Source organism: Cupriavidus basilensis OR16 (assembly GCF_000243095.1).
Lineage (GTDB): Bacteria > Pseudomonadota > Gammaproteobacteria > Burkholderiales > Burkholderiaceae > Cupriavidus > Cupriavidus basilensis_D.
Map to the genome: position 1 here is coordinate 1 of NZ_AHJE01000003.1, position 113,730 is coordinate 113,730.

The following is a 113,730-nucleotide window of genomic DNA, read 5'->3' on the forward strand; positions in this document are numbered from 1 at the left end:
TGCCCGCGACGGCCGCGAAGGCCGTGTGGGAAGCCGCGCTCAACCGCGGGCGCTCGGCGTCGCCGCGCAGATGCTGGGCCTGACGCAACGCATGCTGGACATCGCCATCGACTACAGCATCCAGCGCAAGCAGTTCGGCAAGGCCATCGGCGCCAACCAGGCGCTCAAGCACCTGCTGGCGGATGTCGCCATCCAGCACGAATTCGCCAAGCCGGTGGTGTACCGCGCGGCCTGCACGCTGGCGCAAGGCCATGGCACCGCCGGGCTGCATGTGTCGCACGCGCTGCTGGCCGCCACGCGCGCCGCGCTGCTCGCGGCACGCCACACCATGCAGGTGCACGGCGCCATGGGCTACACCTGGGAGCTGGACCTGCAGATCTTCATGAAGCGTGCCTGGGCCTTGGCCGACAGCTGGGGCGACCGGGCCTTGCACAAGGCGCGCGTGGACGCGCACATCCTCGGGGCGGCCGTGCCGATCGGCGCTGGCGCCACCTTTGCCACCACAGCCAACCTGGCACCAACACTTTGACGGGGCCGGCCAGCACACGGGTCACATATATCGTCGACGCGCTGCGCACCCCGACGGGACGCCGCAAGGGCGGCCTCGCACACATGCACGGCGCTGACCTGGGCGGCTTCGTGCTGGCCCAGTTGGTGGGCCGCAATGCCATCCCGGCCGCGGAGTATGACGACGTGGTGTTCGGCTGCGTCGACACCATCGGGCCGCTGGCCGGCAATATCGCCCGCAGCGCCTGGCTGGCCGCCGGGCTGCCGCTCACCGTGCCTGGCGTGACCGTAGACCGCCAGTGCGGCTCATCGCAGCAGGCCATTCATTTCGCCGCGCAGGCGGTGATGAGCGGCAACCAGGACGTGGTCGTCGCCGGCGGCGTGCAGACCATGACGCAGATCCCGATCTCGTCGGCCATGCTGGCGGGGCAGGCGCTTGGCTTCTCCGATCCGTTCTCCGGCAGCAAGGGCTGGCAGGCGCGCTTCGGCGACCGGCCGGTGTCGCAGTTCGACGCCGCGCAGCGCATCGCCGAGCACTGGCAGCTGTCCCGCGAGGCGATGGAAGCCTATGCGCTGCAAAGCCACCAGCGTGCCGCCATGGCCATCGAGAGCGGCCGCTTCCAGCGCGAGATCGTGCCCTGCGAAGGCGTAGTCCATGACGAAACGCCGCGGCCCGATACCACGCTCGCCAAGATGGCATCGCTCGAACCACTGATGCCCGGCAGTGCACTGACCGCCGCGGTCTCCAGCCAGACCGCGGACGCGGCGTCGGCATTGCTGGTGGTCTCCGAAGACGCGCTCAAACGCTACGGGCTCACGCCGCGCGCGCGCATCGCCCATATGAGCGTGCTGGGCGACGACCCGCTGTGGATGCTGACCGCGCCCATTCCCGCCACCAAGCGCGCGCTGGCGCGCAGCGGCTTGCGCTGGGAGGACATCGAAGTAGTGGAGATCAACGAGGCGTTTGCCTCGGTGGCGATGGCCTGGCTGGCCGAGACCGGCTACCCGGCCGAGCGCACCAACCCGAACGGCGGCGCCATCGCGCTGGGGCATCCGCTCGGTGCCACCGGCGCGCGGCTGATGACCACGCTGCTGCATGAACTGGAGCGCACGGGCGGCCGCTACGGCCTGCAGACCATGTGCGAAGGCGGTGGCCTGGCCAACGTCACCATCATCGAGCGCCTGTGAGCCGGGTTCCCGGGGCATTGGCGCAAGCAACGGATAAGGGGAGTAGCGACATGGGAATCTGCGACGGACGGACCGTCATCATCACCGGCGCCGGCGGCGGCCTGGGGCGTGCCTACGCGCTGGCCTTCGCTGCCGAAGGCGCCAGCGTGGTGGTCAACGATATTCGCCGCGAGGCGGCCGAGGCGGTATGCGCGGAGATTCGCGCGCAAGGCGGGCAGGCGCTCGCCAGCGATGACGACATCACGCAACTGGCCACGGCCCAGCGCATCGTCGATGCCGCGCTGGCGGCGTTCGGCGAGGTGCACGTGCTGGTCAACAACGCCGGCATCTGCCGCGACCGCATGTTCGTCAGCTTGAGCGAAGCCGACTGGGACGATGTGATGCACGTGCACCTGCGCGGCCACTTCTGCCTGGCCAACCTGCTGGCCCGGCGCTGGCGCGACGCGGCCAAGGCCGGGCGGCAGGTTGACGCGCGCATCGTCAACACCAGCTCCGGCGCGGGGCTGCAAGGCTCGGTGGGCCAGTCCAACTACGCCGCCGCCAAGGCCGGCATTGCCGCGCTGACGCTGGTGCAGGCGGCGGAACTGGAGCGCTATGGCATCACCGCCAATGCGCTCGTGCCAGCGGCCCGCACTGGCATGACAGCAGGCGTGTTCGCCGAGATGATGAAAGCGCCGGCGGAAGGCTTCGACTACTACGATCCGGCCAATATCGCGCCGCTGGTGGTCTGGCTTGGCAGCGCGGCTTCGCGCCATGTCACCGGCCGCGTGTTCGAGGTGGCGGGCGGCATGGTGGCGCTGGCGCACGGCTGGCGCACTGGCGTGCGTACCGACAAGGGCGCGCTCTGGCAAGTGGGCGAACTGGGTGGCGCGATCGACGCGCTGCTCGCCCGCGCCGAGCCCGCGCAACGCGTCTATGGCACCTGAGGCGGGGACGGACGATGCGCTTCACGCTCTCCCTGGAACAACAAATGATCCGCGACACCGCACGCGATTTCCTGGCCGTGCGCAGCGATTCGGCAGCGGTCCGGCGGGTGGTGGATGCGGCCGCGGACGCGGCGCAGGACGGCCATGACACTGCCCTGTGGCGGGAAATGGCCGGCGAGCTGGGCTGGTGCGGCATTGCCTTGCCGGAGGCGGCCGGCGGCGCCGGGCTGGGCGCCGTCGAGCTGGCGCTGTTGATGGAGCAGATGGGCCAGCGGCTGGCCTGCGTGCCGTACTGGTCGGCCATCTGCCTGGCGGCGCCGGCGCTGGCGGGCAGCCTCGCGCCCGCGCCAGCCGCGCCGTGGCTGGCGCGGCTGGCGCAGGGCGAGGCGCGTGCCGCGCTGGCCTTGCCTGCCTGGATGGCGCCCGGCGCGGATGGCTCGCTCGATGCCGATGCGCTGACGGTCACTGCCGCTGTGGCCGGGGATGGCTACGTGCTGGACGGGCAGGTGGCACAGGTGTTCGATGCCGCCGGCGCGGACTGGCTGCTGGTGCCCGCGCGCCTGTCCGGCGACGCGGCAGGGCAGCCGGCGCTGTTCCTGCTGCAAACCGCAGCGCTGGCAGGCCAGCCAGGCTTCGGGCTGCGCCGGCTGGCGGTGCTGGACCGTACCCGCCCGCTGGCCGACCTCGTCTTCGACGGGCTGCGCGTGGAGGCGAATGCCTGCCTGGCGCAAGGCGCCGGGGTGGCGGCAGGCGTGGGCGCCGCCATGTGGCACGCCAGCCTGATGCTCGCCGCCGAGCAGCTCGGCGGCGCCCAGCAATGCCTCGACCTCACCGTGGCCTATGCCGCCGAACGCGTCCAGTTCGCCGGCCGATCGCCGCCTTCCAGGCCGTCAAGCACCGCTGCGCGCAGATGATGGTGGCGGTGGAAGCCGCGCGCTCCGCGGTGCACGGTGCCGCGCGGGCCTGGCAGGGAGTGGCTGGCTGGGCGGTGCTGCCGCCGCGCTCGCCCGGATCGCCGACGGCCTGTTGGCCGCATGAGCCAACTCAGCAGCGCAAGGATCAGCATGGATTCGATGGAAAACCAAAATACCTCCGCCAGCGAAGCGCAACTGCGTGCGGAGGTGGCGGACTGGATGTCCGCCAACCTGCGCGGCGAATTCGACTGCCTGAAGCATCGCGGCGGCCCCGGCGACGAAGAGGCGCATCCGGGGCTGCGCAAGGCCTGGGAGCGCCGCTTGGCCGAAGGTGGCTGGACCTGCGTGGGCTGGCCGCAGGCGCACGGCGGGCGCGGCTTGCCGGTGATGTCGCAGGTGATCTTCCAGGAGGAGTACGCGCGTGCCGGCGGCCCCGGCCGCATGGGCCATATCGGCGAAGGGCTGATCGGCCCCACGCTGATCGCCTTCGGCAGCGAGGCGCAGCAGGCCCGCTTCCTGCCGGGCATCCGCAATGGCACGGCGTTCTGGTGCCAGGGCTACTCGGAGCCGGGCGCCGGCTCGGATCTCGCCAATGTGCGCACCCGCGCCGAGCGCGATCCCGTCAGCGGGGACTGGCGCGTGAGCGGGCAGAAGGTGTGGACTTCGCTGGCCCACGAGTCGGACTGGATCTTCGTGCTGGCGCGCTGCGATCCGGCGTCGCGCGGCAACAAGGGCCTGGTCTTCCTGCTGATGCCGCTGGCGCAGCCGGGCGTGGAAATCCGCCCGATCCGCCAGATGGGTGGCGGCGTGGAGTTCAACGAGGTGTTCTTCGATGGCGCGCGCGCCGCCGCCGGCGATGTGCTGGGCGCGCCGGGCGACGGCTGGCGCATCGCCATGGCGCTGCTGGGTTTCGAGCGCGGCATCTCCACGCTGGGCCAGCAGATGCAGTTCACCCACGAGCTTGGCTGGATCGCCGAGGCCGCGCGCGCGAACGGCGCCTGGCAGGACGCGCCGCTGCGCCAGCGCATGGCGCGTGCCTGGGCCGGCCTGCGGGTGATGCGCTACAACGCGCTGCGCATGCTGGAAGGCGCCGAGGGCGTGCTGGCGATGCCAGCGCGGCACCGCAGCGCGAGACGCTGATCTACAAGTACTACTGGTCGAACTGGCACCGCGACCTGGGCCAGCTCGCGCTCGACGTGCTCGGCCCCAACGCCAACCGGATCGACGAAGCGGACGTGCGCCGCACGCGCCTGCAGCAGATGGCGCTGTTCTCGCGCGCTGACACCATTTACGCCGGTACCAACGAAATCCAGCTCAACATCATCGCCGAGCGCGGGCTGGGCATGCCCCGCGAGGCCAGAGGACAGTCATGACTGAAATGGCAGACAAGCAACCGGCCAAGGCCGGCACCCAGGTCCCCCCGCCGGCCTATGTGGCCGGCCACCAACTGCTGGCTGGCAAGAGCGTGCTGATTACCGCCGCCGCCGGCGCGGGCATCGGCTTTGCCGCCGCCCGCCGCTGCGCGGAGGAGGGCTGCCGGGCGCTGATGATCTCCGATATCCACGAGAAGCGGCTCAGCGAGGCTGTGGCAACCCTGCGCGCCGAGACCGGCCTGCAGGCGATCCATGGCCAGCTTTGTGACGTCTCCGACCAGGCCCAGGTGCGGTCCCTGGTGGCGGCCGCCGAGGAGGCGCTGGGCGGCACCGATGTGCTGATCAACAACGCCGGGCTGGGCGGCTCGCGCCGCATAGTCGAGATGGACGATGCCGAATGGTCGCGGGTGCTCGACATTACGCTTACCGGCACCTTCCGGATGACGCGGGCCATGCTGCCGCATATGCAGGCGCGCCGGCGCGGGGCCATCGTCAACAACGCCTCGGTGCTGGGCTGGCGGGCGCAGAAGGAGCAGGCCCACTACGCCGCCGCCAAGGCCGGCGTGATGGCGCTGACACGCTGCAGCGCGGTGGAGGCTGCGGAGTTTGGCGTGCGCATCAATGCGGTGGCGCCGAGTATCGCACTGCACGATTTCCTGCGGAAGTCGGCGCCGGCGGAGTTGCTGCAGGAGCTGGCCTCGCGCGAGGCGTTCGGGCGGGCGGCCGAGGTGTGGGAGGTGGCGAACGTGATGGTGTTCCTGGCCAGCGATTATGCGTCGTATATGACGGGCGAAGTGTTGCCTGTCAGCAGTCAGCGGGCGTAGCGGCTAGTGGCCCGCGCGGAGCAGGAATCCCAGAACAGGGCAGCAGCGAGGCAAGGAGAGGCATGACACGAGTATTCAATTCCGCCGAGGCGCTGATGAGCGCCGTGGGCGAGCAACTGGGCCACAGCGCCTGGACCGTCATCACGCAGGCGCGCATCGACGGCTTTGCCGAGGCCACGGGCGACCACCAATGGCTGCACGTGGATCCCGAGCGCGCAGCGCAAGGCCCCTTTGGCGCTTGCATTGCGCACGGTTATCTCACCCTGTCGCTGGTCAACCAGTTCCTGCCGGAGATCCTGACCGTGGAAAACCTGCGCTGGGGCGTCAACTATGGCTGCGACAAGGTGCGCTTCCCGGCGCCGGTGCGGGTTGGCTCACGCCTGCGTGGCGTGGGCGAGCTGGTGCGCGCCGAGGCGCTGCCGGGCGGCGTGCAGTCGGTGGTGCGCGTCAGCGTGGAAATCGAGGGCGAGGATAAGCCCGCTTGCGTGGCCGACACCATCAGCCGCTATTACTTTTGATACATCCAAGGAAAGCAGCATGAGAGAAGCAGTCATTGTCGCCGTGGCGCGTACGCCCATCGGCAAGGCATTCCGCGGCGCCTTCAACGATACCGAGGCGCCGGCGCTGGGCGGGCACGTGGTGCGCGCCGTGGTGGAGCGGGCGGGGATCGACCCGGCCGAGGTCGACGATGTGCTGATCGGCGCCGCCGCGCAGCAGGGCACGCAGGGCTACAACCTGGGCCGGCTGTGCGCGGTGGCGGCGGGCCTGCCCGACAGCGTGCCGGGCATGACCATGGACCGCATGTGTTCGTCGGGGCTGATGACCATCGCCACGGCCGCGAAAAGCATCATCTGCGGCGAGGCCGACATCGTGGTGGCCGGTGGTGCCGAGTCGATCTCGCTCACGCAGAACAAGCACAAGAACGCCTATCGCGCGCAATCCGAGGCGGTGCTGGCCCGGCAGCCGGACGCCTATATGGCGATGATCGAGACCGCTGAAGTGGTGGCGCAACGCTATGGCATCGCCCGGGCGGCGCAGGACGAGTACGCGCTGCGCAGCCAGCAGCGCACCGCCGAGGCGCAGCGCCAGGGCCTGTTCGATGACGAGATCGTGCCGCTGGAGACGCGCCGCGCCCTGTTCGACAAGGCGGGCGCGCTCACCGGGCACGAGACCGTTCGCCTCGCACAGGACGAATGCAACCGGCCCGATACCAGCGCCGACAGCCTGGCCGCGCTCAAGCCGGTATGGAGCGGCGGGCGCGCGGTGCCGCAAGGGCGCCACATCACCGCGGGCAATGCCTCGCAACTGTCGGACGGCGCCGCCGCCGTGCTGCTGATGAGCCGCGAGCAGGCCGAGCGCCGCGGCCTGCGCCCGCTGGGCCGCTATCGCGGCATGGCGGTAGCGGGTTGCGCAGCGGAGGAGATGGGCATCGGCCCGGTGTTCGCCGTGCCCAGGCTGCTGGCGCGTCACGGCCTGACGGTCAAGGATGTTGGCCTGTGGGAGCTGAACGAAGCCTTCGCCTGCCAAGTGCTGTATTGCCGGGACATGCTCGGCATTCCGGACGCACGGTTGAACGTCAATGGCGGCGCCATCGCAATCGGCCATCCCTTTGGCATGTCGGGCGCGCGCATGACCGCGCACGCCTTGCTCGAAGCGCGCCGGCGCGGGGCCGCGCATGCGGTGGTGACGATGTGCGTGGGCGGCGGCATGGGCGCCGCCGCGCTGTTCGACGTGCTGTAGCGGCCATTGCCGGTGACAGTGCGAACGGCCAGCAAAAGGCCGGCCATGCCCCCGGCACGGAGGAGACGACAATGAAACAAGTGATTGGCATCGCCATGTCGCTGACGGTATTGGCTGCCGCGGCATGGTCCTTCTCGCCGCGGCCTTTGCCTGCCTTTGCCGCCACCGCCATGCGGGCGGATCGGCTGCAGCTCAATGGCATCGCGCGAGCCGGTGAGCGCCTGGTGGCGGCCGGCGAGCGCGGCACGATCTTGCTCAGCGACGACGAAGGCGCGCACTGGCGGCGCGCCAGCGTGACGCCGGAGCATGGCGCCGCGCTCACGCAGCTTGCCTTTGCCGGCGGCAAGGACGACCGGGTCGGCGTCGCGGTGGGGCATGGCGGCTGGATCCTGCGCACCACCGACGGCGGCGAGCACTGGCGGCAGGTGGCCTTCGATGCGGCGCAGTCGGACCCCTTGCTGGGCGTCTGGGGCCAGGCGGCGGGCCCGTGGTTCGCCATCGGCAGCTTCGGGCGCTTCCTGGTGTCGCGCGACCAGGGCGAGCACTGGCAGTCCGCCGCCACGCCGCAGATGCAGGACAAGCACCTGAATGGCATCGCTGGCGACCGCCAGGGCCGCATGATGCTGGTGGGCGAGAACGGCCTGGTGCTGCGCTCCGCCGATGGCGGCGCCACCTGGGACGCGGTCAAGGTGCCCTACGAGGGCTCGCTTTACGGCGTGCTGCCGTTGCGCGACGGCGCCTGGCTGGTCTATGGCATGCGCGGCAACGTGCTGCGCAGCGCCGACTTCGGCGCGAGCTGGGAGGCCGCCGAAGTGGGGCTCAAGACCTCGTTCTCGTGATGGCGGGCGCCATTTCAAACCGGTGGCGGGCGGCAGCGCGCAGACGCTCGCTGCGCTCATCCCGGGCGCCGGCGGGAATGCCCTGACGCTGGCCGGCAACGCGGGGATTACCCGCTTCACCCTGGCCCCGGATGCCGCGCCCTGATCTTCCCCCCGCCGCAGCGCTTAGCACCTCACCGCATTGCATAGAAGCGAGAACACCATGACCCGCCCCGAAATCCCCGGCCCCCGGGCCACCACCACCCGCCTGAGCCGCTTCGTCGCGCATTGTGCGGACCTGCTGATCCGGCGCCGCCGCCTGTTGCTGGTGCTATGCCTGGCGATGACCGTGGCGATGGCTTTGTCCGCCACGCGCCTGCGGCTCGATCCGGGCTTCAACAAGATGATCCCGCTGCAGCATCCCTATATGCAGGTGCTGGGCAAGTACGCCAGCAACTTCTCGGGCGCCAACACCGTTCTGGTCAGCCTGCGCTGGAAGGGCGACGGCGATATCTACAACCAGGCCTTTATGGACAAGGTGCGCCGGGCCACCGACGAAGTCTTCTTCATCCCCGGCGTGGACCGCGCGCGCGTGTTCTCGCTGTTCACGCCGAACGTGCGCTACACCGAGGTGACCGAGGCGGGTTTCCGCGGCGACGTGGTGGTGCCGGGGCGGTTCTCCGGCTCGCCTGAGCAGCTCGACCAGGTGCGCCGCAATGTGGCGCGCTCCGGGCAGATCGGGCGCTTGGTCAGCAATGATCTCAAGTCTGCCCTGATCCGCGCCGAACTGCGCGAAGTGGACCCCGTCACCGGCAAGGCGCTCGACTATGGCGAAGTGGCGCGCCAGCTGGAGAAGATCCGCGCTGGCTTTGCCGGTCCCGACGTCGAGGTCAATGTCATTGGCTTTGCCAAGCTGGTGGGCGACGTGGAGCAAGGTATCGCCGGCGTGATGGTGTTCTTCGCGCTGGCCTTCGCGGTGACGGCGCTGATGCTGTACGGCTACACGCGCTCGCTGCGCATCACCCTGCTGGCGCTGGCGGTGGCGCTGCTGACCAATGCCTGGAAGCAGGAGGTGGTGCTGGGCCACGACCCGGTCGAGAGCGCCCGCGCCGCCTTCTGCAAGCTCTTTATCCCGGGCACGGTGGCCTTGCTGACCAACGCGCTGGGCTTCATGGTGATCATGCGCATCGAGATCGAGATCGTGCGCGAACTGGGCATTACCGCGTGCCTGGGCGTGTTGCTGATGATCGTGACCAACAAGGTGTTCCTGCCGCTGCTGCTGTCGTACACGCGCCTGGAGCCGGGCGTGGTGGTGGCTGCCCGCGCGCGTGCCGGGCGGCACGGCGCGTTCTGGGACCGGTTCGGCCGCTTTGCCCGCCCGGGGCCGGCGCTGGCGGTGTTCGGCGTGTCGCTGGCGCTGCTGGCGGTGGGCGCGCTGCAGTCGCGCGGGCTGAAAGTCGGCGACATCGGCAACGGTGCGCCCGAGTTGCGCGCCGACTCGCGCTACAACCGCGACAGCGAGAAGATCGTCGGCCAGTACAACATCGGCGTGGACGCGCTCACGGTGGTGGTGGAGCCCAAGGGGTTCGACGACGCCTGCCTGCACTACCCGGTGATGAGCGCGGTGGAGCGCTTCGAGATGAACTTGCGCGGCGTGGCCGGGGTGCAATCGGTGGTGAGCGTGCCCTCGCTAGCCAAGGTGGTGATCGGGGCCTACAACGAAGGCAATCCGCGCTGGGAGGCACTGCCGCGCAATAGCGAGGGCCTGAGCCAGGGCGCCAAGGCCTTCGACCCGGACAACGGCATGAACACGTCGAACTGCCAGGCCATCCAGGTGCTGATCTACACCGCCAACCACGAAGGGGCCACCATCGCCCACATCGTGAAGGAAATCCAGCGCTTCATCGCCGCGGATCGCACGCCCAACGTGGCCTTCCGCCTTGGTGGCGGCAATATCGGCGTGATGGCGGCCACCAACGAGGCGGTGGAAGAGGCCGAGGTGACCATGCTGCTGGCGATCTTCGGCGCCATCACGCTGCTATGCCTGCTGACCTTCCGCTCCTGGCGCGCCGTGCTTTGCATCATCGTGCCGCTGACGCTGGTGTCCATCCTGTGCAATGCGCTGATGGCGCGGCTGGGGATCGGCCTGAAGGTCTCGACGCTGCCGGTGATCACGCTGGGCGTGGGCGTGGGCGTGGACTACGGCATCTATCTCTATGAGCGCATGCAGCACCAACTGCGCGAGGAAGGCCAGGGCTTGCCGCAGGCTTTCGCCGAAGCCATGCGCCAGCGCGGCACCGCGGCCTTGTTCACGGCCATGACGATGTGCATCGGGGTAGGCACCTGGGCCTTCGCCGCGCTCAAGTTCCAGGCGGACATGGGCATCCTGCTGGCCTTCATGTTCATGGTCAACCTGTTCGGCGCGGTGTTCCTGCTGCCGGCGCTGGCCAGCTGGCTGGGCGTGGAGGAAGAGGAACGCGCGCGCGCCGGCAGGATGACCGCCGGCGCGCAGGCTCGCGCGGGCGACATCGCCGCGACCGGCGAGCGCGTGCTCAAGTCGGACGCGGCATGAGCGAGCGTGCTGCCCGCTGGCGCAGGCCTGAAGCGGCGCTTCGCGCGGCAGGCCGGTCCTAGTCCGAAGGGACGATGAAGTGCACGTGCCCGGTCCGTATCGTGGTGCATGGCCCAAGGTCCGGCGCCGGGGCGCCCGGGCGCGGCGGGCCACATAGAACTATCAGGAGAAGACATGTCCACACAAGGCTACAAGATTGAAAATATCAAGATCATCGACGGCTATTGCCCGCACATGGGCGCGGATCTCAGCACCGGCACCGTGCAGGGCGACATATCGCCTGCCCGTTCCATGGCTGGCAATGGGGCGGCGACGGTGGCTGCAAATCGATTCCCTACTGCAAGCGCGTGCCGCCCAAGGCGCGCATCGGCAGCTGGACCACTTGCGAGCAGAACAAGCTGCTGTTCATCTGGCATGACCCGCAAGGCAACGCGCCGCCACCGGAAGTGGCCATCCCGCGCATCGAGGCGTGCTTTTCCGAAGCGTGGTCGGAGTGGGCGCTGGACAAGATGCTGATCCACACCAACTGCCGCGAGCTGGTCGACAATATCTCCGACATGGCGCACTTCGGCACCGTGCACGGTGCCCCGGTCGATTACTTCGCCAACCTGTTCGAGGGCCACAAGGGCACGCAGCTGATAGTTGGCCGCAGCGCCAGGCTCTCCGGCGAAGACCAGCTGACCGCGCTCTCCACCTACTTCGGCCCCGCGTACCACATCACGGAAATGAGCGGGCGCATGGGCGACCAGCCCATCCACTCCATCCTGCTCAACTGCCATGTGCCGGTGGATGCCAACAGCTTCGAGCTGCGCTACGGGGTGCTGGTCAAGCGCGTGCCGGGCCTGTCGGAAGAGCAGAACCGCGCCGTGGCGCAGGCGTACGTGGAGCAGGCGCGCGGCGCCTTCTACGAGGACGTGGCGATCTGGGACAGCAAGATCCGCATCGACAACCCGCTGCTGTGCGAGGGCGATGGGCCGATCTACCAGATGCGCGACTGGTACGGGCAGTTCTACACGGACAGTGAAAGCGTGCGGTCGGGCAGTGTGGCGCGGCGCGAGTTCGAGCTCAATATTGCCGGGATCGAACCGCCGGCGTTGCATCACGTGTTTGAGGGGTAGGCGTGCAGGCTGCGGCGGGCTGGCCAGCCGCAGCCTGCCGCATCTGGCCGGCGCTGCTTTACGGCAAAGCGTCTCGCCGGTTCCGGGAGCCGTTACCAGATCGTCTTGACGTGCGGGTAGGCGCGGATCTTCTCGTCCTTCGTCACCAGCGGCACGGAGAACTTGCGCGCGGTGGCCACGATCATGCGGTCGGCCGGATCCTTGTGGAATACGCCCGGAAGTTCTACTGACTTGATGGCGATCTCGGTATCCACGGGTACTACGCGCACCGCTTCAAGCTGCCCCACGGTGGCGAACCAGCTCGTCGCATCCATCGAAAGCACAAGGCGCTCGCGCGCCACCAGCGCTGCGATTTCCCATGCGGAAATCGATGAGACCAGTATCTGGCCGCCGTCCAGTTCCTTCTCAATGCTCGCCTTGGCCTTCCTGCTCAGCAGCGGATCGCCGCTCACCCACCAGACGAGCGTGTGCGTGTCCAGGACGATCACTGTGCCGCCTCCCAGTCATCCGCGTCCACCGGCTCGGTCGGTGCGTCGTAGCGCACCACGGAATCGCGCAGGATTTCCAGCGGGCTACGCGAGCTGCTCCGATACGGACGGACCTCGAGGACCGGCTTGCCGTGGTTGGTCACCACCAGAGGTTCGCCCGAGTCCTCAACCTGGCGGAAGTACTCCAGCGCGTGTGCCTCCTATCCCCTGTGTGCCTTGAAGTCCGATTTTGAGACTTGCCTCTCCATATCTGCTCCTGGTCATATGTCTATGGTCATATATTCTAAATGAAGATGGCCGGGAGGCTTGGCTATTCTTTGACGGCAGGTGATGAAACAGGCATCTGCCCTGGTCACGGTAGGCGGCCAGGGCAAATATGGGGTTGCCGCGTCCCGTCAAGCCATCAACCCACGCTCCCGCGCCAGCGTCATGGCGGTGTCCTCGATCATGTCTTCCTGCCCACCCACCAGGCGCTGGCGCCCCAGCTCAACCAGGATCTCGCGCGCCGGAATGCCGTACTTGGCCTGGGCGCGCTTGGCGAACAAGAGGAACGACGAATACACGCCGGCGTAGCCCAGCGTGAGTGCATCGCGGTCGATGCGGATCGGCTGGTCCATGATGGGCACCACCAGGTCTTCGGCCACGTCGGCAATGCGGAACACATCCACGCCGGTCTCGATGCCCATGCGCTCGCAGACCGCCACGAAGACTTCCATCGGCGTGTTGCCGGCGCCGGCGCCCAGCCCGGCGGCTGCCGCGTCGATGCGGGTGGCGCCGCAGGCCACGGCCGCCAGCGAGTTGGCGATCCCCATGGCGAGGTTGTGGTGGCCGTGGAAACCCAGTTCGGTGTCCGGCTTGAGCGCCTGGCGCACGGCCGTCAGCTTGGCGGTGACGTCGTGCGGCAGCATATGCCCCGCGGAATCGGTGATGTAGAGGCAGTTGGCGCCATAGGACTCCATCAGCAGTGCCTGTTCCACCAGCTTCGCCACCGGCGCCATGTGCGCCATCATCAGGAAGCCCACGGTGTCCATGCCGAGCTTGCGTGCCATGCCGATATGCTGCTCGGAGACATCGGCCTCGGTGCAGTGGGTGGCTACGCGGATGGTGTGCACGCCCAGTTCATGCGCCATGCGCAGGTGGTCGATGGTGCCGATGCCGGGCAGCAGCAGGGCGGAGACCTTGGCCTGCTTGAGTTCGCCCAGCACGGCTTGCAGGTATTCCTCGTCGCTATGCGCGGGAAAGCCGTAGTTGACCGAGGCGCCGCCCAGGCCGTCGCCATGGGTCACTTCGATCAGCGGCACGCCGGCGTCGTCCAGGCCGCGGGCGATCGTCTTCATCTGGTCGAGCGAGATCTGGTGGCGCTTCGGGTGCATGCCGTCGCGCAGGGTCATGTCGTGCACGGTAATGCGTTGGCTCATGTCGGGCTCCTTATGCGGTAGTGGCCACGGCGGGCAGCGCGCCGCGCAACATGGCGGCGCCAATGCGCTCGGCGGTGCGGGCGGCGGCGGCGGTCATGATGTCGAGATTGCCGGCGTACTTGGGCAGGTAGTCGCCCAGGCCCTCGACTTCCATGAAGATGGAGACGCGCTTGCCATCGAAGACAGGGCCGTTCTTGAGCGTGTAGCCGGGCACGTACTGCCGCACCTCGGCAATCATGTCGTGGACCGACGCCGTGATGGCGTCCACGTCTGGTTCGTCCTCGGTCAGGCAGTGGATGGTGTCGCGCATGATGAGCGGGGGCTCGGCCGGGTTGATGACGATGATGGCCTTGCCCTGCCGCGCGCCGCCCACTTGTTCGATGGCGCCGGCGGTGGTGCGGGTGAACTCGTCGATGTTCCGGCGCGTGCCAGGCCCGACCGAGCGCGAGGAAACGGTGGCGACGATCTCGCCATAGGCCACCGCCTGCACGCGCGACACGGCGTACACCATGGGAATGGTCGCCTGGCCGCCGCAGGTGACCATATTGACGTTCATGGCATTGCTGCCGAGATGTGCATCCAGGTTGACCGGCGGCACGCAGAAGGGGCCAATGGCCGCCGGCGTCAGGTCGATCACGCGCACGCCGCGCGCGGTGAGCTGGTCGGAGTGCTGGCGGTGCACGTAGGCCGAGGTCGCATCGAAGGCGATGCGGATGTCGTCCGCGGCCAGGTGCGGCAGCAGGCCATCGAGGCCCTGGTCGGTCGTCTTCAGGCCCAGATCGCGGGCCCGGGCGAGGCCGTCGGAGGCCGGGTCGACGCCGACCATCCACACCGGTTCCAGAATGGTGCTGCGGCGCAGCTTGTAGAGCAGATCGGTGCCGATATTGCCGGGACCGATCAGGGCACACTTGATTTTTGCCATGGGGCTTCCTTGCTTGGAGCGGGCAGGGTGGGAGAGGTCAGGTAAAGCGGGTGCTGCAACTGCCGATGCCGTCGATGCGCAGGTGCAGGCGGTCTCCGGCAACGACCGGAATCAGGGCCGCGAGCGAGCCGGACAGGATGGCCTCGCCGGCGAGCAGGCTGATGCCGAGCTCGCCCAGCGTATTGGCCAGCCAGGCCACCGCTTCGGCGGGATGGCCGAGGGCGGCGCTGCCTAGCCCGGTGGCGACTACGGCGCCGTTCTTTTCCAGCGTCATGGCACAGGCGGCAAGGTCGAGGCCGTCTAGGCGCACGCGCTCCTCGCCCAGCACGTAGGCGCCACAGGAGGCGTTGTCGGCCACGGTGTCCTCGATGCGGATGCGCCAGTCGAGGATGCGCGAATCGACGATCTCGAAGCAGGCGCAAACCGCTTCGGTGGCGGCCAGTACGTCGGCGCGGGTCACGCCGGGGCCGCGCAGGTCGCGCTGGAGGAAGAAGGCGATCTCGCCTTCGGCGCGCGGCTGGATCAGCGTGGCGGCGGGGATGGCGTGGCCGTCGGGATAATGCATGCTGGCCAGCAGCATGCCGAAATCGGGCTGGTGCACGTCCAGCATCTGCTGCACCGGCAGGCTGGTGACGCCAATCTTCTTGCCGGTGATGCGGTCGCCCTGCGCCAGCCGGTGCGCGACGAATTGCTGCTGGATGCGGTAGGCGTCGCGCACCGTGATCGGGTGGCCGCGTCCGCTCAGGGGTGCGACCGGCACGCGCGCGCTCAGCGCCTGGTGGAGTTCCTCGCCTAGCGAGGCGATCAGGTCAGGTTTCATGGCTGGAAGGGACTTGAGGCCCGCGGCGGACCGATGCCGTCGGCATGGGTCCGCGCGAGCCTGCGGTGGGGCCGAGGGGCCGGTATCAGGTGCCCGAGCCGCGCGCGGCGTCCGGCGAGAAGTAGGACCAAAGTAGGCGCCCGACACCAGGTCGTGATAGAAGGCCGTGGTCGTGTAGAAGCGCTGGGCATCATAGGCGTACACGGAGCCGGCCAGGTTGACGCGCCACAGCTGTCCGCGAGCGTCATAGTTCTCGGCGATCACGGCGTTCCAGCTGTCCTCGTCGATGTACAGCACCCGCTTGGCGTACTGGTGGCGGAAGCCCTCCTTGAGCGAGGCCTCCAGCACCCACACGCGATGCAGCTCGTAGCGCATGAGCTCCGGGTTGGCGTGGCCCTTGCCGAGGATGTCCTGGTACTTCACCGCGGCGCTCATCAGCTTGTAGTTGTTGTAGGGCACATAGATTTCCTTCTTGCCCACCACCTTCCAGTTGTAGCGCTCGCCGGAGCCATTGAAGAGCCGGTCGTCGTCGACGGTACGGAAGCCGCCCGGGCCGGAGGGCTGGTCAAAGCCGTACTCCGGCGTTTGCCGCACGCGCCGCGTGCCGGGGTTGTATTGCCAGGTGCGGCGGGTGTTGGCGCCTTCCTGGTCCCACAGCTCATAGCCCACCAGCAGCGTGCCGCGATCGCGCAGCGGCAGGTCGGTAGCCTGGCGGAAGAAGGTCTTGCTGTTGAGTTCGCTCTTCGCGTCGAAGGTGGCCGCGTTGCGGGGCGAGAAGATGTTGTAGCGCACGCGGCCCCAGGCGATATTGCCGTCCGGGTACACCACCGCCTGGCCGTAGGTGGCCGATTCCGTGCCGATGGCGGCGGCGAAGCGCAGGTCCCACATCAGCTCCAGGCCATTCTTGGGGATCGGGTAGGGCGCTTGCGGCGGCGCGCTCTTCAGGCCGTTGCCGTCCGCCGTCATGCTGACCTCGGGTGCGAGCAGGCGGATGTTCTTGTAAGCCGCGTCCTCGTAGCGGAAATCCCGGTGGCTTGGGTAGACCGGCATCTTGAAGGTGTCGGGGTACTTCTTGAACAGAGCCTTCGTGCCTTCGGTCAGGTGGTCGGCGTATTGCGCCAGGTTCTGCGCGGTGATGACGGCGAGCGGTTTCTCCGCGGCATAGGGGTCCGGATAGCGCTCGCCCCGCTTCCACTGCACACCCGCTGGCACGCCGAGCCACTTCCCGCTCCAGGCTGGGATCTGGCCGTCCTTGCTGCCGGGCCGCTCGGCACCCATGGGCGTGAGCTTGTCATCGAGCTGCTTGAGCTCGTCCGGTGTGACCTTGGCGTGGGCGCCGACGGCCAGCATCATGCTGGCCGCCAGCAGCGTGCCGCGGATCGTTCTCTTCGTGTGCTGTTGCATGGGTGTGCTCCTGGGAATGAAGCCGGCCCTCGCGGGCACTGAGTTCGAGGTTGTTGAGGTACTTGAAGGTCACGCCCACGCTGGCGCGGCGGTCACCGAAACCGGTTAGGGAGCCGAAGGCGCCGGCGACGGCCGACCTGCCGCTGAGGGCCTGGGAATAGGTGAGGGGCACCGTCATGTCCCAGCCGTCGAAGACATTGTTGTAGGTCAGCGACCAGCCCAGCTGCAGCGCCGCCGAGTTGGTGGTGTTGGTCAGCGTGCTGAAGCCGTTGACCGGGGTCACGTCGACCACGTGCTGGTAGGCGATTTCGCCGAGCAAGCTCTGCGAGTTGGCCAGGAAGCTCGGTCCGATGGCGTAGATTGCCGAGACCTGCCCCTGCAGCACCTTGCCGCGGGTGGCGGTGGGCGACCCGGCCACGTTCACCAGGACCGGCACACCGTCCTTGTAGCTGACTTCGCCGGCGATATTGGCGCCGAGCATCTGGGTGGAGAAGCTCGCGCCGGTCAGGTTGATGTCGCCGAAGAACTTCTGCTGGTATTGCAGTGTCGGGAACAGCGAGGTCACCACGCTCGGGTTCTTGTCGTGGTAGTGCAGCTGGTACAGGCCGAGTTCGGTGTCGCCGAATACGCGAAAGCGCGTGCCCAGGCCCCACTGGCCGGAGTTGGACGGGTTGATATCCGGCCCGCGCGGGATCTGGAAGCCGCCCGGGCCGATGATGTACTGCGCACCGGGGCCGACGATATCGCTGGTGCTGAAGTAGCTGCCGGGCGCGCTCAGCTGGTTGGACTTGTAGGTGAACTGGTAGTAGCCGAGCAGGCTGATGTCGGGATTGACCTGCCATTGCAGCGCTAGCTGGGGTACCGGCAGCAGGATGTCCTTGACCTCGGCGCCCGGCACGAAGGACTTGGTGGCGTCCGCGGGGCCTTGGGCGCCGGCGATATTGGGAAAGAACAGGCTCTCGCCCCATGCCACCACCTGGTTGCCGACCTTGACGTTCAGGCGCGTGCTGTCGATGCCGAAGGTGCCGTAGGCGTAGGCGTCCAGCAGTTGCGCGCGCTGGCCGTGGTAGTAGCGCGCCGAATCGGTGAACTCGTTGAAGGCGCCGCTGTGGTTGACGGTGGAGGGCGCATCGTTGGCGTTCGACGTGCGGTAGGCGCGGTCGTAGAAGGCGCTGCCGCGCACGAACACGCCAAACTCTCCGCGCTGGAGATTGGCTTCGCCAAGCAGGGTGGCACGGTTGGCGATCATGTCGCCGCGCTTGAAGTTACGGTCGCCATCGTCGCCATTGACGTTGGACGGCGACAGCAGCGCGCCGCTCTGCGCGCCGGTGCGGACCGCGGCGCCGTAGGTGGCGGTAAAGGAGTAGTTCAGCGTCGTATCGTTGCCGAGATCGATGGTGTTGCCGGCCCAGGCGGACGGCGTGATCGCCGCGGCGATGGCCGAAACGATGGCGGCTGGCCGTAGCCTGCGTGCGCGATGCGATGAAGCCTGCGGTGAACCCGTCTGTGATGCTTGCATGTGTCTCCCCTATGGTGTTGGTGATGCGCGGTGATGCATTGACCTGGCACGTCTTGTTGCTTTTCTTTGATGGGAAGCGTAATGACCGGGGCAGGGCGCGGAATCGTCAGAACGGACTAGACGGTTTCCCCTAGGCGATGGCGAACGGCCGCACTCGCGCATGCCGCTAGTCCGAACGGAGGATGAAGCGCGGCGGCGTGCGCGATAGCGTCGGGCATCGCCCCGCGCAGCGAGTTCGCGGCGCGGGCATCACTGGGGAGGAATGCGATGCGCAGTGCAAAGGAATCCATCGTTGCGGTAGTCACGGGCGGCTCGCGTGGCGCGGGCAAGGGCATCGCGCTGGCGCTGGCGCAAGCCGGCGCGACGGTGTACGTCACCGGGCGCACCGAGCGCAACGGCGAGGCGCCGTTGCCCGGCACCATCCACGAGACCGCGCGCGAGATCGATGCGCGCGGTGGCAAGGGCATCGCGGTGGCCTGCGACCATCGCGACGATGCACAGGTGCGCAAGCTGTTCGAGCAGGTGAGCGACGAATCCGGGCGGCTTGACATCCTGGTGAATAACGCCACCTTCCTGCATGACGAACTGATCGAGCCAGGCGGCTTCTGGGAGAAGCCGCTGGCCCTGGTGGATATCCTCGACGTGGGCCTGCGCTCGGCCTATGTGGCGAGCTGGCATGCGGCGCCCTTGATGGTGGCTGGCGGGCGCGGATTGATGGCGTTCACGTCGTCCTTCGGCGCGAGCTGCTATATGCACGGCCCGGCCTACGGCGCGCAGAAGGCCGGCGTGGACAAGTTCGCCAAAGACATGGCGGTCGACCTGCGCCCGCATGGCGTGGCCGCGGTATCGGTCTGGATGGGCCCGCTGCGCACCGAGCGCACCATGCGGGTCTGGGAGCGCGAGCCCGGCAAATACGCCGCCTTTGCGCCGAGCGCGGAGAGCCCGGAGTTCACCGGCAAGGTCATACTCGCCTTGCATGGCGACGCCGCCGTCATGGAGAAATCCGGCCAGGTGCTGATCAGCGCCGAGATTGCGCAGGCGTACGGCATTCGCGATATCGACGGCAAGGAGCCGGTTTCCTACCGCGCGGTGCTGGGCGGGCCGGTGCAGGCGCATCCGGCCAAGGTCGAGTAGGCGCGCGCCGGGCGGGTCAGCCGGCCTGGTGGGCTGCCGCGCCGAGGAAGGCCGGGCGCTCGCCGCCACCGTCGATGACCAGGTTGGCGCCCGATACGTAGGTGGCATGCGGCGAGGCCAGGAACAGGCAGGCGTCGGCGATGTCGCGTGGCGTGGCTAGGCGTCCGAGCGGCACCGTATCGGCCACCTGCTGGAGCGCGGCCGGATCGCCGTAGTGCTGCTGCTGTGCGGCCTCGGTCAGCACCAGGCCCGGACTCACGGCCGTGACTCGCACGCGCGGGGCCCATTCCACCGCTAGCGAGCGAACCGCGTTCAGGATGCCCGCCTTGGCCGCGCCGTAGGCGGCGGTGCCGGGTGAGGGCCGCAACGCGCTGACGCTGCCGATGAAGATCTGCGTGCCGCCGCCGGCCTGGGCCTGCATGCGCGCGTTGGCACGCTGCGCCAATTGCAGCGGCGCCACCAGGTTCAGGCGGATGATCGATTCCATCAGGCGCGGCGAGGCGTCGGCGGCGAGCGCGAACGGTGCGCCGCCGGCATTGTGGATCACGATATCGAGCGCGCCGGTGCTATCGACGATCCGGGTCAGCAGGGCTTCCACCTGCTCGGCGTCGCGAATGTCGGCTGTGATGAACTCCGCGTGTCGGGGCTGCACCCTGTCGATCTCCGGCGGTGTGCGCCCGCAGGTGAACACGCGGGCACCTGCCGCCAGGAAGCCCTCGGCAATGCCGCGGCCAATGCCGCGCGCGCCACCTGTCACCAACACCGTCTTGCCGCTGAAGTTGAATCCCGTCATCTCTGTCTTCCCTTGGTCTCGTTGCCTTGCTGGTCAGTGCGATCTTAGGGAAATCCACCGGACGCTTCGTAGTCTGAAAAGACGATGCAGGGCTTGCGGCCAGGCACGCATGATCGGGCTCGCTCGTCGCACACATCACCGTGCCACGCCTTTGATCACAACAACACCGAGGCACCAGCCATGTCCGATACGTCGCCGATACTGATAAAAAAAGGCAAACGCGCTTTTGCCCGCGCTGCCGGCGGCATTGGTGCCGCCTTGTTGCTGGCCTGTGGCATAGGCGGCCAGGCCATGGCCCGGGAGGAGGTCGATACTGCGCTCATCCAGCAGGCCTATAACTACGCCTTTCCGCTCTACAAGCTTTCCCAGTATCGCTGGACTGCCTTGGAGACGAGCAACAGCCGCACCAGCACAACGCTGAACCGGCTGGCGCATTCCAGGGCGATTGCCACACCACAAGACAGGTGGGCCGCAGCGCCCATTGTGGATGCGCTCTATTCGACCGCATGGATCGACCTGGCGCGCGGGCCGGTCCTGCTGGACACACCCGACACCCAGGGCCGTTACTACGTACTCACGCTCATTGACTTCTACTCCAACACCTTTTTCTACGCGGGCTATAGCAGTACGGGCACGCAGGCGCAGAAGTATCTTCTGGCCGGTCCTGCCTGGCAGGGCGAAGTCCCGGCCGGCGCCACCCTGGTGCGTGCGCCTGGCAACGACGTCTATGTGAACCTGCGCGTGCTGGTGGACGGCCCGGCGGACCAGAGCGCTGCGAATGCGGTTCAGGACGGCTTCAAGATCACACCGGCCGCAACGGCAGGCGCAGCTGCCGCGGCGCCGCGCGTCCGGCCCGTTGCGGACGACCCGAAGAATTTCGTGGATGTGGTCAATCAGATGCTGGAGCTCGACCCGCCGCCAGCGCACGATGCCCGCCTGATCGAGCGCTACCGCGCGATCGGCATCTGCGGCAAGGACTGCAGCTGGGAGCGGTTGCCGGCACCGGTGCAGGCAGCCTGGCGCGCGGACCACGCGAAGCTTGAGGGGCAGTTTCTTGCGGCCTATATGGCAGCGGGCGCTGCACACGGCTGGATTGAATACAACCCGGCCGGCTCGAAACTCGGTACCACGCAGATGCGCGACTACGATCTGCGCGCCAGCGCACTGGCGCTCGGCATGGGCATGCTGGGCCTGGCCCGCACCGAGGCGGACTACTGGATCACCCTCAGCGACAGCCGGGGCCAAGCGCTCTCGGGCGGCCGGCGCTACCGGCTGAGCCTGCCCCCCGGCGGGCTGCCGGCGCGCGCATTCTGGTCGGTGGCGTTGTACACGGTGGAGAAGGAGGGCCAGTTCCTGTCGGGCAATGCGCATGACCGTTATCACGTCAGCAGCCGCACGCCTGGACTGGTGGCCAACGCCGACGGCACGATCGATATCTGGCTGCAGCCGACGCCGCCCACCGGGCCGCGGCAGGCGAACTGGCTGCCCACCCCGGCAGACGGAGGGCCGTTCGAGCTGTTTGCCCGCGCCTATGTTCCTGGCGACACGGTGCTGAACGGAGACTTCAAGATGCCTCCGGTGCAGGCGCTGCCGTGAGCCTGCCAAGCCTCGCGCGCGCCCACGCCGGACGCGCGCTGCGCAGCGCTTCGTAGTCCGAAAAGACGATGCCCGCCGCGCTGCGCATGCGCATGATTGGCCGGGTTCGTCATGACAACAGGGGAGACACCGACATGTCCAGTACGTCGCCTGCAGTATTACCAGCCGGCCAGACCATCACCACGCCAGACGGCTTGCGCCTGCACTACATCGATGCAGGCACCGGCGAACCCGTGGTGTTCATCCACGGCAGCGGCCCAGGCGCCAGCGGCCACAGCAACTTCAAGCACAACGCGCCGGCTTTTGCCGCGGCGGGCTTTCGCACCGTGGTGGTCGACCTGCCGGGCTACGGGCAGTCGTCGAAGCCGGCCGATGTGGAATACACGCTGGACTTCTTCGTGGCCGCGCTGCGCGCGCAATTGCTGGCGCTGGAACTGCCGCGCTGCGTGCTGGTGGGCAACTCGCTGGGCGGCGCCATCGCGCTGAAATATGCGCTGGACTACCCGGAGCATGTCAGCCGCCTGGTGATGATGGCGCCAGGTGGCGTCGAAGACCGCGAGACCTATTTCCGCATGGAAGGCATCGAGAAGATGGTGTCGCTCTTCACCGGCGGGCATATGAATCCCGGCACCATGCGCGAGCTGCTGAAGTTGCTGGTGCATGACGCCACGCTGGTCACCGATGCGCTGGTGGATGAGCGCATGGCCGTGTGCAAGGAGCAGCCGCGCGAGGTGCTGGCCACCATGAAAGTGCCCAACCTGACCGAACGCCTGGGCGAGATCGCGTGCCCGGTGCTGGGTTTCTGGGGCACGGAAGACCGCTTCAACCCCGCCGGTGGCGCCCTCAAGTTCCTGCAGGGGTGCCGCGATGCGCGCTTCGTGCTGATCAATCGCTGCGGCCACTGGGTGATGGTCGAGCACAGCGATTACTTCAACCGCGAGTGCCTGGGCTTTCTCGCGGATACGGCCGAGGCCGCGGTGTAGCATGGCTGTCCGGCCTGCGTGCCGGCAGCGCAAAGATCAATAAACCTGGGAGACAACATGGAATACCCGTTCAACCTGTTCGATCTGCGTGGCAAGGTGGCCGCCATCACGGGCGCCGCGCGCGGCATCGGCGCCGAGACCGCGCGTGTGCTGGCTGCGGCCGGCGCCAAGGTCGCGGTGCTCGATTTGCTGGAAGCGGACGGCCAGGCCGCCGTGCAGCGCATCGAGGCCGAAGGCGGCCAGGCCGCCTTTTGGAAGCTGGACGTGTCCAGCGAGCCCGAGGTGGGCAAGGTGTTCGGCGAGATCGCCGCGCGCTTCGGCCGCCTCGATGTCCTGGTCAACAACGCCGGCATCGACGGCGTCAACGCGCCGACCCACGAACTCGCGCTGGCGCAATGGCAACGGGTGATGGACGTCAACGTCACCGGCACCTTCCTCTGCACCAAGCATGCGATTCCGCATCTTGAGCGCGCGGGTGGCGGCTCGATCGTCAATGTGTCGTCGATGTACGGCATCGTCGGCGGCCCGGACGTGCCGCCGTACCACGCCTCCAAGGCGGCGGTGCGGATGATGGCCAAGACCGATGCCATGCATCCGGGCTATATCCGCACGCCGATGCTGGAGGAAGTGGCGCATGCCTCGGGGCAGGGCGAGGGCCTGTTCGCCTATCTCGGCTCGCAAGCGCCGATGGGCCGCCTTGGCGAGCCGCGCGATATCGCCGCGGGCATCCTCTACCTGGTGTCCGACGCGGCCCGCTACGTGACCGGCGCGGAACTGGTGATCGATGGCGGCTATACGGCGCGTTGAGCGACCTTATCTTCAACGAGGAAGGGAATGACCATCGACACGACCATGACCATGACCGCGAACAAGAGCGCCGCCATGAAGGCCACCTTGCTCGATTACGTGGCCGCTTTCAATGCGGCGGACGCTGAGCGCGTGGTGGCGCTGTTTGCCGACGACGCGACCGTCGAGGACCCCGTCGGCAGCCCGGTGATAGCCGGGCGGGAGCGCATCCTCGCCTTCTATCGGCACGCGACGTCGCTCGGCGCGCGCCTGGAGGTGGCGGCGCCGCCGCGGGGGTCGCACGGCAATGCCGCAGCCTTGAGCTTCGCGGTGTATGCGCGGATGCAGGGGCATTCGGTACGCATCGACGTGACCGATGTGATGACCTTCGGTGCCGACGGGCGCATTACCGGGATGCGCGCGTTCTGGGGGCCGGATGACGTCCATCCACAGTAAGGCGCGTGCCGTACAGCCATGGTGAGGCGTTGTCCGCATGATGCGGCCGTCACGCGCGAGCGCATCCTGGCAAGCGCTGAGTTGCTGTTCGAGCGCCAGGGCGTGCAATCCGTCACGCTGGAGCAGGTGGCCAGCGCGATAGCCATGACACGCGGCGCGATCTACGGACACTTCCGTAGCCGCGCCGACCTGCTGGCCGCCGTGATGGCGCGGGCGGAGGCGCATATGGCCGGCCGGCTCGCGGCCTTGGCCGGTTCCGGGCGCAGCCTGGCCCGTCCGAACCTGGAGCGCGCCCTGGCGACGATGTTGCAGGACGAGGCCGTGCTGCGCTATGCGGGCATCGTCCTCGGCTTGCTGCATCACGCTTGCACGCCTGAATGCGAGCTTTGTCATCTGACGGTCCGCATCCGTGCCCGCGGCATGGCGTTGTGCGATGGCCTTGGCAGGCTGCTGGGCGAGCAGGACAAGGGCGCGCTGCTGGCGGCGCATCTATGGGGCCTGCTGAGCGTCCGTTCACTGCGGCTGGCGCCGGTGGACCTCGCCGGGTGCGTCGGGCCGCTGCTGCAACTCTACGGGGAATAGCTGGCGGCGCCCGTGGCGCTTTGCCGGCATCTCGTTGCGAGTTCCACACGCCTTCGGCGTCTTCCCTGATCCGTCCCCTTGTCCGTCCCCTTATCCATCCCCTCATCCGTCGCCAATCGAGTCTTGTCGTACGCAGCGCGCACGGGCGTAGGGGATCGACCCTAGTCTGCATGGACGAGGAGGTTTTTTCCCCTGGTGCTTACCTTCTAGTCAAGGAACCGTGCCCGCGCTAGTGCATCGCCACAGCGTCATAGCACCATAGCGCCACAAGAGCACGGCAGGGGAAGAAAAAGGGATACGAGCAAAGAGGAGGCAGTCGTGAAGGCTCGATATCGCATCACATGCTTGTTGGGAGCCGGCGCCGTGCTGGCGCTGGGTTTCGCCGCCGGCCTGATTTCGGGCCTGCCTCCCACCAGGGAGGACAGCGCGAGCGAGCGCGTAGCGGCGGGCGCGAGCGCCGCGCCGGAAATCCGGGTGGCGCTGGACGCCGCGCTAAGCGATTGCAACGATGCCTGCCGGCAGAGCCGGGGCGTCGCGGCTGTGGCGGCGCTGGGTTATCGCCCGCCTCCGTAGTACGCAGGTCGCCCTGCAGGCTTGCCCCGGAGCACTGCCTGCTGCCTCAAGCCACTTCCGCCACCCGTATCTCCGCCAGCAGCTTCTTCAGTTCCGGCACGCAAGACCCGCAATTGCCGCCCGCCTTCACGCAGGCGGTGACTTCAGCCGGCGTCTTCAAGTCGTGCTTGCGCACCGCGTCGCAGATGGTGTTGCGCCCCACGCCGAAGCAAGAGCACACAGTGGGGCCGGCGTCGGCGCCTTTTTCCATCGGCTGGCCCAGCAGCAGGCCAATGCGATCGGCGTCTTCCAGGCGCTCCTTGGCGAACAGCGTGGACAGCCACGCGCGCGAGGGCAGTTCGGGGCGCGTGCACACATAAATGCAGGCCTGGAGGCGGTCGTCGACCACGTGGCCGGCATGGTAGACGCCGGCAGTGCGGTCTTCGTACTCGATCCAGTCCGCATTGGGGTCATCGATGCCGAGCAACTGGCGGGCCCACGCGGCGCGCTCGGCGATGGTCTCGCGGCCGGCGAACTCGTAGCGCTGGAACTGGCGGCCCTGGATGCGCGTCCAGTAGGTCAGCGCGTCCGCCTGGAGGTCCTCTCGGCTCAACACGAAGCCATGCCACGACACGCGGAACTCTTCCACGCGCACCGGCGTGTGCTTGAACTCGGGCTCGCCAGAGACCGGGTCCACCACCGGGTTGACCAGCGCGCCCACGCGCGCATCGGAGCTGAACTGGCTGTTCCAGTGGATCGGCACGAATACGCTGCCGCGCGCAATGCCGCCGCTGTGCTGCACCCGCGCCACCATGGCGCCCCAGCGCGTGGTCACGCGAGCCAGCTTGCCTTCGCTGACGCCGCACAGCAGGGCGTCCTGCGGGTGCATGTCGACAAAGGGCTCGGCGATGTGATCGGCCAGCTTTGGCGATTTGCCGGTGCGGGTCATGGTGTGCCACTGGTCGCGTACGCGGCCCGTGTTGAGCACCAGCGGGAACTCGTCGTCGGTGGCGTGGAACGGCGCGCGCGGCGCGGTGGCGATAAAGCGGGCGCGGCCATCGGGATGGGCGAAACGGCCGTCGGCGAACAGCCGGGCAGTGCCGCCGGATGCGTTGGCGAGGCTCCCGGAGGGCGCGGCCATCACCGGCCATTGCACCGGTGAGAGCGCGTCGAATTGCTGCTGGCTCATGCCAGCCAGCCCGGCGAGGTCGAACAGGCGTGGCGCGTGGGCCTGATTGCCGATGCCCGCGTTCCGGTACGCGCTCAGCCGCGCGTGCTCATCGAAGATCTCGTGCGGTCCGGCAAAGCGGAATCCGTCAAAGCCCATGCGCGTGGCCACGTCGCACAGGATGCGCCAGTCGGCGCGGGCCTCGCCGGGCGCCGGCAGGAAGGCGCGCTGGCGCGAGATGCGGCGCTCGGAACTGGTGACGGTGCCGTCCTTCTCGCCCCAGCCCAGCGCCGGCAGCAGGACGTGCGCGGCGTCGTTGGTATCCGTGCGCAGCATGATGTCGGAGCTGACCACCAGTTGGCACCTGGCCAGCGCGCGGCGAGCCTGGTCGGCATCGGGCAGGCTGACGACCGGGTTGGTGGCGATCACCCACACGGCCTTGACGCGGCCTTGCTCGATGGCCTCGAACAGCTCCACCGCCTTCAGGCCTGGCTGGTCCGCGATGGCGGGCGAGCCCCAGAACGATTGCACGATCTCGCGGTGCAGCGGGTCGGCCAGTTCCATATGCGCGGCCAGCATATTGGCTAGGCCACCGACTTCCCGGCCGCCCATGGCGTTGGGCTGCCCCGTGAGCGAGAAGGGGCCCATGCCCGGCTTGCCCAGCCGGCCAGTGGCCAGGTGGCAGTTGATGATGCTGTTGACCTTGTCGGTGCCTGCCGACGATTGGTTCACGCCCTGGGAGAAGGCGGTCACCACCTTCGGCGTGGCGGCGAACAGCGCATAGAAGCCACGCAGGGCTTCGGGGTCCAGCTTGCAGGCCTTGGCCACCTTGGCGACATCGGTGCAGTCCGGGCCCGCCGCGGCCAGCGCGGCACCGCCGCGGCCAGCGCGGCATCCAGGCCGCTGGTATGGGCATCGATGAACGACTGGTCCAGCGCGCCGTGCTGCGCCAGGTAGTGCAGCAAGCCATTGAACAGCCACACATCGGTGCCCGGCTTGACCGGCAGGTGCAGGTCGGCCAGCTCGCACGTCGCGGTGCGGCGCGGGTCGATCACCACCAGCTTCATGTCGGGCCGGGCTTCCTTGGCTTTCAACAGCCGCTGGAACAGGATCGGGTGGCACCACGCGGTGTTGGAGCCGACCAGCACCACCAGGTCGGCCAGTTCCAGGTCTTCGTAGTTGCCCGGCACCAGGTCCTCGCCAAAGGCGCGCTTGTGCCCTGCCACCGCCGACGACATGCACAGCCGCGAGTTGGTGTCGATATTGGCGCTGCCGATAAAGCCCTTCATCAGCTTGTTGGCGACGTAGTAGTCCTCGGTCAGCAACTGGCCGGAGACGTAGAGCGCCACGGCATCGGGGCCGTGCTCGGCGATGATGTCCTTGAAGCCCTGGGCGACCTTGTCAAGCGCGTGATCCCAGGACACTTGCTGCAAGGCGCCGTCGGCACCGCGGACTTGCGGGTGCAGCAGGCGGCCTTCCAGGCCAACGGTTTCCGCCAGCGCCGAGCCCTTCACGCACAGGCGGCCCTGGTTGGAGCCGTGGCTGGCATCACCGGCCACCTCCACGCTGCCGTTGGCATGGCGGGTGGCGCGCACACCGCAGCCCACGCCGCAATACGGGCAGGTGGTATCGGTGACGGTGGCCGAGGCGTCGGCGGACAGCAGGGTGGGCGAACCGGTGGAGAGGATGACGGGGATATCGGACAGGTTCACGTTAGCGCTCGTTGCTGGCGGTCAATCGGGGACTGGATCGTTCAAGCGTTAGATCGGTCAAGCGTTAGATCGGTCAGGCTGCCATGGCCTCGCACTGCGCCTTGCCGAACAGCAGCCGCTGGCGCATGGCGCCCACCGGGGCGCCGCTCTGGATCAGGTCGAAGTACCAGGGGCCGTCCTGCACGTCGCCGTACAGCACCGCCCCGACCAGCCGCCCGCCTTGCAGCACCAGCCGCTTGTACATGCCGCGGCGCGGATCGCGCATGACGAGATCCTCGCTGCCTTCGCCGCCAACGAAGTCGCCGGCGGAGTAAAGATCCACGCCAGTCACCTTGAGCTTGGTGGCGGTGGCCTGCTGCACATAGCGGCGATGCCCGGCGCCGGCCAGGTGCGCGGCGGCCACGCGCGCCTGTTCCCAGATCGGCGCGACCAGCCCGAAGGTGGCTTGCCGGTGCTGCACGCATTCGCCCACGGCGTACACGCGCGGATCATAGGTCTGCAAGGTGTCGTCCACCACGATGGCGCGCTCGCAGCGCAGCCCGGCCTGCTGGGCCAGTTCGATATTGGGGCGCACGCCGGCGGTCATCACCACCAGGTCGGCGGGAATCTGGGTGCCGTCTTTGAAGCATACGCCGGTGACGCGGTCTTCCCCAAGGATGCCGCTGGTATTGGCATTGAGCAGGAAGCGCAGGCCCTTGCGCTCCAGTGCCTCTTTGAGCAACGCGGCGGCGGGTCTGTCGAGCTGGCGCTCCATCAGGCTGTCGGCCACGTGCACTACGCTGACCTCCATGCCCTGGCGCATCAGGCCGTTGGCGGCTTCCAGGCCGAGCAGGCCGCCGCCGATCACCACGGCGTGGCGATGGTTGCGGGCAGCCGCCAGCATGGTCTCCACGTCCTGGATGTCGCGAAAGGCGATCACGCCATCGAGCTGGTGGCCCGGCACGGGGATGATGAAAGGCTTGGAACCGGTCGCCAGCAGCAGGCGGTCGTAGCCCACTTCACGCCCGGATTGCGAGCGCACCAGCCGGCGGCGGCGGTCGATCGCCACCACCGGATCGCCCGCCAGCAGTTCGATGCCGTTCTGCTGGTACCAGTCGCGGGTGTTGAGCATGATCTCCGCGACCGTCTTCTCGCCCGCCAGCACCGGCGAGAGCAGGATGCGGTTGTAGTTGCCGTGCGGCTCGGCGCCGAACACGGTGATGTCATAGAGGTCGGGCGCGAGCTTGAGCAACTCCTCGACCGTACGCATGCCGGCCATGCCGTTGCCGACCACCACCAGGCGGGGTTTGGGAGGCGTGGTCATGCGGCCACCCAGACCTTGCCGTCATAGACGCGGGCCGGATACGCGGTGATGGCGTGCTCGGGCGCTTCCAGGCATTCGCCGGTCTGCAGGTCGAAGTGATGCTTGTAGATCGGTGACGCCACCACGATGCGCTCGCCCAGGCTGCCGACCAGGCCGCGCGACAGCACGGCGGCGTTGGAATTGGGATCGTAGTTGGAGATGGCGAACACCTGGTCGCCGTTGCCGCCCTGATCGTCGCTGTGGCCGGGGCCGACCCGGAACACGGCGATCTGTGCCTTGTCCACCAGTGCGCACACGCCGGTATTGGGCACGATGTCGCGCAGGCTGCAAACGGCGGTCCAGGCGGCGGTATGGTGGGTGTGGCTCATGATGTCTTCCTTTTGCGTTGGCGCGGGATGTTGGGTCGGGACGGTTCAGGCTGCCTTGACGATCACGGGGATCTGCTCAAGCCGGGATTGACGCAAGTTCCGTTCCTCCGGCGTGGCGGGGCGGATCTGGCCGCGCTCTTCCATAAAGACCAGGTTGTCGTCGCGCATGTCGCTGTTGACGAAATGGCGGAAGCGCTTGCGGGTTTCCGGGTTGGTCACGGCGGCCTTCCATTCGTCTTCGTAGGTATCCACCACATGCTGCATCTGCGCTTCCAGTTCGGCGCCGATGCCCAGGCTGTCTTCCAGCACCACGGCCTTGAGGTAGTCCAGGCCGCCTTCGAGGTTGTCGCGCCACACACTGGTGCGTTGCAGGCGGTCGGCGGTACGCACGTAGAACATCAGGAAGCGGTCCACATAGCGCAGCAGGGTTTCGCGGTCCAGGTCGCTGGCCAGCAGCTCGGCGTGGCGGGGCTTCATGCCGCCGTTGCCGCACACGTACAGGTTCCAGCCGCGTTCGGTGGCGATGATGCCCACGTCCTTGCCTTGGGCTTCGGCGCACTCGCGGGTGCAGCCGGAAACACCAAACTTGATCTTGTGTGGCGCGCGCAGGCCCTTGTAACGGTTTTCGATCTCGATGGCCAGGCCGACCGAGTCGTCCACGCCATACCGGCACCAGGTGGAGCCCACGCAGGATTTCACGGTGCGCAGGGACTTGCCAGCTCTTCCCAGATCATCGGCAGCTCTTCCACGCGCGCGCCGAACATGTCGACCCGGGCGCTACCTGGCCGACCGCGATCAGGCCGTCGGGCGTGACTTCGCCGCCCGGCATGCGCGGCACTACGGAGTAGGTGCCGTCCTTCTGGATATTGCCCAGGAAGTAATCGTTCGAATCCTGCAGGCTGGCGTGCTCTTCCTTGAGTACGAACTCATTCCAGCAGGAGGCGAGGATGCTCGCCACGGTCGGCTTGCAGACGTCGCAGCCCAGGCCCTTGCCATGCGCCGCCAGCAGTTCGCCAAAGGTCTTGAAGCCGCCCACGCGCACCAGGTGGTAAAGCTCCTGGCGCGAGTAGGCGAAGTGTTCGCACAGGTGGTTGTTGACCGCCAGGCCTTGCTTCTTCATCTCGGCCTTCATTACCTGCGTGACCAGCGGTACGCAGCCGCCGCAGGTGCTGCCGGCCTTGGTGCAACTCTTCAGCCCGCCGATGGTGGTGGCGCCAGCGCCGACGGCAGCGCAGATATCGCCCTTGGAAACGTTGTTGCACGAGCAGATCTGCGCGGAATCCGGCAGCGCGTCAGCGCCCAGCCCAGGCTTGGCCTGGCCATCGGAGGACGGCAGGATCAGGAATTCGGGCGACTCGGGCAATTCGATCTTGTTGAGCATCAGTTGCAGCAGGGTGCCGTATTCCTCGGCATCGCCCACCAGCACGCCGCCCAGCAGGTACTTGCCGCATTCAGACACCACCAGCTTCTTGTAGACCTGCTTGCGCTCGTCGGTGAACTGGTAGGAACGGCTGCCGGGCGCGTTGCCGTGCGGGTCGCCCAGGCTGGCCACGTCCACGCCCATCAGCTTGAGCTTGGTGCTCATGTCGGCGCCGGTGAACTCGGCCTGCTGGCCCAGCAGGTGCCTGGCGGCCACGCGGGCCATTTCATAGCCGGGTGCGACCAGGCCGTAGATCTTGCCGTCCCACAGCGCGCATTCGCCGATGGCGTACACGTCGGGGTCTGAGCTCAGGCACTGGTTGTCCACCGTGATGCCGCCGCGCTCGCCAATGGCCAGGCCGCTGGCGCGGGCCAGTTCGTCGCGCGGGCGGATGCCGGCGGAGAACACGATCATGTCGGTGTCGAGGTGGCTGCCATCGGCAAAGTTCATGCGATGGGTGCCATCTTCGCCGTCGACGATTTCCACGGTGTTCTTGCGGGTGTGCGCGGTGACGCCGAGTTCTTCGATCTTCCGACGCAGCATGGCGCCGCCGCCGTCGTCCACCTGTACCGCCATCAGGCGCGGGGCGAATTCCACCACATGGGTTTGCAGGCCCATGTCACGCAGCGCCTTGGCGCATTCCAGGCCCAGCAGGCCGCCACCGATGACCACGCCGGTCTTCGAGCGCGTGCCGCACTCCTGCATGGCTTCCAGGTCTTCGATGGTGCGGTAGACGAAGCAATCCTTGCGATCCTTGCCTGGCAGCGGCGGCACGAAGGGGTAGGAGCCGGTGGCCATGATCAGCTTGTCGTAGGACAGCGTCTCGCCGGTGGACACCGTCACGGTCCTGGCGGCGCGGTCAATGCCGGTGGCGCGGGCGTTCAGGCGCAGCAGCATGTTGCTGCGCTCGAAGAAGCCGGCTTCCACCAGCGAGAGATCCTCGGCGGACTTGCCGGCGAAGAATTCGGAGAGATGCACGCGATCATAGGCCGGGCGCGCTTCCTCGCACAGCACGGTGACTTCGATATCTTGCGAGCCTGCCTCGGCCAGGCATTCCAGGAATTTGTGGCCGACCATGCCGTGGCCGATGATGATCAGTTTCATGATGATTTCCTTGTTCTGTGGGGCCGCTGGTGCGTGTGCTTGCGTGGCGTCTTTGCGTCGGGCGGGCTCAGGAGCCGGAGCCGGCCAGTGCGTTGTCGAACAGCGCCTGCTCGCTGGCCTTGTGCTCGGCCGAGAAACGCACGGCGATGGCGCACAGGGCTGAGACGATGGCCACCGCGCCCAGCACGGTCAGCGTTTGCTGCAGGTTGCCCAGGCCCTTCATCAGGAAGCCCGCGGCCACGGCGCCCACATTGCCGCCGGCACCGATGATCCCGGCCACGCCGCCCAGCGCCTTGCGGTCGATAAAGGGCACCAGCGCGTAGGTGGCGCCGCAGGCCATGTGGGTGAACAAGCCGAAGGTCAGCATGGCGACGATGGCCGCCGTTACGCTGTGTGCCTGGGCAAACCACAGCAGGCCGAAGCCTTCGCCCAGGATCAGCACGAACAACAGGGTGGAGCGCGCGTCCAGGCCACGGCGCATTGCCGACTTGTCCGACAGCCAGCCGCCCAGCGCACGGGCGAACAGGGCAAGCAGGCCGAAGCTCGCGGCGGCCAGGCCGGCGCTGCCGAGCGACAGGCCGAAGTGGTCCACATAGTAGGTAGCAGCCACGTTGTGGATGAAGATCTCAACGCCGAAGCAGGCGCCGTAGGTGACGAACAGCATCCACACGCGGTAGTTGGCGGCGGCGGCGACAAAGCTGGCCCAGCCGCCCTTCTTGCCGCTGTCGATGGCGATGCCGCGAGCACGCAGGTCCTTGAAATCGCCTTGCGGGCAGTCCTGGGTGTAGCGCCAGTAGAGCACCGCCATGATCAGCATCAGCACGCCGGGTACCAGCAGTGCCAGGCGCCAGCCCATGGTGTGGCTCACGCCCAGCATCAGCACGCCGCCCAGCAGCAGCGGCATCAGTGCCTGCGCCGCGCCACCGCCGGCATTGCCCCAGCCAGCCGCCGCCGCGTTGGCGGTACCCACCACGTTGGGGGCGAACATCACCGAGGTGTGGTACTGCGTGATCACGAAGCTCGCCCCGACCGCGCCGATCAGCAGGCGGAAGAACAGGAAGGCCTCGTAGCTCTGCGCCATCGCCACGCCCAGCACGGGGATCGCGCCCAGCGCAAGCAGGCCGGTGTAAGCGCGGCGGGGACCGAAACGGTCGCACAGCGGGCCGATGGCCAGCCGCACGAGAATGGTCACGGCCACCGCCGCGATATTGATATTGGCGACCTGGTCGAGGGTCAGGCCAAATTCGCCCTTGAGCACCGGCATTAACGGCGCACAGGCAAACCACGCGAAGAAGCACACGAAGAAGGCCATCCACGTCAGGTGGAAGGCGCGCATCTGCGGGGTGCGCAGGCTTAGCAGTTCGATGCGGGTGGCTTTGCCGGTCATCATGGCTCCATAAAAACAAATGGCGTCCCGCAATCCGGTCATGAAGACCAGATCAGGGGACGCCGTTGTCCTGGTGGCAGCGGTGAAGACCGCTGCTACCCTGTGTGGGGTGAGCGGGCCGCCGTTGGTCCGCTCGCGTCTTATTACGCAAGCGGTGTGCCAGGGCTGTTTGTGATGGATGGAGGGGGTTTTGCGCTGCGGGGGAGCGTCAGGCGGGGACCGGATGCGCCGAGGTGGGGCGGGGCGGCACGGTCATGGTGCAGTGCAATGGGCGGGGCGGTGCGTGGGAATGGTGCAGGCGACAACTGGCTTGAGGCCGTCCAGGCTCATTTCAGTGCTGGAGCGGGACGGTGCGGCCCCTGCGCGGCGCGCCAAGGCTGAACGATGTCCTGGTCGGCTGGCGATGCTTCACGGCATGTGCTGCTTTAGCCGCATTCGGTGCCTTGCCAGGCGCCGCTGTCATTTCGAGGCCGAATGGCACACCGCCTCCACGCGATTGCCCGCCGGATCGAAGAGGAATGCTGCGTAGTATTCGCGATGGTAGTGAGGCCGGAGGCCCGGATCGCCATCCGAACGTCCCCCGGCAGCGAGGCCCGCCGCGAACAATGCGTCCACCTGTTTGCGGGACGCCGCCTTGAAGCACCAGTGCCGCTTGTTTGCTTCGATCACGCCAGGGTCCAGATAGACCGCCAGACACGTCGATACCGTATCGCCGGACGTGCAGCGCTCGCCGTAGCCAAGCGCATCGGGGCGGTCATAGACCTTCGTTGCCCCCAGTGCCTGCATGACCGAGTCATAGAACGGACGTGCCGCGTCAAGGTCGGGCACGCCTATCGAAACATGATCGAGAAAGCGGCTATTGGAAGCGTCGCCAGTCATCCAGCGCACGAGCTAGACCGGGGCGCCATCGAGGAGGGCGTGATGAACGAGCGCTAAGACATGGCCGGCTCACCGCCAACGTCGCCAACCACCGAGTTACCCCTGCCGCATCACCTCCCGCGCCACAATCAACTTCTGCACCTCCGTCGCACCCTCATAAATGCGAAGAGCCCGTATCTCCCGATACAGGCTCTCCATGATCCCGCCAACCTGCACGCCGCGCGCACCGAACAGCTGCAGTGCACCGTCCACCACTGCCTGTGCATTCTCGGTGGCTGTCATCTTGGCCATGGCCGCTTCGCGCGTGGTGGAGAGCTTCTGCACATCGCGTCGCCATGCAGCGCGGTAGGTCAGCAGGGCGGCCGAATCGATCATTGCAGCCATCTCGCCAAGCTTGGCTTGCGTGAGCTGCATCTCCCCTAAAGCCGCACCAAAGATCTGCCGCGAACCGGCATGTGCCACCGCCTCGTCGAACGCCCGCCGCGCGAACCCCAGCGCAGCACCCGCCACCGAGACCCGAAAAATATCAAGCGTGCGCATGGCGAGCTTGAATCCCTCACCAGGCATACCAAGCAATCGCTCAGCAGGAATCCGCATCTCATCGAAGCGCAGCGTTGCCAACGGGTGCGGCGCCATCACATCGATGCGCTCGGCAATGGAGAAGCCAGGATCGTCGGGATAGACGACGAACGCGGAAATGCCGCGCGTGCCGGGCGCTTCGCCGGTGCGGGCGAACAGCACGTAGAGATCAGCAATGCCGCCGTTGGAGATCCACGTCTTCTCGCCGGTGACCACATAGTGCGCGCCGTCGCGACGCGCGCTGCATGACATTGCGCCGACGTCGGAGCCGGCGTCTTTTTCGGAGAGGGCGAAGGCGGGGATCAGTTCGCCGCGCAGCACCTTGGGCAGGACCTCGGCCTTGAGCGCTTCGGAGCCGGCGAGGCTGATCGGGCCGCTGCCCAGGCCTTGCATGGCGAATGAGAAGTCGGCGAGGCCGTCGCGGTAGGCCAGTGCTTCGCGGGCTAGCGCCAGGCGGCGGGATTCGATTTCCGGGGCGAGGCCGCCGTAGGCTGCCGGTACGCATGCGCGCAGCAGGCCGGCCTTGCCTAGTTGTGCGACCAGCCGGCGGCAGCTCGCGTCAACTTGGTGATGATCGACATCGTCGAGGGCGCCGCTGTCGGCAAACTCGTCGACGCTTTGCACAAAGGCACGATGGCCGGGATCGAAGAAGGGCCACGCGAGGTAGTCGCGCTGGTGCATCGGCGGGAAGGATCGACGGCTTGCGTCGCGCTGCGTATCTTGGCTCATATCGCGTCCCTGCGTGAATAATGCAATTCAGCGTAGTGCATACCGTTGAGTATGTAAACCCGTGAGGATCTTCTAAGATGATGCTATCTGATAGGGATTTCCCGGTTGCCTTATGAAAATTAACCATCTAGCATACTCATCAGTATGTTCGCTGAAGCCGTCCTGGAAACCCATCGATGACGCTGATCTGGAACCCTTCGCTGGACCCCGCCGCCGCTCGCTGGCGAAGCCAGGCGGGCGCGCTGCAATCGGATGCCACTGCGGCAGTCACGCCAGCGAGCTTGCGCGAATCCGGCTTGCTGAAGATGTTCCGGCCACGGCCACAAGCGGGCTTTGCCGCATCCACCAGCGCCGTGATTTCCGCTGTGGAGGCCTTGGCAGCGTGCAGCCCACAGCTATCCACGCTATTGGGCGCGACGCTGGCCGGTGCGGGCGCCATCCTGCGGCTCGGCACGAACCAGCAGAAGAAAATGTGGCTGGGCCAGCTTGGCGACGATGACACCTTGCCGCCCTTGCTGGTTGACCAAGATCATGACGCCGCCGCAGACGAATCGGGCTTCAACGCCACGCAGGATGCGCAAACCTGGGCTCTGCGCGGAACAGGGCGCTGCGCCGGTTCAGCCGAGATGACTGGCGCGCTTGTCGTGTTTGCTGCCGGCTCACGGGCTTCCGGTGCGAATCCGTTCTCCGCGTTCATCGTCCCGCCCGATACATCCGGCATCGCCTTGGAGCAGAACGATGCCTACGACGCTTCCGGCGGAACACTAACGCTGGATGTCCGCCTACCGCCCTCGCTGCTGCTCGGCCCCCCAGGCAGTGCGCAAGCCGCGATGGAATCCGCCGCCGCCGCCCACCGCATTGCCGCCGCCGCACAGGCTATGGGCCTCTGCCTGGCGGCTTACGACGAAGCGTACCGGGTGGTCCGCGCGGAGGGCCACGGCACGGCACCTTCGCGCGCGGCGCTGGAACTGGCCGCCTGCGCCACCGCCATCTCCGCCACACGCATGATGCTGTACGAAGCCGCGCGCGCCGCCGACAAGGGCGAGAGCATCGCGCTGCCAAGTGCCATGGCAATGCTGTCCGCCAACGAATGCGCGGACCGCGTCATGGCCGCCAGCTTGCAGATCGCGGGCGGCCATCCCGCCGCCGATGCCGCGCGCATGCAGGCGCTGCTGCGTGCGCGGCGCATACAGCAGGCAGCCGCCGGCGCCAACATCTTGCGGGCGCAGACGGCACTCCTGGCCGGCGCTATCGCCCCGTCATCGCACACCAGAAAAGGAGGCACGCGCGCCATGCGCAAGAATCCATCCACGCCCACGCCCACGCCCACGCCCGCATCCGCGGCACGCACCAGCGAAACGCCCGGCCGCGTCACCGAGATCCTCGATGCCGCAGCAAATGCCTTCACCCAGCAAAGCTACGACGCCACCACGCTGGACTACATCGGCGACGTGATCGGCGTCACCAAGGGCAGCATCTACTACCACTACCGCAGCAAGGCGGACCTGTTCGTGGCGGTGTACCGCCGCGCCATGGAAATGAACATCGAGACGATCACGCCGATCGCGCAGCAAGAGGGCGCTCGCGCTATCGATCGCCTCTACCGTATGGCCTATGCGCATTCGCTGCAGGTGATGAAGCACCTTTCCTACCAGCGCCTGGCCGTGCAGGGGCTGGAGGCGCAGCTGATGGACCGCGTGACGGATGAACAGCGCGTGCAGCTCAAGGAGGTGATCGGCCTGCGCGATCACTACGAGAAGCTGTTCGTCAAAGTCATCACGCAGGCCATCGAGGCCGGCGACCTCCCGCAGCAAAGCCCGCGCCTGGCCGTGAAGCCACTGTTCGGCGCGATCAACGGCACCACCATGTGGTACCAGCCGCGCGCGGGCGAGACCGCGGCGGACCGCGACCGGATCGCCGCGCAGCTGGCGGGTTTTGTGGTGTCGGGACTGATGCAGACCTATCAGCCTGTGGCTGAGCCTGCGCCGCAGGCCGTGCGCGAAGCAAGCTGAAGCCCTAGGCCACCCGCACCGCGCCAGCAAAAACATAACGATGGAGACACGCATGCAGACCAGCCAAAGGCCCACCCAATCCACCCCCACCGCCGACGCCACCGCCGACGCCACCAAATGGTCCGCCGTAGCCGAGTGGTACCACGCTTATTTCACCGGCCTGGTCATGACCATGGTCACGCGCCGCAGCGCGCGCGAGGCGTCGGAGCTGGTGTTCCACATTTTCCGCCGCCAGCACCTGGAGCGCTTTCTCCCCGGACTGGACAAGCTCGGCCTGCAAGGCCTGCCGCCCGCCATTGCCGCCGCGCGCTACCACTACCTCTCCAACGCCATCGGCGGGGTCAAGGTCGAGTACATGGAGGCGTCGCCGCGCAAGGCATGGGTACGCTACGCGCCGCCGCGCTGGGCGTGGCAAGGGACCGCCGTCTGTGCCATTCCCGGTGAGGTCTCGCGCGCGGTGCTGCGCGGTTGGCATGCGCACAACGGCGTGTCGCTCGGCACGCAGCGCCTGGGCTTTGTCTGCACCAAGCAGACCATGGATGGGCAGCCCGGACTGGAAGGCTACTACTACGAGTACGACCACGACATCTCGCCCGACGAGCGCCTGCGCTTCGCGCGCGGCGAAGCGGCGCCGGATTTTGATCCCACGCGGGCGCCGGTGCTGCCTACCGCAAGCTGGCCGGAGGAACGGCTGCAGAAAGCACGCCGCAACTACGCGATGGAATACGTGCGCACCGCGCTGCCCGAGCTGGTCAGCTTGTACGGCCCGTTCGACGCCGCGTACCTGGGCGGCATCACCGGCCAGTTGATCGGCATGCAGTTCTACAGCGAGACCGCCACCGCCATGGGCCTGCCAGACCACGGCGACGCGACGGACTTCGCCCGCTTCATGGTGACGCTGGCCCGCGCCCAGGGCGACGAGGCCGAACTGGTTACCGGCGGCCCACATCCCTGCGTGCGCCAGGCAAGCTGGAAGCTGATGTCCGGCATTGCCGACCTGCACGGCAGTGCCTTCGATGCGTGGAACTGCCTGCTCGATGGCGCGCTCAGCGCGCACAACCGGCATCTGGCGCTAAAGGTGACGCGCCGCCTGGACCAAGGCGATGAGGCCTTCGAATGGCAGATCGTGCCGCGCGGCAGGCCCGGCAAATTCTGACGCATCCGCTCACACGAGCCAGCGCGCCGCACCCAAGCGCTTCTCCGCAGAGCCCTGGGGAATGCGCGAGCGTGACCGAAGCCGGTTCAATGCCAGCGCGCGGCAGGGCCCGGCGCATCGCCCGCCTTGAAGTCATCGGCGCCATCAGCGCCATCAGCGGGCAGAGAAGCGAGGCAAAGGCACCCGCCGAAGACGTCTCATCCTGAAACAGAAGGCAGAAGGCAGCAAGCCGCAACGACGCGGCCACATCCCAATCGCCACCGGAGACCGCCGTGAAACTCAAGCACATTGCCTTGCTGGCCACCCTCGCCATCGCCAACCTCACGGGCGCCCGCGCGCAAGCCGCGGACGACTTCCCCACCAAGCCAATCCGCGTCATCTCCCCGCACCAAGCCGGCTCCACCACCGAGCTCTTCGGCCGCCTGCTGGTCCCGGAAATGAGCGAGCTGCTCGGCCAGTCCGTCTTCATCGAATCCAAGGCAGGCGCCGCCGGCACCATCGGCGCACGCGAGGTCGCGCTCAGCAAGCCAGACGGCTACACCGTACTCATCAACGCCTCCATCCAGGTGATGTATCCCGGCATCTTCAAGAGCCTGCCGTTCGACCCACTCAAAGACTTCACGCCGGTAGGCGTCTTCGGCTTTGCACCCATGGTGGTCGTGGTAGGCGCGCAATCCAAGCTCACCAGCTTCCCGAACATGCTCGACACCGCCCGCGCCAACCCCGGCAAACTCACCTTTGCCTCCGGCGGCCTCGGCTCGCTGCCGCACCTGGTTGGTGAGCTGGTCAACCTGCGTAGCCACGCCAACATCGCCCATGTGGCCTACAACGGGACTGGGCAGGCATTGACCGATGTGATGGGTGGACATGTCGACATCCTCTATGCGTCGGTGGCCAGTGCTGTGCCCTTGATCAAGAGTGGGAAGTTGCGAGCGTTGGCGGTGACTTCCGCTGCGCGGATTGATTCGTTGCCTAACGTGCCAACGATCGCGGAGTCGGGACTGGCGGATTTTGACGTGACGTCCTGGTATGCGATGTGGGCGCCCAAAGGGACGCCGACCGAGGTGGTGGCGCGGTTGAACAAGGCAATGCGGGAAGCGTCGGGGATGCCAGCGGTGCGGGAGCGGTTGCAGGTGAACGGGGTGATTGGCAGCAAGCTCAGTGCTGCCGAGTTTGCTCGCTTCTCAGCTGCGGAGAGTGTGAAATGGCTGGACGTGATGAAGCGGGCAAACGTGCAGCCGAATTGAGGGCTGGTGTCGAGCATCTCCACACCTGAACGGCTGACATTCTGCATGAATCGGCCGCTCGGGCATGTAACGCGGCCCGCAGCAGCCGCAGCCAAGTCGCGCGTGACTATGTTGTGTGGGTTGTGTGATCTTCGAATGCGCAGACGATGCCGTCAATCATTGCTACGATGCGCGCGGTATGCCGAAGGTCTTGATGCGTGACGAGCCAGATTTCGTAGACCGCCCCACGTGCGGGTGCCGGCCATATCTCGGTGTATCGGTTCGCCAGCAAGAGTCGGTGATCGATGGCCGGTCCCGTTTCCCTGATAGACGACAAGATCGTGGCCCGCGAATGCGGAGCCAGCAGCAGGGCTGCCGTGCTGTTCGAGATAAGCGTTTGATGCAAAGAGCGCCATGGGCCAGCGAGCCAGGCGCCGCGCGACAAGATCGGGATTATCCGGCCTGACTGACCGGACCGCGATATCCGCTTCACGCTTTGCCAGATTCAGCATGCGCGTCGACGTGTCTAGCAGGACGCGCACTTCGGGATGCGCAGCGTGCAGGCGTTCGATGGCCGGAAGCAGGAATTCGAGCGCGATCGAGTCGGTGCTGGTGACTCTTACGTCCCCCGCAAGCCGTGTATCCGTGCCTTGAGTTCGTCGGACGAGTTCATGTGCGGAGTGCTCCATTTTCTCCGCCGATCTCAGCGCGGCCTCGCCTGCGGCGGTCAAGGCGTAACCCTCGGAGGTACGCAGGAAGAGCGTTGCACGTAGGGCGTGTTCTAGTGCCGCGATCCGTCTGCCGACCGTCGCCTGATCGAGATTGAGCGTCCTGGCCGCTCCACGGAGCGTTTTTTCGCGCTCCACCGCGAGAAATACTCGCGCGTCATCCCAGTTCATCGTGCCGCCCCCATGATGCAAATTTGCATCTGTCAGCATGAATAATGCTGCATATATTCATCGGCGTCGAGGCCTAAACTGAACACAAGAGTTCCTCGTTCAATGATCCGCCCGGATCTATCGAGCCTCATCTATAGAAGGAGTGGTATCCATGTCTGCTTCAACTTATCGTGTGCCGTCGTCCATGACGGCCATCGAGATCAAACAGCCCGGCGGTCCTGAGGTCCTGGTGCCGACTACGCGCGCGGTGCCGATCCCGGCTGCCGATCAGGTTCTGATCCGCGTCCACGCGGCTGCCGTGAACGGTCCAGACGTTTTCCAGCGCAAAGGGCTGTATGATCCGCCCCCCGGCGCTTCGGACATTCCGGGGCTGGAAGTAGCCGGTCAAGTGGTTGCCGTTGGCTCCGACGTGCCCCAATTCCGGATCGGCGAACTGGTGTGTGCATTGATTCCCGGCGGTGGCTACGCAGAATATGCAGTCGCGCACGCCTGCAACACGATGCGTATCCCCAAAGGCCTGACGTTGGTGGAAGCGGGGGCCATGCCCGAAACGTTTATGACGGTATGGCTGAACCTGTTCCAGCGCGGCAAGCTGGTTGCCGGCGAATCGGTGTTGATCCATGGCGGCGCGTCAGGTATCGGTACCACGGCCACCATGCTGGCGAAGGCATTCGGCGCTGCGAAAATCATCACGACAGTTGGCTCGCAGGCGCATCGGGAGGCCAGCCTGGCGCTAGGCGCGGACCTCGCGATAGATTACCGCGAGGAAGATTTCGTCGCCGCAACGAAGCGGTTTACCGATGGAAGAGGCGTCGATGTGATCCTCGACATCATTGCCGGTGACTACGTGGCCAGAAACTATGACGCCGCAGCCATGGACGGACGGATCCTCCAGGTGGGCGTGATCAAAGGACCGGCGAAGGATCTCAACATCTTGCCGATGTTGACGAAACGTCTGACGCATATGGGCTCGACATTGCGATCGCGCACATCCGCGGACAAGGCGACCATCCTCAATGAACTGGAACGGCTGGTCTGGCCGCACATCGAGAGCGGCAAGATCAAGCCGGTTGTCTACCAGACCTTTGCGCTTGCCGACGCTCGCGGCGCTCACGAACTGATCGATTCCGGCACACACTTTGGAAAGATTGTCCTGACGACAGGTGCCGATCTCATTGGCTGAACGGTTCCATCAAGCTGTTGCATCGACCGGTTGAATCTGCAGTCGGGAACCGCCGTTCTCGGCGATGCCGAACGGACGCTTCCCGGCACTGGCGGACGGCGGTGACGGATTTTCCGCCGGCCGCCTATGGCTGGTTTGAGAGGGGAGCCAGTATGGCGAGCACCTCGCTGGCATTCCGCTCTCCTGAAAGAAAATCTAATTCGCTCCGCGAAAACGCTAACTACGGGCTACTTCGTCATCGGGTACGCTCATGGATGATTGCCAGTTCGCTGTCGCCGACAGCGGCGCGGGCCCACTTGGTCGCCATACCCATTGGGCATCCACCAAAGATAGGGCCTTCTTCCGTGAAGTCTTGCGGCACGAAGACGCCGGCCAGGAAGCGCTCTGGGACGACAAGCTTTCTAGATATCATGCAAGGATTATCATGTTGAGGCGTATTCTGCTGGTTGCTATTCTGGCACCTGCCACCTTCATGGCGGGGTGCAAATCGATGGCAAATGACACGCCGACTGCAAACGCAGCTGCCGGCACGATGCAAGGCGAAAGTTCGGTCAGCCAGCCGGAGACGCGCTCAATCGCGAAAGATGCCTACATCTACGGATTCCCCATCGTAGAGGCATACAAGACCCTATATGCCCAGGCCGTTGACAAGGGTGGCCCGAATTACAAGGCACCCTTCAACCAGATCGGCAACACCGCCAACGTCTTCACGCCGAAGGACACGGCGATCATCACGCCGAATTCCGACACGCCTTATTCGTTCGTGTGGATGGATCTGCGTGCCGAGCCAGTTGTGTTGACCCTGCCGCCAATCGAGGCGCAGCGCTACTATTCCGTGCAACTGATTGATCTATACACGCACAACTTCGCCTACCTCGGAACGCGGGCAACGGGCAACAAGGGCGGCAACTACATCATCGCCGGTCCGGGATGGACGGGCGCAACCCCAGCCAATATCAATGGCGTGATCCGCACCGAGTCGAACATCGCCTATGCGCTCTATCGGACCCAGCTCTATGACAAAAAGGATCTCGCCAACGTGAGGCGTATCCAGCGCGGGTACAAAGTCAAAACGCTGAGTGCATTTCTTGGAACCAAGGCGCCTGCGCCAGCGGCGCCAATCTCCTGGCCTCAGCCGATGCCGGGCATGACCGATACGCCGGCAATCTTCCGCTATCTGAGTTTCATGCTCCAGTTTGCCCCGACGGATCCGAGCGAGAAAGACCTCATGGCGCGCTTCGCCAAGATCGGTGTGGGCCCAGGCCTGCCATTCGATGCACGCCAGGAGCCACCTGTCGTGCAGAAGGCGCTGGCCGATGGCATCGCAGACGGGAAGGCGGAGTTTGCGCAATTCAAGAAGACGAAAGTCGATACTCGTGAGGTAAGTAGCGGCGACTTCTTCGGTACGCGCGCCTACCTGAAAAACAACTATCTGTACCGCTATGCCGGCGCAGCGCTTGGCATCTTCGGCAATTCGGCCGACGAGGCAAATTATCCGGCGTACTTCGTGGATGCGGACGGCCAGCCGCTTGATGCGTCGACCAAGCGCTACGTGATGCATTTCGATAAGAATGGGCTGCCTCCGGCGAACGCGTTTTGGTCGCTGACGATGTATGACGGCAAATCGAAGCTTCTGGTCGACAATCCTCTCAATCGATATCTGCTCAACTCCCGCATGCTCGGCCGGCTCAAGCGAGACGCCGACGGCGGCCTTACCTTCTACGTCCAGCACGACTCCCCTGGCAAGGCCAAGGAAAGCAACTGGCTACCGGCGCCGGCCGGACCGTTCTACGCAATCATGCGGATCTATATGCCGAAGCCCGAGGTAGCGTCAGGCCAATGGCAGCGTCCACCGCTAAAGCGGGTCGATTGATGACGCGTGGCCAGGTTCGATAGTGGCGCTGCCACTATGCTCTCGGGTGCCTGGACCTTCCCCGAGCCCCGGCCGGTCAATTGACGACCGGATAGGCGTCTTGTCTTATCGTGGCTAGAATGACGGCTTGCAGCGGGCATGGCGGCCGCGTCCAACACCTCACTCCTGACGAGAAATGGCGCGGAAAACGCCTGCCATGCAAAAGAAGGACACCCCGCATCAAACAATGACAAACCGGACCGGTACATGGAAGCCGAAGACCCAAAAGTTCTGATCAACGTCTATGCAGGGGACGACGATGGCGAGCCGATATTCGAGGAGCTGCCCGCCCGCAGATTGGACGAAGATACCTACGAGCTACTCTCGTCACCCGGCCTCGCCCTGAACCTGGCAAGAGGGGACATCGTCTCCATCAAGAACAAAAACGCGCATGCCGAGGTCCTGTCGAGGGGCGGGAATTTCTGCGTTCAGATCTATGAGGATGAAGACATTCCGCAGGCAATCCTGTCACGCCTGGAAAAGGAAGTAGCGGCTGGGCTGGGCGGAACGCTGGATGGTATCCACGGCGGGAATCTGTCATTGACCATCCCATCCCGAAATGGGATGGATCGGATAGGCGACTTCTTTGACCGGTTTCGCGAACAGACCGGGATTCAGTGGTACTACGCGAACATCTATAAGAATCTGGACGATCCCGATGACGAAACCCTGCTGGCGTGGTGGCCGAAGGACTGATTGTTGATCGCGCCTGGGCTCACGCCTGCGCGGCCGTCGCTTCCCGGGATTCGGCTTCAGCCGCGGCTTCCAACAGCCGGCTCACGCTGGACATCTCGATATCGTTGGGCTGCACCAACTGATCCTCATCATCCACCAGCGCCGCACGCACGCGACGTCCCGCCGAGCGGGTGAGCAATTCCACGGGCCCCTTGCCGCTCGCGGCCATGTGGTGATCACCCCACTGCATCAGTCCGATGATCACCGGCAGCAACTCCACCGCAGCGCGCGTTGGCCGGTATTCAAATCGTTCGCGCTCGCCCGGTTCCCGATAGCTCACCTTGCGCAGAATGCCAGCCTCGGTCAGCGTCTTGAGCCTGGCCGACAGCACGGCGGGGGAGCATTGCAGGCGCGCAAGGAATTCGTCGAAGCGCCTGATGCCGTGAAAAACGTCGCGCAAGATCAGGATCGTCCACTTCTCGCCAATCAGCGAGAGGGTCGCGGCAATCGAGCAGTTGCGGAGTTCTTGGGTGGTCAGATCCATGCGTTCAGCATAGCAGGCTAACTTCATTTGCAAAAGTCAGGGTATTGCCTATACTGCTGACTATTAAATATGAAGTCAGGAGCCGGACATGCAGCCCTCGAATTCCCCCAGCCTTGCCGGCCAATCCCGCCTGGCCGGCAGCGGCTGGCATGCTGCCTGCCCGGAATGTGCTGAAACCTGGAAATTGAGCGGCGGCGAGCGCGTGGTCGTGCGCGCCGTTCGTGCAGCCGATGCCGAGAAAGAGCGGGCTTTCGTCCAGGCCCTATCGCGCGAGAGCCGCTACTACCGCTTCCTGACCGGCGGGCGCGTGTCCGACGAAGTGATCGACCTGTTTATCGAGAGCAACGCCGGCCTGGCGCTGGTGGTCACGGCGGAAGTGGACGGGCTGCCGGTGATCGTGGCCAACGGCAACTATGTGGTGACGCCTGGCGAGGACGGCGAGGTTGGCGAGTTCGCCGTCGCGGTGGCCGACGACTGGCAGGGCAAGGGCATCGGCCGGCGGCTGATCCAGCGGCTGCGCGACGCGGCCGTGGGCGCCGGCCTGCATCGGCTGCGCGGCGACGTGCTGAGCGAGAACCGCCGCATGCTGGCACTGATGCGGGAGTTCGGTTTCTCCACCCGGCGCAACCCGGAGGATAGCCTGCTGTATGAGGTCAGCCTCGTGCTGGGCGAGCTGGCCGGCTACAGCGCGCAGCAAGCCGTGGCGCGGCTGTTGCCGGCCTAGGCCTCGGTGGTTGCGCGCTTGCGCGATCCGGCTGTCATCGTGCACCCCACCGACGCCGTGATGATGCTGCCAATCGCCAGCCATTGCTGCGTGTTCAGCGTTTCGTGCAAGAACGCGAGCCCTGCCAGCGCGCCCATGGCGGGTTCCATGCTGAGCAGGATGCCGAAGGTGCGGCGCGGCAGCCGCTTGAGCGCCACCATCTCGAGCGAATAGGGAATGGCGCTGGAGAGCAGGCCGACGGCCAGCCCGGCTACGAGCAGTGACGGGCTGAACATGGAGGTGCCGGCATGGGCCAGCCCGAAGGGCAACACCACCAGCGAGGCCATGGTCAGCCCCAGCGAGGTGGCCTGCCCGCCGTGGGCGTTGCCGGCCATCTGCCCGAAGATGATGTATAGCGCCCAGCCCACGCCCGCCGCCAGCGCGTAGCCGATGCCCACGGGATCGAGCGTGGCCACGTTCTCCCCAAGCGGCAACAGCAGCAGCAAGCCTGCCACCGCAAACGCAATCCACAGAAAGTCGATGGCCCGCCGTGACGACGATACGGCGACGGCCAGCGGCCCCGTGAACTCGATGGCGATCGCCAGCCCGAGCGGGACGGTGCGCAGCGACATATAGAACAGCAGGTTGGTGGCGCCCAGCGCCGCGCCGTACAGCGCGATCACGCGGGCATTGGCCAGGCTTAGCGGCATGCGCCAGGGCCGCCACACGCACAGCAGGATCAACGCTGAGAAGCTCACCCGCAGTGCCGTGGTCCCCTGGGCGCCCACTTCGGCAAACAGGCTCTTGGCAAACGAGGTGCCGATGCAGAGCGAGGCCATCGATCCGATCAATGCCAGCACGGCGACCAGGGTGGCACTCTGTTTCAGGCGATTCAGCGGCAATTGCGACTCTCATGCGATTCTGCGAGCCCGAATCTTGAACGATCCCGGCCCGGCTGGCTAGGCCGCGATGTGTTGCAAGCGCACAGCGTAGCGCTCGCCCGCGGCAACCAGCGCGTCGTCGTCCAGCTTGCGCGCCTCAAACAGCAGGAAGGGTTCGGACCCCGGCATGTCCGCCGCGACGACGATGTGGCCGTGCGGCATGTGGCGAGCCTGGTCGAAGGCCTGCTGGCGGCGTAGCTTAGTAGTTCAGCGCCAGGTTCAGCATGACCGTGCGGGGATTGCCCACCGGCACGATGTTGTTGCTCAGGCCGCCGGCATAGTACGCCTTGTCGAACACGTTCTTGATGTTGAGCGCGGCCTTCCAGTGCGATGCCACGTAGCCTACGGCCAGGTCCGCCACCGCGTAGCCGGGCACGGTGTAGTTGAAGGTGTAGCCGCGCTTGGCGCTTTCCGCGCGCATGCCGGCGCCGGCGTACCAGCCCGCCAGCGGCCCGCGGAAATGCTTGGTGCCCCACAGCGAGACGCTGTGCCGGGGCACGTTGTTGAGCGGCTTGCCCACGTTGGCGGCAACCGTGTCTTCGGTGACCTCGCTGGCGATATAGGCATAGGCGCCGGCCAGGCTCCAGCCGCCGCCAAGATCCGCAGTCAACTCTGCCTCCAGCCCGCGCGTACGCTGTTCTCCCGTGGCAATGCTGAAACCGGTATTGACCGGGTCCGAGCTCAGTACGCTGCGCCGCGTCAGGTCGAAGGCGGACAGCGTCAGCAGGCCGCTCTTGCCGGGCAGGTCGAACTTGATGCCAATCTCGGCCTGGCGCCCCGTCTCGGGCTTGAAGGTGCCGCCGTTGACGTCGGTCCCGCTGTTGGGCAGGAACGAGGTCGCATAACTGACATAGGGGCGTGCCCAACTGGTCAGGTCGAACATCAGGCCGGCGCTGCCGGTGACGGCCCGGGCGGCGTCTTCGGTGCGCGCGGCAGCCAGGCGGTCGGTGGTGCTGGTGCGGGCCGTGTCATGGCGCAGGCCGGCGCTCAGCAGCCAGCGCTCGGCAATCCGCACCTGGTCGCGGGCGTAGAAGCCCAGCGTGCTGACGTTGTTTTCCTGGCTCAGGCTGTAGGCGCTGGGGCAGTTGACGGCCGCGCCATAGACCGGGTTGTAGACGTTCAGCGCCGCGACCCGGCAGGTGCGCTGCAGGCGGCTCTCGGTGCTGCGGTTGTAGTCCACGCCGAGCGTGATCTCATGCTGCTGGCCGGCGATCTCGAAGCGCCGCTGCAGGTTGGTATCCACGCCGATGGTGGTGCCGGAGAAGTCCTGCTGCGTGCCGCTGCGGTTGAGCCGCTGGCCGTTGACGGCCATGGTGCCGCCCGCGATCAGCGTGCCCGCCAGCGACAGCGTCTGCCAGCGGAAATTCTGGTTCAGCGTCCAGCCCGAGTCGAAGCGGTGGGTCAGCGCATAGCCGAGCCGGTTCTGCTCGCCGTCGTACGGTGCCAGGCCCGGCTCGCCGGTAAAACGGCTGTTGGGCAGCGTGCCATTGCGGTTGGGGGTTAGCGTGCCGTTCACGGGCAGGCCTTGCTGGCGCACGTATTGCCGCTCGTTGTGGCTCGCCAGCAGGGTCAGGTCGGTGCGCGCGCCCAAGTCTAGCGACAGCGACGGCGCGATATAGCGGTTGCGATAATAGACGTAGTCGGTCGCGTCGTCGCTGTTCATTGCCAGGGCGTTCACGCGCAGCGCGGCCTTGCCGTTTTCCGACAAGGGCGTGCCCACGTCCGCCGTGACCTGGCGCAGGCCGTAGTTGCCCACCGTGAGTCCCAGTTCGCCGAACAACTCGGGCTTGGGGCGCTTGCTGACGATATTGACCATGCCGCCCGGCTGGACCTTGCCGAACAGCACCGAGGCCGGGCCCTTCAGCACTTCCACGCGCTCGGCGCCGAACAGCTCCTGCGCCACGCGGTTGTTGCTCTGGACCAGCAGGCCATCGACGAACACGGATTCCGAGGCACGCTGGCCGCGGATGATGAAGTCGTCCCAGCCGCGCCGGCCGTAGACATTGGTGACCACGCCGGCGGAATTGCCCAGCGCGTCGCCCAGGGTTTGCGCCTGCTGGCTGTCCATCAGGTCGCGCGTAATGACGGTGATCGATTGCGCGCTGTCTGCCGCCGAGGTGCCGGACTTGGTCACGCTTGCCGCCCTGCGCGTGGCAAAACCGGTATCGGTGCGCGGATCTTCGGCGGCACTGACGGTGACGGACGGCAAGGTGGTCACGGCCTCCGTGGCGGTCTGCGCCATGGCGGGGGAGAGCAGGCAACCCAGGGTGACAGAGGCAATCAGTTGGCGAGAGAGCATCGTGCTGCGGGAGTGGCGAAAGCGGCGAATTGTAAATGATAATGATTATCGTTTGTGAGGTTCCGCAATCTTTCTGGACACGCTGTCTGGTGGCATGCGGACGGCCTGGGGGCATACCGAATGTGCAGAGCCGGGTTTCCTGGTGAAGCCCGGCGGTCTATGGTGACTAGGAGGCTGGAGAGGACGCGCGAAGCCGGTGCCGGCACCGCCAGGGATTGCGTGCGCATCTCTCTCGATTTCTCTCTATCTGTTTCTATCCGTTACCCGACGACACAGGAGAACACCATGGATTCGTCAGCATCCCCGCGCCGCATCGTGATCACCGGCGCAGCCGGCGCGCTAGGCCGGGCCGTCACCCAGGCGTTCGCGGACGAGGGGGCCCGGCTAGCCCTGATCGACCGGGGCGTGGACGCCCTGCGGGCGCACGCACCGGTGCCCGAGGCGGCCGACTGGCATTTGCTGCTGGCGGCCGACGTGACCTCGCCGGACAGCATGGCGGTGGCGGCGCGCACCATCCTCGACGCGTTCGGCGGTGTCGACGTACTGGTACACGTGGCTGGCGGCTTCGAGATGGGCGAGCCCGTCCATGCGCTCAGCCGGGAGTCTTGGATGCGGATGATGGATCTCAACGCCTGGTCGCTGGTGGCCGTCACGCAGCACCTGGTGCCCGCCATGCTCGCCCAGGGCGCCGGCAAGGTGGTGGCGGTCACGGCGCGCGGCGCGGCCAGCGGGGCCGCCGCGATGGGCGCCTATTGCGCGTCCAAGAGCGCGCTGCAGCGCCTGGTGGAAAGCCTGTCGCACGAGGTGCGCAGAGGCGGCGTCAACGTCAACAGCATCGCGCCGAGCACACTCGACACCCATGCCAACCGCGCGGCCATGCCGGCCGCCGACCCGAGCGACTGGGTCTCGACCGCGGCGGCGGCACGCGCCATTGCCTTCCTCGCCTCGGACGCCGCGCAGGCGATCCATGGACAGCATATGGTGCTGGACGGGTTGAGTTGAGCTGCGTCCCGAGCACCGCCGGCCGAGCGTGCCCGGACGCAGCGGCTAACCGCGTCCCCGTCGTGCCAGCGGCAACGTCGCCAGCCGCTCCAGCACCACTGCGCGCATGCCCGCCGGCGCCGGTAGTTGTTCCAGCAAGGCTGGCCATCGCTCGTGGGCCATGGCCACCGCATCTTTGACGGCGGCGGTGGCAATGCGCTCGGCGATTTTCGCCTCGCGCGCGAACTCGCGGTAGGTCTGCAGGGTTTGCACGCGCTGCTGGCGGTCGATGGCGACGTTCTGGCCGAAGCCGGCAAAGCCCGGCAGGGCGGCCACGCTGACGATGTCGTAGGCAGGCGACAGCTCTGGCGCGATACCGTTGCGGTACAGGAAGGAGAAGTTCTTCAGGTGGGCGTCGCTGTTGCCCAGCAGGGTGTTGACGGCCTGCCGGATAAAGAACTGCCGCACATCCTCGATCCCGCGCACGCTCAACCGCTCCAGTAATTGCACCAGCACGGCGTAGGCTTCGCGGCCGGCGTACTTGCGATTGGGCATGCGGGTCAGCAACTGGCAACCGTCCTCGGCATGCACGCGTCCGCCCGGCTCGCGGTCGAAGCGGTCCACGGCGAGGAAATGCAGGTCCGCGCCAAGGGCGTCGGCCATGCCTTCCACCTCGATGGCGGCAAGCGGCGCCGGCCGGCACGGCGCGACCGCCACGCCGGCGGCCTGTGCCAGTTGCATCGACACGTATTCGTTGAAGACCTGGCTGTCGTCGTTGCGCGCGGGCAGCTTGGCGATCAGGTCCGACAGGTGCCCGTGGGTGGGCATGGTGTAGCGCTTGCCGGTATGCGCGGTGGACAGCGCAATCTTGTTCTGCACGCCCGAGACCGAGGCCGCGCCTTCGGTGGCGCCCTCGATCACGGCAATTTCCAGGTTGTCCGCGCCACCCGTCACGCCAACCGTGCGTACGTGCGCGGGCAGGGCGTCGATGGGCGCGGGGCGCACCACCACCGCGCCGGGCAGGTCCTCGCCGGCGGCGGCCAGAATGCCGAAATCGTCGCGGTCCTCGGGATGATGGCGTGTGGCTTCCAGCCGCTTGCGCAATTCGCTTTCGGGCAGCAGTCCGGCGAAGTAGGGCGGTAGCGCGCCGTTGGTGTTGTAGAGCGCGGGGTGGAACGGGTTGGACAGTACTGCGGCGGTCAGCGTGTCATTGCCGGGAAAGGTCAGCGAGAGGCTGAGCGTGGGCCGCAACGGGTCGCCACGAAAGGCTTCCGCGGGTACAAAGCGGCAGGTGCGCTCGACTTCGCACAGGTAGCCACACAGTACGCCGTGCAGGTGTACTTCCAGGTAACGGGGGCGCAGCCCGGCGTTCATGGTTCCTGCTCCAGGAACATCTCGACCGATGTCCTGGCTTCGCGGTCGGGGCCGCTGTCCTTGCCTTCGATCAGGCGCCGCACGGCGAGCAGGTGCTCGCGGGGCACCAGCACCCATTCCGCATCCAGCGCCGCGCTCACGGCTTCGAGTGTGGAGGCGCGCACATCGTGCCGGCCGCTCAGTGCCGTGGTGAGATTCGACGGCGCCATGCCAATCAGCCGCGCCACGTCCCCAAGCGAGGACTTCCGTGCGGCGCGGCGGGCCTGAAGCTGGTCGTAGAAGGATGACATGGCATAGTTTCATATCAAAAGATATGAAATATCATAGCACATGACATCTGCTTGGTATGTCATTACATAATTATCTTATATTTATTATGTAATATCATATCAAATCGATGGCGAACGATTTCACGCCGCCTTGTGATGGGCCGGCACCAGCGCGGCGGGCGCGGTGATCCGGAAGCGGCCGATCTCGTCCGGCGCGCACTGGGCGATCAGTCCCGTCTCCCAGGCCAGGTAGGCGCGGGCGGCGTCCTTGTTGCCTTCGTGGCGGTCATGCACGAAGAAAAGATAATCGATGCGCGTCTCTGGCGGCAGCGGCGTGGGTTCTGCTGCTTCGGGCAGGCCTGCTGCTTGCCAGGTACGGTAGCCCTCGGCCAGGCGATATACATGCCGGTAGCCTTCGGCCAGCAGGTCAAGGCCGGCCAGGTTGGCAATAGGTGGCTCGCTGGCGATCAGGATGACCGGATGGCCGTGCGTGGCGCCGAGGCGGTCTAGCGTGGCCGGCAGGCGCGGGCGGATCGACCAGGTTGCGCCTTCGGCATGGCCGCGTGCGTATTCGGCACTGTCGCGCAGGTCAAAGCGCAGCGCATCGGGCGCTTCGGCATACAGCGCGCGCAGCAGGTTCGCGTCGAGTACCGGCAGGGCGTGGGCGGGCAGCGTGCGCGGCGGCGTGGGTACCTTGATGGCGGCATTGACGCCATGGGCCAGCACGGCGCTCTCGTAGCCGAGTTGGTGCAGCCAGCTCGCCACCACGGGCGCCCGTACGCCGTCGTCATCGAACACGATCACGCGGCTGCCGCGTACGCCGATGTACTGGTCGGTGGCCTGCACCAGCTGGCCGCCGGGCGCATGCCGTGCGCCGTCGATCGATCCCTGGGCGAATTCCTCCGCGGTGCGGATATCGAGCAGGTAAGTGGTGCGGCGGTCGTCGTCTGTGCGCACCGGGGATGGTCATCTTCTGGTGTTCTTCGAAGGTGCGGCCGTCCACCAGCACCAGCGGCTCGCCGGCGGCGCGGCGCGCCACCAGTTCCGCGGCGCCCAGGCGCGGCGTTTCCTGCAGGTGTTCCACCAGTTCGCCAAACGTCTTGGACGGCACGTTGACGCCCTTGAACAAGGTGAAGCCGGCCACGGCCCAGGCCGGAGCGCCGCCAGCCAGCAGCGTGACGTCCTGGTAGCCCAGTTCCGCCAGCCGCTGCGCCGCGCGCTCGGCCACGCCGTCGCCATCGTCGAGCAGCACGATGCGCTCGCCCAGGCGCGGCGCCAGGCGCGCCACGTCCAGCTCCAGCCGGCTGTAGGGCAGCGGCACGGCGAAGAAAGGATGGCCCTCGCCATACTGGCCGTGCTCGCGCACGTCGAACAGCGCCAGCGGCTGGCCGTCGTTAAGCCAGCCGCGCAAGGCGACGGCGTCGATGGATCGGGTCATGGATTGCTCTGCGTGAAGAAGGGGGGCCGTTGTTGGGCGCTGCAGCCTCAGGCGGCGATCTTTTCGCTGCGGCTCAACTGGGTGGCGTTGTAATTGACGACGCGCCCGGTTTCCGGCTCGATGCCGATGCGGCCCGTCAGGGTTTCGAGCGGACGGCCGTACAGGTGGAAATGCAGCGTCGGCGCATCGCCCACCACGTGAATGCTGTGGATGTCATGCGGCAGGAAGCCGATCGGCGTGCCCGGGCGCACCACCAGTTCACGCTCCAGTGCGATGCTGGCTTGCCCGGGGTTGCTGCCGTCGTCGGTGCGGCGGTAGACGCGGTTGAGCTCATCGCCCTGCACGGCCACGATCACGGCCCAGGTATCGTGGTTGTGCGGGATGGTTTTCTTGCCCGGCACGATCGAGTTGAGATAGAGCGCCGGCAACTGGCCCTCTGCGCTCAGACGGTAGCGGGTGGAGGTGGTGGTGCCATCGCTGGGCGGCGGGAAGTCGGCAAAGCCGAACAGGTCCTTCTGGTCGGCCAGTTTCTGCAGGGCGGCGCTCACCTGCCCGAGCGTGGCGCGATCCACTTCATGCGGTATTGTCAGTGCGCTGACTTCGGCGAGCGTGGCGGCAATGGCTGCGTTGCGCTGGTTCTGGCGGCTTGTCTGGGTCGTCATGGGGGAGTCCCTTTATCAATGATCAATGCGATGCTGTGGCAGGTGGCGGCATTGCACATTGCACCACTCTACGGAGCGCGCGCTCATGCAAGAACTAACAATATCGCCAATGCATATTCGGTTTTGATCGGTGTGGGGCACGACATAACGATCTGCGATCTGATTCGTTAGCGCCCGGCGTGACTTCCTTTAGGCTCCAGCTTGCCCTGAATTCTCAAGAGCTTCTCGCCATGACCATTACCGACCTGTCCCAGACCCTGGCGGACGACACCGCCGCCGACCACGTGAGCGGCGCCCGCGCCGCCGCCGTCGCTGCATTCATCGCGCGCGCGCGCGCCATCGCCGGCGACCGCGCCGCCGACAAGACGCCGCTGGCCGCGATCGCCGATGAACTGGTGGCGCTGGCTGGCCAGGCGCATCTGTTCCCGCCGGCGCATTTCCCCGTGGATGCGGCCCGTCCCGCCGCGATCTACCGGCTGGCGGAAGACCCGGACGGCCGCTTTGCTCTGTTTGCCTCCGCCGGCCTGCCGGGCAAGGCGCAGCCGCCGCACGACCACACCACCTGGGCGGTGATTGCCGGGGTGCGTGGCGTGGAGCGCAACGTGATCTTTCATCGCGGCCAGGGCAGCAAGCCCGGGCGCGACACGCTGGAGCCGCTGCGCCAGCTCGACGTGCAGGCGGGCAATGCCATCACCCTGTCGCCTGCCGATGTGCACACCATCGAGCTGATCGGCGGCGCGCCGGGCCTGCACCTGCATTTCTACGGCCTCACGCTGGTGGAAGGCGGCACGCGCGCCTGGCAGGCCGCCGGCTATGAAATCTTCAGCGGCACCAACGTGCCCGGCAAAGCCTTCGGCGAGGTGATCGAGCACGAGCTGCGGACACCGTGGATCACCGCCGAAGCGCTCAAGCTGCACCAGGAGCGTGGCGACAACGTGGTGGTGGTGGACAGCCGTCCCTTCACGGAATTCCAGAACATGAGCATCCCCGGTGCGCTCGATTGCCCAGGCGCGGAGCTGGTCTACCGCATCGGCGAAATCGCGCCCGATCCCGAGACCCTGGTGGTGGTCAACTGCGCCGGCCGCACGCGCAGCATCGTGGGCGCGCAGACGCTGATCAACGCTGGCATTCCCAATCGCGTGGTATCGCTCAAGGACGGCACCATGGCGTGGCTGCTGGCTGGCTACAAGCTTGACCACGGCCAGACCCGCTTCGCGCCGCAACCGGAGCCCGCCCAGGCAGCCGCGCGCGAGCGCGCCGCACGCGTGGCGCGGCGCGCTGGCGTACGGCATATCGATGCAGCCGAACTGGCCGCCCTCGAGCAGCAGGCCGGCGAACGCACGCTCTACCGCTTCGACGTCCGCTCGCCCGAGGAATACGCGGCAGGACACCTTCCCGGCTGGCGCAGCGCCCCCGGCGGCCAACTGGTGCAAGCCACCGATGCCTACGCCGGCACCCGCCGCGCCCGCATCGTGCTGGCCGACTGGGACGGCGTACGCGCGCAGATCACGGCAGCGTGGCTGGTGCAATTCAGCGGCCACGAGGTCTACCTGTTCCGCCCCGCACCGCTCGCCCCGCGCGAATCCGGTCCGGAGCCAGTGCGCGTGCTGCGCGCCTCCGAGGTGGAGGCGCCATGGATCGAAGCCACATCGCTCACCGCGCAGCAAGCGCAGGGCGGGGTGACAGTGGTGGACGTAGACAGCAGCCTGGCATTCCGCCGCGCCCACATCCCGGGCGCATGGTTCGCAACGCCGGAGAAGGTCGCGCTGGTGCTGGCCCATGCCGGCGCTGACGGCGCCATCGTGGTGACGTCGTCCGATGGCGTGCTGGCGCAAGCGGTGGCCGCGGAACTGCGCCGCACCAGCAAGCGCGACGTACGCGCGCTGTTAGGCGGCAACGCACGCTGGCAAGCACTCGGCCTGCCAACGGAATCCGCCAAGGCCGGCAGCGCCGCCGCGGCGCAAGTGCTTACCGGCGACGAGGATGCCTGGTACAGCGCCTACGCTCACGAGGACGAAAACCGCCGGAAGTCCGAGATGCACGCCTATCTGAACTGGGAAATCGGCCTGGTCGACCAGCTGGAACGTGATGGTGATTTGCCGGTGCGGCTGGTGGACTACAGGCAGCAGTAGATGCAAAGGCATCGCTTCGCCGAGCCCCCGCTCTCTCTCCCGTCCCCTTTCCCACAAGTGGGAGCGGGGAGCCAACCAGCGGCAAGATCAACCGATTGGTGTGGCCGTGTGAAGCGCCCGAAGGGCGGGCCACACCTCAACGCGATGCGAAGCGAGCCGTAGAGGTTTACCTAGGCCGTATGGGGCGCCTCGGGAAGTAGGTCGCCGCCCCGCAGGGGCGGTGAAACTGCAGTTGCCCTTGACGTTAAGCAGCTGAAGTTGAAGCTGAAGTTGAAGCTGATTTTGCAGTTGCAGTTGCAGCTAAAACCCACCCAAAAACCATCACCGCAACGATAACCCCGAAGCCACAATCACCGAAGCATACCTCGGCAAATCCCGAGCCAATGCAGCATCCAGCTCCTGCGCCGACGACCCCACCACCACATAGCCGGCATCTTCCAGCAGGCTGCGCGTAGCCGGCACATTCAGCACGGCCGAGACATCGCGGCTGATGCGATCCACCACACCCGTGGGCGTAGCCGCAGGCGCAATCAGCCCCTGCCAGCTTTCCACCGCAAAGCCAGCGGCGCCAGCTTCCGCCATGGTCGGCACCTGCGGCAGCGCCTTCGAGCGATAGGGCGTGGTAACCGCCAGCGCAGTCAGCCGGCCGGAACGCACGTAGTCGGTCACCGCCGCCAGCGTGATCAGCGTGGCATCGATGTGCCCGCCAAGCAGATCCACCGTGGCGGGCGCGCCACCCGCGTAGGGAATGTAGTTGACCTTGATACCGACCTGGCGCGATAGCATTTCATGCGCCACGTGCGCGATGCCGCCGTTGCCCGGCAAGCCAAGCGTGAGCTCGCCAGGCTTCTTGCGTGCAAGCGCGATGTAGTCCTGCAGGTTGCGCACGCCAAGATCGGGCCTTGCGACCAGGATCTGCGGATTCACCACAGCCTTGCTGACGCCGCGAAACGCGTGGCTCGTATCGTACGGCAGCGTCTTGAACAGCGAGGCGTTCAGCGTCACGCCTTCGCCGCCGAGCAGCAAGGTGTAGCCATCCGGCCTGGCCCGCGCCACCTGCGCGGCACCCAGTGTGCCGCTGGCGCCCACCACGTTTTCCACCACCACGGGCTGGCCCCATTTCTCGCTGAGCTTGAGCGCCAGCGTGCGCGCGAGCTTGTCGGCGCTGCCGCCGGGTGCCACCGGCACCACGATGCGCACGGGACGCGCAGGGAAGGTTTCCGTGGCCTGCGTGGCATGGCTGCGGAAAGGTACGCTGGCGATGCCAGCCGCGGCGGCGGGCAGGCAGAGGAGGGTGCGGAGCAGGGTGCGACGTTGCATGACGGTGTGGCCGGAGGCGAATCGAGCGCAAAGCTTAGAAAGCGTGGCCCAAGCCGCCAACGAATCTTTCCGCGCATGGATATGCGGCTGCGCCGTGCTGGCGCGGGCAACGGCAAGCGCATAACGATTGGCTCTTTTATTCGTTCCGTGCCCGCCGGCGCTTGCGTACAGTTTGCCGGCTGCCTCGCACAAACCACGATTTAGCCAACAAGAACTCACACACACCATGACCCGCACGCTTTCGCCGCGCCCCTCGCGCCCCCTCGCCTTCGCTGCCGCCGTGCTCGCCGGTACCTTCTTTGCCGGCGCCGCGCAGGCCGACGCCACGCTCGACAAGATCCGCCAGCGCGGCAAGATCGTGGTCGGCATCATGCTGTCCGGCAGCGCCTTCGGCTCGATCGATCCCGCCACGCAGAAACCCGTCGGCTTCAACGCGGATCTGGCGCAGGACCTGGCCAGGCAACTCAATGTGGAACTGGAAACGGTGCAGGTACAGCCGTCCAACCGCGTACAGTTCCTGCAACAGGGCAAGGTCGACGTGCTGATCGCGGCGATGGAGTACAACGCCGAGCGCGGCGAGCAACTGGGCCACGTGCCCACGCCCTACTACCGCGTGGGCGGCGCCGTGATCGTGCCCAAGCAGAGCGAGATCCGCCGCTGGGAAGACCTGAAGGGCAAGACGGTGTGCATCTCGCAGGGCAGCAGCTATACGCGGCCGGTGCAGGTGGAATACGGCGCCATCCCGAAGGGCTTCAAGGGCTCGGCGGAATCGCTGCTGGCCCTGCGCGGCGACAACTGCGCCGGCGCCGTGCACGACAACACGCTGCTGCAGCCGCTGGTGCGCGGCAACCCGGAATGGCAGAACTACCGCATCGTGCTGCCGGAGCTGAATCCCGCGCCGACCGTGATCTGGACCCGCAAGGGCGAGCAGGACACCATCCAGGCGGTTGACCGCATCGTGCAGAACTGGCACCGCAGCGGCTGGCTGGTCGCCACCGAGAAGAAGGCCGGCATCCTGCCGCCGTCGCCGGCGCTCACCGAGCTGCACGACAAGCTCAAGGGTGGCCGTTCCTGATGGATGCGGCGATTGCCTGGTGGATCGATGCGGCGCGCCGCGTCGGCCTGAACTATGCGTTCCTGGCCGATGCCTATGACCGTGCCTCGTTCGTGCATGGCGCCTGGGTGAGCATGGAGCTGGTGCTGTGCACGCTCGCCGGCAGCCTGCTTGCCGGGGTGGGCATGGTAGCACTGCTGACCTCGCGCAGCCCGCTGCTGGCCGGCGCCACGCGCGCGTTTGTGGAAGTCACGCGCAATACGCCCACGCTGGTGCAGCTGTACTGCGCCTTCCTGGTCCTCAACATGCTGATCACCCACGCCTTGCAGGACGCGCAGCGGAGCAATCCGCTCACGCCATTCCTGTGGGTGGTGGTGGTGCTGTCGCTGCACAAGGGCGTGTTCCATGCGGAGGCCCTGCGCGCGGGCATCGAGGCCGTGCCGAAGGTCACGCTGGAGGCGGCGGCGTCGCTGGGCTTTGATCGCCGCACGTTGCTCTGGCGGGTGCAATTGCCGCTGGCGGTGCGCTTCGCGCTGCCTGCCCTGGTCAACAATTCCGTGGAGCTGGTCAAGGCCACGGCGGTGGCGTCCGCGATTGCGGTGGGCGATATCACCTACGCCTCGATCATGATCTGGACCCAGCGCGACAACGTGCTGGAACTGATGGTGCTGTTGCTGTTGTTCTTCGGCGCGCTGACCTGGGTGGTCAGCCAGGCGGGCAACTGGCTCGAACTTCGACTGAGGATGCCCGGCTATGGCGAGCGCTGATTCGACTTTCCTGGCGGCGCCGGCAAGGTCGCGCGCCAGCCGCCATGCGGGGCTGCTGTGGCTCCTGCCGCCGGTGGCAGTGGCGCTCTGCGCGAGCCGTCATCCGGAGCTGGCGCGCGCGCTGGCCAGCGCCTGGCAATGGTCGCCGGCGCTGGTGCGCGGCTTCCTGGTCAATATCGGCGTGAGTCTGCTGGCGATCGTGCTGGGCACGGTCGCTGTATGTGCAGGTGTTCCGCAATGCGCCGTGGCTGGTGCTGATCTATTTCTCCACCTATGTGTTTCCGTTCGAGGTGAGTATCGGCAGCCATATCGTGCCGTTCCCCGACTGGTTCAAGGTGGTGGTGGGGCTGGCGCTGCCGGCCAGCGCCAATGTGGCCGAAGTGCTGCGCGGCGCGGTGCAGTCGATCCCGCTCACGCAGTGGGAGGCCGCCAGCTCGATGGCGTTCTCGCGCTGGCAGACCTTGCGGCTGATCATCGCTGCGCAGTGCGTGCGCCGCATGCTGCCGCCGTGGATGAACCTGTATGCCACGCTTACCATGGGCACCGCGCTGGCCTCGCTGGTGGGCGTGCACGACTTGCTCGATACCGCGCAGATCGCCAGCAATACCGTCAACCAGACGGCCTTTACCGTGCTGATCTATTTCATTGTGCTGGCGATGTTCTTTGCCTGGTGCTATCCGATTTCGCGCTTCACCCGTTTCCTGGAACAAAAACATGCTGTTGCCTGAACATAGCGGCGGACCCGTGTTGTCCACGGTCCCCGTGGCTGCCGCGCCGCTGGTTGCGCTCGAGGACGTGCACCTTGCCTTTGGCGGCAACCCGGTGCTCAAGGGCATCGACCTGGAAGTGCGGCGCGGGCAGGCGGTATCGATCATCGGCCCGTCCGGCTCCGGCAAGTCCACCATCCTGCGTTGCCTTACCGGCCTGCTGGAGCCGCAGCAGGGCACGGTGACGGTCGGCGGCGTTGCAGTGCGCGCGCTGCGCAGCGAGGCCGAGCGCATTGCGCTGCGCAAGCGCGTGGGCTTTGTCTTCCAGCAGTACAACCTGTTTCCGCACCTGACCGTGTTGCAGAACCTCACCATCGCGCCGTTGCGCGTGCTGGGGCGCAGCCGCGCGCAGGCTGAGGCCACCGCCATCGCGCTGCTGCGCAAGGTGCGCCTGGCCGACAAGGCGGGCGCGTATCCGGGCGAGCTGTCCGGCGGCCAGCAGCAGCGCGTGGCGATTGCCCGCGCGCTGGCCATGGAGCCCGAGTTGATCCTGTTCGACGAAGTGACCTCGGCGCTGGACCCGGAAACGGTGGGCGAGGTGCTGACCGTGATCGGCGACCTGGTCGACGAGGGGCTGACCTGCCTGCTGGTGACGCACGAGATGCGCTTTGCCGAAGAGATCAGCGACGAGGTCTACTTCACCGAGGGTGGCCGGATTGTCGAGCATGGCCCGGCCCGCCGTATCTTCAGCGCGCCGCGCAGCGAGCGCACGCGCGCCTTCCTCAACCGCTCGCTGGGCGCGGCCCCGCGCGCGCAGGCCGACCCCTTCGTGTTCTCGTTCGACAAGCTGCGCTTTGCCGTCTGAGCGCGGCCCAAGCCACTATCCCTTATCCCTATCCCGGAACCATGAGCCATCATCGCGATACCCAACTGATCCACGCCGGCACGCCGCCCTTTGTCCAGGGCCACGGCCCGGTCAACGTGCCGGTGGTGCGCGCCAGCACCGTGCGCTTCGAGAACTCGGACGCCTATGACGATATCCGTGAGCGTCACGCACGCGGCGAGCGTGTCAGCGCCTATGGCCGGCAGGGCATGGATACGCACCGCGCGCTGGAAGACGCGATTGCCGGGCTCGAGGGCGGCAACCGCACTTTCCTGGCGCCCTCGGGGCTGGCAGCGATCTCGCTGACGTTCCTCGCGCTGCTCTCGCCGGGCGACCATGCGCTGGTGGTGGACAGCGTCTACGCGCCGGTGCGCAGGCTGGAACAGACGCTGTTGCGCCGCCTGGGCATCGAGGTCAGCTATTTCTCGCCCAGCCGTGACGATGTGCAAGCGCTGATCCGCCCGAACACGCGGCTGCTTTATCTGGAGTCGCCCAGCTCCCTGCTGTACGAGGTGCTGGACCTGCCGCGCCTGTCAACGATCGCGCACCGCCATGGCGTGGTGGTGGCAACCGACAATACCTGGGCTTCCGGCCACGTGCTGCAGCCGCTGGCGCTCGGCGTGGACGTATCGATCCTGGCATCGACCAAGTACATCAGCGGCCATTCCGACCTGATGCAGGGCGCGGTGGTGGTCAAGGACGAAGGGCTGGCGCGGCGCCTTGCCGACGCCTACGATGGCTTCGGCCTGGCCATTGGCGCGGACGATGCCTACCTCGCGCTGCGCGGCATCCGCACCCTGGCCGTGCGGCTGGCCCAGCATCAGCGCACCGCCTTGGCGGTGGCGCAGTTCCTGGAAGCGCATGAGGCGGTAGGGCGGGTGTTCTATCCGGCCTTGCCCTCGGACCCGGGCCACGCGCTGTGGCTGCGGGATTTCTCGGGCGCCAACGGGCTGGTCTCGTTCGCGCTGCCCACTGCCGATGTGGCCGCGGCGCGCAAGCTGGTGGATTCGCTGAGGCTGTTCGGGCTGGGGGCTTCCTGGGGCGGCTACGAAAGCCTGGTGCAGGTGGCAGCGCCGGAGCGCCTGGCGCAGCATTCCTACTGGCGTGGCACTGAGCCGGTGATCCGCCTGCATATTGGCCTGGAAGCGCCGGAAGACCTGATCGCCGACCTGGCGCAGGGACTGGCAACGACGGTGCAGGCATCTGTGCCGCAACGGCGCGCGGCGGCCTGAGGCGGTGCGAATGGCAGCCGTGCGCGCAAGGCGAGGCTGCTAAAAAAGGAAGCGGGACGGGAATCTGCCCGCTTCGCAAAAAAGCCAGTGTCATCGTTGCGCTGGCTTTCAGTACCCGCTTGCGTGGCAACGCCGCGTGGCCCCTCGGGCCGCGCGGTGCCGCCTCTCGAACCTGGCCGCGGGCAGTGCCGCGGCCGTCAAGCCTCAGATTGCCCAGCCGCCACCGTAGAACACGGCCAGCGCCAGTGCGATGGCCACGGTGCCCACGTTCAGCTTGCGGTACTCACCAGCCACGATGCGGCCGATCACCAGGGTGCTGAAGCCCAGCATGATGCCGGTGACGATATTGCAGGTCAGCACGATAAACACCGCGCAGACCAGGCCGGCCATGGCGTCCACCATATCGTCCATATGCAGCTTGCTGACGCTGCTGAGCATCAACAGGCCCACATACATCAGGGCAGGTGCCGTCGCGTACGAAGGCACCAGCCCGGCCAGCGGCGAGAAGAAGATCACTGCCAGGAAGAGCAGGCCTACTACCACCGCGGCCAGGCCGGTCTTTGCGCCGGCGGCCACGCCAACGCTCGATTCGATATACGCCGCAGCGGGCGCGCCACCGAAGAAGGCCGAGAAGATCGAGCTGAGCGAGTCCGTGGTCAGGGCACGGCCGCCGTTGGGGATCTGGCCCTTCGCGTCGAGCTGGCCGGCTTGGCCGGCGACGGCGCGGATGGTGCCGGTGGCATCGAACACGGCGGTCATCACCAGTGCCAGCACGCTAGGCAGCACCGTCAGCGACAGCGCGCCCTTGATGTCCATCGAACCGATCAGCGAGGCATGGCCCGGCGCGCTGAGCGCGGGCAGTGCGAACACGCCCGAGAACTTGACGGCGGGGTCGAAGGCCAGCCCCAGCGCGGAGATGGCGACGATCACCAGCAAGATACCGCCCGGCACCCGGCGCCGTTCCAGCCCGAAGATGGCGGCCAAGCCAAGGAGAGACACAACAAACCGGAAGGCGGTGATCTTGCCCAGTGCAACGGGCAGCCCGGCACCCGCGTTCTTGACCACGAGGCCCACGTCGCTGGAGGCAATCAGCAGCAGGAACAGCCCGATGCCGATCCCCGTGCCATGCGCCACGCCGGCCGGCAGGTTGCGCAGGATCCAGGAGCGCACGCCGGTCACGGAAATGGCAGTGAAGACCACGCCCATCAGGAAGATCGCGCCAAGCGCAACGGCGGGGGAGAGCCCTTGCCCGAGCACTAGCCCGAAGGCCGTGAAAGCGGTCAGCGAGATCGCGCAACCGATCGCGATGGGCAGCCTTGCCCACACGCCCATCAGCAGCGAGCCGAAGGCCGCGGTCAGGCAGGTCGCGACAAACACGGCGCTGCTATCGAAGCCAGCCTTGCCGAGCATGCCTGGCACGACGAACACGGAGTAGACCATGGCCATGAAGGTGGTGGCGCCGGCCAATGTCTCGCGGCGTCCGGTGCTGCCGCGCTCGCTGATCTGGAAGTATCTGTCGAGAAAACCCTTGACTTCGATGGACTCGATAGCGTCGATGGCTTTGGCCTCGAGCGCGTCTGTGCCGGGGGCGGTGGCACGGCCGGGGTACGGCTGTTCAAGCATGGCGGAGTGTCTCCTTTGTGGTGCACTGGGGCGGCGGCTACGTCGCTCATCCCAGGCTGTCTCGCTTTTTCGTTGTCGCTGCCGATGGCATCATGCGGGCCGCCGCGCACAAAATTGTGTCGCGTTCGGCACTGCGTGTAGCCCGGTACGCCGCTGTCGGCCGGTTGCTCGCCACTCCGTGCTGGCGCTGCCGATCCGACATGGCGCAAGACTAAGGGAGGGGCAGCATTCGTTCATAACGGCGCGAACATGGCTGACATTGGGAATTGAATATGACTGGCGGGTTGCGCCGGCGGCTGGCGGGGCGTTCGGAAAACCGCGGATTGTGGCTGGACGCGGGCAGGAAGGCAACTACCAAAGCGGAGATTGTGCGAATGCCGCCCGATTTGTCAGGACTGCCCGGACTTTTGGTAAGGGTTGCGCTGGCGGGCGCGGCAACTAGACGTATTCATCTCTTCGCCCCTACACTGCATGGCCACTCCGGCCCATCGACCGCCGCCACCTAGCCACGCCATGCAAGTGACCTTCCGTTGCGATCCGCTGCTGCAGGACAAGCTCCCGCGCCCGCAGCCTGCCCAGCAGGTGTTGCCGGACTGGGTGCGGGCGATGCGCCCCAAGGCGTTCTCGCCCCTGCACGGCCGGGACATCCGCACCATCAAGCAATGCCCGCCGTTCATCGATGCCATGACGCACGGCTTTGTGATCCTGCTGCCATGCGACGTGCGCGTGGAGCGGGGCGTGTTCTCCTGGGACTGGGACTTGCCTGAGCCGGGCATCGACGGCCACCCGCGCGCACCGCTGAGTTTTCACGTGCCGGAGCAACTGGGCGGCACGCCACTGCACTCGGATGCCGTGGCCCTGAAATTCAACAGTTTCTGGACCATCGCGCTGCCCGCGGGGTGGTCGCTGCTGGCGATGCACCCGGCCAACCGCTGGGATTTGCCGTTCCGCACGCTGAGCGGGCTGGTCGATGCGGACCGCTTCCATGATGTGGGCATCAATTTCCCGGCGCTGTGGACCGATGCCGGTTTCGACGGCGTGCTGCCCAAAGGCACGCCAGTTGCGCAGTGTTGCCCGGTGCCGCGAGCGGAGCTCGAGCTGTCCTTCGGCACGATCGATGCGGACGGCGCCGGGCGCTACGAGAAGCTGGCGGCGGAGGTGTTGACCACGCCCGGCGTGTATCGCAAGCGCTTTCGCGCGCCGCGCGAGCGCGGCGGTCAGTCCTGAGTGCTGCCGGGGTTGCCAGGGCTGCCGAGGCTGGCCAGCAAGGCACGCAAAGCGCCGAGGTCGGCCCATAGCCGGCCGCGCGGTCCCGAGCATAGTGCCTGGGCAATGCGGCCGAAGGTGTCTGGCGCAACGCGATAAGCGTGGGCGTAGGCGGCCAGGGCCGCATCGGGCTGGCCCGCTTCCTGCAGCACGATGCCGAGGTTGACCGCCGCCGGCGCGGCGTCCGGCCGGCAGGCCAGCGCGCTGCGCAAGGCGGCCTGCGCGCCGGGCAGGTCACGCCGGTCCTGGCGCACCCGCCCGAGCTGGATCCAGCCGTCGTAGTCCTGCGGGTGCGCGCCGACGAGGGCCTCCAGCGTGGCCTGCGCGGCGCCCAGGCCGCCGAGCTCCTGTTGCGCGATGGCCAGGTTCAGGCGCGCTTCCCGGCTGCGCGGCTCCAGCGACACGGCACTGGCAAAGGCGTCGGCGGCCTCGGCCTTGCGCCCAAGCGCATGCAGCACCTTGCCCCGCTGGAAATGCGCGCGCGCGCTGTTGCCGTCGAGCGCAATGGCGCGGTCCAGCGCCGCCAGCGCGGCTTGCAGCTCGCCGCCTTTGCGCATCGTCTCCGCCAGTTCGATCCACGCTGGCGCGAAGCCCGGCGCTCGCTGGATCAGCAGGCCCAGTTCCGTCACGGCATCCGCCGCGCCGACCTGCAGCCTGGCGACGCAGGCCAGATAGCTCGGCTCCAGGGCATTGCCGCTGAGCGCGCAGGCGCGCAGCAGATGCGGCAGCGCCTCGGCGGGCGCATCATCGGCCAGCGCCGCCCGGCCGGCGATCAGTAGCGAGGGCAGGTGATCCGGCCGCAGCGAGAGTCCCTGCGCGATATGGCGCCGCGCCAGCGTGGCATCGCCACGCTGCAGGGCAATCTGCGCGCTCAGCTGGCACACGGCGGGATGCATCGGGTAGCGGCCGATAAGCGCGGCCGCATAGCTGGCGGCGGCATCGATGTTGCCCTGGTTCAGATGCGTGATGGCTGCCCTCAGCCCGGCTTCCAGCGCTACTGCCAGCGCGGCTTCGGGCGCGCTCGGATCCGTACTCGGCTTGGTCATGGCAAGCGGCGTGGTTGCGGTGGGGCAAGCTTAACTGGTCTTGCAGGACCACGGTGTGCGTCCGCCTGCTTCATTCAGTCAACGTCAGCCAACACTAGCGTGCTGGCCGAATTCCTCCAGGAGTCGATCGCGATGCTCATCCAGCCTGGGCGATCGCTTGAATCCGCCCGCGCCAGATTGGTTGCCGATCTTGATCGGATTGCCGGCCAGGGTGATCGGGCGGTCCTCGCCGATGCTGGCCTGCAGCAGCATGCCGCGTGCTCGCACATGCGGGTCCTGCACGATGTCGGCCACGCTTTGCAGCGGGCCGTGCGGCACCCCGGCGCGCTCCAGCGTGGCCGACCAGGTGGCGCTGTCCGCATCGGCCAGGCGCGCTTCCATGCAAGTCTTGAGTTCGGCGTGATGCTGGTTGCGCGCCACCACGGTGGCAAAGCCGCGGTCGGCAGCCAGCTCCGGCTGGCCGAGCGCGGCGCAGAGTTTCTGGAACAGGGTGTCGTTACCCGCCGCAATGACGATGAAGCCGTCAGCGGTCTTGAACATGTCGAACGGCGTGATGGAGGGATGGCGCGTGCCCAGCGGCGCGGGCACCGCGCCGGTGGCGGAGTGGCGCGCAATGGCGTTCTCCAGCAACGCGACCTGGCAGTCGAGCATGCCGATATCGACGCGCTCGCCAAGCCCGGTGCGGCTGCGCTTGAGCAGCGCGGACTGGATGCCGATGGCGGCGTACAGCCCGGCGCCCAGGTCGCCGATGGACACACCGACACGCACCGGGGCGCCGCCGGTCTCGCCGGTCACGCTCATCAGCCCGCCCATGGCCTGCACCACCATGTCGTAGGCGGGCCGGTCGCGGTAAGGGCCGGTCTGGCCAAAGCCAGAGATCGACGCATATACCAGGCGTGGGTTGGCCGTGTGCAGGGCCTCCCAGGTCAAGCCGAGCTTTTCCATCACGCCGGCGCGGAAATTCTCCACCAGCACGTCGGCGCCGGCGATCATCGCCGCGAGCACTTCGCGGTCGCGCGGGGATTTCAGGTCCAGTGCTATGGATTCCTTGTTGCGGTTGACGGAGGCGAAGTATGCCGACTCGCCATCAATGAACGGGCCCACGTGCCGGGAGTCGTCACCGCCTTCGGGGTTCTCGATCTTGATCACGCGCGCGCCAAGGTCGGCCAGCATCATGGTGCAGTAAGGACCGGCCAACACGCGGGTCAGGTCTACCACGGTAAAGCCCGCGAGCGGGAGGTCTGCGGCAATGCGATTCATGGAAATCCTCTTGGGCCGGGCAGGCCCGGGGTCATCGGTGAGAGTGGAGGGGGTGCCGTGGCTCAGTCGATCTTGGCGCCGCTGCTCAGGGTCAGCTCCGTGATGGTCTTGCCTTCGCGCTGCGCAAACTGCTTGAATTCCGCTGGCGATGCCGACGGCGAGACTTCCTCGCCGCGGCTTGCCAGCCGAGCTCGCAAGTCGGGCCTGGCCAGGGCCTTGCTGGATGCGGCGAATATCTTCTCGATCACGGCCGGTGGCGTTTGCGCCGGCGCAAACAGGCCATACCAGTTGGTTACGTCGTAGCCCTTGATGCCGGCTTCAGCAATGGTTGGATAGTTCGGCAGCACTGCAGAGCGCTTGGCGGAGGTGACGGCAATGCCGACCACCTTGCCGGTATCGATCATGGCCTGCACGGAAGCCGGCGTGGCAAAGGTGAGCTGCGCGTCGCCGGCGGCCACCGCCTGCGCGGACGGCGCGCCGCCCTTGTAGGGCACGTGGGTAAGCTGCACGTCGGCCAGCTTGGTGAACTGGACGCCGGCCAGGTGCGTGATCACGCCGTTGCCGGAGGACGAGTAGTTGAGCGCGCCGGGATGCTGACGGGCTTTCGCCAGCAGGTTGGCCACGCTGGTGATGCCGGATTCCTTGTTGGCCGCGAGCAGCAGCGGCGAGACGGTCAGCCGCGTGATAGGCGCAAAGTCCGTGGGCTCGTAGCGGATGTTCTTGTAAAGGACCTTGTCGCCGCCCATCACGCTGGCCGTGGCGATATACAGCGTGTAGCCATCGGCCTGGGCCTTGGCCACGGTGTCGGCGGCAATGGTGGTGCCCGCGCCGGGCTTGTTGTCGATGATGACCGGCTGCCCGAGTTCCTTGGAGAGCGCTTCGCCATACAGCCGCGCCACGTTGTCGGCGCCGCCGCCGGCAGGGAAGCCGATCACCACGCGGATCGGCTTGATTGGGAAGCCGTCCGCTGCCAGCACGGGGCCGGCCAGAGCGGATGCAGACGCTAGCAGGAACAGCAGGGTTGGGTGCCGCTTGATCATCGTTGTCTCCTGGTTTTGTTTTTTGCGTTCTGTGTTCTGTGTTCTGCCGCGCGCCTACCTGCCGGTGAATACCGGGGCGCGTTTCTCGCGCCATGCCGCGGCGCCCTCGCGCAAATCCGCCGACGCCCCGGCCCGCGCGATCTCGCGTTCCAGCGCGGCCGTGTCCAGCGCGCCGCGCGCGATCTGGTTCAGGGCCTGCTTCATGCCCAGCAGGGCAATCGGCGCCATGCCGGCCAGCGTGGCGCTGAGCGCTTCCACCCGCGGCGCCAGTGCGTCGGCCGCGACGATCTCGGTCAGGAAGCCCACCTTCAGCATCTCGTCGGCATCGAGCCGGGCCGCTGTCAGGAACAGGCGCTTGGCGGTATCCACGCCCAGCCGGCTCACGTAACGCTCCAGTCCGCCCCGATAGAAATGCAGCCCGAGCCTGGCCGCCGGCATGAACATGTCGCAGTGGGGCACGCCCACGCGGAAGTCGCAGGCCAGGCACAGATCCGTGGCGCCGCCATACACGCCGCCGTTGACCGCTGCGATGGTGATGGGGCGCGCGGCCTCGATCAGGTCGATCAGATCACCAAACTCCGGCGCGCCGGCGGTTTCCGTACTGCCGAGCGAGCCAATGTCGTAGCCGCTGCAGAAATACTTGCCGGTGCCGGTGAAGCGCAGCACCAAAACGTGCGCCATCGCGTTGACAGAGTTGATATGCTCGCGCAGTACCTGTAAATCGCATGGACTGAGCCGATTGGCCATCTCCGGGCGTTCAAAGGTGATTGTTGCAACGCTTTCGTCAATGCTGAGCCGCGGTTTGCCTTGTTTTTGCATATAAGATTGTAATTTAGATATATTAAAACTTATTTTAGATATGCCCAAAGAGCCGTCAAATCGAGGTTTACCCGTGCAATCGCTCCAGGACAGGATCCGGGAGGCGATTGAGGAGGAGATCCACGCCGGCAAGCTGAAGCCCGGTTCCCAACTGGATGAGCGCGCGCTGGCGGAGCAGTTCGACAGCTCCCGCACACCAGTGCGCGAAGCCCTGCTGACGCTGGCGGCGCAAGGGCTGGTGACGATCGCCCCGCGCGCCGGGATCTTCGTGCACAAGGCGAGCGTGGCTGAACTGGTGGCGATGTTCGAAACGCTGGCCGAGATGGAGGGCGTGGTGGCGCGGCTGGCCACGCAGCGCATCAGTGAGTCCGGCAGGGCGGCGCTGGCGTCGGCGTTCGAGCACGGGCGGGGCTATGTGGAGGCGGGCGACCACCCGGGCTATGTGGAATCCAATCGCGACTTCCACGATGTGCTCTATCACGCCTGTGCCAACCCCTACCTGGCCGAGCAGATCCGCATGCTGCGTCGTCGCCTGTCGATCTACTGGCGGCATCGCGGGCTCATCAATCCTGCCCGCGTGCCGGGTTCCTTCCAGGAGCACGGCGTGATCGTGGCGGCCGTGCTCGACGGCAACGGGGACGCGGCAGCGGCGGCGATGCGCGCGCACATCTCGGCGGGTGGCAAGGCCACACGGGCTCGCGCTGACGGCGCGGCAAACGCGCCAGGGCGACAACTGTGGTAGCATCGCAACAGCTTGTCCGGCCGGCCGCGCTGGCCCGACGACACTTTCTGGCGGGGGCATCGCGTTTTCTGTCCCCGGTCTTCAACGCTCTCTTCCCGCGTATCTGCAACGTGTCCGCCGACCCTTATTTCTACGAGCCCGCCAACGGGCATGGCCTGCCGCATGATCCCTTCAACGCCATCGTCGGGCCGCGCCCGATCGGCTGGATCTCCTCGCGCGGCGCCGACGGGATTGTCAATCTCGCGCCCTATAGCTTCTTCAACGCCTTCAACTACACGCCGCCCATCATTGGCTTTGCCAGCATTGGCTACAAGGACAGCGTGCGCAATATCGAGCAGACCCGCGAGTTCTGCTGGAACCTGGCAACGCGGCCGCTGGCCGATGCCATGAACGCGAGCTGCGCGGCGGTGCCGCCGGAGGTCGACGAGTTCGAGCTGGCCGGGCTCACGCCGGTAGCCTCGCGCATGATCGCGGTGCCGCGCGTGGCGCAATGCCCGGTCTCGTTCGAATGCAAGCTTACGCAGCTGATCCAGCTTGAAGGGGTCGGCGGGCACAAGGTGCCGACCTGGCTGGTATTGGGCGAGGTGGTTGGCGTGCATGTGGACAAGGCGCTCTTGAAGGACGGCATCTATGACACTGCTGCGGCCCGTCCGATCTTGCGCGGTGGCGGGCCGGCCGATTATTTCGAGATCGGGCCCGAGGCGCTGTTCCACATGCGGCGCCCGCGCTGAGCGCCTCCAGTGGTTGAGCGTGGATGCCAAGCCGGCTGATTGCCGGCTTTTTCATGTCAGCGAAGTTCGTCTTGACATACAGACCTGTCTACCCTAATAATGTAGACAGGTCTGTATCATTGTTTGGTAGCCAAACGCGCTGCAGCCCATCTTTCTTGAATCCCACTGCTGTCGCAGCCAGGAGAAACCGATGTCGTCCAATCCCGCAATCCGCCCGCCCGTGCCCCCGTTTACCCGTGACACCGCTATCCAGAAAGTGCGCGGCGCCGAAGACGGCTGGAATAGCCGCGACCCTGAGCGCGTGTCGCTCGCCTACACGGTCGACAGCGCGTGGCGCAACCGCGCGGAGTTCGTGAACGGGCGCGCGGCCATTGTTGGCATGCTCACGCGCAAATGGCAGAAGGAGCTGGACTACCGCCTGATCAAGGAGTTGTGGGCGTTCGGCGGCAACCGCATCGCAGTGCGTTTTGCCTACGAGTGGCACGACGATTCGGGCAACTGGTATCGCTCCTACGGCAACGAGAACTGGGAGTTCGACGAAGCCGGCCTGATGCAGCGGCGCTTTGCGTGCATCAACGATGCGCCGATCAAAGAGGCCGAGCGCAAGTTCTTCTGGCCCCTGGGACGCCGGCCAGACGACCATGCAAGCCTGAGTGATCTCGGGCTTTAAATCTCGGGCTTCAAGCCGGACGGCCCGATCAAGGATAATTCCCCCACTTTTTGTAGCAAGGAACACTTCAGCCATGGCCACGCCCTCCGCCCGCGAACGCATCCTGGATACCGCGGCCCGCCTGTTCTACCAGGACGGGCTGCGCGCGACCGGCATCGACAAGATCATCGCCGAGTCCGGCGTGGCCAAGATGTCCCTGTACCGGCATTTCGCGTCGAAGAACGAGTTGATCTCGGCCTTCCTGGCGCGACGCCACGAGAGCTGGATGGGCTGGTTCGAGCAGGACGTGGAAGCGCGTTTCGCCGTCAGCCCAGGCTTGGAGGTGATCGCGGATGCGTTGGCCGACTGGTTTACCGGCGGGGATTTTCGTGGCTGCGCGTTTATCAATGCGGTGGCCGAGGCGGGTGCTTCCGGCGAGGGCACGCAGGTGGCGCAATCCGTGGCGCACAAGGCGGCGCTGGCTGCCTTTATCGGTTCGCTGGCGCGGCGGCTCGGCTTGCCGGGCCCCGAGGCGATCGCCGAAGAGGCGATGCTTTGCGTGGAAGGCATGATCGTGCGTTACCAGATGACAGCCGATCCGGGCGTGGTCGATGCCGGACGGCGCTTGCTGCGCCGGTTGCAGCAAGCGCACTGAAAGGGCCGGTCGCCCCCTGAGTGTTGGGTAGACAACGCTTGCCACGACTTTTTGCGCCGCCTCCGGCTATTCGTGCCCTGTCACGAATTTCTTTGTCGCGTGATAGCCGTGCCTAGTTTCGTCGGCAACGGCGTGGCCGGCCGTCTTGGCACCGCGGCCAACCGCGTGCGTGGCATCGCGCACGGCATGCCCGGTCTTCTTTCCTGCGGTCTTGACATCGTTCTTGAACGCGTGGGCACCCGTAGCCAGGCTCGCGTGCGCCACCGAGCTTAGGGCAGCCAGCACGAACGCCACGATTGAAGTTCTCGTCTTCATCACTTTTTCATCACTTTAACCTTGCGCGAAACCGGCCATCTGGCCTTACGCCCGAGATCGTATTTTACGTCTCGCCGGGTGCTCATCATGCCGCGGCGCCCGGCTCCGTGATCGCGCTGTAGACCAGCGTGCGCAGTTGGCGGCGCACCGGGTAAGCGGACGAGGGCAAGAGCTGGGTCAGGAACAGTCCGATCAGGTCCTCCTGCGGATCGACCCAGAAGAAGGTGCTGGCCGCGCCGCCCCAAAAGAAGTCGCCCGCGCTGCCGGGCATCAGCGTGCTCGCCGGCGCCAACGTGGTGGCGAAGCCGAGCCCGAAACCGACGCCTTCGTACGTGGCCTCGCTGAACATCGAGCGCGACATGCGCGGCAGGTCCACTCCGCCCGGCAGGTGGTTGGCGGTCATCAGCGCCAGTGTCTTCGGGCCCAGCAGGCGCACGCCGTCAAGCTCGCCGCCTTGCCGCAACATGCGCGCGAAGCGCATGTAGTCAGCGGCGGTGGACACCAGGCCGCCGCCGCCGGAGATGAAGGCGGGCGGCTTCAGGTAGGGGCTGTCGCGGGGATCGTCCTGCAGGACCGGCCCGCGCGTGGATACCACCTTCGAACCCAGCGCGCCGACGGCGTAGCAGGCACAGAAGCGCGACGCCTTTTCCTCGGGCACGTAGAAGGCAGTGTCGACCATGCCCAGCGGATCGAATATCCGATTCTTCAGGAAGGTCTCGAAAGGCATCCCGCTGACCTTGCCGACGAGGTAACCCAGCACGTCGGTGGAAACAGAGTAATTCCAGGCTTCCCCCGGCGAGAACTCCAGCGGCAGCTTGGCCAGCTTCTCGATCATGTCGTCCAGCGTGCCGTCGGTGGCGATCTCGCCCAGCTTCAGCTTGCGGTAAGCCGCGTCCACGTTGCTGTTCTGCTGGAAGCCATAGGTCAGGCCGGAGGTGTGGCGCAGCAAGTCGACCACGAGCATCGGGCGCGCCGCCGGGCGCGTCTGGAAGCTCTCCATGAAGCCCCCGGCGTAGACGCCCAGGTTCTCCCACGCCGGAATGTACTTGCTGACCGGATCGTCCAGGGCGATCTTGCATTCCTCGACCAGCATCATGACCGCCACCGAGGTGACGGGCTTGCTCATCGAGTAGATACGGAAGATCGAATCCTCGGCCAACGGAACCTGCCGTTCCCGGTCAGCCAGGCCCAGCACCGAGTTCAGGGCCAGTTCGCCGCGCCGCCACACCTGGATCAGGGCGCCGGGCAGCTTGCCGGTCGCGATATAGTTTTCGTCGATGAACCGTTCGACCCGCCCGAGCCGTTCCCGGGACATCCCCTGCGTTTCGCTGCCTTGCATCTCGCTCCTCCTTGTTATTGCCTTCATGCCCGCGCCGGCGTCCAAGAGTTACGCGGGTAAATACGGGCGCGTCGGTCTTCGATGCCGACCTGGCCCCGCCCGCACCCCGCCATCATGACATCTGCGGCCTCCGCTCGCCAGGCGGGCGGCGCGATGACGAGCGCCAAGCGCGGCCGTCACGCACGCTCCTGGCATAAGGCCGACATGCAGGAGTGGTGCCTTGCGCGTCGGCTTCTCGGCCATTTCTGGCATTTCGGCCAGCGCGAGCCTTGGCGAGACAACGCCGCGCGAATAACTTTCCCCGCGCAGCAGTACTACAGGTACCGGCACGGCGCGGCGGCCAAGACAAACGGGGGGGCGGACCATGAACGACGAGCACAGCCCGGCATGGCCGGAACTCGCCTCAGGCACCACGCCGGTGCCGGACGCCCACCTTGTCACGCTGCGCTGCGGCTATTGTCACCACGGTATCTACGTGGGCGATGGCAAGGTTGTGCAATACGCCGGGTATTGCCGCACGCTGCACCATGGGCCGGTGGAAGAAATCGACCTTGTCCAATTTTCCGCCGGGCAGCAGGTCTGGATAGACGCCAGCATGGCCCCTAGATACCCGGGCCATGAAGTCGTGCGGCGGGCACGCTCCAGGCTGGACGAGGACAGCTACCGGCTCCTTACCAACAATTGCGAGCACTTCTGCGCCTGGTGCCTGGCCGGCGAAAGCCGCAGCGAGCAGGTGCAAGCGTGGCGGGCCCACCCGCGCTCGGCGCTGCGCAGCGCGGTCCGGCTCGTCAAGGCGTTTCACAGCAGCCTGCCGGCGATCGGGAGTCCCGCCGCCGGTGCGCCCTCAGCACTGCTTCCTGGTCACACGTTTGCGCTGGCCGGGTGGCTGCCCTCTCCTTAACGTCGGAGCTCAAGCATGACTCCCATCGTCCCAACAAAGTACGCACCGACGCTTCGCACGCGTTTTGCGAGTCCGCTGCTGGCGCTGGCCGCAGCGATCCTGGCGGGTGGCTGTGCGACCCCGGTGTGGCAATCGGTTGCGGCGGGCGCCAGCCAGGCCGAACTGCAGGCCAGGCTGGGCACGCCGCGTGAGATCTATCAGTTGCCGGATGGCTCGCAGCGCTGGCTCTATCCCGCGCCAGGCGAAACCAAATGGGCGGCCGAGCTTGATCCCGGTGGTCACGTCGTGAGTGTCAGGCAAATGCTGACCGGCGAGGAGTTCGGCCAGGCCAGGATCGGTGAGTGGACCATGCGCGATGTGCGGCTGCGCTTCGGGCAGCCTGGCGAGATCGTCTACTTCTCGCGCATGCGCCGCACGGTCTGGAGCTACCGGTTCGCGCCTGACGGTGCATCGTACTCGACGATGCATTTCTACTTTGATCCCGAGGGCGTGTTGCGCCTCACCCAGGTCATGCCGGATTTCCTGTCCGAGCAGTAGCCCACGCGCGCGTGCCGTGGGGCGCGCCTTTTTGCTCCCGGGATTGGCCACGTGAGCAAGTCCCGCCCGGGAATAAACTGGCGCCTCGGCCGGTCATACATGGGCAAGGCACAGGAGGGTACCGTGGATGCAACCGACGAGGCCCGCCGCTTTTCCGAAGTGGCGCTGCCGCATCTGGATGCCGCATACAACCTGGCACGTTGGTTGAGCGGCAGCGCGAGCGACGCGGACGATATTGTGCAGGACGCCTACTTGCGCGCCTTCCGCTTTTTCGACAGTTTTCGGGGCGACAACGCGCGCGCGTGGCTGCTTGCCATCGTCAGGAACACGTGGTTCACCGAGTGGCGCAGACGGCGCGATGCGGCCGATGGCACGCCCTATGACGAAACGTTGCACGGCGACGAGCGTCTGCCGGGATGGATCGACGATATCGGGAGCAATCCTGAAATGCTGGCGGTTCGACAAGAAGATGCGCACCTGGTCCACCGCGCGCTCGAGAAGTTGCCGGTCGAATATCGCGAGGTGCTGGTGTTGCGTGAGCTGGAGGACATGAGCTATCGCGATATCACGCCTGCGCCGGGACATTCGATGGGAGCGAATCATGAACGACGACAAGACCGTGAGTTCGATGCACAGCCTGCTGAGCGACGGATCGCTCTACCATCGCGCGCCGCCGCATCTGCGCGCACGGGTGTTAGCCGGGCTGTCGCGCAAATCTCGCCGTCCGCCCTGGTTTTCGTGGCGCAACCTGGCCATCGATCGCGCGCAGGCGTGGGCCGGCGGTGGCCTTGCAGGTATCGCGGCCTCTGCGCTGGTGTTCGGCGCGCTTGGCTTGGTACAGCCCTCGCGAACCAGCATGCTGGGCGAAGAGATCCTGTCGAGTCACGTACGTTCGCTGTTGTCGCAGCATCCAGTCGATGTCGTTTCAACCGATCAGCACACCGTGAAGCCTTGGTTCAACGGCAGGCTCGACTATGCACCGCCGGTCGTCGACCTGGTGGCGCAGGGCTTTCCTCTTGCCGGCGGCCGGGTCGACTATGTCGGCCATCGCCCTGTCGCCGTATTGATCTATCGCTACCAGCAGCACCCGATCGATCTCTATGTGTTCCCGGCGGCGGGCAGCCCATCAGCGCCTGTGGCCTATTCGGCCGACGGCTACTCGATGGCGCGCTGGCACCAGAACGGCATGAACTTCTGGGCCATCACCGACGCGCAGCCGGAGCATCTGAACCTGTTCGTGCGGGCGGCGCGGACAGGGCAAGGCAATTAGCGGGAATAAGGCGGGCACTCGCGCGGTTCTACTAGTGCATGGCGAACCAACTCTCAGGGTTGATCGATATCCCGGAAACCCGGTCGGCATGCGAGCGCGAACGTAGCCACCATGGCAATGCGCTCTGGAAGCTATCCCTACCGCATTTGGAGATCGTCATGAAAATCCTGATTTCGGCGGCTATTGCCGCATTGGCATCGTTCGCAGCCCTGGCCCAGGCATCCACCATCGCCACCGATGCCACAAGCTCGAACAGCAAGGCCCATATCACCGGGCCGCGCGATCCCTACACCGACGGCGCGAAAGCTGGCAGGTTCGATGTCTATTCAGAGGGCGCAAACATTACGGAACGGCGCGATCCGTTCACCGACGGCGCGCACAGCTAAGACGCTGCCAGGACCGCAGGCGGCTAGGATCGAGGAGGGCGGGTCTGTGACCCGCCCCTGGCCGAGAGAACTTCCCTTGCGCTCTAGCCCTCCTGGGCCGCGCTATGGACTTGGCGCCTTTGCCCTTCGTCCGCGGTGATGGCCACCCGGTTGCGCCCGGACGCCTTCGCCTTGTACAGCGCTTCGTCACTTGCATTGAAGAAGACCCGCAGGTTTGCGAAACGTGCGCGGCCCTCGGTGGTGGCCACACCGATACTGACCGTGAGTACCTGGTCGGCGCTCCCCGCATTCGGGATCGCCAGGCTCTCGACTGCCGAGCGAATCTTCTCGGCGACGGCGATGGCGCCATCCACGCCGGTGTTGGGCAGCAGCACGGCAAATTCCTCGCCGCCGTAGCGGGCGGCATAGTCACCAGGCCTGCGGATATTGTCGGCAATGCAGCGGGCAACCGCAGCCAGCGCGTCGTCGCCTCCCGCGTGCCCGTAGCGGTCGTTGAAACGCTTGAAATGATCGACATCGATCATGAGCAGGGACAAGGGCTGCTGGTTGCGCCAGGCCCGGCGCCACTCGATGCCCGCGGCTTCATCCAAGGCGCGCCGGCTGCCGATACCGGTCAGGCCGTCCGTGTTGACCATGAGCCGCAGATGTTCCTCCATCGCCAACCGGCGCCTGAACTGCTGGGCAATCAACATCGAGAGGGCGATGAGCATGATGTCGAGGGCGATGATCAGCCCGCCAAGCAGCCATGCCCTTTTGCGCCATTCCGCGTAAATGTCATCGGTCGACAACGTGGCGGAAGTCATAGAGCCGCTCAGTGCCATCCAGCGCGGCGATGCCGACATAGGAGCCTTGCGAGGCTTGCGTGAGCGGAGCGAAGGACGGGCTGCCGGCAATGCTCTGCCCAATCGTGCGTGGGCCTTCCGGGCGGCGCATGAGAACGATGCCATCGTCCCGCAGTAGCGTGATGGTGCCCCCCGGGCCAAGCTTCGTCCCCGCGAACAGCCTCCTGAAATAGTGGATACGCAGCGTGCCGACGACAATGCCGGCAAAGCTGCCATCGGCGTGCGACAACCTGCGGCTAAGGCCGATCGACTGGCCACCATCCGACAGGCGAGGCTGGAATGGCTGGCTGATATACAGCCCTGCCGTGGACGAATCGCGATGCACCTTGAAGTAATCGCGGTCGGCGAGATTGACGGGGCGGGGAGGGGTCGAGCGGGAGTCGAGCACGAGGTGGCCTTGCTCGTCCGTCACCAGCAGGGAGCCCATGTCCGTCGCGGTCGTGGAGCGGTCAAACAACACTAGCTGGCGGATGGCGGGAGGCAACCGGAGAATCTCGGGATCCTTGACGCCGTCGATCACGGAGTGCAACGACAGCGCATAGATTTCCAGATTGCGGGCGATATCGCGCTCCAGGATCAGCGAGAGATTGGCGGCCCCTTCTTGTGCGCGTCCAAGCGCGTCCTGACGCATTTCAACGAGCGCACAGCCTCCGATGGCGGCGATGGCAACAGCAAGGGCAATGCTGCTGGCCACGAAAAGACTGAGGGGTTTGAAGTTCACTTTTTTGGCGCCGGCCAAGGCTGTGCGCAGCCGCGCGTTCCTGTAAGCAGCCACTAGTTTTCTCGGCACCCGATGTCATTCAACCATCGGGTTGTCTTGTGGCTCGCGCTGCTTGGCATGGTATTGCGGCGTGGATGCGTCATGCTCCGTAGTAGAAGGGACTGCGCACGGCATCGATCCGGGGTTGGCCTGAACCCGTGGACATGTTGGCGCTTGCCTGCACATGACCTTGCGCCTGCGGTTGCGGGCTGGCGGCGCCAGCGCTGGCGGATGCGGCGTCCTCGGCCGCTACCTTGGCCTCGGCCGCCTGAATGTCCTGGGGATAGGTGGCGTTGTCGCCATGGGCCGGCCGGTAGCCGGCCTGTTCCAGCCGGATCAGGTCGGCACGGACTTCAGCACGGGTGACGGGCGCCTGCACGCTTTGCGCGAAGGACAGTGCCGGCACAACCAGGGCGCAGGACAACAAGACGGTGCGAACGATTGCTTTCATGATGCGTTACCTCTTTCGGTTGAAGTGGCCCGTTGCCGCCGGGGCCGTGGTGCTTTCATCGGGATGATGAAACGCTGTAACCAGTATTGGATTTGGCAGCTGACCTCGGCCTGACCGTCTCATTACATTGCCGTCATGTTGGCCCGCCAGTGCAGCCGGTGCAGCCCGTGCTGCTAGGGCGCTACAGCGGCCGGTTGCCAACCCCCACCCAGTGCCTTGACCAGCATCACACTCGCTACCAACTGGCGTCGGTGCACCGCCTCGGCGGCTCGTTCGCTGGCAAGCGCGGTACTCTCCAGCACGCTCACGTCGAGAAAGGCCACCGCGCCTTTGCGGTAGCGGTCCAGCCCCAGCGCGAGCGCCCGCTCGGATGCTTGGCTGGCCGCTTGCTGGCTGCTTGCCTCGTCCTGCAGCGCATGCAATGCGGCGAAGTTGTCTTCCACCTCCTGGAACCCGCGCAATACGCTTGCGCGATAGTCGGCGGCACTGGCGTCGAACTGGGCGCGCGCGCTGTCGGCTACCGCCTGGCGGCGGCCACCGTCGAACAGCGTGGCCGCCAGCGCCGGGCCGATCGCCCAGAAGCGGCTCGGCGCGGTCAGCCAGCCAGCCAGGCTGGTGCTTTCCAGGCCGCCGCCGACGGCGAGCAGCAGGCTCGGGAAAAACGCGGCGCGGGCCACCCCGATCTGCGCGTTGGCGGCGGCCACGCGGCGTTCGGCGGCGGCGATGTCGGGGCGCCGCTCCAGCAGTTGCGAGGGCAGGGCGGCCGGCATGGCCGGCAGGGTGGGCTGCACCGACGTGTCAGCCAGCGGCGGCAGCGAGAAGCGTGCTACGGGCTCGCCCACCAGCGTGGCGACGGCATGTTCCAGTTGGACGCGGTTCAGGCGCAGCTCGGCCAGTTGCGCCTTGGTGTTTTCAAGTTGGGCGCGCGCCTGCGCCACGTCGCCTTCGGTGGCGATGCCGCCGCGGTAGCGGTTGTCCGCCAGCTCCAGCACCGTGCCGTAGGCTTGCACGGTGCGTGCGAGCAAGTCGAGCTCGCGGTCGGCCGAGCGCAACCCGAAGTAGTCGGCAGCCAGTTCGGCCTGCAGGCCGAGGCGCACCGCGGCGACGTCGTCCGCGCTAGCCTGGGCGCGCGCCTCGGCTGCGTCCACGCCATTGCCGATGCGGCCCCACAGGTCGGGTTCCCACGAGGCCGTCAGGCCCAGCAGGTGGCCGGGTTCGGTCTTGCCGGCGAGAGCGCGGCCCACCACATTGGCTGAGGTGTGGCTGCTGTTGACGCTGGCTCCGGCGGTCACGGTGGGGAAGTACGCGGCATGGGCGGCCCTGGCCTGGGCGCGCGCGTCCTGCAGCAGGGCCACCGCCTTGCGCAGGGTCTGGCTGGACACGTCGATGCGGGCTTCCAGCGCGTCGAGGGGCGCGTCGGCGTACACGCGCCACCAGTCCGGCGCGATGCCGGCCGGGCCGCCCGGACGCGCGGCGCTGGCGCCGGCTTCCTTGTACGCGGCGGGCGTGTCAACTGTGGGTGGTTGGTAGGCCGGCGCGGTGGCGCAGCCGGCCAGCAATGCGGCCAGCGCTAACGAGAGAATCGAAGCAGCAAGGCCGGTGGTCTTGCGGCGCGGGCGGGCGGCGGGAACTCGGGTTTGACGAGAACGCTCGGGAGTGTGCATGGCGGGCTACCTTGCCTGGCTGGCCGCGGTTGCGCGCCGCGTGGCCGGCGCCGCCTGCGCGACCCGGACCACATCGCCCGCCAGCAGGCCGTCGCCGGGATTGACCACCACCTGCTCGCTGCCTTGCAAGCCCTCCGTGATCTCCACGTGCGAGCCAAAGTCACGGCCGAGGGTCACCGGGCGGATCGCCAGCTTGCCGCCGGCGCCGACCACCGCGACGCAGGTGCCTTGCGCACGGAACATCAGCGTGTTGGCCGGCAGGTCCAGGCCGGCCCGCGTTTGCGGCGCGCTCAGGTGGACCTCGGCATAGGCGCCGGGCAGGATCCGGCCCCCCGCGTTGTCCACGTCCAGCTCCACGCGCAGGCTGCGCGTAACGGTGTCGATGGCGCCGGCATTGCGCGCCACGGTGGCGGGAAAGCGCTGGCCGGGGAACTGCGGCAGCGTCAGCCACGCCTGCATCTGCGGGCCGGCCATGCCGCTGGCGTCCTGCGGCACCTGCACGTACACGCGCAGCCGCGTGCCGGCAGAGAGGTGGAACAGCTCGCGGCCCGGCCCGCCGGCGCTGCCGGCATCGATCAGCGCGCCGGTGTCCACGTTGCGCGCGGTCACCACGCCGTCGAACGGCGCGCGGATCTGCGTGTACGAGGCGAGTTGCGCCAGCCGTGCCGTGTTGGAGCGGGCGGAGGCCAGCGTGGCGGCCTTGGCCCGCATGTCGGCCACTTTCTGGTCGGTATCCTGCTGCGCCACCGAGCGGGATTCGAGCAGGTCTTGCCAGCGCTCGGCGGTGCTTTTGGCCAGCGCGTAGTTGGCCGCTGCGATGGCTTCGTCGGCGTGCGCCTGGCGCAGCTGGTCGCTGACCTCGGGCGCATCGATTTGCGCCAGCAACTGGCCTTGCCTGACCGGCGTGCCGATGTCGGCGTACCAGCGGCGCAGGTAGCCGTTGACGCGCGCGTAGACCGGTGCGTCCTGGAAGGCGCGCACGTCGCCCGGCAAGGTCAGCTCCTGCAGCGCCGGCGCGCTGGCGGGCCGCACCGTGGAAACGGTGGTGGCGACAGCCTCGGCGGTGCGTACCGACAACGTGGCATTGGCCTGCAGCCTGGGCACGATGCCGGCGGCCAGGGCGCCGGCGAGTACGGCCAGTACCAGCAGGCGGGTGCGCAGGCGGCCCGCGCGCGCGGGCGCCACGGCCGCGGTGGCAGAGGTGGCGGCGGTGGTGGCGGCGGTGGCGGCGGATGGGGAAATGTCGGGAACAGGGCGTGTCATGCCGGGCCTTTGTGGTCGAGACCGAGAGCGGGATGCAAATCAAGACAGGGGCTTGCCGCGCGCGCGGCAAGCCAGCGGTGCAGCAGTGCGAACAGGGTGGGCACCACCACCAGCGTGGCGATGGTGCCGCAGGCCAGTCCGCCGATCACGGCGCGGCCAAGCGGGGCGTTCTGGGCGCCGGCGTCGCCCGCGCCAAGCGCCATCGGGATCATGCCGATCAGCATGGCCAGCGCGGTCATCACCACCGGCCGGAAGCGCCCGATGCCCGCTTGCAGCGCCGCATCGAAGGGCGCCACGCCCGCCGCGCGCAGTTCGCGCGCCAGGCTCACCACCAGGATGCTGTTGGCGGTGGCAATGCCGATGCACATGATGGCACCGGTCAGCGCCGGCACGCTGATGGTGGTGCGCGTGACAAAGAGCATCCACGCCATGCCGGCCAGCGCGCCCGGCAGGCCGCCAATGATGGCCAGCGGATCGAGCCACGACTGGAAGTTCACCACCATCAGCAGGTACACCAGCACTACCGCGATCGCCAGGCCACCTAGCAACCCGGCGAAGGACGCATGCATGGTCTGCACCTGTCCGCGCACCACCAGCTCCGAGCCGGGCGGCAGCGTCTTGCGCGCGGCATCGACGATGTGGCCGATGTCGCCGGCGACCGCGCCGAGGTCGCGCCCCCGCACCGAGCCGAAGATGTCGATCACCGGCTGCACGTTGTAGTGCGACACCACGCCTTGCTGGCTGGACCGCACCACGTTGCCGAGCGAGCCGAGCAGGTCGCCGCCGGTGCCGGGGCTGGCCGTGCCGGCGCCAAGGCCTAGCGGAATGTTGGACAGCGACTGCAGCGAGCCCATCGCGGCCTGCGGCACCGACACCATCAGCGGATAGCTCACGCCGTTGCGCGGGTTCAGCCAGAAGTTGGGCGAGGTCTGGCCGCTGCCGGAGAGCGAGATCAGCAGGTTCTGCGCCACCTCGCGCTGCGACAGCCCGGCCTGTAGCGCGCGCGTGCGATCCACATCCACCGTCAGCGCAGGCTGGTCGTCCGGCTGCTGGATATGCACATCGGCCAGCCCCGGCACCGCGCGCAACCGGCCAATCAGTTTCTGCGCCACCGCGCGATTGGCGGCCAGCTGGTTGCCCACCACCTGGATATCGATCGGCGCCGGCAGCCCGAAATTCAGGATCTGGCTGACGATGTCGGCCGGCAGGAAGGAGAAGCTCACGCCCGGGAAGGCCTTGGGCAGCAGGGCGCCGAGCTGGTCGACATAGCTCGCCGTGGCGCCGTGGCCTGGCTTGAGCGACACCAGGATCTCGGCGTCGGCCGTGCCGATCGGCAGCGCGGAGTCATAGGTCAGGTTGATGCCGCTCACGGGCAGGCCGATGTTGTCGATGATGCCGGCCACCTGGTCCGGGCCGATGGCCGCGCGGATGCGGTTCTCCACCTCATCGGCGATGCGCGCCGTTTCCTCGATGCGGGTACCCGTGCGGGCACGCATGTGCAGGCGGATCTCGCCGCTGTCCACGCTCGGAAAGAAGTCCTGCCCCAGGAAGGGCACCAGCGCCATCGAGGCGGCGCAGCAGGCCAGGAAGGCCGCAGCCAGCCGCCTGGGGTGGCGCAGCGCTGCAGCGAGCGTAGCGGCGTAGTGCGTGCGGACGCCCTCGAACCCGTGTTCAAAGCGTGCCTGCAGCCGCGCGCAGGCGCGATGCAGGCGGCCGGGCTTGCGCGTCTGTGCCGTGTTGTCGTGCTCGTCATTGCGTGCGCCGTCGCGTGCGCCGTTGCGTTCGCCACGCAGCAGGTAATGCGCCAGCGTGGGAATCAGCGTGCGCGAGAAGAAGTAGGACGCCGCCATGGCAAACACCACCGCCTCCGCCATCGGCACGAACAGGTAGCGCGCCACACCCGTGAGCAGGAACATCGGCAGGAACACGATGCAAATCGACAGCGTGGACACCAGTGTAGGCACGGCGATCTGCGCCGAGCCTTCCAGGATCGCCTGTTCCAGCGGCTTGCCCAGCTCGCGGTGGTGGGTAATGTTCTCGATCGCCACGGTGGCATCGTCCACCAGCACGCCTACCGCCAGTGCCAGTCCGCCCAGCGTCATGATGTTCAGGGTCTCGCCGAGCGCGCTGAGCGCCATCAGCGCGGCCAGTACCGAGAGCGGGATCGAGATCGCGATGATCAGCGTGGCGCGCCAGCTGCCCAGGAACAGCAGGATCATCGCGGCGGTCAGGCAGGCGGCGATCAGCGCTTCGTGCAGCACGCCGTGGATGGCCGAGGTGACGAAGACCGACTGGTCCGAGACCGGCTGCACACGCAGCGACGGTGGCAGCCCGGCCATGATGCGCGGCAGCATGGCCTTGACCTGGGCGATGATGGACAGCGTGGAGGTATTGCCGCTTTTCTCGATCTCCAGCAGCGCGGCACGCTTGCCGTCGCGGCGCACCACATTGGTCTGCGGCGCGTAGCCGTCGCGCACCTGGGCCACGTCGCGCACGTAGATCGTGCCGCCGGGGCCGCTCTTGACCGGCAGGTTGTTGAGCTCGGCCACGGTAGCCGTGCTGCCGTTCAGGTCGACCCGGTACTCCAGCGCGCCGATCTTGGCGGTGCCCCCGGGTAGCACCAGGTTTTGCGCATTGATGGCGTTGACCACGTCCAGCGGCGCCAGGCCGCGTGCCTGCAGCGCGCGTGTATCGAGATCCACCATCACCTGACGCACCTTGCCGCCGTAAGGCAGCGGCACGGACGCGCCCTGCACGGTGGCCAGCTGCGTGCGGATGAAGTTGTTGCCCAGGTCGTACAGCTGCTGCTCGGGCAGCTGGCCGCTGGCCAGCGCCAGCCGCAGGATCGGCACGGTGGAGGCGCTGTAGCTCAGGATCAGCGGTGGCGTGGTGCCTGGCGGCATGTTGCGCAGCATCGATTGCGCGCCCGAGGAAGTCTCGGCAATCGCGCGGTTGATGTCGGCGCCGGGATGGAAGAAGATCTTGATCACGGCCACACCGGCGAGCGACTGCGACTCGATATGCTCGATATCATCCACGCTGTTGGTCAGCGAGCGCTCGTAGCCTGTGACGATGCGCCGCGCCATGTCCTCGGCGGACAGGCCGTTGTAGGTCCACACCACGCTGACCACCGGGATATCGATGGCCGGAAAGATGTCGGTGGGCGTGCGCAGCAGCACCAGCGGGCCGGCCAGCAGCAAGCACAAGGCCAGCACCACAAAGGTGTAGGGGCGGCTCAGCGCGAGCCTGACAATCCACATGGTTTGCACTCCCGGGTGATGGATGCGTACCGCGCCCGCCGCTGTCTTGCGGCGTCCGCGGTGATCGATGGCCGCATTCTAGAAAGCCATGGGGGCCGGGAACGCTGTCGAATCGATTACAGATTTGTCATTCAGGCGCACCGCGCCAGCGGCTATCATCCGAGCATGCAAGGCGCCCGGAGCGCGGCTTGCCGGTACTGGCCGGATGAGGACGGAAGGGGACGGACGAGGACGGACATGAGAATTCTGGTGGTGGAGGACGAGCCCAAGACTGGCGAGTACCTGCGCAAGGGGCTGACCGAATCGTCCTTCGTGGTCGACCTGGCGGTGACCGGCGCCGATGGCCTGCACCAGGCACTGGACGCGGCGTATGACCTGGTCATCCTTGATGTGATGCTGCCCGGCATGAACGGCTGGGAGGTGCTCAAGCAATTGCGCGAGCACAAGGACACGCCGGTGCTGTTCCTGAGCGCGCGCGATGAAGTGGAGGACCGTGTGCGCGGGCTGGAGCTGGGTGGCGACGACTATCTCGCCAAGCCCTTCGCCTTTGTCGAGCTGCTGGCGCGGGTGCGCACCTTGCTGCGGCGTGGCCCGGCGCGCGAGGCCGATCGCATCGAGATCGAAGACCTGGAGATCGACCTGATCCGCCATCGCGTGACACGTGCCGGCCGGCGCATCGAGCTGACGCCGCGCGAGTTTTCCCTGCTGCATTTCCTGGCGCGCCGGCACACCGAGGTGCTGAGCCGTACCCAGATCGCCTCCCATGTCTGGGACATGAATTTCGATAGCGACACCAACGTGGTGGATGTGGCGGTGCGCCGCCTGCGCGCCAAGATGGACGACGATTTCCAGCCCAAGCTGATCCATACCGTGCGCGGCATGGGCTACGTGCTGGAATGCCGGCAATCCTGATGCGCAGGCTCTCGCTCACTACCCGCCTGGCGTTCGCCTTCGGCCTGGTTGCCGCAATCGTGTTCGGCGGCGCCGGGGCCTACCTCTATCGCGCCCTGGCCATGCAGGTGATAGAGCGCGACGATGCGGAACTGCTGCGCAAGGCGGTGCACGCGCGCGATGAACTGAGGGAGCAGGGGGCCCGGCCCGACAGCAACTGGCGGGAGGTGGGCGGCGTGGTGTCCGGCAACGACGAGTTTGCGCTGGTGGTGCGCGCCGCCGGCGGCGCTGTGCTGCTTGCCGCGAACGCCACCGAAGGGCCGCCCGCCTTGCAGCCGGTGGCGCCGGAGGCGCCGTTCGGGCCCGAAGCGATCCGTGCCTGGACCACGCGCCAGGGCTACCCGGTGCACGGCGTGCAGGCACTGGTCCCCGTCGGGCCTGGCACTGGCGCCCCCGGGCAGGCGCTGACCTTCACGCTCTACCAGAGCGCCGTTTCCCGCACCACGTTGCTGCGCGCCTACCGTACGAAACTGCTGCTGACGGGTCTGCTGGGCACGCTGGCCGTGGCCGGGCTTGGCTACGTGGTGCTGCGCGCCGGCATGGCGCCGCTGCGGCGTATCGCCGCCGGGGCGTCGTCGGTCACGGTGCACCGGCTCGAACTCCCGATCGCCCCGGCGCAGTTGCCGCCCGAGCTGGCGGAGCTGGCGGCGGCCCTGCAGCAGATGATGGACCGGTTGCGGGATGGCTTCGAACGTCTTTCCCAGTTTTCCGCGGACCTTGCGCACGATTTCCGCACCCCCATCGGCAACCTGCTCGGGCAGAGCCAGGTAGCGCTGTCGAGCGAGCGCAGCGCCGACGAATACCAGGCGCTGCTGGCGTCCAATATCGAGGAATACGAACGGCTCGCCCGCATGATCGAGAACATGCTGTTCCTCGCCAGGGCGGAGAACGCCCGCGTGGCGGTCAAGCCAGCGCGCCTGGACCTGGCGCGCGAGCTTGGCGCGCTGTCCGACTATTTCGAGGGGCTGGCGGAGGCGCGCGGCGTAGCGATCGCGGTGGATGGCGGGGGCGCGGTGCTGGCCGATCCGCTGCTGCTGCGGCGCGCGGTCAGCAACCTGGTGGCCAATGCCATCCGCTACACACCCGCTGGGCAGACGGTGGTGATGGCGGCGCGCACAGGCCCTGGGGGCAGCAATATTGAAGTGCGCAACCCCGGGGCCGGCATCGCGCCAGAACACCTGTCCAAGCTGTTCGACCGCTTTTTTCGCGGCGATCCTGCCCGCGCCAACTCGGGAGAGTCGGCGGGCATCGGCCTGGCCATCGTGAAGTCCATCATGGACTTGCACCATGGGCACGTCGAGGTGGAGTCCGAAGTCGGGGGAACAACGGTATTCAGGCTGCGCTTTCCGGCGACCCAGGCAGATCCCGCGTCTTGCGGTGCCGCTGCCGGTGCTACTGGCGCAGCGACGTGAGCAGCCGGATGCCGAGCAGCGCCATCACGCCGCCGACCGCGCGATCCAGCCACAGCTTGAAGCGCAGGTAGAACGCGCGCGGCCCGGCGCTGGAGAGCGCGATCGCCACGATGGCGTACCAGCCCGTCTCGATCGCAAAGACCATCAGCGGCAGCGCCAGCAGCAGTGAAGCGGGCACCTGGGCGGGCAACAGCGCGGCAAACACGCTGGCGTAGACCACCGCCGTCTTGGGGTTGCTCAGCTGCGTGGCGAAGCCGCTCAGCAAGGCACGGCTGCGCCCCGGGGCGGGCGAGCCGCCGCCCACCGCCGCGCTGGCCGCCATCGCCAGGGGCGCGCTGGCGCCGCGCCAGATGCGCGCGCCCAGATACACCAGGTAGATGCCGCCGCCCACCTTCATCGCCATGTACAGCCAGGGCACCGCCGCCAGCAACAGCTTCAGCCCGAGTAGCGCGGCCGCGGCAAACACCACGCCGCCCAGCCCCATGCCCAGCGCCATGTAGAGCGCATCCGCGCGGGAGCGGGCAATGGCGGCGCGGGCCACCATCACGAAGCTAGGGCCGGGGCTGACCGCGCCGAGCGCCAGCGCGCCGCCAATGGCCAGTGTCGAAGTCAATGCATCCATGGGGCAGTCTCGTCAGGAAGAAGGGGGAGCGGCGCTGCGGGCCAGCATGAGGCCGGTGCGCGTGGCGAAATGGTAGCAGCAAGACACCCGCGCCGCCGGCTTCGGCAGTCCCCCTCAGTTGGCGCCGAATCCCGCTCCGCTCAGCGCCGCAATCGTCTGCGCCAGCTCCTCGCGCAGTATCGCCACGAGTTGCGCCGCCGGCAGGGCGCGCGCCAGTGGCGCTGCTTGCCCGGCCCATTGCGCGGCGTAGTCGGCATTGCCGCGTGCCTTGGCAGCGGCGTGCAGCGCCTTGCCGGCGTCGTAGGTGATGGGGTAATCGGGAATCGCCGGGTGCTCCGCCGCTTCGCCCAGCGCGGTCAGCCGGTTGACGAAGCCACGCGCGGCCCGGCCGGAAATGGAGCGGGTCAGCGTGGTGCGGGCCGGCTGGTCCGCCAGCAGGGCGGCGCGGTAGGGCGCGTCGGCCACGGTCTCTGGGCAGGCCACAAAGGCGGTGCCGAGCTGCGCGGCTTGCGCGCCCAGCGCCAGGGCCGCCGCAATGCCGGCGCCGTCCATGATGCCGCCGCTGGCGATCACGGGCAGAGCGGTATTGCGGACCAGCAGTCGTACCAGCGCCAGGATGCCGAGCCCTTCGTCAGGCCCCCGCGGCTCGAACGTGCCGCGGTGGCCGCCGGCTTCCACGCCTTGGGCAACGATGGCATCGACGCCTGCAGTGGCGATCTGCCGCGCTTCGTCCAGGCTGGTGGCCGTGGCCATCAGGAAGATGCCGGCCGCGTGCAGGGCATCGATCCAGGCCTGCGCCGGCAAGCCAAAATGGAAACTCACCACGGCGGGCCGCGCCTCCAGCAGCATCGCGAACATGGCGTCATCGGCGACAAAGCTGGTGTAGATCTCGCGCAGCGCGGCGGGCGGCGTGGCGCCGAACTCGGCGAAGCTCGGCGCCAGGTAGGCCAGCCATTGCGCCTCGCGCGCCGGGTTCGCGACGGCGGGAGCGTGGCAGAACAGGTTGATATTGAAGGGCTTGTCCGTCAGTGCGCGGGTCTCGCGGATGGCCTTGCGAGCGCCCTCGGCGTCCATGGCGCCGACGCCCAGCGAGCCCAGGCCGCCGGCATTCGACACGGCCGCGGCAAGCGCCGGTGTGCTAACGCCTGCCATCGGGGCCTGGATGATCGGCGCGGCGAGGCCGAGCCGGGAGAGCAGCGTACGTGGTTGCGTGGCGTGGATCGGGTTGTTCATTGACGGGCTCCTCGTTAAGGGGTGGATTCTGTGCGGCGCGCCGGGCGTGCGGGTGGCCTTCACAGGAAGCAGAAGGCGGCAGCTGCCAGCAGCGTGCCAGCGGCGGCGGCAAGCGGGCCGCTGAAGCTATGGCTGTGTGCCATCAGCGCCGTGGATACCAGGGGGCCGGCGATCTGGCCTACGCCATAAGCGGCGGTCATGATGGCAAGCAGGTTGAATGTCACGCGGTGGGCCACGCGTTTCGCGGCGGGCATGGCGATGGTCACGGTGCCAACGAACGTGCCGCCTACCAGCAGCGCGCTAGCCAGGTAGGCCACGGCCGAGTGGCTGAGCGCGGGCAGGATGACACCGGCTGCCTGCACCAGCAGGTTGAGCGCGAGCGCGCGCCGCGTGCCGAGGCGGCCATGCAGCGCATGCCAGAGAAAACATGAAGGTGCCGCGCCAAGCCCAAACGCGGCCCAGATATGGATCGGGTCGATGTGGCCGAGCGCGTCGCGCACAAAGAGCGGCAGGTAGGTTGCCGTGACGATATAGCCGAATCCCGCCAGCCCGTAGCTGGCCACCAGCGGCCACGGACCAGGGCCGCCGGCATTGGCCTCGCCCGTGGCGCTGGCGGCGGCATGCGGCTGGCGTGCTTGTGCGTGGCCGCCAAGATACGGCCATGCCGGCAGGCTCAGGATGGCGGCGCCACCGCCGATCGCCATCCACAGCAAGGGGCTGTGCCAACCGGCCAGGTTGCCGGCGGCGATCAGCTCGGCGGACAGCAGGATGCCGGCACCGACGCCCGAGAACAACAGCGGCGCACCATGCGGATGGCCAACCACCTGGAACAGCCACACCGACGCGCAGATCAGCGCGATGGCGCTCAGCACGCCTGCCAGGAAGCGCACGCCGATGAAGAACCAGGGCGCGGCTGGCACTGCCAGCGCCAGCAGGCACAGGGCGCTGCCGACGAGTGCGATGCGGCAAAAGCGCGGCGCCGCGCGCTGCGGCATGCGGCTGACCGCGAGGGCGCCCACGAGATAGCCCGCGTAGTTGGCGGAGGCGGCAAGCGAGCCCGCGCTGACGCTCAGCAGGCCGTCGCGCACCATCAGCGGATACATGCCGGTGAATGCAAAGCGCCCGAAGCCCATGCCTACCGCCATCACCAGCGCGGCGGCCAGCGACGGCATCCAGGACGGCATGGCATTGCCCACCTGGTCCAAGGTGCGCGATGCCACGTCGGCGGGCGAGGTCCTAACCATGCTGCAACTCCTGCAAGAATGCCGCGTACGCTGAGGTGGCAAAGCCCGAGCGGCGCACCAGCAAGGTGTGCGAGGTACATACCGGCACGGTCTGCAGGTCCGCGGCATCGGGGTGCAGGGCGAGCAGCGACCTCGGCAGGATGGCCACGGCCGAGCCTGCCGTCACGCAGGCCAGGATCGCGTGGTAAGACGGCAGTTCCAGCACGTTCAGCGCCAGCCGGGAGCCCTCGCCGCTGGCCAGCCAGGCCTCGGCGCACTGCCGGTACGTGCAGCCGCGCGAGAACGTGGCCAGGCTGCGCAGCTTGATGTCCTGCGGCGCGCGCACCGGCGGGTGGCTGTGCGGCAGCACCAGCAGCAGCGCTTCGGAGAACAGGAACGTGCCCTCCAGGCCCGGCCCGAGTATGTCCATGTCGAGCGCATCCGGCGTGCCTTCGGAGGGATGCGCCACCACGGCGCAATCGATGCGATGCGCCAGCAATGCATCGATCAAGGCTTGGGTGGTGCCGGTCTGGATCTCGATCCGCACATCCGGCCATTTGCCGTGGTAGCGCGCCAGCGGGCGGGGCAGCCGGCTGGCGGCCGCGCTTTCCATGCTGCCCACGCGCAGCGTGCCAGAGGGCACATCGCTGCGCATGGATTGCCGGGCCTCTTCGGCCAGCGCCAGCAGCCGCTCGGTGTAGCCCAGGAAACGCTGGCCTTCCGGCGTCAGGGTCATACGCTTGCTGTCGCGCAGGAACAGGGCGACGCCGAGCTCCTCTTCGAGTTGCTTGACGCGCGTGGTGACGTTCGACTGCACGCGGTCCAGGGTCTTGGCGGCCCGTGTGACGCTTTCTTCAAGCGCCACGGCCCGGAAAATCTCAAGTTCGGCCAGATCCACGGTAATCCTTCAGTCGAATTTTGTTCTTAAAACAAGAACATGATATTGAAAACTATCATGCATAGGGATTGATAAGTCAAGAAAGTCCTGACGCCAGCGGGGTGGGCGGAGCCGGAGAAAATCGGGGGGGCCTGCTGTTCAGCAGCGTTCAGTGGTATTAAGCGGTGTTTAATGGCGTTTTCGGCGAATAGACGGCGCCGGGAGATAGCGGGCGCGCAGGGTATCCAGAAGCACTGGCAGTGCCGGGGCAGGATTGCCTGCCGCATAGACCACGGCCACGCCGATAGTACCTTGTAGACCACACCGGTGCGCGCCATCGCTTGCAGGGAGGACGGCACCAGCGCTACGCCCTGGCCATCGGCTATCAGGCCGAGCAGCACATGGTGGTCCGCCGGTTCCGGCACGCGCGGCGGCGCAAAGCCGAGCGCGCGGAACACGCCCTCGTAGTGGTCGAAGTAGGCAGCGTTGAGCTTGCGCTGAGCCCAGAACAGCGGATCGTCCTGCAACTCCAGCAGGGAGAGGCGCTTGCGCCTGGCCAGCCGGTGCGTGGCCGGTAAAGCTGCCACCAGCGGATCGTCGAACAGGCGCTCCACCACCAGCTCGCCGGTGGCCGATGGCAGGCCGATCAGCGCCGCGTCCAGCGCGCCGCGGCGCAGGTCGGCGATGGACTGCTGCGAGATCTGGCGTTTTTGCAGCAGCCGGACCTCCGGCGCCCGCGCCTGCAATGCCGGCGCCAGCCAGGTGAACAGGGCGGCATCGCACACGGTAGTGATGCCCAGGCGCAGCCCGCTGTTGCGAGTGGCGCGCTGCCGAGCGCGGGTGAGCAGGGCGTCGGCGCTGGCCAGCAGCTCGCGCGCTTCGGGCAGCAGGCGGCTTCCCGCCGGGGTCAATGCCACGCCATTGCGATCGCGCTCGAACAGGCGCGCGCCAATGGTGTCCTCCAGCGCCTGGATCTGCCGCGTCAGCGGCGGCTGCGTGATCGACAAACGTTCTGCCGCGCGGCGAAAGCTCAGTTCATCCGCAACGGCGACGAAATACTGCAATTGCCAGAGTTCCAGGCGGATTTGCATCGGCTAGCCGGCTTGTCTTGTGATACGCGAAAGGTATCACGCCGAAGGCATTGGCGGCGTGCGAACGCGCTGGCTAAGCTTGCCTCACCGTCAACCCAAGGCAAAAAAGGAAACCGCATGAACGCCCAGACCATGTCCCTCGGCCACGCTCAACTGGCCGCCCTTGAACAAACGACCGAGCCCTCGATCCTCGATGCGTTGCGCGATATCGCGCCCGACCTGGCGAGCCTGGCGATCGGCTTTGTCTATGGCGAAATCTATCCACGCCCCGGGCTCGACTTGCGGCAACGGCAACTCGTCACCGTCGCCGCGCTTGCCGCGATGGGCGGGCTGGAGCCGCAGCTCAAATTCCATCTGGCGGGCGCGTTGCACGCGGGTTGCACGCCGGACGAGCTGGTGGAGCTGATGAACCATCTCGTGGTGTATGCCGGGTTTCCGGCGGCGCTCAATGGTGTGGCCGCCTGCAGGGCCGTCTTCGCGAAGGAGGGCGTTGCCGTCAATGGCGGCACGCAGGTGCCGGCGCCCGTGTCCACCGGCTCGCGCTTCGATACGGGCCTTGCCAGCTTGCGCGAGATCGACGGAGAAGCTGGCGAGCACGTGCTGGCCTCGCTAGAGGACATAGCGCCCGACCTCGGCCGCTACATCATCGAGTTTGCCTTCGGCGACATCTACACCCGGCCCGGGCTCGACCTGGTATCCCGGGAACTGGTGACCGTGGCCGCGCTGACAGCGATGGGCTCGGCCGCGCCGCAACTCAAGGTGCATATGCATGGCTTGCTGAACGTGGGCGGCACGCAGGAGCAAATGGTGGAAGCCATCATCCATCTCGCGGCCTACGCGGGATTTCCGCGCGCCATCAATGCGGCGCTGGCAGCAAAGGAAGTGATGGCCGCGCGCGCGCAGCGCCGGGTTTGAGGGCGCGCCGCTGCTTCACGGCGGCGCAGTCGGATCGAGTTCGGCTTGCAAGAGCGCCGCCGCCCATTCGATGAAGGCACGGACCTTTGCCGTCAGGTGCCGGTTGCGCGGATACAGCGCCACGATCGGCAACGTTCCCGCATTCCAGTCGGGCAGCACGGGCACCAGGCGGCCGCTGGCGAGGTGCTCGCGCAGCACACGGTTGTCCGGGCTTTGCATCAGGCCCATGCCGGCCACCGCGGCTGCGGTGTATGTGTCGGCATCGTTCGCGGCCACCCAGTGCGGCCGGCTGATTTCATGGGCTTCATCCGCGCGCCGGAAGTCGAAGGGAAACACGCGCCCGGTCTTGGCCGAGAAGAAGTTCACGAAATGATGCTGCTCAAGGTCCGCCAGCGTGGCGGGCGTGCCATGGCGCTGCAGGTAATCCGGGGCCGCGCAGGTTACCACCGCCATTGAGCCGAGTTGCCGCGCAACCAGGCTTTCGTCGTGCACCAGGCCGCCACGGATGACGCAATCCACGCCCTCGGCAATCAGGTCCACCGGGCGGTCCGAGCTGCCGAGTTCCAGCACCACCTGCGGGTAGCGGCGGAAGAAGTCCGGCAACGCCGGCGCAATCGCGTGGCGGCCGATGGCGGCCGGCACGTCTACGCGCAGGCGTCCCGCCGGCGTTACCACGGCATGGCCCAACGCGGCTTCCAGCTCGTTCATTTCCTGCAGCATGGCAACGGCCCGCTGATGGTAGAGCATACCGTCGTCGGTCAGGCTCAGGCGCCGCGTGGTGCGATGCAGGAGGCGCACGCCCAGATGCGTTTCCAGGTCCTGGATGATGGTAGTGACGCGTCCCTTGGGCAGGTGCAGCGCCGTGGCCGCGCGGGAGAAGCTGGCGAGCTCCACCACCCGGACGAAGACCTCCATGGACTTGAAACGGTCGATACGCATAGTGGCGGCGGTGTGGCTGATTGTTCTTTTTATCGGAAACAGTGATTTCTATAGATGCTAGTTTATTCGCATATGGTTGCACAATAAACTCACTTCATCGCCTAACCGATAGAAGTGAGATCGAGATGACTCAATCCCAAGACATGGCTTTCACCGCCCTCGGCACGCAGGGCCCGCAACAGGTTTCCGCCCTCGGCCTTGGCTGCATGGGCATGTCCGATCTGTACGGCGCCAGCGACGAGGCACAGAGCATCGCCACTATCCATGCGGCGCTGGATGCAGGCATCAACCTGCTGGATACCGGGGATTTTTACGGTGCGGGCCATAACGAGATGCTGCTCGGCCGGGCGCTGAAAGGCCGGCGCGACCAGGCGCTGATCTCGGTCAAGTACGGCGCACTGCGCTCGCCCGACCACAGCTGGCTCGGCATGGACGGCCGTCCCGCGGCGGTGAAGAACTTCGCCGCCTACAGCCTTCAGCGCCTCGGCACCGATCACATCGACATCTACCGGCTGGCCCGGCACGATCCAGCGGTGCCCGTGGAGGACACCATCGGCGCGGTCGCCGACCTGGTCAAGGCGGGCTATGTACGCCATATCGGCTTGTCCGAGGTTGGCCCGGAGATCATCGCGCGGGCCCACAAGGTGCACCCCATCAGCGACCTGCAAATCGAGTACTCGCTGCTCAGCCGCGGCCCGGAAGCGAGAATTTTCCCGCTGCTGAAGACGCTCGGCATTGGCGTGACCGCCTATGGCGTGCTGTCGCGGGGGCTGCTCGGCGGCTCGAAGCCTCAGGGGCCGGCGGATTTTCGTAGCCACCTGCCGCGCTTCAGCGGAGAAAACCTGAACCGCAACCAGCGGCTGGTGGCCGCCCTCGGCCAAGTGGCGCAAGGGCTGGGCGCCACCGGTGTGCAGGTGGCGATTGCGTGGGTGCTGGCCAAGGGCAGCGAGCTGGGCCTGCAGATGGTGCCGCTGGTCGGTTCGCGCACGCTGGCGCAGCTCGAAGGCGCGCTGGGTGCGCTGCGGCTGACGCTATCCGCGGCGGACATGGCCCTGATCGAGCAAGCCGTGCCGGAGCAGGCCGTGGCCGGCACCCGCTACGCTGCGGAGCAGATGGCGTTTCTTGACAGCGAGCGTTGAGCGGCTGGCCGCGGATCATTCGATGTCCAACCGCCGCGCCGCCGCACTGAAGGCGATTTAGCTATTGCGATGGTTGGGATTGCGCGGGTTGTTGCCGCGAATGCCGCCGCGCCGGTGCCGGCCGCGCCAGGAGCGCGCGGATCGACGCAAGGTAGTGGTCCCCAACCTCCCGGCTGGCCCGGTTCGACTGGGCGCGCAGGGTGCGGCGGGCCGGTGGCGCGATATTCAGGCTGCGGCAGATCGTGGACAGGTATGGCTTGCGGTCTCCCGCCAGCCGCTGCGCCGCGGCTTGCACCGCCGCATCGCCTACCCGTGCGCGCAGCCAGGCCAGGACCTGCCTGTCGTATTCGTTCTGTACCCGGACCAGGTGTTCCATGAGTGGCTCCCGTAGATACTGTTCATCCATACAGTTACTGTAAATATATACAGTAATCTGGTTTTTTCAAGGATGAATCTCACGGACCAGATACGGGGCCATCGTCCAGGGGACTACAAAACCATGCTGGCGGCAGCGCTAGCGGCGGGGCGTTGCGCCAGGCGGGCGCGTCCGGCGGGCACAATGTCCAGGCGGATGCGCTGGCTCGGCGGCAGATCCGTTTCCGGGGACTTGCAGGCTGGCACCGCGTCATGCCGAGGCGGGTGGCTGTCGCGCAGGGCAGGATGGTGCTTGTCCACCCAGCGTGCCGCTCTCCAGAGCGCGAAGATGCAGGCAACCGCATAACTGCAGTAGATGAGGATCAGCATAAGCACCTCGCTTCGCGCCCGCTTGGGGACGAGTGGTTTTAGAAGGTGCGAGTATGCGCAAGATCACTCTCGGCGCGATATCACTCGATAGGGGGAGGCGGGTGGCCGCGCGGGCCGCAAAGCCAGGCGGGTGGCCGTTCTGGCGAAAATACTGCAGTCCGCCTGGGAAACAATTGTTTGCAGTTCACCCGGCCAGTGCAGGCCCGGGCTGTGTTGCCGGGGAACGCAAATCAGGTGCGCCGCCTTGCCAGGTCTTCACCCCGCGCACGCGCTGCATCGCCCGCCAGAAAGCCGGCGATGCGCGCGTTTGGCGGCCCGGGCCTCAACCACGCGCTTTGTATGGATATCAAGCGAGCTTCCATCTGAGGGTGTCCTGCGCGGATACGGGCTGGCGGCCCCGCTTGCGCCGGTAGTTGCCGTCCGCATCCATTTCCCAGGTGTCGCGGTTGTCCTTCAGGTAGACCTTCAGGCCTTCCGCGATCACGCGATCCTTGAGGTCTTTGTCCAGCACGGGGAAGCACACCTCGATACGCCGGAAAAAGTCGCGGTCCATCCAGTCGGCGCTCGATAGCCGCACGTCCTCGGCCTTGTCGTTGTAGAAGTAGAAGATCCGCGCATGTTCCAGGAACTGGCCAAGCACGGAGCGCACCCGGATATTTTTCCGACAGGCCCGGAATGCCGGGCCGCAGCGCGCAGGCCCCGCGCACGAAGAGCTCGATGCGCGCGCCGTCGCAGGATGCCTGGTACAGGGCATCGATGATCTTTGGCTCCAGCAATGCATTCATCTTGGCGATGATCAGTCCCTTGCGGCCTGCCCTGGCGTGCTTGCCTTCGCGGCGGATGGCTTCGAGCAGCGCCGTGTGCATGGTGAACGGCGATTGCCAGAAATGCGCCAGCGTGCCGGGGTGGCCGAGCCCGGTCAGCTGGGAGAACACGTTGGCCACGTCGTCGACGATCGCTTCCTTGCAGGTAAACAGGCCGAAGTCGGTGAAGCTCCTGGCCGTCTGCGAGTGATAGTTGCCGGTGGCGATATGGGCGTAGCGCCTGAGCTTTTTCCCTTCGCGCCGCACTACCAAGGCCATCTTGGCATGCGCCTTGTAGCCAACCACGCCGTACACCACATGCGCGCCGGCTTCTTCGAGCTGGGCTGCCCAATTGATATTGGCCTGCTCATCGAAGCGCGCGAGCAATTCCACCACCACGCTGACTTCCTTGCCTCTGCGCGCTGCGCCGATCAGCGCCTCCAGCAGGGCTGAGTCGTTGCCGGCTCGGTATACCGTCTGCTTGATGGCCATCACCTCCGGATCTTCCGCAGCCTATCGCCATCGCGGATGGCGCGGAACATGTCGGGCTGGCCCTGCAGCGCTTTGGGCAGGCCGGGCCGGCACGGCGGGTACTTCAGGTCGTCGCGGGCCACGCTGTCCGGGACCGGCAGCAAGCGCACCAGGTTGACCGGGCCATTCACCGAAAACACCTCACCGTCTTCCAGGCCGAACTGGTTCTGCAGGAACCGGGTCATCTCGTCGGAGCAGTTGTCCGCGACTTCGAGCCGTACCGCATCGCCAAAATGCCGCTGCGGCAATTCGCCCTGCAGCGCATCGCGCAGGTTCTTGATTTCTTCCTCGTCAACGAACAACTCGCTATTGCGGGTGACGCGGAACTGATAGCAGCCGCGCACGCGCATGCCGGGAAACAATTCGCAGACGTGGGCATGCAGGATGGAAGACAGGAACACGAAGCCGTGTTCGCAGCCGGATATCTCCTTTGGCAGCAGGATCACGCGGGGCAGGGCCCGGGGCGCTTGCACGATGGCCGCATTTGCCTCCCGGCCAAAGGCATCCTTGCCTTCGAGCTCCACGGCGAAGTTCAGGCTCTTGTTGAGCACGCGTGGAAACGGATGCGCGGGGTCCAGGCCGATGGGGGTGAGCACCGGCATCAGCTCGCGGAAGAAATAGCTGCGGATCCACTCACCCTGTTCCTGCGTCCAGTGCGGACGGCGCAGGAAGCGGATCCCCTCGCGATCCAGGTCCGGAACCAGCACTTCGTTGAACAGGCGGTACTGTTCCGCGACCAGCTTGTGGGTGCGGGCGCTGACAAGCGCGTAGATCTGGCGTACGTCCAGGCCGTCGGGGCCGGTGGTCGCCGGCGCCTGCAGCTTGATCTTTTCTTTCAGGCCGGCAACGCGGATCTCGAAGAACTCGTCCAGGTTGCTGCTGAAGATACAGAGGAAGCGCAATCGCTCCAATAACGGGATGTCGGGGTTCTCGGCCTGGGCGAGCACGCGCCGGTGGAACTCCAGCTGGCTGGCCTCGCGGTTCAGGAATAGCTGCTGCGTGTTGGCGCCGAAGTTGGCGCTGGCGCTGGCGAGGAAATCCGATGGCGCGCCGTGAACGTCACTCGTGGCCAAGGGGAGGGAAGGGGCGATCTCAAGTGGAGCTGCCGAGCCTTCTTCCATAATGCGCTTCAATCCTTCTCGGGGAATGGACCATCGTGTACCGATGATCTGTTGCAAATATATTACCGCGTGCCGCGGCGCTTGAGGAGTGGGCGCGGGGCACGTTTCCCAATCTGCGCCAGGGCTGTGTGGCTGGCAGGCCACGGACACCTGCTGGGGAGGAGAGCCTGGCCGTGGCCGCCTTGCGGGAAAACCCTGCTGTGAGCGAGGCCCTGCGCCCAAGGGGAATTGCAGCTACCCTGTCGCGCAGTAATGGACTGACACCGAGAAAACACAATGCAAAAGACGCTGAAAATCGATTTTGTCTCCGACGTCGCGTGCCCGTGGTGCGCGGTAGGCCTGAGTTCGCTGCAACAGGCGCTGGCGCGGCTTGGCGATGAAGTTTCGGCAGAAATCACGCTTCGCCCATTTGAGCTCAATCCGGACATGGGGCCGGGAGGCGAATCGATCCAGGATTACATGGTGCGCAAATATGGCCGCACCGAGGCGGAAATCGTGCAGAGCCAAGCCATGATCCGCCAGCGAGGCGCCGATGTCGGCTTTGAGTTTGGCTCTCGTACCCGCGTGTACAACACGTTCGACGCGCATCGGCTATTGCATTGGGCAGGCCTGGAGGGGCGTCAGCTGCCGCTGAAGATGGCGCTGTTCCGCGCGTATTTCACCGAGTCCAAGGACGCCAGCAATCACGAGGTCCTCATCGAGGCAGCGGCCGCAGCCGGCCTGGACCCCGAAAAGGCAAGCACTGTGCTGTCCGGCGACGCGTACGCGGCGGAAGTCCGCGAGATGGAAAGGCGCTACCAGGACATGGGCATCCGTTCCGTGCCTTCGATCATCTTCAATGACCAATACCTGGTGAGCGGCGGTCAGCCGGTGGAGGCGTTCGAGCGTGCCATTCGGGAGGTGCTGGCAAAAAGCTGAAGGGGTGCGCGACTAGCCACCGCGCCTGTGCCAGGCACCGGGGTCCCGGCGCGTCGCCCAGGCCGAGGAGACTGCCGCCTGCGCCCCGGAAAGCGTTGCCTTCCTGCATACGTACTATCGCCTAATGCTGCGGCGCGTCATTTTCTTTGCTATCATTAGGGAATACCCGATAAGGGTAAACACTAGGAATGAAAGCCATGGACACGCAAAGCGACATCAAGATGACCGACCAAATGGAACGCGATCTGATCGAGCGCGAACTTGGTCCCCGCAGCCCCAGCCTGGCGGCAGACGTGAAGAGCGCCATCTTCGCCGTCCAGCATATGCTGAGCCGCCTGCAGAACCAGGCACGCAAGGCAAAGATCGTCTACGCGAACGGCTGATCGTTCAGGTAGCGGCATCAAATGGCGGGAGGCGTCTCCCGTGCAGCAAGACCGGCCAATACGCCGCTCCGCCGGAGCGCAGCGTGGGCCGGTTTTTTTATGGGCGCCGCGCGGGCCAAGGTAGCGGCGCATTCGCCACAGGACGTTGCGCCGTCGTATCGCGTTCGCGGCGCATCCGACATCTCCGGTGCTTAATCCTGCATTGGAGGACTGACGTCTTCCTGCGAGACGATTCGCCTTCCCTCCTTCATCCACCGTGTCGGCGGTTTCCCAAACTGCGCCCCAAACCACCGCGTGAATGCGCTCACCTCTGAAAATCCAAGCAGATCCGCCGTACGCGATATGGACTGCTGCTGGCTCTGCAGATAGCGCTCGGCCAGTTCGCACCGTACCTGATTGACCAGGCCCGAGAATGTTTCCCCGCGTTGCTCCAATTGGCGCTGCAGCGTCCTCGGGCTGACCCCCAGGTTCTGCGCAACCTGTTCCACGGCACTGCGGCCGCGCGGCAGCAGCAGGTGAATTGCCCGTCGTACGTCAGCCACTACGGAGTGCGCATTCGAGGGCGATTGAAGGTCAAGGAATCCCCTCGCGTATCTGGCCAGGCTGGCATCGGCCAGGGGGTTCACGCGATCCAGATCCTGGCTCGACAGGACCAGGCCATCGAATTCGCAGCCAAATTCGACCTGCTGGCCGAACAGGCGACGGTGCACCCGCAGGTCTGCAGGGGCCGCATGCGAAAAGTGCACGCAGCGAGGTTTCCATTGGGCGCCAAGTATGGCGCGGATCAGACAAAGCACCGCGCCTACGGTCAACTCCATCGCCTGCCGGCCGGGTTGCTGCCTGCCGGTCAGCAACGTCACTCGCAGGACCGCGATATTCGCATGCTCGGTGAACTGTGTCGCGACAGAGTCGCTGAGCAGGTGGCGATAACGCTCGACCTCGGCCAGCGCATCCCGCAGCGTGGGCTGATGTTGCAGCGTCAGGCCGACCGGGCCGAAATCGGATAGCCGCCACGATTCGCCCATGAGCAGCCCGAGCGAATGGCAGGCTGTGACCCGCGCGGATGTCTCTAGCACCTCCGCAAGCCGGAATTCGGGAATGCGCAAGTCGGGCGTGTGCAGGCATTCCCGGTCCAGGCCGACATGGGAAATCATCTGCACCGGGTCGATACCTGCGGCGCGAGCGATCCCGGAGTACTTGGTGAGGGAGGCGCTGCGAACCAGGACGGTCATAGGGGGGCTCTTTCTGAAGAGGGATGGTCAGGTTGATCGAAGGCCGCCGCCATCTGTCGGTGAAGCCACCAGCCGTCGTCTGGCTGCCAGTGTCGGCCACGCATCGCATACGCCGCCAGCGCCGCTTCTCGGGGCAGCGACCCAAGCCGGGAATCGACTGTCACGGATGGTCAACTTGTGGCGCGGCTTGTCAAGGGCCCTGCACATGGGAGAACCGACAATCACCCCAGGTTACCGAATGATAGTGGCGCCAGCAATAGGCGACAACAGGAGACGGAATTGGCAAAAGCCGCTCGCATGCACGAGGTGGGAGGGCCAGAGGTCCTCCGTTACGAGGACGCCGAGGTGTTCGGCCACATTGCGGCGGGACGCATCCGCATCGGGATCAACCAGCGCTATGCGCTGCAGGACGCGGTCCAGGCGCATCGGGACCTGGAATCGCGCAAGGCCACCGGCTCGTCAATCTTTGTAGTGTAAAGGAAGCTTTCCATGCACGTAGAACCTCTTACCTGCACCATCGGTGCAGAAATCGGCGGCGTCAACCTGGCCGATGCAGCGCGAGATAGCGCGTTGTTTGCCGAGATCAAGGCGCTGCTGCTCAAGCACAAGGTGCTGTTCCTGCGGGACCAGGATATCAGCCGCGCCGATCACGTGGCCTTCGCCCGCTGTTTTGGCAAACTGGAGGACCACCCGGTCGCTGGCAGCGACCCGGATCATCCCGGCCTGGTACAGATCTATCGCAGCGACAAGCGCGAGAACTACGAGAACAGCTACCACACCGACGGCAGCTGGCGCGAAACCCCAACGATGGGCTGCGTCCTGCGTAGCATCGAATGCCCGCCGGTCGGCGGCGACACCATCTGGGTGAACATGGCAGCGGCCTACGAGAACCTGCCCGAGGAAATCAAGGAGCGCATTGCCGGCCTGCGCGCCAAGCATGGCATTGAACATTCATTTGGCGCGGCGATGAGCCCGGAAAATCGCGCCAAGCTCGCCGCGCAGTACCCCATGGTCGAACACCCCGTGGTGCGCACCCATCCGGAGACTGGCGAGAAGGTGCTCTACGTCTGCGGCTTCTCCACGCATTTCGCGAACTTCCATACGCCAGAGAACGTGCGCTACGGGCAGGACAAGACCCCGGGCGCGAGCCATCTGCTGAACTACTTGATCAGCCAGGCAGCGATTCCCGAGTACCAGGTGCGGTTCCGCTGGCGGCCTAACAGCGTGGCCATTTGGGACAACCGCTGCACCCAGCACTACGCGGTACAGGACTACTGGCCGGCCCCGCGCAAGATGGAGCGCGCAGCCATCATCGGCGACAAGCCGTTCTGAGGCGCGCCAGCCGTCGCCAAGCCTTGCCCCACCATTTATAAATGGAGACATGCCATGAACTACCTCGATGGATCCCTGTTCCCTGAAAATCAGCAGCCGCTGATCATCACCGCGGCACCCTACGCACCGGGCTGGCTGCCGTCGGATTTCCCGGAAGACATCCCCGTGACGATGGAAGACCAGATCCAGAAGGCCGTGGACTGCTACAACGCCGGCGCGACTGTGCTGCACCTGCATGTGCGCGAACTCGACGGCAAAGGCTCGAAGCGGCTGTCCAAGTTCAACGAGCTGATTGCCGGGGTGCGCAAGGCCGTGCCGGAGATGATCATCCAGGTGGGCGGATCGATCAGTTTCGCGCCCGAGAATGAGGGGGCTGCCGCCAAGTGGCTGTCCGACGACACGCGCCACATGCTGGCCGAACTTGACCCGGTTCCGGACCAGGTGACCGTCACGGTAAACACGTCTCAGATGAACGTGACGGAGCATGCGGAACTCGCGGATTTCAAGGGCACCTCGCGTGACTTCGAATCCGTGGAGCGGCTGATCCGGCGAGGCGTCTACAAGGGCCCGCTGGTCATGAACTGGGTGGCTATCAGCGGCGGCATGGATGCACCCAGCGTCTTTAACCTCGCCAACATCGTTCGTGCGGTCCCGGATGGCGCGGTGCTTACCGTTGAAAGCTCCGTGCGTAACGTGCTTCCCGTCAACATGATGGGTATTGCCCTGGGCTTGCATGCGCGATGCGGCACCGAGGACTGCCTCTGGAACCAGTCGCGCACGGGCAAGATGAGCACGGTGAAGCAGATCGAGCAGCTTGTGCGCATCGCGAGTGAATTTGGCCGCAAAGTGGCAACGGCCCAGGAAGCGCGCGACATCCAGAAGATTGGCGTGTTCTATGACACGGTCGAGGAGACGCTGACTGCCAACGGTTTCGGGCCGAACCGCAATGGCGGCAATCAGGGCTTCCTGCGCAAGGCCGCCTGATTCGGGCCGGTTGGAACTGACGATCAGTCAACAGAAGGGCAAGGGCGGAAAGTAACTGGCTCTCGACGAAGCAGGCTTCTGCCCTGACCAACCCTCGCAATTTCGGAGACAAAAATGAATCAAGCAGAACTGCCGGCGCACCGCAGGGCGTCGCTGTCATGGATGTTCGGCCTTGCGTTGTCGCTCGCGCTGCCAGCCTTGCTCCCGTCAACCGTCTATGCCCAGGCGTGGCCGGCGAAGCCCGTCAGGATCGTGGTCGGCGGCCCGGCCGGCGGCACTGCCGACACGCTCGGGCGTTTGCTGGCCGAGGGCATGACCCATGCCTTCGGCAAGCCCGTGATTGTCGAGTCAAGACCTGGTGCCGCCGGGGCGATCGCCGTGGGCGCACTGTTGTCTTCGCCGCACGACGGCTACACGCTCCTGCTGATTCAGGGCGGCATCGTCTCCGAGACACCCCTTGCCGTCAAGGTGTCCTTCAACCCCTTCAAGGACCTGAAGCCGGTGGCCCAGGTCGCCAGGACGGGGCTAGTCCTCGTCGGCAACCCGAAACTGCCCGCGAAGAACCTGGGCGAGCTTGTTTCCTACATCAAGAGCAATCCTGGAAAGGTTGACTACGCATCCTATGCCACGGGCATGCGGGGGCAGACCATGGGCGTGCAGTTCAACCGGCTGGCCGGTCTCGATATGGACCACGTTGGCTACAAGGGCTCGCCGCCCGCGCTGCAGGATGTCATGGGTGGTCATGTTCCCTTGATGTTCGACGGGCTGGCCACATCGCTTCCCCTCATCAGCGCCGGCAAGCTCAAGGCCTATGCCGTGGCCTATCCGAAGCGGATTCCGGCCCTGCCCGACGTGCCGACCTTCGCCGAACTTGGCTATCCCGCCATGACCGAATCCGGCTGGATGGGGCTTTGGGTGCCGCCCGACGTGCCGGATGCGGTGCAGGAGAAGATCCGCGCCGTCACGCTCCAGGTCATGCAGCAGCAGGGCACCCGGGACCGGATCGCAGCCATGGGGATGGAAGCGGGGCTGCCGCTGAGCAGTGAAGCGCTCTCAAAAGAAGCCCGCGCCGCCTACGAGCGGCAGGGCGAACTCCTGCGTTCGATCCACTTCGTTCCGGAGTGATCCGCAAGCCTGAGCCTGTGCCTGAGCCTCCCGGTGCGCGTAGCCCCATTGAGCGCGCGATGGCGGGGCCGAAGACGCTGCCATTCACAGAGAAAAAGACCATGCAAAATGCGCTCCCCGCGCGCGCGGACCAGCCGATCGAGTCCAGGCCGGGCCTACCCGGCCTGGTGCTGCCGCAGACCTCGCTCTGGGGCAACCTCGAGGTGTCCGCGCACCGCTATCCGGACAAGGCCGGAATCCGCTATTTCGGCAAGTCCACCAGCTTTCGCGAGTTGCATGCCCAGGCCACCGCGCTGGCAGGCTGGCTGCAGCAGAAGGGTGGCGTGAAGAAGGGTGATCGGGTGCTGTTGTACATGCAGAATTGCCCGCAGTTCATCGTCAGCTACTACGCCATCCTGCGCGCCGATGCCGTGGTGGTGCCGGTCAATCCGATGAACCGTGCCGAGGAATTCAGGCACTATGTCACCGACGCCGGGGCACGCGCGGCAATCTGCTCCGCAGACTTGGCCTGCGTTGTGGAGCGGGCGACGGGTGAGCTCGCGCCGGCCGACCGGCTGCAGCATTTGCTGGTGACCGCGTATGCCGACGCGCTGCCGTCCAGCCACGAGTTTGCGGAAGACACGCCGCCAGCCTGGCTGACCACGTCGCATCCGTGGCCAGCCGGCGCCACGCCGTGGACCGAGGCGCTTGGCGCCAGCCTGCTACCCGGACCGCATACCGCGGGGCCCGACGACATGGCGGTCATGCCGTACACCTCGGGGACCACCGGGTTCCCCAAGGGCTGCATCCACACGCATCGCTCGGTCATGCAGAGCGTGGTGGGCGGCCGGGCCTGGTATGACAGCAGGCCCGAGTCCGCGTCCCTGTCGGTGCTGCCGTTGTTCCATGTGAGCGGCATGCAACACGGCATGAACGTTCCCATCTACAGCGGCGCCACCGTGGTGATGCTGCCGCGCTGGGACCGTGAAGTGGCGGGCCGGCTGATTTCGCGGCATCGGATCACCCATTGGACCTGCAATCCCACCATGGTGGTCGATTTCCTGGCCAGCCCGAACGTGGCGGAGCTCGACCTGTCCAGCCTGCAGCATATCGGCGGCGGCGGCGCGGCGATGCCAGAGGCGGTGGCCGACCGCCTGCGCGGAACGCTTGGCTTGAGTTTCCTGGAGGGTTACGGTCTATCCGAAACCATGGCCGCGACGCACGTCAATCCGGCAGCCAGGCCCAAGCTGCAGTGCCTCGGGCTGCCGACCTCCAACCTGGACGCACGCGTGGTGGACCCCGTCACGCTCAAGGAACTGCCGCCCAACGAGATCGGCGAGATCATCGTCAGCGGTCCGCAGGTGTTCAAGGGCTACTGGGGCAAGGACGATGCCACTCGCGACGCCTTCGTTGAGTTCGAAGGCAAGACCTTCTTCCGCACCGGCGACCTGGGCCGCATGGACGGCGAGGGCTACTACTTCATCACCGACCGTCTCAAGCGCATGATCAACGCGTCGGGCTTCAAGGTGTGGCCGGCCGAGGTGGAGAACCTGCTGTACAAGCACCCCGACGTCCAGGAAGCCTGCATCATCGGCACCCGCGACCCGTACCGCGGCGAGACAGTCAAGGCGGTGGTGGTTCTGTGCGCCCATGCCAAGGGCAAGACCACGCCGGAGGACATCATCGAATGGGCCAAGGAGAACATGGCGGCCTACAAGTACCCGCGTACGGTGGAGTTCGTTGAGGTACTGCCAAAGTCGGGCACCGGCAAGGTGATGTGGCGCGAGCTTCAGGAGGCCGAGAATGCACAGGCCGTGGCCGGCGGGTGAGGGTGCCTGCGCACCGAAGGTTGTGGCGCTTCAGGCGCGCCGTGCGCCAGGCCTGCTGGCCCGAAAGGAGAGCTAGCGTGAACCATGCTGCCTGATGTTTTGTTTCTGTCGACAATAAAAATCATGGCTGCTATGATCGTGCCAACGATAGCCTGGGCAGGTGGACATCGCTCGTCACGCGGTTGGTTCGGTGAGGCAGGCAGCACTTGGCACTCTGGGTCGTAGTCCAAAAAAATGGGGGAGACGATGTCATTACTGAAAAAGCTGCTCGCAGTTGCGCTGTGCGCCGAGGCAGTCATTGCCATGTGCGCGCCAGGCCTGGTCCAGGCACAGGAAGCCTGGCCATCGCGCCCGATTCAAATGATCGTGCCGTCGTCTGCCGGTTCGGGAACCGACTCGCTGGCGCGGGTCATGGCTCAACGCCTTTCCGAATCGCTGAAGCAGGCTGTGGTCGTGGAGAACCGGCCGGGTGGCAGCGGGGTGATCGGGACCAACGCCGTCCTCAAGGCGGCGCCGGATGGGTACACGATTCTCTACACGACGGCGTCCAACATGGTGGTTGCGCCAGCGGTCATCAAGTCCATTTCCCAGGAGGCAAGAAAGAGCCTCGTGCCGATCGCACAGACAGCGGTGGGTGGGGTGTTGCTGCTGGTGAGCCCGGATCTGCCGGTGTACGACTTGCCTGGACTCATCGAGTTCGTGAAGGCGAATCCGGATAAGTACAGCTATGGCAGCTGGGGCACTGGCTCGTCCGCGCACTTGACGATGGAGTGGTTGAAGAAGCAGACCGGCATGAAGACCGAACACGTTGCATATCGGACCTCCAGTCAACTGCTCACCGAACTGTCCTCGGGTGTGCTCAAGATCGGCTGGACCGATCCCAGCGTGGCGGTTCCGTTCCTGCGTTCCGGGAAGGTGCGCGGCATTGCCATTGCGGGCAACGTGCGGTCTCCCCAGCTTGCCAACGTCAAGACCATGGGTGAACAGGGCTACAAGTTTGGCACGGTGGGATGGTTCGGCATGTTCGCGCCGGCCGGAACCAGCCCGGCGATCGTGAAGCGGCTGGCAGACGAGGTCAACAAGGTGCAGGCGTTGCCGGAGATCGCGGCCCTGATGAAGAGACAGAACTTCGAACCGCCACCGGTAAAGTCCTCCGCGCAGTTGGGCGAGATTGTCCAGAGCGATCTGCAGGTCTGGACGAAGATCGCCAACGACGCAGGGATCAGGCTCGAAGAATAAGATACGGCCCCCGGCCGGGGGCTAAGGAGTTATTACGTGAATTGCTCTGGACTTCCGGGTGCGGTCCCTGCCCCGACATCGTCGCAAACGCTGCGCGTTGACTTTTATCTTGACCTGATATGCCCCTGGTGCTGGATCGGGTTGCGTAATCTGCGTTCAGCATGGGCAAGCTTTCGACAGCAGCATCCCGGATTGGCGCTGGAGACGGTATGGCATGCCAATGCTCTGCTGCCGCAGATTCCTGCGCAAGGCGTTCCGTACCAAGCATTCTATGAGACGCAAACTGGTCTTCTTGCAAGATGGTCAATCGGTAATCGTGTTCAACCTTGGCGGCCAATTCTTTGCCATGGAAAACAGCTGCCCGCATGCGGGAGCCTCCTTGGCAGGAGGCTCGTGTGTTGAGCACGTCATCAGTTGCCCGTCGCACGGCTTGCGATTTGACATTCGCAACGGCCAGTGCACCTCGTCTTCGAGCTTGCGTATCCGCACCTATGAAGTCGTCGTGGCGGACAAGCAACTTTGGCTACGGACGCCAGCACTCAATCCCGGCACTAACGGCACAACATTGCCCCAATGAAGCGACATCAAGAGAAGGAATGAAGATGACCGATGGCTTCAATACGGAGTTCTTCGCCGAGCGCTTCGGCCTGCGCGGCCTGACGGCAATCGTCACCGGCGCGGGCTCGGGACTTGGGCGGCAAGCGGCAAGGACGCTGGCAGCAACCGGCGCGCATATTGCCCTGCTGGGCAGGCGCCCGGAGCCTCTGCAGGAAACTGCAGAACTGATCGCGCACGTCGGCGGTACAGCGCGGGCTTTTCCCGTCGATGTTGCCGATCAGGAAGGCGTGCGCCTTGCCTTGGATGCAATCCAGCAATGCATGCCGCCGCTATGGGCGCTGGTGAACAATGCGGGCGTCGGCGGGCGCGCGGCGCTGCTCGACGTGGACGAGACAATGTTCGACCGGGTATTCGATGTGAACACAAAGGCCGCGTTGCTGATGTCCACCGCCTTCGCACGCCGGCTCATCGACAGGCAACTCCCGGGACGCATCATCAATATATGTTCTCTCGCCGCGCAGACGCACCCGCGGCACCTCGGCATCTACGGCGCCAGCAAGGCGGCGCTGGAGCATCTGACCCGTACGATGGCCCATGAATGGGCGAGCCACGGTATCAACGTCAATGCCATCAATCCCGGCTACATCGAGACTGACATTAACCGCGCCATGTTCCAGAGCCCCGCAGGCAGGAAGATCGTCGAGGGCCTGCCTCGCCAGCGCCTCGGCACGCCCGATGCGCTCGATGGCGCGCTGCTGATGCTCGCTTCGCCGGCCAGCACATTCACGACTGGCTCGACGCTAGTTGTGGATGATGGGCAACGCTTCAGCATGGGCTAAGCCCAGCCTCTCCCGCCATTTCGTGACGCCGCAACCGAAGCGCTCGCTGAACCCATCTGGAAAAGGCGCTGGGCGAGGCCAAGCCCAGCAGCGCCGCGGCTTCGCTCAGTGGCCGCTCCCGATTTTCGATCTAGCGGCATGCGAGGCCTGCGCGGCCACCACCTTGTCCAGTGCTCCCGCGTCAGCGGACGATTGTCATAAAAGGGCAAGTTCAAGGCGTGCAAGGTAAAGCGGGAAGTGGCGCCAGGCCAGATGATTCACTCGTCGCGAAGGACACGCTGACATCACCGGTTAAAGGAGATGCTCGCCTGCGCACCGCCGTGCCGAAGATGGCGCTGTAAATAGGGTTCTAAAGCTCTCTCATCTAGTTCGACATTCTCAATATTCACATTTCACCTTGGATATCCATCATCATGAACTTCCTTGACGGCCACCTGTATCCCGAGAACCAGCAGCCTCTGATCATCACGGCCGCTCCCTATGCGCCGGGCTGGATTCCCTCGGACTTCCCGGAAGATATCCCTGTCACCATGGAGGAGCAGATCCAGAAGGCGGTCGATTGCTACGAAGCCGGTGCCACCGTGCTGCATCTGCATGTGCGCGAACCCGATGGCAGGGGCAGCAAGCGCCTGTCCATGTTCAATGAGCTGATCGCCGGGGTGCGCAAGGCCGTGCCCGAGATGGTCATCCAGGTGGGTGGCTCGATCAGCTTCGCGCCCGAGGACGATGGCTCCGCGGCCAAATGGCTCTCCGACGACACGCGGCATATGCTGGCCGAACTCGATCCGAAGCCCGACCAGGTGACGGTGACCGTCAACACCACGCAGATGAACGTGACTGAGCATGCTGGCCTGGATGACTTCAAGGGCGTGTCGCGGGGATTCCCGCACCTCTATGCAACCTACAAGGACATGATCGTGCCCTCGAACCCCAGCTGGGTCGAGGAGCACATCCGACGCTTGACGGCCGCCGGAATCCAAAGTGAGTTTCAGTGCTACAACATCAACAGCTTTGAAACGATTGAGCGGATGATTCGCCGCGGCGTCTACAAGGGGCCGCTGGTGATGAACTGGGTGGCCATCAGCGGTGGCATGGATCAAGCGAACATCTACAACCTGGCCAACTTCCTGCGAGCTGCGCCCGACGGCGCGGTGATCACGGTGGAGAGCTCGGTGCTGAACGTGCTGCCCGTGAATATGATCGGCATTGCCTTGGGCCTGCATGTGCGGTGCGGCATCGAGGATGTACTCTGGAACCAGACCCGCACGGGCAAGAGCACTTCCGTCGAGCAGATCAAGCAATTGGTGCGTATCGCCGGCGAATTTGGTCGCCCCATCGCGACGGCGAAACAGGCACGAGAGATCATGCAGATCGGGGTCTTCTACGACACGGCGGAAGAGACGCTTCAGGCCAATGGCTTCGCGCCCAATCGTAACGGTGGCAACCAGGGATTCCTGCGCAAGCCGGCCTAAGGCCCCTTGGGGGAATTGACTTCATATGCGGTATGAGTCGCCCGGTATTTTCTGGAGACGGACTGAAGCTGAAGTTGAAGTTCCCCCCCATCGACCGGATATTTGATACTGAACAGGAGACAACATGGCGAAAGTCGTTAAATTCTACGAAACGGGCGGCCCCGAGGTCCTTCGTTTTGAAGACGCTGAGGTTGGCGAACCGGGGCCGGGAGAGGTCCGCGTCCGCCACGTGGCCGTGGGCCTGAATTTTGCCGACACCTACTTCCGCGGTGGCACTTACCAGGTTCCGCTGCCCAGCGGCCTCGGCAACGAGGCAGCCGGTGTGGTCGAGGCCGTCGGTGCCGGCGTGACCCAGCTGGCAGTCGGCGACCGTGTGACCTACACGGGCTTTGTCAATACGCTAGGCGCCTACAGCACTGAGCGGTTGATTTCTGCCGCACTGCTGATCAAGCTGCCGGATGCCATCAGTTGCGAAGCCGCGGCGGCCATGACCATGCGGGGCTTGTCCGCCTCCTACCTGGTGCGCCGGATCTACCCCTTCGTGGCGGGTGAGGCTGTGCTGCTGCATGCCGCGGCAGGCGGTGTTGGCCTGATCGTTTCGCAATGGGCCAAATTGCTCGGGCTGACGGTGATCGGCACGGTGTCGACCGATGCCAAGGCGGAAGTCGCGCGCGCCCACGGCTGTGATCACACAATCAACTACAGCCACGAGGACGTCGCCAAGCGCGTGCGGGAGCTGACGGGCGGAGTAGGGGTGTCCGTGGTCTTCGACAGCGTGGGCAAGGCCACCTTCATGTCCTCGCTGGACTCGCTCAAGCGCCGCGGGCTGATGGTCTGCGTCGGTACCGCCTCCGGCACGATCCCGCCGTTCGATCCGCAAATCCTGGCCCGCAAGGGCTCGCTCTACCTGACCCGCCCGGGCCTGGCCGACTACATCGCCGATCCGGCCGAAAAGGCGGAACTGGTCGACGAGCTATTTGGCCACGTAGCGGCAGGGCGCATCCGCATCGAGATCAATCAGCGCTATGCCCTGGAGGACGCCGTGCAGGCCCATCGGGACCTGGAGGCTCGAAAGACCACGGGCTCGTCCATTTTCGTGATTTGAGTGTTTCCCTTTCTGGGAAACGTAACCCAGCGATTCGGCAGTCGGGTCAGGTTGTCCAGGACCCGCTGCCGGTAGCGCTCTTCGTTGTACGCGGTGTCGGGATCCACATGTTCCACGCCGTAGCGCAGTGTGTCGCAGAAGAGCGCCGCCATCTCCCATGCACGCACGGCTTCCGATCATCCGCCTGCGACCTCCACCCTTCAGATCCGAATGACGCCGCGTGGCTTGAGCCAGCTGGTTTGCGCACGCGTGCTCATGCCCGACCACATGACGCCATGCAGCAATGCATGATACGCATTGCTGCATGGCCACGAGGACCATGCGTTTGGCGATGCGGGCTGCATGGAAGTAGGGAAACGCTACACCATCCGGTCGGCTCTGTGGCCCTGGACGATGACGGTATTGTTCACGTCTGCGATGGTCTTCGCGCCAAGCATGGCCATGTTCCGATCGACCTCGTCGCGCAACAGCGTGATGGCGTGGCGTACGCCCTCGGCTCCCCCAACGGCCGCAGCATAAATAAAAGGTCGCCCCAGGAAGACAAAGCGGGCTCCTAGCGCCAACGCTTTCAGAACATCACCGCCTCGCCGGATACCGCTGTCCATCATGACGGTTGTCTTGTGCGCGACGGCCTCGCAAATCTCCGGCAATACAGCAAGCGGTTCCACGGCACCGTCCAGTTGGCGCCCACCGTGATTTGAGACAATGATGCCGTCGGCGCCCAAGGCGACAGCGCGTTCGGCGTCGGACGTATGCAAGATGCCCTTTATGACCAGGTTGCCGCGCCATCTTCGCCGGATTCGCTCGATATCCGTCCAGCTCAGGTGATCGCGCCCCGTCGTATCGCGAATAGCGGAGGCCGACAAGATCGGTGCGCCGCGAGACGCAAAAGAATTCTCGAAATGCGGCATCCCGCTCGAGATAAGCGTTCTGGCGAACGTTCCAGCCAGCCAACGCGGCCGGGACACGCCATCGAACGCCAAGCGCACGGATGGCCGCAAAGGCAAAGAGAAACCAGTACGGACGTTATTCTCCCGGTTGGCCCAAACGGGAATATCAACCGTAAGGACAAGCGTAGCGAACCCGGCTGCTTCAATCCGCTCAATCAGGGCGTCCCTGCGTGTGGCGTCACCTGGCAGGTACGCTTGAAACCACGTGCCTGGCGCGGCCGCGTGAACGGCTTCCATCGGAATCAAGGACGTGCCGCTCATGATCGCGGGGATCCGCTCTTCCCGCGCCGTTTGCGCGAGGACCACATCGCCGCGGTAAGCGGCAATCGCACTGATTCCAACGGGCGCCACGCCGAAGGGAGACGCGTAACGTTGCCCAAAGATCTCAGTCGCTTGCGACCTTCCTGACACATCGACAAGGACTTTGGGCCGGAACTTGACCTCGTCGAATGCCGTCTTGTTCGCGCCAAGCGATTTTCCATCCTCCGCGGCGCCGGCAATATAGCCAAAGATCGGGCGCGGTAGCGCCCTCTTTGCCGCGACTTCAAAATCGGCAAGCGAGAGGATCGGTCGTAGTCGCCGATGAATCTGACGGTTGGCGCCATAGGCAGGCTTGGCGGGCATTCCAGCGCTCGGAACGGCTTGGCTTTCTGCAACTTCTGTTAGAGATGTCATCATGATTTGGAGCGTCTATCAGGCCCAACCGCTGTCACAATCAGCCACGCCGGATCACATTGATAATCAGGCGAACGTGCCGCGCTGGCGCATCAACTCACGGAACAGCGCTGCATTCTTCTCGAACGGCGCACGCCCGTGGAGGTAGAAGTAGTTGTTCAGGACCACCAGGTCGCCGACGGGCAGCGACACTTCCTTTGTTCCCGGCGAAGCCTCCATGGAACTCGACAGGTCGTTGA

Annotated in this window: 98 protein-coding genes and 13 pseudogenes (1 of these 111 only partly in view); 61 read left to right on the plus strand and 50 right to left on the minus strand. The window is 66.3% G+C overall.

The annotated features are described in order from the left end of the window. From OR16_RS00875 to OR16_RS00925, 13 genes and pseudogenes are all read left to right on the plus strand, one after another. Positions 1–529 (plus strand): acyl-CoA dehydrogenase family protein (locus tag OR16_RS00875; RefSeq protein WP_006156082.1); only part of this gene is annotated, 529 nt, incomplete at its 5' end. Then, on the plus strand, positions 526–1,695 hold the full coding sequence (locus tag OR16_RS00880) for an acetyl-CoA C-acetyltransferase (protein ID WP_006156083.1): 1,170 nt from the start codon (positions 526–528) through the stop codon (positions 1,693–1,695). The genes OR16_RS00875 and OR16_RS00880, both read left to right, overlap by 4 nt. Before the next feature lie 50 nt (positions 1,696–1,745). Further along, on the plus strand, positions 1,746–2,621 hold the full coding sequence (locus OR16_RS00885) for an SDR family oxidoreductase (protein WP_006156084.1): 876 nt from the start codon (positions 1,746–1,748) through the stop codon (positions 2,619–2,621). Between the two features lie 44 nt (positions 2,622–2,665). Further along, positions 2,666–2,947 (plus strand): annotated as a pseudogene (locus tag OR16_RS45100) (acyl-CoA dehydrogenase family protein); the annotation flags it as partial. A gap of 491 nt (positions 2,948–3,438) precedes the next feature. After that, positions 3,439–3,528, plus strand: a pseudogene (locus tag OR16_RS45105) (hypothetical protein); the annotation flags it as partial. A 166-nt stretch (positions 3,529–3,694) separates the two neighbouring features. Further along, positions 3,695–4,908, plus strand: a pseudogene (locus OR16_RS00895) (acyl-CoA dehydrogenase family protein). Positions 4,909–4,913: 5 nt separating this feature from the next. Next, positions 4,914–5,732 carry an SDR family oxidoreductase gene (locus tag OR16_RS00900; protein WP_006156086.1) on the plus strand — a complete coding sequence of 273 codons (819 nt, stop codon included), beginning with the start codon at positions 4,914–4,916 and terminating at the stop codon, positions 5,730–5,732. A gap of 62 nt (positions 5,733–5,794) precedes the next feature. Further along, positions 5,795–6,250, plus strand: coding sequence for a MaoC family dehydratase (locus tag OR16_RS00905; protein ID WP_006156087.1), 456 nt, complete (start codon positions 5,795–5,797; stop codon positions 6,248–6,250). Positions 6,251–6,269: 19 nt separating this feature from the next. Beyond that, positions 6,270–7,472: an acetyl-CoA C-acyltransferase gene (locus OR16_RS00910; RefSeq protein WP_006156088.1), complete on the plus strand. Its 1,203-nt coding sequence runs from the start codon at positions 6,270–6,272 to the stop codon at positions 7,470–7,472. A 71-nt stretch (positions 7,473–7,543) separates the two neighbouring features. Continuing rightward, positions 7,544–8,456 (plus strand): annotated as a pseudogene (locus OR16_RS00915) (WD40/YVTN/BNR-like repeat-containing protein). A 57-nt stretch (positions 8,457–8,513) separates the two neighbouring features. Beyond that, positions 8,514–10,862, plus strand: coding sequence for an efflux RND transporter permease subunit (locus tag OR16_RS00920; protein WP_006156090.1), 2,349 nt, complete (start codon positions 8,514–8,516; stop codon positions 10,860–10,862). A 224-nt stretch (positions 10,863–11,086) separates the two neighbouring features. Beyond that, positions 11,087–11,158, plus strand: a pseudogene (locus OR16_RS48015) (hypothetical protein); the annotation flags it as partial. Positions 11,159–11,209: 51 nt separating this feature from the next. Further along, complete coding sequence (locus OR16_RS00925; RefSeq protein WP_006156091.1) at positions 11,210–11,980, plus strand: hypothetical protein; 771 nt, start codon at positions 11,210–11,212, stop codon at positions 11,978–11,980. Positions 11,981–12,072: 92 nt separating this feature from the next. On the opposite strand, the gene OR16_RS00930 is transcribed toward OR16_RS00925, so the two are convergent. The 7 genes and pseudogenes from OR16_RS00930 to OR16_RS00955 form a co-directional block, all read right to left on the minus strand. Beyond that, positions 12,073–12,468 (minus strand): type II toxin-antitoxin system VapC family toxin, encoded by a 396-nt coding sequence (locus OR16_RS00930; protein WP_006156092.1) that lies wholly within the window; start codon positions 12,466–12,468, stop codon positions 12,073–12,075. Then, on the minus strand, positions 12,465–12,656 hold the full coding sequence (locus OR16_RS00935; RefSeq protein WP_237716888.1) for a type II toxin-antitoxin system Phd/YefM family antitoxin: 192 nt from the start codon (positions 12,654–12,656) through the stop codon (positions 12,465–12,467). The genes OR16_RS00930 and OR16_RS00935 overlap by 4 nt, the downstream gene beginning before the upstream one ends. Before the next feature lie 207 nt (positions 12,657–12,863). Beyond that, complete coding sequence (gene dmpG / locus OR16_RS00940; protein ID WP_006156094.1) at positions 12,864–13,886, minus strand: 4-hydroxy-2-oxovalerate aldolase; 1,023 nt, start codon at positions 13,884–13,886, stop codon at positions 12,864–12,866. 10 nt (positions 13,887–13,896) lie between these two features. Further along, positions 13,897–14,808 (minus strand): acetaldehyde dehydrogenase (acetylating), encoded by a 912-nt coding sequence (locus tag OR16_RS00945; protein ID WP_006156095.1) that lies wholly within the window; start codon positions 14,806–14,808, stop codon positions 13,897–13,899. Between the two features lie 37 nt (positions 14,809–14,845). Further along, positions 14,846–15,628, minus strand: a complete 783-nt coding sequence (gene dmpE / locus OR16_RS40650; protein WP_081488633.1) for a 2-oxopent-4-enoate hydratase — start codon at positions 15,626–15,628, stop codon at positions 14,846–14,848. Between the two features lie 85 nt (positions 15,629–15,713). Beyond that, positions 15,714–16,981, minus strand: a pseudogene (locus OR16_RS00950) (DUF1329 domain-containing protein). Beyond that, positions 16,920–18,551: a DUF1302 domain-containing protein gene (locus tag OR16_RS00955; protein WP_006156097.1), complete on the minus strand. Its 1,632-nt coding sequence runs from the start codon at positions 18,549–18,551 to the stop codon at positions 16,920–16,922. The pseudogene OR16_RS00950 and the gene OR16_RS00955 overlap by 62 nt, the downstream one beginning before the upstream one ends. A 267-nt stretch (positions 18,552–18,818) precedes the next feature. Between OR16_RS00955 and OR16_RS00960 the strand changes: the two genes are divergently transcribed. Next, a complete protein-coding gene (locus tag OR16_RS00960; RefSeq protein ID WP_006156098.1) occupies positions 18,819–19,685 on the plus strand; it encodes an SDR family NAD(P)-dependent oxidoreductase in 867 nt (288 codons plus the stop codon). Between the two features lie 16 nt (positions 19,686–19,701). On the opposite strand, the gene OR16_RS00965 is transcribed toward OR16_RS00960, so the two are convergent. Then, positions 19,702–20,478 carry an SDR family oxidoreductase gene (locus OR16_RS00965; protein ID WP_006156099.1) on the minus strand — a complete coding sequence of 259 codons (777 nt, stop codon included), beginning with the start codon at positions 20,476–20,478 and terminating at the stop codon, positions 19,702–19,704. Between the two features lie 180 nt (positions 20,479–20,658). Between OR16_RS00965 and OR16_RS00970 the strand changes: the two genes are divergently transcribed. From OR16_RS00970 to OR16_RS00995, 6 genes are all read left to right on the plus strand, one after another. Further along, a complete protein-coding gene (locus OR16_RS00970) occupies positions 20,659–22,074 on the plus strand; it encodes a DUF1254 domain-containing protein (RefSeq protein ID WP_006156100.1) in 1,416 nt (471 codons plus the stop codon). A gap of 134 nt (positions 22,075–22,208) precedes the next feature. Next, positions 22,209–23,057 (plus strand): alpha/beta fold hydrolase, encoded by an 849-nt coding sequence (locus tag OR16_RS00975; RefSeq protein ID WP_006156101.1) that lies wholly within the window; start codon positions 22,209–22,211, stop codon positions 23,055–23,057. Positions 23,058–23,114: 57 nt separating this feature from the next. Further along, positions 23,115–23,864: an SDR family NAD(P)-dependent oxidoreductase gene (locus tag OR16_RS00980; RefSeq protein ID WP_006156102.1), complete on the plus strand. Its 750-nt coding sequence runs from the start codon at positions 23,115–23,117 to the stop codon at positions 23,862–23,864. A 27-nt stretch (positions 23,865–23,891) separates the two neighbouring features. After that, a complete protein-coding gene (locus OR16_RS00985; protein ID WP_006156103.1) occupies positions 23,892–24,299 on the plus strand; it encodes a nuclear transport factor 2 family protein in 408 nt (135 codons plus the stop codon). Between the two features lie 18 nt (positions 24,300–24,317). Beyond that, on the plus strand, positions 24,318–24,881 hold the full coding sequence (locus OR16_RS39420; protein WP_006156104.1) for a TetR family transcriptional regulator: 564 nt from the start codon (positions 24,318–24,320) through the stop codon (positions 24,879–24,881). A gap of 318 nt (positions 24,882–25,199) precedes the next feature. After that, complete coding sequence (locus tag OR16_RS00995) at positions 25,200–25,454, plus strand: hypothetical protein (RefSeq protein ID WP_141639813.1); 255 nt, start codon at positions 25,200–25,202, stop codon at positions 25,452–25,454. Between the two features lie 46 nt (positions 25,455–25,500). Here the strand turns inward: OR16_RS00995 and OR16_RS01000 are convergent. The 7 genes and pseudogenes from OR16_RS01000 to OR16_RS01030 all read right to left on the minus strand — a co-directional run bounded on the left by OR16_RS01000 (position 25,501) and on the right by OR16_RS01030 (position 36,034). Beyond that, positions 25,501–28,313, minus strand: a pseudogene (locus OR16_RS01000) (molybdopterin-dependent oxidoreductase). A 73-nt stretch (positions 28,314–28,386) separates the two neighbouring features. After that, entirely contained in the window at positions 28,387–29,616 is a 1,230-nt protein-coding gene (locus tag OR16_RS01005; protein ID WP_006156106.1) for an NAD(P)/FAD-dependent oxidoreductase, read from the minus strand. Continuing rightward, entirely contained in the window at positions 29,613–29,984 is a 372-nt protein-coding gene (nirD, locus tag OR16_RS01010) for a nitrite reductase small subunit NirD (RefSeq protein ID WP_006156107.1), read from the minus strand. Before nirD ends, OR16_RS01005 begins: the two co-directional genes overlap by 4 nt. Positions 29,985–30,029: 45 nt before the next feature. Then, positions 30,030–32,508: pseudogene (gene nirB / locus OR16_RS01015) on the minus strand (nitrite reductase large subunit NirB). Positions 32,509–32,575: 67 nt separating this feature from the next. Then, on the minus strand, positions 32,576–33,895 hold the full coding sequence (locus tag OR16_RS01020; RefSeq protein WP_006156108.1) for an MFS transporter: 1,320 nt from the start codon (positions 33,893–33,895) through the stop codon (positions 32,576–32,578). Between the two features lie 459 nt (positions 33,896–34,354). Continuing rightward, a complete protein-coding gene (locus OR16_RS01025; RefSeq protein WP_006156109.1) occupies positions 34,355–34,774 on the minus strand; it encodes a VOC family protein in 420 nt (139 codons plus the stop codon). Positions 34,775–34,870: 96 nt separating this feature from the next. Beyond that, entirely contained in the window at positions 34,871–36,034 is a 1,164-nt protein-coding gene (locus OR16_RS01030; RefSeq protein WP_006156110.1) for an acyl-CoA dehydrogenase family protein, read from the minus strand. Positions 36,035–36,258: 224 nt separating this feature from the next. Here OR16_RS01030 and OR16_RS40655 point away from each other — a divergent pair, with 224 nt between their 5' ends. The 3 genes from OR16_RS40655 to OR16_RS01045 all read left to right on the plus strand — a co-directional run bounded on the left by OR16_RS40655 (position 36,259) and on the right by OR16_RS01045 (position 40,497). Continuing rightward, positions 36,259–38,094, plus strand: a complete 1,836-nt coding sequence (locus OR16_RS40655; protein ID WP_006156111.1) for a TetR family transcriptional regulator — start codon at positions 36,259–36,261, stop codon at positions 38,092–38,094. Positions 38,095–38,146: 52 nt separating this feature from the next. After that, entirely contained in the window at positions 38,147–39,250 is a 1,104-nt protein-coding gene (locus tag OR16_RS01040; protein WP_006156112.1) for a hypothetical protein, read from the plus strand. A gap of 293 nt (positions 39,251–39,543) precedes the next feature. Beyond that, a complete protein-coding gene (locus OR16_RS01045) occupies positions 39,544–40,497 on the plus strand; it encodes a Bug family tripartite tricarboxylate transporter substrate binding protein (RefSeq protein ID WP_237716877.1) in 954 nt (317 codons plus the stop codon). A 106-nt stretch (positions 40,498–40,603) separates the two neighbouring features. Here the strand turns inward: OR16_RS01045 and OR16_RS40660 are convergent. Then, positions 40,604–41,375: pseudogene (locus OR16_RS40660) on the minus strand (LysR family transcriptional regulator). A gap of 184 nt (positions 41,376–41,559) precedes the next feature. On the opposite strand from OR16_RS40660, the gene OR16_RS01050 reads away from it, so the two are divergent. The 3 genes from OR16_RS01050 (at position 41,560) to OR16_RS01060 (ending at position 45,166) form a co-directional block, all read left to right on the plus strand. After that, entirely contained in the window at positions 41,560–42,558 is a 999-nt protein-coding gene (locus tag OR16_RS01050; RefSeq protein WP_006156115.1) for an NAD(P)H-quinone oxidoreductase, read from the plus strand. 250 nt (positions 42,559–42,808) lie between these two features. Next, entirely contained in the window at positions 42,809–44,431 is a 1,623-nt protein-coding gene (locus OR16_RS01055; RefSeq protein WP_237716879.1) for a DUF1254 domain-containing protein, read from the plus strand. A gap of 246 nt (positions 44,432–44,677) precedes the next feature. Beyond that, on the plus strand, positions 44,678–45,166 hold the full coding sequence (locus tag OR16_RS01060) for a DUF4265 domain-containing protein (RefSeq protein WP_006156117.1): 489 nt from the start codon (positions 44,678–44,680) through the stop codon (positions 45,164–45,166). Between the two features lie 19 nt (positions 45,167–45,185). On the opposite strand, the gene OR16_RS01065 is transcribed toward OR16_RS01060, so the two are convergent. Then, complete coding sequence (locus OR16_RS01065; protein WP_006156118.1) at positions 45,186–45,689, minus strand: winged helix-turn-helix transcriptional regulator; 504 nt, start codon at positions 45,687–45,689, stop codon at positions 45,186–45,188. Between the two features lie 88 nt (positions 45,690–45,777). Between OR16_RS01065 and OR16_RS01070 the strand changes: the two genes are divergently transcribed. Next, entirely contained in the window at positions 45,778–46,413 is a 636-nt protein-coding gene (locus OR16_RS01070; protein WP_006156119.1) for a GNAT family N-acetyltransferase, read from the plus strand. Here OR16_RS01070 and OR16_RS01075 read toward each other — a convergent pair. From OR16_RS01075 to OR16_RS01080, 3 genes are read right to left on the minus strand one after another with little or no spacing between them, the layout of a single operon-like run. Beyond that, entirely contained in the window at positions 46,410–47,294 is an 885-nt protein-coding gene (locus OR16_RS01075) for an EamA family transporter (protein WP_006156120.1), read from the minus strand. The two genes, OR16_RS01070 and OR16_RS01075, sit on opposite strands and share 4 nt — an antisense overlap. A 57-nt stretch (positions 47,295–47,351) precedes the next feature. Next, positions 47,352–47,495: a hypothetical protein gene (locus OR16_RS43925; protein ID WP_158001317.1), complete on the minus strand. Its 144-nt coding sequence runs from the start codon at positions 47,493–47,495 to the stop codon at positions 47,352–47,354. A gap of 37 nt (positions 47,496–47,532) precedes the next feature. Beyond that, complete coding sequence (locus tag OR16_RS01080) at positions 47,533–49,632, minus strand: TonB-dependent siderophore receptor (protein WP_006156121.1); 2,100 nt, start codon at positions 49,630–49,632, stop codon at positions 47,533–47,535. 285 nt (positions 49,633–49,917) lie between these two features. On the opposite strand from OR16_RS01080, the gene OR16_RS01085 reads away from it, so the two are divergent. Then, complete coding sequence (locus OR16_RS01085) at positions 49,918–50,634, plus strand: SDR family NAD(P)-dependent oxidoreductase (RefSeq protein WP_006156122.1); 717 nt, start codon at positions 49,918–49,920, stop codon at positions 50,632–50,634. Between the two features lie 45 nt (positions 50,635–50,679). Here OR16_RS01085 and OR16_RS01090 read toward each other — a convergent pair whose 3' ends face one another. From OR16_RS01090 to OR16_RS01105, 4 genes and pseudogenes are all read right to left on the minus strand, one after another. Beyond that, a complete protein-coding gene (locus OR16_RS01090; protein ID WP_006156123.1) occupies positions 50,680–51,987 on the minus strand; it encodes a type II toxin-antitoxin system HipA family toxin in 1,308 nt (435 codons plus the stop codon). Next, positions 51,984–52,277 carry a helix-turn-helix domain-containing protein gene (locus OR16_RS01095; RefSeq protein ID WP_006156124.1) on the minus strand — a complete coding sequence of 98 codons (294 nt, stop codon included), beginning with the start codon at positions 52,275–52,277 and terminating at the stop codon, positions 51,984–51,986. Before OR16_RS01095 ends, OR16_RS01090 begins: the two co-directional genes overlap by 4 nt. Positions 52,278–52,397: 120 nt before the next feature. Next, a pseudogene (locus tag OR16_RS01100) lies at positions 52,398–53,694 on the minus strand (rhodanese-like domain-containing protein). A 47-nt stretch (positions 53,695–53,741) separates the two neighbouring features. Continuing rightward, positions 53,742–54,356 (minus strand): cysteine dioxygenase family protein, encoded by a 615-nt coding sequence (locus OR16_RS01105; protein WP_006156125.1) that lies wholly within the window; start codon positions 54,354–54,356, stop codon positions 53,742–53,744. A gap of 230 nt (positions 54,357–54,586) precedes the next feature. Between OR16_RS01105 and OR16_RS01110 the strand changes: the two genes are divergently transcribed. Next, the gene (locus tag OR16_RS01110) at positions 54,587–56,488 is read left to right on the plus strand and encodes a rhodanese-like domain-containing protein (protein WP_006156126.1); all 1,902 of its coding nucleotides are present in this window, start codon (positions 54,587–54,589) and stop codon (positions 56,486–56,488) included. 321 nt (positions 56,489–56,809) lie between these two features. On the opposite strand, the gene OR16_RS01115 is transcribed toward OR16_RS01110, so the two are convergent. Beyond that, on the minus strand, positions 56,810–57,808 hold the full coding sequence (locus tag OR16_RS01115; protein WP_006156127.1) for a tripartite tricarboxylate transporter substrate binding protein: 999 nt from the start codon (positions 57,806–57,808) through the stop codon (positions 56,810–56,812). 226 nt (positions 57,809–58,034) lie between these two features. Here OR16_RS01115 and OR16_RS01120 point away from each other — a divergent pair, with 226 nt between their 5' ends. The 5 genes and pseudogenes from OR16_RS01120 (at position 58,035) to metC (ending at position 62,451) form a co-directional block, all read left to right on the plus strand. Next, on the plus strand, positions 58,035–58,883 hold the full coding sequence (locus OR16_RS01120; RefSeq protein WP_006156128.1) for a transporter substrate-binding domain-containing protein: 849 nt from the start codon (positions 58,035–58,037) through the stop codon (positions 58,881–58,883). Continuing rightward, complete coding sequence (locus tag OR16_RS01125; protein WP_006156129.1) at positions 58,883–59,629, plus strand: amino acid ABC transporter permease; 747 nt, start codon at positions 58,883–58,885, stop codon at positions 59,627–59,629. Before OR16_RS01120 ends, OR16_RS01125 begins: the two co-directional genes overlap by 1 nt. Then, a pseudogene (locus OR16_RS01130) lies at positions 59,616–60,357 on the plus strand (amino acid ABC transporter permease). Before OR16_RS01125 ends, OR16_RS01130 begins: the two are co-directional and overlap by 14 nt. Next, positions 60,344–61,201 (plus strand): amino acid ABC transporter ATP-binding protein, encoded by an 858-nt coding sequence (locus tag OR16_RS01135; protein ID WP_006156131.1) that lies wholly within the window; start codon positions 60,344–60,346, stop codon positions 61,199–61,201. The pseudogene OR16_RS01130 and the gene OR16_RS01135 overlap by 14 nt, the downstream one beginning before the upstream one ends. A gap of 41 nt (positions 61,202–61,242) precedes the next feature. Beyond that, positions 61,243–62,451 (plus strand): cystathionine beta-lyase, encoded by a 1,209-nt coding sequence (gene metC, locus OR16_RS01140; protein WP_006156132.1) that lies wholly within the window; start codon positions 61,243–61,245, stop codon positions 62,449–62,451. 204 nt (positions 62,452–62,655) lie between these two features. Here the strand turns inward: metC and OR16_RS01145 are convergent, their stop codons facing one another. Further along, positions 62,656–64,074 carry an NCS2 family permease gene (locus tag OR16_RS01145; protein ID WP_006156133.1) on the minus strand — a complete coding sequence of 473 codons (1,419 nt, stop codon included), beginning with the start codon at positions 64,072–64,074 and terminating at the stop codon, positions 62,656–62,658. A gap of 513 nt (positions 64,075–64,587) precedes the next feature. On the opposite strand from OR16_RS01145, the gene OR16_RS01150 reads away from it, so the two are divergent. Beyond that, on the plus strand, positions 64,588–65,301 hold the full coding sequence (locus OR16_RS01150) for a hypothetical protein (RefSeq protein WP_006156134.1): 714 nt from the start codon (positions 64,588–64,590) through the stop codon (positions 65,299–65,301). On the opposite strand, the gene OR16_RS43330 is transcribed toward OR16_RS01150, so the two are convergent. The 4 genes from OR16_RS43330 to OR16_RS01170 all read right to left on the minus strand — a co-directional run bounded on the left by OR16_RS43330 (position 65,292) and on the right by OR16_RS01170 (position 69,505). Further along, positions 65,292–66,386, minus strand: coding sequence for a tetratricopeptide repeat protein (locus OR16_RS43330; protein ID WP_006156135.1), 1,095 nt, complete (start codon positions 66,384–66,386; stop codon positions 65,292–65,294). The genes OR16_RS01150 and OR16_RS43330 overlap by 10 nt on opposite strands. An 84-nt stretch (positions 66,387–66,470) precedes the next feature. Then, complete coding sequence (locus OR16_RS01160) at positions 66,471–67,646, minus strand: CaiB/BaiF CoA transferase family protein (RefSeq protein ID WP_006156136.1); 1,176 nt, start codon at positions 67,644–67,646, stop codon at positions 66,471–66,473. Positions 67,647–67,708: 62 nt separating this feature from the next. Then, entirely contained in the window at positions 67,709–68,686 is a 978-nt protein-coding gene (locus OR16_RS01165) for a Bug family tripartite tricarboxylate transporter substrate binding protein (RefSeq protein WP_006156137.1), read from the minus strand. Between the two features lie 54 nt (positions 68,687–68,740). Further along, positions 68,741–69,505 carry an enoyl-CoA hydratase/isomerase family protein gene (locus tag OR16_RS01170; RefSeq protein ID WP_006156138.1) on the minus strand — a complete coding sequence of 255 codons (765 nt, stop codon included), beginning with the start codon at positions 69,503–69,505 and terminating at the stop codon, positions 68,741–68,743. Between the two features lie 73 nt (positions 69,506–69,578). On the opposite strand from OR16_RS01170, the gene OR16_RS01175 reads away from it, so the two are divergent. From OR16_RS01175 to OR16_RS01190, 4 genes are all read left to right on the plus strand, one after another. Further along, a complete protein-coding gene (locus OR16_RS01175; RefSeq protein WP_006156139.1) occupies positions 69,579–70,247 on the plus strand; it encodes a GntR family transcriptional regulator in 669 nt (222 codons plus the stop codon). 101 nt (positions 70,248–70,348) lie between these two features. Continuing rightward, positions 70,349–70,978 (plus strand): flavin reductase family protein, encoded by a 630-nt coding sequence (locus OR16_RS01180; RefSeq protein ID WP_423739626.1) that lies wholly within the window; start codon positions 70,349–70,351, stop codon positions 70,976–70,978. Between the two features lie 190 nt (positions 70,979–71,168). Next, positions 71,169–71,648, plus strand: a complete 480-nt coding sequence (locus tag OR16_RS01185; RefSeq protein WP_006156141.1) for a DUF1348 family protein — start codon at positions 71,169–71,171, stop codon at positions 71,646–71,648. A 73-nt stretch (positions 71,649–71,721) separates the two neighbouring features. After that, positions 71,722–72,282, plus strand: coding sequence for a TetR/AcrR family transcriptional regulator (locus tag OR16_RS01190; protein WP_006156142.1), 561 nt, complete (start codon positions 71,722–71,724; stop codon positions 72,280–72,282). Positions 72,283–72,348: 66 nt separating this feature from the next. Here OR16_RS01190 and OR16_RS01195 read toward each other — a convergent pair whose 3' ends face one another. After that, on the minus strand, positions 72,349–72,597 hold the full coding sequence (locus OR16_RS01195) for a hypothetical protein (RefSeq protein ID WP_043417952.1): 249 nt from the start codon (positions 72,595–72,597) through the stop codon (positions 72,349–72,351). A gap of 85 nt (positions 72,598–72,682) precedes the next feature. After that, positions 72,683–73,936, minus strand: a complete 1,254-nt coding sequence (locus OR16_RS01200; RefSeq protein WP_006156144.1) for a serine hydrolase domain-containing protein — start codon at positions 73,934–73,936, stop codon at positions 72,683–72,685. Between the two features lie 364 nt (positions 73,937–74,300). Between OR16_RS01200 and OR16_RS01205 the strand changes: the two genes are divergently transcribed. The 5 genes and pseudogenes from OR16_RS01205 to OR16_RS01225 all read left to right on the plus strand — a co-directional run bounded on the left by OR16_RS01205 (position 74,301) and on the right by OR16_RS01225 (position 77,030). Further along, entirely contained in the window at positions 74,301–74,837 is a 537-nt protein-coding gene (locus OR16_RS01205; RefSeq protein WP_006156145.1) for a lecithin retinol acyltransferase family protein, read from the plus strand. A 15-nt stretch (positions 74,838–74,852) separates the two neighbouring features. After that, complete coding sequence (locus OR16_RS01210) at positions 74,853–75,374, plus strand: hypothetical protein (RefSeq protein ID WP_006156146.1); 522 nt, start codon at positions 74,853–74,855, stop codon at positions 75,372–75,374. A 99-nt stretch (positions 75,375–75,473) separates the two neighbouring features. Beyond that, positions 75,474–75,941, plus strand: a pseudogene (locus tag OR16_RS40665) (RNA polymerase sigma factor); the annotation flags it as partial. Positions 75,942–75,975: 34 nt separating this feature from the next. Next, complete coding sequence (locus tag OR16_RS01220; protein ID WP_006156148.1) at positions 75,976–76,644, plus strand: anti-sigma factor family protein; 669 nt, start codon at positions 75,976–75,978, stop codon at positions 76,642–76,644. A gap of 158 nt (positions 76,645–76,802) precedes the next feature. Continuing rightward, positions 76,803–77,030: a hypothetical protein gene (locus OR16_RS01225; protein WP_006156149.1), complete on the plus strand. Its 228-nt coding sequence runs from the start codon at positions 76,803–76,805 to the stop codon at positions 77,028–77,030. An 83-nt stretch (positions 77,031–77,113) separates the two neighbouring features. Here OR16_RS01225 and OR16_RS45110 read toward each other — a convergent pair whose 3' ends face one another. The 6 genes from OR16_RS45110 to OR16_RS01250 all read right to left on the minus strand — a co-directional run bounded on the left by OR16_RS45110 (position 77,114) and on the right by OR16_RS01250 (position 85,270). Next, positions 77,114–77,818, minus strand: coding sequence for a GGDEF domain-containing protein (locus OR16_RS45110; RefSeq protein ID WP_237716880.1), 705 nt, complete (start codon positions 77,816–77,818; stop codon positions 77,114–77,116). After that, complete coding sequence (locus OR16_RS45115) at positions 77,805–78,647, minus strand: hypothetical protein (protein WP_237716881.1); 843 nt, start codon at positions 78,645–78,647, stop codon at positions 77,805–77,807. Before OR16_RS45115 ends, OR16_RS45110 begins: the two co-directional genes overlap by 14 nt. 85 nt (positions 78,648–78,732) lie before the next feature. Further along, entirely contained in the window at positions 78,733–79,083 is a 351-nt protein-coding gene (locus OR16_RS01235; RefSeq protein WP_006156150.1) for a DUF4148 domain-containing protein, read from the minus strand. Between the two features lie 173 nt (positions 79,084–79,256). Then, positions 79,257–80,747, minus strand: coding sequence for an efflux transporter outer membrane subunit (locus tag OR16_RS44365; protein ID WP_063709557.1), 1,491 nt, complete (start codon positions 80,745–80,747; stop codon positions 79,257–79,259). A 6-nt stretch (positions 80,748–80,753) separates the two neighbouring features. Further along, a complete protein-coding gene (locus tag OR16_RS44370) occupies positions 80,754–82,010 on the minus strand; it encodes an efflux RND transporter periplasmic adaptor subunit (protein ID WP_006156152.1) in 1,257 nt (418 codons plus the stop codon). Further along, complete coding sequence (locus OR16_RS01250; protein ID WP_006156153.1) at positions 82,007–85,270, minus strand: efflux RND transporter permease subunit; 3,264 nt, start codon at positions 85,268–85,270, stop codon at positions 82,007–82,009. Before OR16_RS01250 ends, OR16_RS44370 begins: the two co-directional genes overlap by 4 nt. A gap of 237 nt (positions 85,271–85,507) precedes the next feature. On the opposite strand from OR16_RS01250, the gene OR16_RS01255 reads away from it, so the two are divergent. Beyond that, entirely contained in the window at positions 85,508–86,182 is a 675-nt protein-coding gene (locus OR16_RS01255) for a heavy metal response regulator transcription factor (protein WP_006156154.1), read from the plus strand. Then, complete coding sequence (locus tag OR16_RS01260) at positions 86,167–87,633, plus strand: heavy metal sensor histidine kinase (RefSeq protein WP_006156155.1); 1,467 nt, start codon at positions 86,167–86,169, stop codon at positions 87,631–87,633. Before OR16_RS01255 ends, OR16_RS01260 begins: the two co-directional genes overlap by 16 nt. On the opposite strand, the gene OR16_RS01265 is transcribed toward OR16_RS01260, so the two are convergent. The 5 genes from OR16_RS01265 to OR16_RS01285 form a co-directional block, all read right to left on the minus strand. Next, a complete protein-coding gene (locus OR16_RS01265; protein WP_006156156.1) occupies positions 87,614–88,255 on the minus strand; it encodes a LysE family translocator in 642 nt (213 codons plus the stop codon). The genes OR16_RS01260 and OR16_RS01265 overlap by 20 nt on opposite strands. 114 nt (positions 88,256–88,369) lie before the next feature. Next, positions 88,370–89,488 carry an NAD(P)H-dependent flavin oxidoreductase gene (locus OR16_RS01270; protein ID WP_006156157.1) on the minus strand — a complete coding sequence of 373 codons (1,119 nt, stop codon included), beginning with the start codon at positions 89,486–89,488 and terminating at the stop codon, positions 88,370–88,372. Between the two features lie 59 nt (positions 89,489–89,547). Beyond that, complete coding sequence (locus OR16_RS01275; RefSeq protein ID WP_006156158.1) at positions 89,548–90,732, minus strand: YbfB/YjiJ family MFS transporter; 1,185 nt, start codon at positions 90,730–90,732, stop codon at positions 89,548–89,550. Further along, a complete protein-coding gene (locus OR16_RS01280; RefSeq protein WP_006156159.1) occupies positions 90,725–91,609 on the minus strand; it encodes a LysR family transcriptional regulator in 885 nt (294 codons plus the stop codon). Before OR16_RS01280 ends, OR16_RS01275 begins: the two co-directional genes overlap by 8 nt. A gap of 26 nt (positions 91,610–91,635) precedes the next feature. Then, a complete protein-coding gene (locus OR16_RS01285) occupies positions 91,636–92,679 on the minus strand; it encodes a LysR family transcriptional regulator (protein WP_006156160.1) in 1,044 nt (347 codons plus the stop codon). Between the two features lie 117 nt (positions 92,680–92,796). Here OR16_RS01285 and OR16_RS01290 point away from each other — a divergent pair, with 117 nt between their 5' ends. Further along, positions 92,797–93,594: a carboxymuconolactone decarboxylase family protein gene (locus OR16_RS01290; protein ID WP_006156161.1), complete on the plus strand. Its 798-nt coding sequence runs from the start codon at positions 92,797–92,799 to the stop codon at positions 93,592–93,594. Positions 93,595–93,609: 15 nt separating this feature from the next. On the opposite strand, the gene OR16_RS01295 is transcribed toward OR16_RS01290, so the two are convergent. Beyond that, complete coding sequence (locus OR16_RS01295; RefSeq protein WP_006156162.1) at positions 93,610–94,533, minus strand: LysR family transcriptional regulator; 924 nt, start codon at positions 94,531–94,533, stop codon at positions 93,610–93,612. 143 nt (positions 94,534–94,676) lie between these two features. Between OR16_RS01295 and OR16_RS01300 the strand changes: the two genes are divergently transcribed. After that, positions 94,677–95,672: an aldo/keto reductase gene (locus tag OR16_RS01300; RefSeq protein ID WP_006156163.1), complete on the plus strand. Its 996-nt coding sequence runs from the start codon at positions 94,677–94,679 to the stop codon at positions 95,670–95,672. 61 nt (positions 95,673–95,733) lie between these two features. Here the strand turns inward: OR16_RS01300 and OR16_RS01305 are convergent, their stop codons facing one another. The 3 genes and pseudogenes from OR16_RS01305 to ppk1 form a co-directional block, all read right to left on the minus strand. Continuing rightward, positions 95,734–96,048, minus strand: a complete 315-nt coding sequence (locus tag OR16_RS01305) for a hypothetical protein (RefSeq protein WP_006156164.1) — start codon at positions 96,046–96,048, stop codon at positions 95,734–95,736. Positions 96,049–96,161: 113 nt separating this feature from the next. Then, a complete protein-coding gene (locus OR16_RS01310) occupies positions 96,162–96,416 on the minus strand; it encodes a hypothetical protein (RefSeq protein ID WP_006156165.1) in 255 nt (84 codons plus the stop codon). A gap of 346 nt (positions 96,417–96,762) precedes the next feature. Continuing rightward, positions 96,763–98,871: pseudogene (gene ppk1 / locus OR16_RS48020) on the minus strand (polyphosphate kinase 1). 276 nt (positions 98,872–99,147) lie between these two features. On the opposite strand from ppk1, the gene OR16_RS01320 reads away from it, so the two are divergent. Further along, a complete protein-coding gene (locus OR16_RS01320) occupies positions 99,148–99,789 on the plus strand; it encodes a DsbA family oxidoreductase (RefSeq protein WP_006156168.1) in 642 nt (213 codons plus the stop codon). A 197-nt stretch (positions 99,790–99,986) separates the two neighbouring features. Next, a complete protein-coding gene (locus tag OR16_RS01325; RefSeq protein ID WP_006156169.1) occupies positions 99,987–100,172 on the plus strand; it encodes a hypothetical protein in 186 nt (61 codons plus the stop codon). 191 nt (positions 100,173–100,363) lie between these two features. Here OR16_RS01325 and OR16_RS01330 read toward each other — a convergent pair whose 3' ends face one another. After that, positions 100,364–101,404, minus strand: a complete 1,041-nt coding sequence (locus OR16_RS01330) for an AraC family transcriptional regulator (protein WP_006156170.1) — start codon at positions 101,402–101,404, stop codon at positions 100,364–100,366. Positions 101,405–101,710: 306 nt separating this feature from the next. On the opposite strand from OR16_RS01330, the gene OR16_RS48025 reads away from it, so the two are divergent. From OR16_RS48025 to OR16_RS01375, 11 genes are all read left to right on the plus strand, one after another. Beyond that, the gene (locus tag OR16_RS48025) at positions 101,711–101,881 is read left to right on the plus strand and encodes a zinc-binding dehydrogenase (protein ID WP_272942813.1); all 171 of its coding nucleotides are present in this window, start codon (positions 101,711–101,713) and stop codon (positions 101,879–101,881) included. Between the two features lie 12 nt (positions 101,882–101,893). Beyond that, entirely contained in the window at positions 101,894–102,736 is an 843-nt protein-coding gene (locus OR16_RS01340; RefSeq protein WP_006156172.1) for a TauD/TfdA dioxygenase family protein, read from the plus strand. 54 nt (positions 102,737–102,790) lie between these two features. Then, positions 102,791–103,720 carry a 3-keto-5-aminohexanoate cleavage protein gene (locus OR16_RS01345; RefSeq protein WP_006156173.1) on the plus strand — a complete coding sequence of 310 codons (930 nt, stop codon included), beginning with the start codon at positions 102,791–102,793 and terminating at the stop codon, positions 103,718–103,720. Between the two features lie 114 nt (positions 103,721–103,834). Next, positions 103,835–104,845: a tripartite tricarboxylate transporter substrate binding protein gene (locus tag OR16_RS01350; protein WP_006156174.1), complete on the plus strand. Its 1,011-nt coding sequence runs from the start codon at positions 103,835–103,837 to the stop codon at positions 104,843–104,845. A 101-nt stretch (positions 104,846–104,946) separates the two neighbouring features. Beyond that, positions 104,947–106,653, plus strand: coding sequence for a long-chain fatty acid--CoA ligase (locus OR16_RS01355; RefSeq protein WP_081488634.1), 1,707 nt, complete (start codon positions 104,947–104,949; stop codon positions 106,651–106,653). Positions 106,654–106,899: 246 nt separating this feature from the next. Next, positions 106,900–107,892 carry a Bug family tripartite tricarboxylate transporter substrate binding protein gene (locus OR16_RS01360; protein ID WP_006156176.1) on the plus strand — a complete coding sequence of 331 codons (993 nt, stop codon included), beginning with the start codon at positions 106,900–106,902 and terminating at the stop codon, positions 107,890–107,892. Between the two features lie 36 nt (positions 107,893–107,928). Beyond that, positions 107,929–108,294, plus strand: a complete 366-nt coding sequence (locus OR16_RS40670) for a DsbA family oxidoreductase (RefSeq protein ID WP_237716882.1) — start codon at positions 107,929–107,931, stop codon at positions 108,292–108,294. Then, complete coding sequence (locus OR16_RS40675) at positions 108,185–108,469, plus strand: Rieske 2Fe-2S domain-containing protein (RefSeq protein ID WP_237716883.1); 285 nt, start codon at positions 108,185–108,187, stop codon at positions 108,467–108,469. The genes OR16_RS40670 and OR16_RS40675 overlap by 110 nt, the downstream gene beginning before the upstream one ends. Positions 108,470–108,494: 25 nt before the next feature. Further along, positions 108,495–109,289, plus strand: coding sequence for an SDR family NAD(P)-dependent oxidoreductase (locus OR16_RS01365; protein ID WP_063709558.1), 795 nt, complete (start codon positions 108,495–108,497; stop codon positions 109,287–109,289). Positions 109,290–109,702: 413 nt separating this feature from the next. After that, positions 109,703–110,761, plus strand: coding sequence for a 3-keto-5-aminohexanoate cleavage protein (locus tag OR16_RS01370; protein WP_006156179.1), 1,059 nt, complete (start codon positions 109,703–109,705; stop codon positions 110,759–110,761). 124 nt (positions 110,762–110,885) lie between these two features. Continuing rightward, positions 110,886–111,866, plus strand: coding sequence for a quinone oxidoreductase family protein (locus OR16_RS01375; protein ID WP_006156180.1), 981 nt, complete (start codon positions 110,886–110,888; stop codon positions 111,864–111,866). Between the two features lie 359 nt (positions 111,867–112,225). On the opposite strand, the gene OR16_RS01380 is transcribed toward OR16_RS01375, so the two are convergent. Together OR16_RS01380 and glaH are read right to left on the minus strand one after the other, a co-directional pair. After that, positions 112,226–113,440 carry an alpha-hydroxy acid oxidase gene (locus OR16_RS01380; RefSeq protein WP_006156181.1) on the minus strand — a complete coding sequence of 405 codons (1,215 nt, stop codon included), beginning with the start codon at positions 113,438–113,440 and terminating at the stop codon, positions 112,226–112,228. 117 nt (positions 113,441–113,557) lie between these two features. Further along, positions 113,558–113,730: the 3' end of a glutarate dioxygenase GlaH gene (glaH, locus tag OR16_RS01385; protein ID WP_006156182.1), read on the minus strand. Its footprint extends 757 nt past the window's final position; only the last 173 of its 930 coding nucleotides appear in the window; its start codon lies beyond the right edge, outside the window; the stop codon is at positions 113,558–113,560.

What these genes read in the sequence shown, in the direction of transcription:
- OR16_RS01120 (WP_006156128.1), top strand. Translation starts at nt 58,035, where the DNA reads ATGACCCGCACGCTTTCGCCGCGCCCCTCGCGCCCCCTCGCCTTCGCT.
- OR16_RS00985 (WP_006156103.1), top strand. Translation starts at nt 23,892, where the DNA reads ATGACCATCGACACGACCATGACCATGACCGCGAACAAGAGCGCCGCC.
- OR16_RS01285 (WP_006156160.1), bottom strand. Translation starts at nt 92,679, where the DNA reads ATGCAAATCCGCCTGGAACTCTGGCAATTGCAGTATTTCGTCGCCGTT.
- OR16_RS01025 (WP_006156109.1), bottom strand. Translation starts at nt 34,774, where the DNA reads ATGACTGGCGACGCTTCCAATAGCCGCTTTCTCGATCATGTTTCGATA.
- OR16_RS01020 (WP_006156108.1), bottom strand. Translation starts at nt 33,895, where the DNA reads ATGACCGGCAAAGCCACCCGCATCGAACTGCTAAGCCTGCGCACCCCG.
- OR16_RS01220 (WP_006156148.1), top strand. Translation starts at nt 75,976, where the DNA reads ATGAACGACGACAAGACCGTGAGTTCGATGCACAGCCTGCTGAGCGAC.
- OR16_RS00945 (WP_006156095.1), bottom strand. Translation starts at nt 14,808, where the DNA reads ATGGCAAAAATCAAGTGTGCCCTGATCGGTCCCGGCAATATCGGCACC.
- OR16_RS43330 (WP_006156135.1), bottom strand. Translation starts at nt 66,386, where the DNA reads ATGACCAAGCCGAGTACGGATCCGAGCGCGCCCGAAGCCGCGCTGGCA.
- OR16_RS01145 (WP_006156133.1), bottom strand. Translation starts at nt 64,074, where the DNA reads ATGCTTGAACAGCCGTACCCCGGCCGTGCCACCGCCCCCGGCACAGAC.
- OR16_RS01210 (WP_006156146.1), top strand. Translation starts at nt 74,853, where the DNA reads ATGACTCCCATCGTCCCAACAAAGTACGCACCGACGCTTCGCACGCGT.
- OR16_RS01270 (WP_006156157.1), bottom strand. Translation starts at nt 89,488, where the DNA reads ATGAACAACCCGATCCACGCCACGCAACCACGTACGCTGCTCTCCCGG.
- OR16_RS01185 (WP_006156141.1), top strand. Translation starts at nt 71,169, where the DNA reads ATGTCGTCCAATCCCGCAATCCGCCCGCCCGTGCCCCCGTTTACCCGT.
- OR16_RS01070 (WP_006156119.1), top strand. Translation starts at nt 45,778, where the DNA reads ATGCAGCCCTCGAATTCCCCCAGCCTTGCCGGCCAATCCCGCCTGGCC.
- OR16_RS01310 (WP_006156165.1), bottom strand. Translation starts at nt 96,416, where the DNA reads ATGCTGATCCTCATCTACTGCAGTTATGCGGTTGCCTGCATCTTCGCG.
- OR16_RS01080 (WP_006156121.1), bottom strand. Translation starts at nt 49,632, where the DNA reads ATGCTCTCTCGCCAACTGATTGCCTCTGTCACCCTGGGTTGCCTGCTC.
- OR16_RS01320 (WP_006156168.1), top strand. Translation starts at nt 99,148, where the DNA reads ATGCAAAAGACGCTGAAAATCGATTTTGTCTCCGACGTCGCGTGCCCG.
- OR16_RS01330 (WP_006156170.1), bottom strand. Translation starts at nt 101,404, where the DNA reads ATGACCGTCCTGGTTCGCAGCGCCTCCCTCACCAAGTACTCCGGGATC.
- OR16_RS40655 (WP_006156111.1), top strand. Translation starts at nt 36,259, where the DNA reads ATGACGCTGATCTGGAACCCTTCGCTGGACCCCGCCGCCGCTCGCTGG.
- OR16_RS01265 (WP_006156156.1), bottom strand. Translation starts at nt 88,255, where the DNA reads ATGGATGCATTGACTTCGACACTGGCCATTGGCGGCGCGCTGGCGCTC.
- OR16_RS01050 (WP_006156115.1), top strand. Translation starts at nt 41,560, where the DNA reads ATGACGGCCATCGAGATCAAACAGCCCGGCGGTCCTGAGGTCCTGGTG.
- OR16_RS44370 (WP_006156152.1), bottom strand. Translation starts at nt 82,010, where the DNA reads ATGACACGCCCTGTTCCCGACATTTCCCCATCCGCCGCCACCGCCGCC.
- OR16_RS01340 (WP_006156172.1), top strand. Translation starts at nt 101,894, where the DNA reads ATGCACGTAGAACCTCTTACCTGCACCATCGGTGCAGAAATCGGCGGC.
- OR16_RS01325 (WP_006156169.1), top strand. Translation starts at nt 99,987, where the DNA reads ATGGACACGCAAAGCGACATCAAGATGACCGACCAAATGGAACGCGAT.
- OR16_RS00885 (WP_006156084.1), top strand. Translation starts at nt 1,746, where the DNA reads ATGGGAATCTGCGACGGACGGACCGTCATCATCACCGGCGCCGGCGGC.
- OR16_RS01200 (WP_006156144.1), bottom strand. Translation starts at nt 73,936, where the DNA reads ATGCAAGGCAGCGAAACGCAGGGGATGTCCCGGGAACGGCTCGGGCGG.
- OR16_RS01350 (WP_006156174.1), top strand. Translation starts at nt 103,835, where the DNA reads ATGAATCAAGCAGAACTGCCGGCGCACCGCAGGGCGTCGCTGTCATGG.
- nirD (WP_006156107.1), bottom strand. Translation starts at nt 29,984, where the DNA reads ATGAGCCACACCCACCATACCGCCGCCTGGACCGCCGTTTGCAGCCTG.
- OR16_RS01305 (WP_006156164.1), bottom strand. Translation starts at nt 96,048, where the DNA reads ATGGAACACCTGGTCCGGGTACAGAACGAATACGACAGGCAGGTCCTG.
- OR16_RS00960 (WP_006156098.1), top strand. Translation starts at nt 18,819, where the DNA reads ATGCGCAGTGCAAAGGAATCCATCGTTGCGGTAGTCACGGGCGGCTCG.
- OR16_RS01380 (WP_006156181.1), bottom strand. Translation starts at nt 113,440, where the DNA reads ATGCCCGCCAAGCCTGCCTATGGCGCCAACCGTCAGATTCATCGGCGA.
- OR16_RS01165 (WP_006156137.1), bottom strand. Translation starts at nt 68,686, where the DNA reads ATGATCAAGCGGCACCCAACCCTGCTGTTCCTGCTAGCGTCTGCATCC.
- OR16_RS00965 (WP_006156099.1), bottom strand. Translation starts at nt 20,478, where the DNA reads ATGACGGGATTCAACTTCAGCGGCAAGACGGTGTTGGTGACAGGTGGC.
- OR16_RS01005 (WP_006156106.1), bottom strand. Translation starts at nt 29,616, where the DNA reads ATGACCACGCCTCCCAAACCCCGCCTGGTGGTGGTCGGCAACGGCATG.
- OR16_RS01375 (WP_006156180.1), top strand. Translation starts at nt 110,886, where the DNA reads ATGGCGAAAGTCGTTAAATTCTACGAAACGGGCGGCCCCGAGGTCCTT.
- OR16_RS39420 (WP_006156104.1), top strand. Translation starts at nt 24,318, where the DNA reads ATGGTGAGGCGTTGTCCGCATGATGCGGCCGTCACGCGCGAGCGCATC.
- OR16_RS01205 (WP_006156145.1), top strand. Translation starts at nt 74,301, where the DNA reads ATGAACGACGAGCACAGCCCGGCATGGCCGGAACTCGCCTCAGGCACC.
- OR16_RS43925 (WP_158001317.1), bottom strand. Translation starts at nt 47,495, where the DNA reads ATGCCGCACGGCCACATCGTCGTCGCGGCGGACATGCCGGGGTCCGAA.
- OR16_RS01085 (WP_006156122.1), top strand. Translation starts at nt 49,918, where the DNA reads ATGGATTCGTCAGCATCCCCGCGCCGCATCGTGATCACCGGCGCAGCC.
- OR16_RS00975 (WP_006156101.1), top strand. Translation starts at nt 22,209, where the DNA reads ATGTCCAGTACGTCGCCTGCAGTATTACCAGCCGGCCAGACCATCACC.
- OR16_RS00920 (WP_006156090.1), top strand. Translation starts at nt 8,514, where the DNA reads ATGACCCGCCCCGAAATCCCCGGCCCCCGGGCCACCACCACCCGCCTG.
- OR16_RS01255 (WP_006156154.1), top strand. Translation starts at nt 85,508, where the DNA reads ATGAGAATTCTGGTGGTGGAGGACGAGCCCAAGACTGGCGAGTACCTG.
- OR16_RS01160 (WP_006156136.1), bottom strand. Translation starts at nt 67,646, where the DNA reads ATGAATCGCATTGCCGCAGACCTCCCGCTCGCGGGCTTTACCGTGGTA.
- OR16_RS01090 (WP_006156123.1), bottom strand. Translation starts at nt 51,987, where the DNA reads ATGAACGCCGGGCTGCGCCCCCGTTACCTGGAAGTACACCTGCACGGC.
- OR16_RS01300 (WP_006156163.1), top strand. Translation starts at nt 94,677, where the DNA reads ATGGCTTTCACCGCCCTCGGCACGCAGGGCCCGCAACAGGTTTCCGCC.
- OR16_RS01190 (WP_006156142.1), top strand. Translation starts at nt 71,722, where the DNA reads ATGGCCACGCCCTCCGCCCGCGAACGCATCCTGGATACCGCGGCCCGC.
- OR16_RS01030 (WP_006156110.1), bottom strand. Translation starts at nt 36,034, where the DNA reads ATGCACCAGCGCGACTACCTCGCGTGGCCCTTCTTCGATCCCGGCCAT.
- OR16_RS01125 (WP_006156129.1), top strand. Translation starts at nt 58,883, where the DNA reads ATGGATGCGGCGATTGCCTGGTGGATCGATGCGGCGCGCCGCGTCGGC.
- OR16_RS01105 (WP_006156125.1), bottom strand. Translation starts at nt 54,356, where the DNA reads ATGACGACCCAGACAAGCCGCCAGAACCAGCGCAACGCAGCCATTGCC.
- OR16_RS01170 (WP_006156138.1), bottom strand. Translation starts at nt 69,505, where the DNA reads ATGCAAAAACAAGGCAAACCGCGGCTCAGCATTGACGAAAGCGTTGCA.
- OR16_RS00980 (WP_006156102.1), top strand. Translation starts at nt 23,115, where the DNA reads ATGGAATACCCGTTCAACCTGTTCGATCTGCGTGGCAAGGTGGCCGCC.
- OR16_RS01360 (WP_006156176.1), top strand. Translation starts at nt 106,900, where the DNA reads ATGTCATTACTGAAAAAGCTGCTCGCAGTTGCGCTGTGCGCCGAGGCA.
- OR16_RS01040 (WP_006156112.1), top strand. Translation starts at nt 38,147, where the DNA reads ATGCAGACCAGCCAAAGGCCCACCCAATCCACCCCCACCGCCGACGCC.
- OR16_RS01225 (WP_006156149.1), top strand. Translation starts at nt 76,803, where the DNA reads ATGAAAATCCTGATTTCGGCGGCTATTGCCGCATTGGCATCGTTCGCA.
- OR16_RS01065 (WP_006156118.1), bottom strand. Translation starts at nt 45,689, where the DNA reads ATGGATCTGACCACCCAAGAACTCCGCAACTGCTCGATTGCCGCGACC.
- OR16_RS01260 (WP_006156155.1), top strand. Translation starts at nt 86,167, where the DNA reads ATGCCGGCAATCCTGATGCGCAGGCTCTCGCTCACTACCCGCCTGGCG.
- OR16_RS01370 (WP_006156179.1), top strand. Translation starts at nt 109,703, where the DNA reads ATGAACTTCCTTGACGGCCACCTGTATCCCGAGAACCAGCAGCCTCTG.
- OR16_RS01055 (WP_237716879.1), top strand. Translation starts at nt 42,809, where the DNA reads ATGGATGATTGCCAGTTCGCTGTCGCCGACAGCGGCGCGGGCCCACTT.
- OR16_RS00910 (WP_006156088.1), top strand. Translation starts at nt 6,270, where the DNA reads ATGAGAGAAGCAGTCATTGTCGCCGTGGCGCGTACGCCCATCGGCAAG.
- OR16_RS01275 (WP_006156158.1), bottom strand. Translation starts at nt 90,732, where the DNA reads ATGGTTAGGACCTCGCCCGCCGACGTGGCATCGCGCACCTTGGACCAG.
- OR16_RS01110 (WP_006156126.1), top strand. Translation starts at nt 54,587, where the DNA reads ATGACCATTACCGACCTGTCCCAGACCCTGGCGGACGACACCGCCGCC.
- OR16_RS00900 (WP_006156086.1), top strand. Translation starts at nt 4,914, where the DNA reads ATGGCAGACAAGCAACCGGCCAAGGCCGGCACCCAGGTCCCCCCGCCG.
- OR16_RS01060 (WP_006156117.1), top strand. Translation starts at nt 44,678, where the DNA reads ATGGAAGCCGAAGACCCAAAAGTTCTGATCAACGTCTATGCAGGGGAC.
- OR16_RS01095 (WP_006156124.1), bottom strand. Translation starts at nt 52,277, where the DNA reads ATGTCATCCTTCTACGACCAGCTTCAGGCCCGCCGCGCCGCACGGAAG.
- OR16_RS01150 (WP_006156134.1), top strand. Translation starts at nt 64,588, where the DNA reads ATGCAAGTGACCTTCCGTTGCGATCCGCTGCTGCAGGACAAGCTCCCG.
- OR16_RS01135 (WP_006156131.1), top strand. Translation starts at nt 60,344, where the DNA reads ATGCTGTTGCCTGAACATAGCGGCGGACCCGTGTTGTCCACGGTCCCC.
- OR16_RS00970 (WP_006156100.1), top strand. Translation starts at nt 20,659, where the DNA reads ATGTCCGATACGTCGCCGATACTGATAAAAAAAGGCAAACGCGCTTTT.
- metC (WP_006156132.1), top strand. Translation starts at nt 61,243, where the DNA reads ATGAGCCATCATCGCGATACCCAACTGATCCACGCCGGCACGCCGCCC.
- OR16_RS01355 (WP_081488634.1), top strand. Translation starts at nt 104,947, where the DNA reads ATGCAAAATGCGCTCCCCGCGCGCGCGGACCAGCCGATCGAGTCCAGG.
- dmpE (WP_081488633.1), bottom strand. Translation starts at nt 15,628, where the DNA reads ATGAAACCTGACCTGATCGCCTCGCTAGGCGAGGAACTCCACCAGGCG.
- OR16_RS01295 (WP_006156162.1), bottom strand. Translation starts at nt 94,533, where the DNA reads ATGCGTATCGACCGTTTCAAGTCCATGGAGGTCTTCGTCCGGGTGGTG.
- dmpG (WP_006156094.1), bottom strand. Translation starts at nt 13,886, where the DNA reads ATGAGCCAACGCATTACCGTGCACGACATGACCCTGCGCGACGGCATG.
- OR16_RS00905 (WP_006156087.1), top strand. Translation starts at nt 5,795, where the DNA reads ATGACACGAGTATTCAATTCCGCCGAGGCGCTGATGAGCGCCGTGGGC.
- OR16_RS44365 (WP_063709557.1), bottom strand. Translation starts at nt 80,747, where the DNA reads ATGCACACTCCCGAGCGTTCTCGTCAAACCCGAGTTCCCGCCGCCCGC.
- OR16_RS01115 (WP_006156127.1), bottom strand. Translation starts at nt 57,808, where the DNA reads ATGCAACGTCGCACCCTGCTCCGCACCCTCCTCTGCCTGCCCGCCGCC.
- OR16_RS01290 (WP_006156161.1), top strand. Translation starts at nt 92,797, where the DNA reads ATGAACGCCCAGACCATGTCCCTCGGCCACGCTCAACTGGCCGCCCTT.
- OR16_RS00955 (WP_006156097.1), bottom strand. Translation starts at nt 18,551, where the DNA reads ATGCAAGCATCACAGACGGGTTCACCGCAGGCTTCATCGCATCGCGCA.
- OR16_RS01250 (WP_006156153.1), bottom strand. Translation starts at nt 85,270, where the DNA reads ATGTGGATTGTCAGGCTCGCGCTGAGCCGCCCCTACACCTTTGTGGTG.
- OR16_RS01345 (WP_006156173.1), top strand. Translation starts at nt 102,791, where the DNA reads ATGAACTACCTCGATGGATCCCTGTTCCCTGAAAATCAGCAGCCGCTG.
- OR16_RS01195 (WP_043417952.1), bottom strand. Translation starts at nt 72,597, where the DNA reads ATGAAGACGAGAACTTCAATCGTGGCGTTCGTGCTGGCTGCCCTAAGC.
- OR16_RS01235 (WP_006156150.1), bottom strand. Translation starts at nt 79,083, where the DNA reads ATGAAAGCAATCGTTCGCACCGTCTTGTTGTCCTGCGCCCTGGTTGTG.
- OR16_RS01365 (WP_063709558.1), top strand. Translation starts at nt 108,495, where the DNA reads ATGACCGATGGCTTCAATACGGAGTTCTTCGCCGAGCGCTTCGGCCTG.